This is a genomic window from Allobosea sp. NPDC055353, from assembly GCF_053644975.1.
In genome coordinates this window covers 821,258-933,375 of sequence record NZ_JBSHMC010000001.1, presented here as the reverse complement: position 1 = coordinate 933,375, position 112,118 = coordinate 821,258, and the positions used below count along the sequence as shown (strand labels likewise).

Genomic DNA, 112,118 nt, shown 5'->3' with positions numbered 1-112,118 from the left:
CGTGATGCGCATCAGCAGACGATCGACCCAGCCGCCGTAATAGCCGGAGATCGCGCCGATCAGCAGGCCGAAGGGGCCGACGGTGACGACGACCAGCAGCACGATGACCAGCGTGATGCGCGTGCCGTAGACGATGCGGCTGAAGATATCGCGGCCGAGCGCGTCGGTGCCGAACCAGTTGGTCGCCGATGGCGGCAGCAGGCGCTTGTCGAGCGTCTGCGCGATCGGATCGAAGGGCGCGATCACCGGCGCGAAGGCGGCGATCAGCAGCAGCAGGACGATGATGACGAGGCCCGCCACCGCCATCGGGTTGCGCTTGAAGGCGAGCCATTGCCGGTAGAGCTGGCCGAGGCGGGCCTGACGGCGCGACTCAGGGCTGTCGCTGATCAGCCAGGCATGCAGGCCGGTCGAGGAGGTGTCGCTCATGTCCGCCTCCTCAGCGCACGCGCGGATCGGCCAGGCGGCCGATGATGTCGGTCAGGAGATTGACCGCGATAAAGACGACGCCGACCACCAGCGTGCCGCCGAGCACCGCGTTCATGTCGGCATTGAGCAGCGCATTGGTGAGATAGCGGCCGAGGCCGGGCCAGGCGAAGATCGTCTCGGTCAGCACCGAGCCCTCCAGCAGATGCATGTAGGAGAGCGCGATCACGGTGAAGAGCGGCACGGCGGCGTTGCGCAGGGCGTGGCGCCAGATCACGGCGGTCTCGGAGACGCCCTTCACGCGGGCCGCGATGACATATTGCTGCTGCAGCTCGGTGATCATGAAGCTGCGCGTCATCCGGCTGATATAGGCGACGGAGAGCAGGCCAAGCACGAGCGCCGGCAGGATCAGATGCGAGAAGGCGTCCCAGAACGCCTCCCATTCGCCCTCCAGCGCGGCGTCGATCATGATGACGCCTGTTCTGGTGGTGACGATGTCCTGCCAGACGACCGAGATGCGCCCCGGTCCGGAGACCCAGCCGAGCTTGGCGTAGAACAGCAGCAGCGCCATCAGGCCGATCCAGAAGACCGGGACGGAATAGCCGACAAGGCCGACGACACGGGCGACCTGATCCTGCCAGCGGCCCTGGTTGACCGCCGCGAGGATGCCGAGCGGAACACCGATCAGGACACCGATCAGCGTGCCGAGCGTTGCGAGCTCGAGCGTCGCCGGGAAGACGCGCTTGATGTCCTCGACGACCGGGTTCGAGGTCAGCACGGATGTGCCGAGATTCCCGGTGAAGACCTTGCCGATATAGATGGCGAATTGCTGCCAGAGTGGCTTGTCGAGGCCAAGCTCGATGCGCGCCGCCTCATAGGTCTCGGGCCGGGCGTTGTCGCCGACGACGGCAAGCACGGGATCGATCGGGATCACGCGGGCGATGAAGAAGGTGACCAGCAGCAGGCCGAACATGGTGATGACCACGGTCGTCAGCTCGCGCGAAAGGGCGCGGCCCCAGCGGCGAAGCCTTCCCGGCGCCGCGGCCTTGGCTGTGGGAGCTTGCGTCACGGCTGTCATGACCCGCCTCCGTTTCTAAAGTGAGTTGGTTTTCACGGAATCACCGAGTCATCCCGGGCTTGACCCGGGATCCATTCCGGAGCGCTTCCGATACAGGTTCAGGCATGGATCCCGGGTCTCCCTTCGGTCGCCCGGGATGACAGCCCCTACCGCTAAAGGAAGCCCGCCGCGATCTTTCAGGATCGCGGCGGGCTCTGGAGCCAGGGGGCTCAGTTCTTGACGATGGTCGCGTAGCGGTTGGTGTCCGAGCTCGGTCCGATGACCCAGCCGTTCACGTTCTTGCGCTCGGCCGAAACCTCGATCTGCTGGAACATGATGACGAAGGGCGAGACCTTCTGGTGGTCGCGCTGCAGCGTCTCATAGGTCGCCTTGCGCTTGGCCGCATCGGATTCGAGCACGGCGCCCTGCGTGACCTTAGTCATCTGCGGGATGTCCCAGGCATTGCGCCAGGCCAGCGTCTTCGACTTCGCTTCCTCGCCATTGTCCTCGTTGATGGCGAAGGTCTCGGCATTGGTGTGCGGGTCGAGATAGTCCGGGCCCCACTGGCCGATATAGATGTCGTGGGTGCGGGCGCGGTACTTGGTCAGCGTCTGCTTGCCGTCGCCGGGGATGATCTCCAGCTTGACGCCGGCCTGGGCCCAGGTCGCCTGGATCGCCTGGGCGATATCGGTGATCGGCGCCACAGAGCGGGTGTCCATGGTGACGGTGAAGCCGTTGGCGAGGCCGGCCTTGGCGAGAAGCTCCTTCGCCTTGGCGACGTTGAGCGAATAGGGCTTGTCCGAGATCGCGCCGAGGAAGCCCTGCGGCAGGAAGGACTCGTGGCCCTTGTAGGTGCCTTCGAGGATGTTCTTCTCGATCGAGGCGTAATCGACCAGGAGCTTCAGCGCCTCGCGCACCTCGGGCTTGGCGAGGTTCGGGTTCTTCTGGTTCAGCCCGAGATAGAGGATGTAGCCCTTGTCACCCTGGACGATCTTGATCGCGTCGTTGCTCTTGACCGCCGCGAGCTGATCCTTCGAGAGATTGCGGGCGATATCGATGTCGCCCTTCTCGACCAGCAGGCGCTGCGAGGCCGGCTCGGCGACATGGCGCACGACGATGCGCTTGCTCTTCGGGGCGCCCCGGAACCAGCTCTCGTTGGCGTCGAGCGTGTACTGCTCGTTCGGGCGATAGCTGCGGACCTTGTAGGCGCCGGAACCGGCCGAATTCAGCTTCAGCCAGCCATTGCCCCAGTCGCCGTCCTTCTCGTTGGCCTTGACCAGCTTGGAGTCCACGATGGCAGCGACGCCGGAGGTCAGGCAGTTATAGAAGAAGGTCGGGGCGAAAGGCTTCGAGACCGTGATCTGGACGGTGTTCTCGTCGACGGCCTTGACCTTGTCGAGCACGTTTTCCGCGACGAAGCCGAACTGGCGCAGGATGAAGCCCGGCGACTTGTTCAGCGTCACCGCGCGCTGGAAGGAATAGACCACATCGGCAGCGGTCATCGGGTTGCCGGAGTGGAACTTGACGCCTTTGCGCAGCTTGAAGGTGTAGGTCAGGTTGTCGGGGCTGACGGTCCAGCTCTCGGCGAGATCCGGGATCAGCTCGTTGTTCTTGCTGATATCGATATTGATCAGCTTGTCGTAGACATTCGCGCCGACCTCGACGCCCGAGAACTCGAAAGCCTCGGCCGGATCGAGCGTGATGATGTCGTCGATCTGCTTGGCCATCACGATCGTGTCCTTCGGCGTCTGCGCGAAGGCGGCGGTGGTCGACATCAAGGCCGTGAAGGCCGAAACCGCCATCAATTTGGCTACGTGACGCATCGGATTCCCCATCGTTGTGTTGCGCGGACGCTTTGCCGCCCGTTGGGCGCTATCTGCAACCAGTCCCTAGTGGCTGTCCAGTCGACGAACGGCGAGGGAAAGGGCTCGTCGCGGCATTTTGCACATCTCTTGAGCAGCAACCCGGCGCTCGGGCAGCTTTCCGGCCTTGACGATGCCTTGCGCGCGCCGACCGCCCCGCTAACCTGACGTCGCCGGCGGCTTCCGCCTGGGATTAGGGGGCGAAACTTGGCCATCATCGCCGCGCTGAACCATGTCACGCATTACCGCTACGACCGGCCGGTCACGCTCGGGCCGCAGATCGTGCGCCTGCGGCCGGCGCCGCATTGCCGGGCCGGGATCGAGAGCTATTCGCTGAAGGTGACGCCGGCGCAGCATTTCGTGAACTGGCAGCAGGACCCGGCCGGCAACTGGCTGGCCCGATTTGTCTTTCCCGAGCCGGTCATGGAATTCCGGATCGAGGTCGATGTCGTCACCGAACTGTCGATCATCAACCCATTCGACTTCTTCGTCGAAGTGCAAGCCGAGACCTTCCCCTTCGCCTATACGCCCGAGCAGACGGAGGAGCTTGCGCCCTATCTGGTGACGGAGCCAGCCGGGCCGTTGCTCGAAGCCTTCCTCGCCGAACTGCCGCGCGAGCCGCTGAACACCGTCAACTTCATCGTCGACCTCAATGCCCGCCTGCAACGGCGCATCGCCTATGGCATCCGGATGGAGCCTGGCGTGCAGGAGCCGGAGCATACGCTGTCGATCGGTTCGGGCTCCTGCCGCGACACGAGCTGGCTCCTGGTCCAGGCGCTCCGGCATCTCGGCCTCGCGGCGCGCTTCGTCTCCGGCTACCTCATCCAGATGAAGGCGGATATCGATCCGCTCGAAGGCCCGCGCGGGACCGACAAGGACTTCACCGACCTGCATGCCTGGGCCGAGGTCTATATCCCCGGCGCCGGCTGGGTCGGGCTCGACCCGACCTCCGGCCTGCTCACCGGCGAGGGCCATTTGCCGCTGGCGGCGACGGCGCATTACCGCTCAGCCGCACCGGTCTCCGGCGTGGCGAGCTATGCCGAGACGACATTCGACTTCCAGATGAGCGTGATGCGCGTGCACGAGGTGCCGCGCATCACCCTGCCCTTCTCCGACGCGTCCTGGGGCGAGCTGGACGCGCTCGGCGACAAGGTCGAGGCCGATCTGCAGGCGCAGGATGTCCGTCTCACCATGGGCGGCGAACCGACCTTCGTCTCGATCGACGACCAGACCGGCGAGGAATGGAACATCGCCGCCGTCGGGCCGACCAAGCGCCAGCGCGCGGACACGCTGATCCGGCGTTTGCGTGAGCGTTTCGCGCCGGGCGGAATGCTGCATTATGGCCAGGGCAAGTGGTATCCGGGCGAGACCCTCCCGCGCTGGGCCTTCGCGCTCTACTGGCGCCGCGACGGCCAGCCGATCTGGCGCAATGCCGATCTCATCGCCCGCGAGCCCGGCGCGCAGACCGGCGGCGACCGCGAACTCGACATCGCCTCCACCATCCGCGATGCCGAGGCGCTGGCGCAGGGGCTTTCCGAGAAGCTCGGGCTCGGCGCCGACCATGTGATGCCGGCCTATGAGGACACCGGCGTCTGGCTGCTCAAGGAGGCGCAGCTGCCCGACAATGTCGACCCGCTCGATTCGCGCCTTTCCGATCCGGAGGAGCGCTCGCGGATGGCGCGGGTCTTCGAACTCGGGCTCGGCAATCCGCGTGGCTACGTCATCCCGGTGCAGCGCTGGCAGGCGGGCGCGAACGACCGCCGCTGGCGCTCAGAGAAATGGCAGCTGCGCCGCGGCAAGCTCTTCCTGGTGCCGGGCGACTCGCCGGTCGGCTACCGTTTGCCCTTAGGCTCGCTGCCGGTCGTGCCCAAGGCCGAATACCCGCATATCCACCCGCAGGACCCGATGGAGCCGCGCCCGCCGCTGGCCGCTGCCGGCCCCGCCGGAGCGAGCTGGACCGATCATCCCGAGGCACGGCCTGCAGAACCGGCCGCCACGGAGGAACGGCCCGGTCCGGCACAGATGAGCATCGGCGCAACTGCGGCGGCGGGTCCGGTCCAGGACCGGCGCGAGCAGGAGATCGGCGGCGAGCATGTCCGCACCGCGCTCAGCCTCGAAATCCGCGACAATGTGCTCTGCGTCTTCCTGCCCCCTGTCGAGCGGCTGGAAGATTATCTCGACCTCGTCGCCTCGGTCGAGGCGGTGGCGGAGGAACTCGGCCAGCCCGTGCATATCGAGGGCTATGCGCCGCCCTTCGACCCCCGCCTCGACGTCATCAAGGTCACGCCCGATCCCGGCGTGATCGAGGTCAACATCCATCCGGCGACGGACTGGCGCGAGGCTGCGGCGATCACGCAGGGCGTCTACGAGGAGGCGCGGCTGTCGCGGCTCTGCGCCGAGAAATTCATGGTCGACGGCCGCCATACCGGCACTGGCGGCGGCAACCATGTCGTGCTCGGCGGCGTGACCCCGGCCGATTCACCCTTCCTGCGCCGGCCGGACCTGCTCAAGAGCATCATCCTCTACTGGAACCGGCACCCGTCGCTGTCCTACCTGTTCTCGGGGCTGTTCATCGGCCCGACCAGCCAGGCGCCGCGCATCGACGAGGCAAGGCAAGATCAGCTCTACGAACTGGAGATCGCGCTGGCGCAGGTGCCCAGGCCCGGCGAAAAGCCGATCCCGCTCTGGCTGGTCGACCGGTTGTTGCGCAACCTTTTGGTCGACGTCTCCGGCAACACGCACCGCACCGAGATCTGCATCGACAAGCTCTATTCCCCGGACGGACCGACCGGCCGGCTCGGGCTGGTCGAGTTCCGCGGCTTCGAGATGCCACCGGATGCACGGATGTCGCTCGCCCAGCAACTGCTGCTGCGCGCGCTCATCGCCTGGTTCTGGCGGGAGCCGCTCGACGGCAAGCTGGTCCGGTGGGGCACGACCCTGCATGACCGCTTCATGCTGCCGGAGATGGTCTGGCAGGATTTCAAAGACGTGCTCGCAGACCTCAAACGCGCCGGCTATGCCTTCGATCCCGTCTGGTTCGAGGCGCAGGCGGAATTCCGTTTCCCGTTCTTCGGCAAGGTCGCGCATGGCGGCGTCGAAATCGAGATCCGGCAGGCGCTCGAGCCCTGGCATGTCATGGGCGAGGAAGGCGCGATCGGCGGCACGGTGCGCTATGTCGACTCGTCGATCGAGCGCCTGCAGGTCAAGGCGACCGGACTGGTGCCGGGCCGCCACCTCGTCACCTGCAACGGCCGGCGCCTGCCACTGACGCAAACCGGCGTTTCGGGCGAGGCCGTCGCAGCGGTGCGCTTCAAGGCCTGGCAGCCGGCCTCGGGCCTGCATCCGAAGATCCCGGTGCATGCGCCGCTGACCTTCGACATCGTCGATCTCTGGTCAGGCCGCTCGCTCGGCGGTTGCGTCTACCATGTCGCCCATCCCGGGGGGCGCAATTACGAGACACCCCCGGTCAATTCCTACGAGGCGGAGGCAAGACGGCTCGCGCGCTTCGAGGCGATCGGTCATAGTCCCGGCCCTCTGGCGATTCCGCCGGAGGAACGCAGCGCCGAATTCCCGCTCACGCTGGACCTGAGGCGCCCGACAGGGATCTGATCAGAAGAATGCCGGTGCAGGGCCGCATCCGATCGGGACGCAGCAGGGCCGAGCGGCGCGCATCGCTGCTTGCCGGCTATCGCCCCTTGCCGGGCGTCTGCGACGAATTCATCGACGAGAACGGGAATGTGCGCCCGCATTGGGAGCCGTTCCTGTCGGGCTGGTGCGCATTGTCGCCCTCCGAGCTGAACCAGCGCTTCGGGCTCGCCGACCGGCATGTCCGCGACACCGGCGTGTCCTATCGCGTCCATGGCGATATCGACGAGCGCGATCCGGGCGTCGGCGAGCGGGCCTGGCCGCTGTCGCATGTGCCCCTCGTCATCCCCGAGGCGGAATGGCAGGCGATCGCCGCCGGCGTGACGCAGCGCGCCGAATTGCTCTCGACCCTGCTCGACGACATCTACGGGCCGGGCGAATTGATCGCGGAGGGCCTCCTGCCCGCTGCCGTCGTCACCGGCAGCCCCGATTACCTGCGCCCGATGCACGGAATCGCAGGTGGCGGCACGCTCCAGCTCTATGCGGCCGATCTCGGCCGTGGTCCGGACGGACGCTGGTGGGTGCTGCAGGACCGGACCCAGGCCCCCTCCGGCGCCGGCTACGCGCTGGAGAACCGGCTGGCGCTGGCGCGCGCCTTCCCCGACATGTTCCGCAACATGAACATCGAGCGGCTGGCGGCCTTCTTCCAGGGCTTTCGAGCGGGGCTGGTTTCCAGCTCGAAACGTGTCGAGCCGCGCATCGCCCTGCTGACGCCTGGTCCGCTCAACGAAAGCTATTTCGAGCAGGCCTATCTGGCGCGCTATCTCGGCTTCCTGCTGGTCGAGGGTGGCGACCTGCTGATGCGCGAGGGCCGCGTGCATGTGCGCACCATCGCCGGCCTGAAGCGCGCCGACGTGATCTGGCGACGCATCGACGGCGATTTCGCCGATCCGCTCGAGCTCAATTCCCGCTCGGCGCTCGGTGTTGCCGGGCTGGTCGAGGCTGCCCGGCAAGGTCAGGTCCGCATCGCCAACGGGCTCGGCTCCGGGGTCGTCGAGGCACGCGCCCTGATGGGCTTCCTGCCAGCCCTGGCGCGGAAACTGCTCGGCCAGGACCTGATCCTGCCGAATATCGCGACATGGTGGTGCGGGCAGCCGCAGGAGCGGCAGACCGTGCTCGACAGGCTGGGCGAGATGAGCATCGCGCCGGCCTTCCGCGGCGCCGGCAACGGCACCGACGCGTCTCAGGTCGTGGCCGGCGAATTGCCGGAGGCGGATCGCGCCGCATTGCGTGGACGCATCGAGGCGCACGGCATGGATTATGTCGGGCAGGAGGTCGTCAGGCTTTCGACCATGCCGGTGTTCCAGAACGGCCGGCTCGAACCGCATCCGATGACGCTGCGCGTCTTCGCCGCCGCGACGCCGGACGGCTGGAAGGTGATGCCCGGCGGCTTCTGCCGGATCTCCGACGAGCCCGATGCGCGTGCGGTCAGCATGCGCAACGGCGTGCGCTCCAGCGATGTCTGGGTCACCTCGAAGGAGCCGGTCGCGCAGGTCACCCTGCTGCCGACGCCCGACCGCATCAGCATCCGCCGCGTCACCGGCACGCTGCCGAGCCGGGCCGCCGACAATCTGTTCTGGCTCGGACGCTATCTGGAGCGCGGCGAGGCGATCCTGCGTCTGGTGCGCGCCCTGCTCGGCCGCCTGATCGATCCCGACCCTGCGCCCGGCCGCAACGACACGGTGCGCCAGCTCGCCGGCATGCTCGTTGCCTGGGGCGCCGCGCCCGCCGGGCAGGAACGCCGGGCGCCGGCGGCACAGGCCTATGCCGCGCTCTACAGTCTCGACGATTACGGCTCGGCCGCCGCTTCGCTGCGCGAGGCGCGGCGCACCGCCTCGGGCATCCGCGAGCGCCTCTCCGTCGATGCCTGGCGATTGTTCGGTGACCTCCAGCGTCAGCTCGATCCCGAGGATGGGCGCAAGCCGAGCGAGGGCGAGGCCTACGAAATCGCCGACCGGGCGCTGAAATCGCTCGCCGCCTTCTCCGGCCTCGGCCAGGAGAACATGGTGCGCGGCAATGGCTGGCGCTTCCTCGATATCGGCCGGCGGCTGGAGCGAGGCATCGCGACCTGCCGCTTTGCCCGGCAATTCGCCGACAGCAACGCCTCGGGCGACAGCCTCGATGTCCTCCTCGACCTGACGGATTCGCAGATCACCTATCGCTCGCGCTACCTGCTTGGCGCCAGCCTGCAGCCCGTACTCGATCTCATCATGCTCGACCCCTACAACCCGCGCTCGGTCGCTTTCCAGGTCGAGCGTCTCGACACCGAGATCGCCAACCTGCCGACGCTTGCCGATGACGGCATGCTGGAGGCACCGCGCCGGCTGGTGCTGCGGCTCGCGGCCGATTGCCGGACGATGGAGGCGAGCCGCCTCGATCGCACCAGCATCCTGCTGTTCGAGCAGTTGCTGATGGGGCTCTCGGGTGCGATCGCCGATCGCTATTTCCTGCAGAACAGCGGCCCCGAAGGCTCGCGGATGACGAGCATCGCGTGATCTACGAGCTGCGCCACCTCACCACCTACGGCTATAGCCGGCCGGTCCCCTTTTCCCGCTGCATCCTGCGCCTGCTGCCGCGCGATGGAGCCGGCCAGCGCGTGCTGAAGAGCGAATTGCTGATCGCGCCCCGCCCGGCCGAGCGCAATGACGGGATCTGCTTCTTCGGCAACCGCATGACCACGATCACGGTCACCAAGCCGCATCGCGAGCTGAAGCTCGAGATGCGGGCGCGGATCGAGGTCGACCGGCCGCCGCCGCCCCATGCCGGGCTGACGCGGAAATGGGAGGATGTCGCGACGCTGGCGCTCGATTCCCGGAGTCTGGCACCGGATTCGCCGGCGCATCACCTCTATCCGAGCCGGCTCGTGCCGCATGTCCCGGCCGTGATCGACTATGCGCGGCCGTGCTTCGACGCCGGGCGCCCCGTGCTGGAAGCTGCCTGCGACCTGATGGCCCGAATCCGGCGCGACTTTACCTACGACCCCGAGGCGACCGAGGTGACGACGCCGCTGGCCGAGGCCTTCGACCAGCGCCACGGCGTCTGCCAGGATTTCGCGCATATCATGATCGCCGGCCTCAGGGGCCTCGGCCTGCCGGCGGCCTATATCTCCGGCTATATCCGCACCATCCCGCCGCCGGGCCAGAAGCGGCTCGAAGGCGCCGATGCCAGCCATGCCTGGGCAATGCTGTGGTGCGGCCCCGAGATCGGCTGGGTCGGGCTCGACCCGACCAATGACCTGATCGTCGCGGACGACCATATCGTCACCGCCTTCGGCCGCGACTATGCCGATGTCGCCCCGCTCGATGGCGTGGTGATTGGGCCGGGCACGCAGAAGGTCGGCGTCGCCGTGGACGTGGTTCCGGTCGGCTGAGCGCTCAAGCCGCGAGCGCAGCGCAGGCCTTCGCACAGGCGCGGCAGGCGGCGACGCAGGAATCCATGTCGCCAACGCGAGCGCAGTCTGTCGCGCAGGCCTCGCAAACCTCGGCGCATTCCCTGGCCATGTGACGGCCGTGGACTGAGTCCATCAGCAGCAGATGCGCCGTTGTCCGGCAGATTTCCGCGCAAGCCGCCATCAGGCGCAGATGGTCCGGCTCGGCATGAGCGCCGCCCACCTGCAGGCAGTGGGTCATCGCCATACCATGGCAGTGCTTGTAGCAGTCGAGCGCGAGGTCGGCTGCGTTGCGCGTCTTCGGGTCGAGATGATGCATGTCGCGGCTCCGATCGGGAGGGGTATCCCGATCAACCGCCGCGACCTGCGCCCTGTTCCGGTGGTCAGGCCAGCGTGTAGGCCGTCTTGACCGTGGTGTAGAACTCCTTGGCGTAGGCGCCCTGCTCGCGCGGGCCGTAGCTGGAGCCCTTCCGCCCGCCGAACGGCACGTGATAATCGACGCCCGCCGTCGGCAGGTTGACCATCACCATGCCGGCCTCGCTGTTGCGCTTGAAATGCGTCGCATGCTTCAGCGAGGTCGTGCAGATGCCCGAGGAGAGGCCGAACTCGGTGTCGTTGGCGAGGCTGAGCGCCTCCTCGTAATCCTTGACGCGGACGATGTTGGCGACCGGGCCGAAGACCTCCTCGCGCGAGATGCGCATGGCGTTCGTCGTCTCGGTGAAGAGCGCCGGCTGAAGATAGAAGCCGGGGGTATCGCGCTTCAGCAATTCGCCGCCGAAGACCAGCTTGCCGCCCTCGTCCTTGGCGATCTGGATGTATTTCAGGTTCTGGTCGAGCTGGCTCTGGTCGACCACCGGGCCGATATGGGTGCCGGCCTTGAGCGCATCGTCGACAACGACGCTCTTCAGGCGCTCGATGCAGGCCTCGACGAACCTGTCATGGATGCCAGCCTGAACGATCAGGCGCGAAGAGGCCGTGCAGCGCTGGCCGGTCGAGAAGAAGGCACCGTTGACGGCGACCTCGACCGCAACCTTCAGGTCGGCGTCGTCGAGCACGACCAGCGGGTTCTTGCCGCCCATCTCGAGCTGCACCTTCTTCATAGGATTGCCGGCGATGCAGGCGGCCGCGACCTTGCGGCCGGTGGGAACCGAGCCGGTGAAGGAGATCGCCGCAACATCCTTGTGCTCGAGCAGCGCCTGGCCGACGACCGAGCCGCGGCCCATGACGAGGTTGAGCGCGCCCTTGGGCAGGCCCGCGCGCTGCAGGATGTCGACCAGCGCCCAGGCCGAGCCCGGCACGAGATCGGCCGGCTTCAGGACGACGCAATTGCCCCAGGCGAGCGCAGGCGCGATCTTCCAGGCGGGGATCGCGATCGGGAAGTTCCAGGGCGTGATCATGCCGACGATGCCGACCGCCTCGCGGGTGATCTCGACGCCGACGCCGGGGCGCACCGACGGAACCATCTCGCCGCCGAGGCGCAGGCACTCACCGGCGAAGAAGGCGAAGACCTGGCCGGCGCGGGTCGCCTCGCCGATACCCTCGCCAAGGGTCTTGCCCTCTTCCCGAGAGAGCAGGCGGCCGAGCTCGTCCTTGCGGGCGAGGATCTCGTCGGAGGCCTTCTTCAGGATCTCGTAGCGCTCCTGCGGGGTGGAGCGGCTCCAGGCCGGGAAGGCAGCCTTGGCGGCAGCGACCGCGTTGTTCAGGTCCTCGACCGTCCCTTGCGTGTACTCGCCGACGACATCGTTGGTGTTGGAGGGGTTGATGTTGCGCGAGGCATTGGCGCCGCCGGCCCATTCGCCGGCGATGAGGTTCTTGAAGGGCGCGTTCATCTCTCTCTCCCACGAAACAGGCTCGTGGTTCGGGTGTTAGCGCCTTTGGAGCGGGAAGGCCAATGCCCAGGGCGACAGGCTATTTTTCCTTGATCGAAAGCCCGTTCTTGCCGACCGAGATTTCCACGCCGTCCGGCTGCTTCTTCTCCTGGTAGAGCGAATAGCCGGTAACAGCGAGCGCGGCGACGAGAACGAGAACGAGGACGACGAGGAGATGGCGCGACGCGAGCATGGAATATCCCTGATGATGGCGGCCGAGCCGCAAGCCCGATCCCAACGCGGGCCGGGCGGCGATGTTCCGCTGCAACGCCGGGAACGTTGCTTCTCGCGCAACGTTGGCATGGCGGACAGGCCGGTTTCCATGCGACGCTGGCCATGACAAGATCGCACCGGCAGGAGGTTGCCATGGCCGACACCGAACTGCAGGATCGCATCTGGGCTGCGCTTGCCGCCCACCCGGTCTACATGGTCTCGCTGGTCATCGAGGGCGACATCAGGACCAGGCCGATGTCCGGCCATCTCGACCGCGACCACCACCGCCTGCTGTTCATCACGCACCGGCATACCGGCATCATCGGCGCGGCCTTGCGCTCGCCCTCCGCCAGCGTGGCGATCAGCCATGAGGACCGCAATTTCTACGCCGCGATCTCCTGCTCGGCCTCCGAGGTCCCGAGCCGCGAGACGCTGCGCGAGGTCTGGACGCCGATGGCGAGCGCCTGGTTCCCGAACGGACCCGACGATCCGGACGCCACCCTGCTGGCGCTGACGCCGACCTCGGCCGAAATCTGGGATGGACCGTCGAGCAGCGTGCTCGTCGCCTTCAAGCTGGCGACGGCCAAGATCCTCGGCCGTACGCCCGATCTCGGCGTCAACGCCACGATCGACATGCGCTGAACCCGTTCAGGCCGGGTCGGAAGCAGCCATCCTGCGGCCTAGCCACGCAATCACGACACTCGACCAGACGACCCCGAGGGCCCAGCCGCCGAGGACGTCTGACGGCCAGTGCACGCCGAGATAGATTCGGCTGAGGCCGATCAGGCCGACCACGACCACCGCCATGATCATGCACAAGCGGGCGATGTCGGCCTTCTGCGAGGCCAGGCCGACGAAGCCAGCGATGGTGAGCAGCGTCACGGCCGAGAGGAAGGCGTGACCGCTCGGGAAACTCGCAGTGAAGGTCAACGCCGCGTGCTCGACGATATCCGGCCGTTCGCGAGCGATCGCGATCTTCAGGCCGGTGCTCGCCAGGAAAGCGGCGGCGAGGCTGACGACGAGCCCGATCGCGAGATGGCGGTAGCCGCAGAGCCAGAGCGCCAGCGTCGCCGTCAACGCCATGAAGAACAGTCCGACGAAGCTGCCGAGCGCCGTCATGTCGCGCACCGCCTCCTGGAACCAGGCCGGCCCGAGCGGAACCGCGGGGTTGGCGGCATCGCGGAACAGCATGATCAGCGTGGTATCGAGCGAGAAGCTGCGCCCGGAGACGATCAGCAGCGCGAGCCCGAGGAAGACCAGAGCGGCCGAGGCGGGAACAAGGATGCGTGGCTGGGGCAAGAAGCGCGATCTCCGAAAGGCCTGGGGCGGGAGACTACTGGAGGGTAGCGGGGTCGAACAGGCGGCGTTCCGCCGCCTGTGACTCACGGGCTTCGTCACGCGCTCGCCGGGCGGGCGGAGATCACGCTGAGCGCCTTGGGCAGGAGGCCGTAGCGCAACGGCCCGGCCTTGCGCTCGACCTCGCCGTCGAAGGTGATGTGCCCGCGGCGCTTGTCGCGCCGGGTCAGCGTCACCGCATCGCCGGTGAAGGAGGTCAGGTTATGCGAGTCGCGCCAGCGGCCCGAGACCACCGAGAGCGCCGCCTTGCTGCGCGAATAGAGACCGCCGGCATTCAGGACATGCACCTCGAAGACACCATCGTCGAGCCGTGGACGACGCCAGTCCGCGCCCTCGAAGCAGTTCACCGTGACGAGCACGGCATCGGCCTCGACGAGGCGATGGTCGTTGCCGATGGTGATGTCGAGCATGACCGGGCGGGTGAACAGGATCGAGCGCGTCGCGGCGATGCCGAAGGCAGCCGCGCGGCTGAAGGGGAAACGCCGGCGCGCGTATTCGCGCTCGCGTGCCATCAGGCTGAAGAAGCCCATGCCGGAGAGCGAATGGAACAGCCGGTCATTGACCCGGCCGACATCCATCTCCACCGGCTCACCCCGGCAGAGCGCCCCGACCTGCTGCTCCAGCGGGCCGGCGAGCCCGAGATCGCGGCCGAGCACGTTCACCGTGCCCATCGGCAGGATGCCGACCGGGCGGTCGGCCTGGATCAGGACCGGCAGGGCGCCGTTGATCGTGCCGTCGCCACCGGCGAGAACCGGCATCGCGTGGCGATCCTCGATCGCGAGGGACAGCGCATCGTCGATCTCGCGCGGGGGAACGAGGTGTACGTCGGCGCCGCAGCCATGGGCCGCGAAGGCAGCCTCCAGCCGCGAGGCGAAAGCATCCGCGCCGGCTTCAAGGACCGTTCCGGCGCGGGCATTGACGATGACGGTGTAGCGCATGGTGCTGGGGTAGATGGGTGGCGCCCGATCACGCGCAAGAGCACTTAAGCGGCGGCCGGGCGGGCGTCGAACTGTTCCGGCATCGATGGCATCAACGGCATCGGCACATCCTCGATCTCTTCGGTCACGACCTCGAAGCGCTGCAGGGTATGAGTTCCGAAGGAGTTGATCATCGCGACATCGGTCGCGTCGCGGCCGCGCGCGATGACGATGCGGCCGATGCGCGGCTCGTTGTGCCGGGCATCGAACGTGTACCAGCGCCCGCCGAGGAAAACCTCGAACCAGGCATTGAAATCCATCGGGGCGGGATTGGCGGGCACGCCGATATCGCCGAGATAGCCGTTGCAGTAGCGCGCCGGGATATTCATGCAGCGGCAGAGCGTGACGGCGAGATGCGCGAAATCGCGGCAGACGCCGATGCGCTCCTCGAAAGCCTCGGCGGCGGTACGGGTGTTGCGGGCGAAATGGTAGCCGAAGCTCAGGTGATTATGGACGAAGTCGACGATCGCCTGCACCCGGGGCCACCCCGGCTGGACCTGCCCGAACAGGCTCCAGGCCTGATCGTAGAGCTTGTCGGTCTCGCAGTAGCGGCTGCCCAGAAGGTAGACGAGCGCCGCATCCGGGAGGCGCGACGGAGAAACCTCGCGGGCGACCGGATTGATGAGATCGGGCTCGCCGGAATCATGGACGATCCCCTCCGATTCCAGCCTGATGCCGCCGGGCGGCGCGATCATGCGCCGACGAATATTGCCGAAGGCATCGAGATCCTGCGTCATCGTGATCGGCCGCGAGGGATCGGAGAGTGCGGTCAGCTTCATCTCATCCGGCGCTGTCAGATCGTGCCGGCGCGACGGGTGCACGTCGAGCAGGGTGATCAGGGGCATGTCATGGGCACAGACCAACTCGATCCGATAGCCGTAGCGGATGCGCATCTCGCCTTCTCCTGATGTGAGGGCCGGGACCGCTTCGCACTCGGGCTGCTGCGGATCTTCGGGCGTCGTAATCCCCCGTCGGCTAGACGCGCGAAGGGGTTCGACTGTTCCCGAAACTCTTCAAAAAACGTCCATCCGCCACAAATTCCGTGGGTCTCTGAAAAGCACTCCAAACAAGAAGATGCGGGCCTTTCGGCCCGCATCCCGCCGCCACGACGGTTCGGCTGGGGGGATAGCAACCGCCGCGACCTGCGCCCTGATCGTTTCCGCGTTCCTGCGAAACACGGAAACGATTCAAATGGTCGATTCAGCGCGTATTCGCTGGCGCGAATTCCCGGTTCTTCACGCGAACCGGCATCCGCTCGAAAACGCCCGGCCGCTACATCATCCAGTAGGGCATCGTGCCGTAGTAGTCGTGGACACGCTTGCCGTAAGCCTTGTCGTCCCAGTCGGGCTCGCCTTCGCTGTCATACATCGGCGCCGCCTCGAGCTTTTCCTTGGTCAGCGGCACGACATAGCCGCCGCGTTGCGTGTCGTAGTCGAGAACGCTCCACGGGATCGGGTGGTATTTCTCGCCCAATCCGAGGAAACCGCCGAACGACATGATCGCGTAGGCGACCTTCCCCGTCAGCTTGTCGAGCATCACGTCGTAGATCTCGCCGAGATGGTCGCCGGCCGCGTTGTAGACATCGGTTCCGGCAACGCGGGCACCCGCGATGAGCGGATTGGCGGTCGCAGTGGCGGTTGTCGCACTGGAGGTCATGGGAACATCGGTCATCGTCTTCCCCCTTGTTTCGCGATGGGATGCCGGAGAAAGCGCCCTCCGGCGGGACTTGCCTCACCAACCGGCGCTACGCCGATAGGTTCCGGCGCGACCGGGAAAATTCGCGGCCTTTGTGCGGACACAAAACCCGTCTCCAAAACTGAAGACAGATGGAAGAGGCCGTCAGCGTCTTGCTGCCCGGCGGAACCTTCGTCGCCCGACACTGTTTGGTGCTTCGAGCGACCCATCATCTCACGGAGGAGGAGAGATCATGATCATCAAGAAGCTGCTGCTGGTCGCAGCCATCGGCGCCGCGCTGGGCGCCTGTACGCCCCGCGAGCAGAATGCCGGCACGGGCGCGCTGATCGGCGCGGGTGCCGGCGCCATCATCGGCGGCGCCGCCACCGGCCGCGCCGGCGGCGCGCTGGCCGGTGCCGCGATCGGCGGCGCGAGCGGCGCGATCATCGGCGGCGCGGCGACGCGCCAAAGCTGCTACGGCCGGGACGAATGGGGACGCCGCGTGGTCTACGACTGCTGAGGCAACCGCATCCCAACGAAGGCCCGCCCCACCGGCGGGCCTTTTCTCTTGCGCGGATTTGCTTGGCAGTCCTGCCCTCAGGCCGCCCCATATGGCCCGAAGCGCCCGACGAAGCGGTGGCGGAAGCCGGGATAGAGCAGGCGCACGGCCGTCACCGGCTGCGACTGGTTCCAGGTTCGCCGTTCTACCAGCAGGCAGGGCTCGCCAACCGCGATGTCGAGCAATACCGCCTGCTCCTCGCCAGCGCCGATCGCGCTGATCGCATGTTCCGCCTGCGACCACAGACTGTGCTGCAGGAGCCAGTCACCAGGCGGGGTCTCGGCAAAGTTCTCCTCCACGAGCCCGCTCACGCCAGCGGCGTCGATGACACGCTCCTCCAGCACATGCGGCTTGCCGTCGGCACGGTGAAGGACGAGGAGATGCGTGACCTTGTCGGAGCGCTTGAGCCCGAACAGCTCGGCGACTTCCGGCGAGGGCCTGCCATCGGTGCGCGCCAGCACCTCGTAGGCGTAAGCCTGGCCGAGCTGGCGCACCTCTTCCGGGATCGAGAGGATGTCGAGCATGGCATGGCTCGTCGGCGGCGTCGCGACCACGGTTCCCGAGCGACGGCGGCGGATGATCAGCCCCTCGCGGGCGAGCTGCACAAGGGCGCGATGCACGGTCATGCGCGAGGCGCCAAGCTGCTCCATCAGCGCATGCTCGGGCGGCACGCTCGTGCCCGGCTGCCACTCCCCGCTGACGACGAGGTCGCGGATCGCCCGCCGGATCTGGTCATAGACCGGCCCGGCGCCGTCCAGTTTCACCGCGTCGAGCCGGGTCTCCGTCATCGTCGTCCCTGGTTACTCCGTTGCGAGCAGGCGCCGCATCACGCCGGCAAAGCGGGTGCGCACCGAATCGCGGGCGAGATGCCGCCCCTCGGCCACCACCCTCCTGCCACCGACGACGACATCGCGCAAAGGCATCGCGTTGGCGGCGAAGATCGCACTATCGACAGCCTCGGCGCCGCCCCTGCCGACAAGGGTCGGGTGATCGGTGTCGAGCGTGATGAAATCGGCACGGTGGCCCGGCGCAATCGCGCCGATGGCGCGGCCGCAGGCGCGCGCGCCGCCGGCACAGGCGCCCTGCCAGAGCGCGAGACCGGTCGAGGCCGTCTCCTCCGCGAAAAGCGCGCGGCGGCGATCGCGCAGGCGCTGCGAATACTCGAGCTGGCGCAGCTCGGAGCCGGCATCGATCTGGATGTTGGAATCGCTGCCGACGCCATAGGCGCCACCGGCCTGCGCATAGCGGATACCGTCGAAGATGCCGTCGCCGAGGCTGGATTCGGTGATCGGGCAGAGGCCTGCAACGGCGCCGCTGCGGGCGACGCCGTCACGCTCGGCATCGCTCAGATGCGTCGCATGGATCAGGCACCAGCGCTTGTCGAGCGGGATCGTGTCCATCAGCAGTTCGACCGGGCGCCTGCCGGTGATCTTCAGGCTGGCCTCGACCTCGGGAACCTGCTCGGCGACATGGATATGCACGCGGTCGTTCGGGCGCAGCGACGACACCCAGCCGAGATCGTCGAGCGCGACCGCGCGCAGCGAATGCGGGGCGACGCCGAGTCGCGCATCCGGCAGATCGCGGATCGCGACGGCGCTGCCTTCCAGCAGGCGCTGATAGGCGTCGCGCTCGTTGACGAAGCGGCGCTGGCCATGAACCGAGGATGCCTGCCCGAAATTGCCGAAGCGATAGAGCACCGGCAGCAGCGTGAGGCCGAGCCCGGTTTCCTGTGCGGCGGAGGCGATCGCCTGCCCCATCGTCGCGATATTCGCGTAGGCGCGCCCGTCCTTGTCGTGGTGGAGATAGTGGAACTCGGCGAGCGCGGTGAAGCCGCCCTCCAGCATCTCGACGAAGGCCTGCGCGGCGATCACCTGCACATCGTCGGGATCGAGCCGGTCGAGGAAGCGGTACATCACCTCGCGCCAGGTCCAGAAGGAATCCTCCGGCGCGCCGCGACGCTCGGAGAGGCCGGCCATGCCGCGCTGGAAGGCGTGGCTGTGCAGGTTCGGCATGCCCGGCAGAGCGATGCCGGCGAAGCTGCGCGCATCGCCGGCCGGCTTCACCCCCGCCTCGACCGAGACGATCGCGCCATCAGTGACGATCAGCTTCACATCGCTGGCAAAACCTTCGGGCAGAAGGGCCTCGGCCAGATGCAGGGTCTCGGTCACCGTTTCGCTCCGTCGCTCATTGGCGCTTAATTGCATATGCAATTAGCACTTGCCAATTGCATATGCAATTAGATAGCATAGCCTCAACTCAAAGAGTAGCGGGAGGACGCACGGTGGCGAAAGCGCCTGGTGAAACGATTGTCTGCGACAAGCTCTGGACGAATGCGCGGCTGGCGACGATGTCGCCGACGGTCGACGCGCCCTATGGAGCGATCGAGGACGGTGTCATCGCCGCCCGCGACGGGCGCATCGTCTTTGTCGGGCCGCGCAGCGAAGCGCCCACCTTCCAGGCCGCCGAGACCATCGACTGCGAGGGCCGCTGGATCACGCCCGGCCTGATCGATTGCCACACCCATCTCGTCTATGGCGGCGACCGGGCGTATGAGTTCGAATTGCGCCTGCAGGGCGCGACCTATGAGGAGATCGCGCGCGCCGGCGGCGGCATCCTCTCCACCGTCAAGGCGACGCGCGAGGCGAGCGAGGACACGCTCTTCGCCTCGGCCGACCGGCGCCTCGCCGCACTGATGGCCGAGGGCGTCACCACCGTCGAGATCAAATCCGGCTACGGGCTGGAGCAGCAGGCGGAACTCAAGCAACTCCGCGTCGCGCGCCGCATCAGCCGTGAGCGGCCCGTCACCGTCCGCACCACCTTCCTCGGAGCGCATGCCGTGCCGCCCGAATACAAGGGCCGCTCGGGCGACTATGCCGCTCTCGTCGCCGGGCCGCTGCTCGATGCCGTCGCGACTGAGGGTCTGGCCGACGCGGTCGATGTCTTCTGCGAGGGCATCGCCTTCTCGCCGGACGAGACCAAGGCCGTGTTCGAGGCCGCCAAGGCCAAGGGCCTGGCGATCAAGGTCCATGCCGAGCAGCTTTCGAACCTGCATGGCGCGAAGCTCGCGGCCGAGATGGGTGCGCTCTCGGCCGACCATCTCGAATATCTCGACGAGGACGGCGTCATCGCCATGGCCAAGGCCGGGACCGTCGCGGTCGTGCTGCCCGGCGCCTTCTATTTCCTGCGCGAAACGCAGAAGCCGCCGATCGAATTGATGCGCAAGCATGGCGCGGCGATCGCGCTCGCGACCGACGCCAATCCCGGTTCCTCGCCGCTGACCTCGCCTTTGCTGGTGCTCAACATGGCCTGCACGCTCTTCCGGATGACGCCGGAAGAGGCGCTGGCCGGCCTCACCCGCCATGCCGCGACCGCGCTCGGCCTCCAGGACGACGTCGGCACGATCGAGCCCGGCAAGCGCTGCGATCTCGCGATCTGGGAGATCGAGCGCCCGGCCGAACTCGCCTACCGCATCGGCTTCAATCCCCTTCACACCCGCATCTGGAACGGACAATGACCACGGTTTCGCTGAACCCGGGCGCAGCCCATCTCACCGACTGGCGCGCGATCCTCGACGGCGCCGTCGCCTCGCTCGGCGGCGAGAGCGCCAGGAACATCGCTTCCGGCCAGAAGATCGTCGAGGAGATCGTCGCCGCCGGGACCGTGACCTATGGCGTCAATACCGGCTTCGGCAAGCTCGCCAGCGTGCGCATCGCCGATGCCGATCTCGCCAAGCTCCAGAGCAACCTGATCCTCTCGCATGCGGTCGGCACCGGCCCTGCCCTGCCTGACGGCGTGGTCCGCCTGCTGCTGGCGATGAAGGCGGCGAGCCTGGCGCGGGGCGCCTCCGGCGTCCGTCCGGTGGTGATCGAGGCCCTGACCAACGCGCTCAAGGCCGATGCCCTGCCGGTCATTCCCGCCAAGGGCTCGGTCGGCGCCTCCGGCGACCTCGCGCCGCTCGCCCATATGACCGCAGCCCTGATGGGCTACGGCGAGATCCGCCTGAAGGGCGAGACGCTGCCGGCTGCTGAAGCCTTGAAGCGCGCGAACCTCACCACGCTCGCACTCGGCGCCAAGGAAGGCCTCGCGCTGATCAACGGCACGCAGGTCTCGACCACGCTGGCGCTGACCGGGCTTGCCGCCATCGCCCGCGTCTTCGACGCCGCGCTTGTCGCCGGCGCGCTTTCGGTCGATGCGCTCAAGGGTTCCGACACCCCGTTTGATCCGCGCATCCAGACGCTGCGCGGCCAGCCCGGCCAGATCAAGGTCGCGAAAATCCTGCTCGACCTGATCGCCGGCAGCGCCATCCGCGAGAGCCATCGCCATGGCGACAGCAAGGTGCAGGACCCCTATTCGCTGCGCTGCCAGCCGCAGGTGATGGGTGCGGTTCATGGGTTGCTGGCGAATGTCGCCGCGACGCTCTCGATCGAGGCCAATGCCGTCACCGACAATCCGCTGGTGCTCGGTCCCGGCGAGATCGTCTCGGGCGGCAATTTCCACGCCGAGCCGGTCGCCTTCGCCGCCGACATCCTGGCGATGGCCGTCTGCGAGATCGGCAATCTTTCCGAGCGCCGCATGGCGCTGCTGGTCGACCCCGTGATGAGCGGCCTGCCGCCCTTCCTCGCCCGCGATGCCGGCCTGAACTCGGGCTTCATGATCGCGCAGGTCACGGCCGCCGCTCTCGCCTCCGAGAACAAGCAGAAGGCTTATCCGGCTTCGGTCGACACCATCCCGACCTCGGCCAACCAGGAAGACCATGTCTCGATGGCGACGCATGGCGCCTTCCGCCTGCTCGACATGGCGAAGAATGCCGCCAGCGTCATCGGCGTCGAATTGATGGCGGCGGCGGAGGCGATCGAGCATCACCGGCCGCTCAAGACCAGCGCGCGGCTGGAGCCGGTGCTCGCCCTGCTGCGCAGCAAGATCGCGCCGCTGACCGAGGACCGCTACCTCGCCCCCGATCTCGCGGCCGCGACCGAGTTCGTGCTCTCCGGCGCTGTCGGCAAGGCGGCGGGCCTCGACAGCTTCGCCGAGTGCAGCGCATGAGCGCCGAAATCGTCACCGTCACGCGGGGTTCGTCCCCGCTCATCCTCTCGATGCCGCATCCGGGCACCGGGTTTCCCGAGGAAGTCGCGGCGCAGCTCAACGAGCGCGGCCGGCAGGTCGAAGACACCGACTGGCATATGCGCCAGCTCTACGATTTCGCCGCGCTCTTCGAGCCGACCATCGTCGAGGCCCATCTGTCGCGCTATGTCGTCGACCTCAATCGCGACCCGTCGGGCGCCTCGCTCTATCCGGGGCAGGAGACGACCGACCTCGTGCCGACGACCACCTTCGACGGCGAGCCGATCTGGCACGCGCCGCCTGACGCGGCGGAGATCGCGCGGCGGGTCGAGCGCTATTTTCGACCCTATCACGACGCCCTCGAAACCGAGATCGCGCGCGTGAAAGCCGAGCACGGTTACTGCCTGTTCTGGGACTGTCACTCGATCGCCTCGGAGATGCCGCGGTTGTTCCCCGGCACGCTGCCGACGCTCAACCTCGGGACCAATTCGGGGGCGAGCTGCGCGCCAGCAGTCGAGGCCGCCGCCGTGACGGCCATGGCTGGCAGCGCCTTCACGCAGGTGGTGAACGGCCGCTTCAAGGGCGGCTGGATCACGCGCCATTACGGGCGGCCGAGCGAGCATGTCCATGCGATCCAGATGGAGATCGTCTTTTCGGCCTATCTGGCCGAGGAGGCACCGCCCTGGACCTTCGACGCGGCCAAGGCCGCCATCCTCCAGCCTGCCCTCGCCGCCATCATTTCCGCCGCGCTCGACGCGGCAGCCAAGCTCGAACGGAGCCGCTCATGACCCGCCTGGACAATACCCGCGTCATCCGCCCCGCCACCGGCACCGAGCTCAGCGCCAAGAGCTGGCTGACGGAAGCGCCGCTGCGCATGCTGATGAACAACCTGCATCCGGATGTCGCCGAGAATCCGCAGGAGCTCGTAGTCTATGGCGGCATCGGCCGCGCCGCCCGCTCCTGGGAGGATTTCGACCGCATTGTCGCGAGCCTGCGCCAGCTCGAGGCCGACGAGACGCTGCTCGTGCAGTCCGGCAAGCCGGTCGGCGTGTTCCGCACCCACAAGGATGCGCCGCGCGTCCTGATCGCAAACTCGAATCTCGTTCCGCACTGGGCCAACTGGGACCATTTCAACGAGCTCGATAAGAAAGGGCTCGCGATGTACGGCCAGATGACGGCCGGCTCCTGGATCTATATCGGCACGCAAGGGATCGTGCAGGGCACCTACGAGACCTTCGTCGAGGCCGGCCGCCAGCACTATGGCGGCAACCTCAAGGGCAAGTGGGTTCTGACCGGCGGCCTCGGCGGCATGGGCGGCGCGCAGCCGCTCGCCGCGGTGATGGCCGGCGCGTCCTGCCTCGCCGTCGAGTGCAATCCCGACTCGATCGATTTCCGCCTGCGCACCCACTATCTCGACGAGAAGGCCTCGAGCCTCGACGAAGCGCTGGAGATGATCGCCCGCTGGACCAAGAACGGCGAGGCGAAGTCGGTCGGCCTGCTCGGCAACTGCGCCGAGATCCTGCCCGAGATGGTCCGCCGCGGCATCCGCCCCGACATGGTCACCGACCAGACCTCCGCGCATGACCCGATCAACGGCTACCTGCCGAAGGGCTGGACCATGGGCCAGTGGAAGCAGGCGCGCGAGGCCAATCCGAAATCCGTCGAGAAAGCCGCCCGCGCCTCGATGCGCGAGCATGTCGAGGCGATGATCGCCTTCCAGGACATGGGCATTCCGACCTTCGACTACGGCAACAACATCCGCCAGGTCGCCAAGGAAGAGGGCCTCGAGAACGCCTTCGCCTTCCCGGGCTTCGTGCCGGCCTATATCCGCCCGCTGTTCTGCCGCGGCATCGGTCCGTTCCGCTGGGCGGCGCTGTCGGGCGATCCGGAGGATATCTACAAGACCGACGCCAAGGTGAAGGAGCTGCTGCCGGACAACAAGCACCTGCATAACTGGCTCGACATGGCGCGCGAGCGCATCGCGTTCCAGGGCGTGCCGGCGCGCATCTGCTGGGTCGGCCTCGGCGATCGCCACCGCCTCGGCCTCGCCTTCAACGAGATGGTCAGGAACGGCGAACTCAAGGCGCCGGTGGTGATCGGCCGCGACCATCTCGATTCCGGCTCGGTCGCCTCGCCGAACCGCGAGACGGAAGCGATGAAGGACGGCTCGGACGCGGTCTCCGACTGGCCGCTGCTCAACGCCCTGCTCAACACCGCCAGCGGCGCGACCTGGGTCTCGCTGCATCATGGCGGCGGCGTCGGCATGGGCTTCTCGCAGCATGCGGGCGTCGTGATCTGCGCCGACGGCACGGATGATGCGGCCGCCCGCCTGTCGCGCGTGCTCTGGAACGACCCGGCCACCGGCGTGATGCGCCATGCCGATGCCGGCTACGAGATCGCGCTGGACTGCGCCCGCGAGAAGCAGCTGAACCTGCCGGGTATCCTCGGCTGAGTGAGCCATATTGTCATTCCGGGGCGCCCGAAGGGCGAACCCGGAAACCACGACTGGGTGTGACGCCTTGACCGGGCTGGCCTCGCCCGGTCGTGGGTTCCGGGTTCTCCGCTACGCGGAGCCCCGGAATGACAAAGGCTGCCGCCTGAATTCGAAGGACCGTTCCATGCACATCATCCGCGCCGCCGATTGCAAGGTCATGCCGTGGAAGAACGGCGGCGGCACCACGACCGAGATCGCAGTGGCGCCGGAAAGCGCTTCGCTCGGCGATTTCGACTGGCGCATCTCGATGGCCCATGTGGGCGCTGACGGGCCGTTCTCGTCCTTCCCCGGCATCGACCGGACCTTGTCGGTGCTCACCGGAAACGGCATCCGGCTGGCCTTCGGCGATGGCGAGACGGTTTCGCTCGACCGCGCGACCGCGCCGTTCTTCTTCGCCGCCGATCGGGCGGTGGATGGCGTGCTGATCGATAGAGCGATCGACGATCTCAACGTGATGAGCCGGCGCGGGGCGTGGAGCCACAGCGTCGAACGTCTCAGCGGCGGATCGCATGAAGTCGCGGCTGAACGTGGATTGCTGGTTCTGGTCGCCCGCCATGGTGACTGGCAGGTCAATGGAGCGGCGCTGGCTGCCGGAGACAGCGCCGTGCTCGAAGCTCCCATCACCGCAAGACTCGCCGCCGAAAACGGCAGCGAGTTGTTCGTGATCCGGCTGCAGCCGGCCTGAGCCGCCGTCATTCTCGGGCTTGACCCGAGAATCTCATGACGAGAAGACACTGGTTTCCGAGATGCTCGGGACAAGCCCGAGCATGACGCTCCTCCCTCGCCTCAAGCAGCCTGCCGCGGCTGCGGGCCGACATAGACCGATTGCGGGCGGATCAGGCGGCCGCCGGCGATCTGCTCCTTGGCATGGGCGAGCCAGCCCGTCGTCCGCCCGAGCGCGAAGACGCAGGTGAAGGAATCCGGCGTGAAGCCGAGCGCCTCCAGCAGCAGCGCCGTGTAGAACTCGACATTGGTTTCCAGCGTGCGGTTGGGCTTGCGCTCGCGCAGAATGGCGAGCGCCGCCTGCTCGACCGCCTCGGCCAGTGCAAGGCGCCCGCTATCGGCGCCGAGCCGGCGGATCGCGCCCTTCAGCGCATCGGCGCGCGGATCGCGCACGCGATAGATGCGGTGGCCGAAGCCCATCAGTCGGTCGCCGCGATCGAGCGCCGTTTCCAGCCAGGCGCGGGCATTGGCGGGCGCGCCGATCGCATCGAGCATCTCGATCACCGGGCCGGGCGCGCCGCCGTGGAGCGGCCCCTTCAGCGCACTGACGCCGGCGAGCACGGCCGAGACCAGCCCGGCGCGGGTCGAGGCGACCACGCGCGACGCGAAGGTCGAGGCGTTGAGACCGTGGTCGGCGACCGTGACGAGATAGGTGTCGAGCGCGGCGGCCTGCTGCTTGGTCGGCGCCTTGCCAGTCAGCATGCGCAGCGTGTCGGCCGCCTGCGACAGCGACGGATCGGGCGCGATTGGCGCGAGGCCCTGACGCAGGCGCAACGAAGCGGCGGTGAAGACGGCCGGCGCCGCCAGAAGCCGCAGGACCGTGCCGGCATCCTCGCCATCGGGCACGAGCGCCGTCATCGCCCGGATCATCTCGACAGGGCCGAGCGTCACCGGAACAACGGCCTTCTTCACCACCGTTTCGAACAGCTCCTGCCGGGCCGCGCCCAGCGCCGCCGGCAGATCCTTCATGGCCGGCAGGTCCGGCACAAAGCCGTCGAGCATCAGCGCGGCCATCTCCTCGAAGGAGGTATGGCCGGCGAGCTCATCGAGGCTGTGGCCGCGCATCACCAGCCGGCCCGCCGCCCCATCGACTTCCGAGAGCACGGTATGGGCGGCAACGACATCTTCAAGGCCATCGGACATGGCGGGTTCTCCTCAACATCTGAGGCTTGAAGATTGATAGCTTCATCAGTAGAATCAATCTTGAACAATATAATCAATCTATTTTCCCATGACCGACTGGCTGACGGCGCAACAGGTGATGCAGCGGCTCGGGCTGAAGCCGCAGACGCTCTACGCCTATGTCAGCCGCGGGCTGATCGAGGCGCGCGGCGATGCCGGCGATTCGCGCCGGCGGCTCTACCGGGCTGAGGACGTGGCGCGGCTGGAGCATCGCAAGGCGCGGGGGCGGAAACCCGCCGCCATCGCCGAGGATGCGATCGCCTTCGGCGAGCCGATCCTGGCCTCAGGGATAGCCACGATCCAGCGCGGCAAGCTCTGGTATCGCGGGCAGGATGCGGAGGCGCTCGCCGAGGCGGCGAAGCTGGAGGATGTCGCGCGGCTGCTCTGGGATTGCGGTTCTCAGCGCTTTCCGCCGCTGTTCACGATCGTGCCGGAGGCGCCGGCGCGGCAGCGCATGTTCGCGGTGATCGCGGCGCGCGCCGCCGGCGACCCCGCCATGGCCGGGCGTACCAAGAAGGCGCTTTATCTCGAAGCCGCCTCCGTCATCGACTCGCTCGTCGACGCCATCGCCGGGCGGCCGGGACAGGGGCCGATCCATCACCGGCTGGCGCTGGCCTGGGGCTGCGACGCTGATGGCGCCGACCTGATCCGTCGTGCACTGGTGCTGCTCGCCGACCATGAGCTCAACGCCTCGACCTTCGCGGTCCGGGTCGCGGCTTCGACACGCGCCTCGCTTGCCGCCTGCATCCTGGCCGGGCTCGCGACGCTGTCCGGGCCGCTGCATGGCGGGATGACGCCGCGCGTGCTCGGGCTGATGCGCGAGATCGCGAGCGAGGGCGTGGAGATGGCGGTCTCGGCCCGGCTCGCGACGGGCATGCCCCTGCCCGGCTTCGGCCATCCGCTCTATCCGGATGGCGATGCAAGGGCTCGCGCGCTGCTGACCGCGTTCAAGCTGCCGCCGGCCTATGAGGAGACGCGCCGGGCCGTCACGGCGCTGACCGGCGAGGAGCCGAATATCGATTTCGTGCTGACGGCGATCGCGAGCGAACTTGGCCTCGGGCCGGATGTGCCGTTCCAATTGTTCGCCGCCGCGCGCTGCGCCGGCTGGATCGCCCATGCGCTGGAGCAGGGCGAGACCGGACGCCTGATCCGGCCTCGCGCCCGCTATGTCGGGCCGGAGCCGGCTTAAGCCGGCTCGAACGACCGTTGTCATTCCGGGGCTTCGCGTAAGCGAAGAACCCGGAACCCACGACCGGGCGAGCCACTCGCAGCCGAACACCTGATGTTCCGCCCAGTCGTGGGTTCCGGGTTCGCGCCTGTGGCGCGCCCCGGAATGACAAATGTGGAGCTTGTCTAAGCCGCCTTCCGCCCAAGCTCGCCCTCACGCTTCTCGATATAGCCACGCGTGATCGGCAGGCCGTCGAGCTTCTTGGCGAGCTGGAACTGAAACACGACGAGATCGTCATGCCGGAAGCTCGCCTCGCAGGCGGCGAGGTAGAACTCCCACATCCGGGCGAAGCGCTCGTCATACATCGCCACCGCCTCGTCGCGGCGGGCGAGGAAGTTCTCGCGCCAGACCTTCAATGTCTCGGCATAGTGCAGGCGCAGCACCTCGACATCGGTGATGACGAGCCCCTCCTGCTCGACCGCCGCCGCCACCTCCGACATGGCGGGGATATAGCCGCCGGGGAAGATGTATTTGGCGATGAAAGGATTGGTCGCGCCCGGCGGCGTCGAGCGGCCGATGGTGTGGACCAGCGCCACGCCGTCATCGCTGAGCAATTCCCGGATCTTGCGGAAATAGTCGCGGTAATAGCCGACGCCGACATGCTCGAACATGCCGACCGAAACGATGCGGTCGAAAGGTTCGGCGAGATGGCGATAGTCCTGCAGGCGGAACTCGACCGGCAGGCCCGATTCCGCGCCGCGCCGCTGCGCAATGGCGAGCTGTTCCTCGGAGAGCGTGATGCCGGTGACCGAGGCGCCCGTGTCGCCGGCGATGGACAAAGCCATGCCGCCCCAGCCGCAGCCGATATCGAGCACGCGCTGGCCCGACTTGAGATCGAGCTTGCCCATGATGTGGCGCTTCTTGGCCAACTGCGCCTCGGCCAGCGTCATATCGGGCCGCGCGAAATAGGCGCAGGAATACTGCATGTCCGAATCGAGGAAGAGCCGGAAGAAATCGCTCTTCAGATCGTAGTGATGCGCCACGTTGCGCCGGGCCAGCGCCGGCGTGTTGTGCTGGTGGAAGCGGCGCACTGCGGTGCGCAGGCCTTCCAGCACCTTGCCCCAGCCCCTGGGGCGGGCGCGATGCACGGCGGCGACCAGCGCATCGAGCAGGTCGTAGAGCGAGCCCTGCTCGACCACGACGCGGCCGTCCATGACGGCCTCGCCCAGAGCGAGCTCGGGATTGAGCGCGAGTTTCAGTTCCGTCGGGGAATCGACGATGCGCATGCGCAAGCGCGGCGCAGCGCCCTGCCCGATCGACTGCAAAGTACCATCGGGAAATACGACATCGATACGTGGCTCGATCGCGAGCCGAGACAACATTCTGGCAATCAGCGAGTGCATTGGCCCCACCTTCGGCAGCGCCCCTTTCCCTGAAGATGGCAATTCGGCGTGCGGCCGTAACGGCCCTTACGCGCAACACAGCCCCACGCCTGCGGCATGACAACGCAGGCGAGGCCGTTCGGTTCCGCTACGGAAGCATGGCGGCGGCGGGCTAATGATCCGCAGCGATGACCTCGGCGCGGATCTCCTCGACCAGCCGCTCCTTCAAGGCGACGAATTCCGGCGTCGTCTTGATGGTATAGGGCCGCGGATGGGGCAGATCGACCGCGATATCGGCCTTGATCCGCCCGGGACGCGCGCTCATCACCACAACGCGCGAGCCGACGAAGATCGCCTCCTCGATGTCGTGGGTGACGAAGAGCACCGTCTTCTGCTCGCGCTCCCAGATGCCGAGCAGCATCTCCTGCATCAGGGCGCGCGTCTGGTTGTCGAGCGCGCCGAAGGGCTCGTCCAGCAGCAGGATCTTCGGATCGTTGGCCAGCGCGCGGGCGATTGCCGTGCGCTGCTGCATGCCGCCGGAGAGCTGCTTCGGGAAATGGTCAACGAACTGGCCCAGCCCGACGCGCGCCGCCCAGTCGCGGGCGACCTTCATGCGCTCCGCTTCCGGTACGCCCTTCTCGCGCAGGCCGAAGGCGATGTTCTGCTGCACGGTGAGCCAGGGGAAGAGCGTGTAGCTCTGGAAGACGAAACCGCGATCGGCACCCGGGCCGGCGACGGGGGCACCGTCGAGCAGGATGCGACCCTCGCTCGCCGTTTCCAGCCCGCCGATGATGCGCAGCAAGGTCGACTTGCCGCAGCCGGAGGGGCCGAGAATGGTGATGAAGTCGTTGTCGGCGACGCTGAGCGAAGTCGGCATCAGCGCTCGCGTCGGCTCAGCCCCGCGCTGTGCCGGAAAGACCTTGCCGACATTCTCGATGACAAGCTTGCTCATGCGCGCGCCCATGGGAACAGGCGCTGGTTGATCGCCTTGAACAGGAAATCCGAGATCAGGCCGATCAGGCCGATCACGATGATGCCGAAGATGATCTGCCCGGTGTTCAGCAAGGCCTGGCTGTCGGTGATCATGTGGCCGATGCCGGAAGAGGAACCGATCAGCTCGGCGACGATGACATAGGTCCAGGCCCAGCCGAGCACGAGGCGAAAGATCTCGGCGATCTCGGGCGCGGCATTGGGCAGCATGACGCGGCGCACCACCGAACGGTCGGTCGCGCCCAGCGTATAGGCGGCATCGACAAGATCGCGCCGGATCGAGCCGACCGAGACCGCGATCATCAGGATGAGCTGGAAGACCGAGCCGATGAAGATGACGAGCAGCTTCTGGGTCTCGCCGATGCCAGCCCAGAGGATCAGCAGCGGGATGAAGGCCGAGGCCGGCAGGTAGCGGGCGAAGGAGACGAAGGGTTCGAGGAAAGCCTCGATCGGCTTGTAGGCGCCCATCAGGATGCCGAGCGGCAGGGCGACGATGACGGCGAGGACGAAGCCGCCGAGGACGCGCCAGATCGTCATCATGATGTCGAAGCCGAAGCCGTATCGCACCATCAGGTTATAGCCCTCGCCGACCATGGTCAGCGGATCGGCGAGGAACAGGCGCTGGACATAGCCGCCGAAGGTCGCGACCGACCAGAGCGCGACGAAAAGCGCGAAGAAGGCCAGGCCGTAGCCGATGCGGGCCGAGGCCGAGACGGGTTGCAGGGGTCTCATCGCGATAGGGTTCCGGTCACGGCCATGGCCAGTTGCTTCCAGGGTTCGAGCGACCAGAAGCCGGCTGCGGCGCCTGAAGTCGAGGGGAGGACGTAAATGTCGGCATCGGCCAGTCTGTGCGCCTGCGGCCCGTAGACGAGCCGGCCCTCCCTGATCCCGAGGGCGGCCTGGGCCGCACGCTTGCCGTTGAAGGCGAGGATGCGGGGCCGGTTCGCAACGATCCGCGCGGTGAAGCCCGTCACGTCGAAATGGCTGCCGCGCAGCGCGGAATCCGGACCCGAGCTGCGCTTGGCGACATCGGTCAAACCGATGCCGTAGTGCGGCAGGGTCGCGAATTCCTCCGGCTGGAGCCTCACCGGGACAAGCCCGATCTGGTGAAGCACCGGCCAGAACTTGTTGCCCGGCCCGGCATAATAGGCGCCGCGCCTGGCCGAGACGGCGCCGGCCTGCGTGCCGCAGAAGACGACATGCAGGCCGGGTTCCAGAACATCCGGGAGGATATCGCCGGTCATGCGCCGATGGTTACTTGCCGGCGACGAACCGTGTATCGACCAGCGAGGCGAGATCGGGCTTGGCCTTGAGCAGGCCGATCTCGAGCAGCAGGTCGGCGGCCTTGGCCGAGAAGGCCTGCCAGTCGCCCGCAAAGAACTTCTTGTTGCCCTCGGCATCCGACCAACGCAGGAACGCCGCCGATTTGCCGAACTGCTCGCCGGTCTGCTTCACGTCGGCGCCCATGATCTCATAGGCCTTGGCCTGGTCCTTCCTGATCATCTCCAGCGCCTCGAAATAGCTCTGGGTCAGCGCCGCTGCGGCCTTGTCGTTGACGAGGAAGGCGGGTGTGCAGCCGAAGGTGTCCATCACCATCGGATAGTCGAGGGTCGTCGCGATGATCTTGCCGGCATCCGGCTTGTCACGGACGGTGGAGAGATAGGGCTCATAGGTCATGGCGGCGTCGTTCTGGCCGGCGATGAAGGCTTGGGCGGCCGGGCCCGGCTCCATGTTGACGACCTTGACGTCCTTCACCGAGAGGCCGTTCTCCTTGAGCATCCAGGCCAGCGCGAAATAGGGCGAGGTGCCCGGCGCCGAGGCCGCGACCGTCTTGCCCTTCAGGTCCTTGATCGCGGCGACATCCTTGCGCACGGCCATGCCGTCAGCGCCGTAGCTCTTGTCGAGCTGGAAGATCTGCTTGGTCTTGATGCCGGCCGCATCCCAGACGATCCAGGTCTCCACCGTGGTCGCGGCGCACTGGATGTCGCCCGAGGCGATGGCGAGGTGGCGGTCCTTCTGCGGGATCTTCTTGATGGTGACGTCGAGGCCGTTCTTCGCGAAGATGCCGGCTTCCTTGGCGAGCACCAGCGGCGCGAAGCCGGTCCAGCCGGAAATGCCGATATTGACCTTGGTCTGTGCCTGGGCACCACCCGCCGCGAGAAGCACCGCGAGGCCGAAGCCGACGCCCACACCGATGCGCTTGAAAACTGTCATGATTGAAACCCTTCCCCGGTTTTTTGGCCGATGCACCGCTTTGACGCCCGGAGCGTCATTCGCGGCGCGATGCAACCTTCGTTCCAAAACAGCCTAATTGCATATGCAAACAGGTCAAGCCGCCGATCAGCGCCGCTTGGGGAAGTCATGACATTCTCTCGTTTGACAGGGCAGAGGGAATTTCCTCCTCTTTCGCCCGCCGGCGCGGCAGCGCCCTTATTTTCTGTGAGTCGAGGTTTCCCAATGAACGGCGCCGACCGCCTGTGCGACACGCTTCTGATCAACGGCGTCGATACCTGCTTCGCCAATCCCGGCACCTCCGAGATGCATTTCGTCGCGGCGCTCGACCGCAAGCCGGAGATGCGCTGCGTGCTCGGCCTGTTCGAGGGCGTGGTGACCGGTGCGGCCGACGGCTATGCCCGCATGGCCGACAAGCCGGCGGCGACGCTGCTGCATTGCGGACCGGGCATGGCGAATGCGCTCGCCAACATGCACAACGCGCGGCGCGCCCGCACGCCGATGATCAACGTCGTTGGCGACCATGCGACCTACCATCTCCAGCATGACGCGCCGCTGACCAGCGATATCGAGAGTCTGGCCGAGCCGATGTCGCATTTCGTCCGCCGCATCGCGACGCCGGAGGATGTCGGCCCGGCGATCGGCGAAGCCTATGTCGCCTCGCTCACCCTGCCCGGCGTCACCACCGTGATCCTGCCGGCCGATTGCGCCTGGGGCAGCGTCGAGCCGGCCACGCTGAAGCCGACCGAGCTGCCGGCGCTGAAGAGCATCGATGGCGCGACGATCCGCGAAGTCGCGGCCGGGCTGCGCAAGCATGGCAAGCGCGGCGCAATCATGCTGACGGGTCTGGCGCTCCGCGAGAAGCCGATGGAGATGGCCGCCCGCATCTGCGCGACGACCGGAGCCCAGATCTTCAGCCAGATGTCGAACGGGCGCATCCAGCGCGGCGCCGGCCGCGTCGCCATGCCCAAGGTGTTTTACCCGATCGACAAGGCGCTCGAGCAGCTCAAGGACGTCGATTATCTCGTGCTCGTCGGCGCGCAGGTCCCGGTCGGCTTCTTCGCCTATCCGGGCAAGCCCGGCCGCCTGATCCATGACGGCTGCGAAGTCGCCAAGCTGGCGATCCCCGGCGACGACCTGCCGGCGGCGATCACCGGGCTCGCCGAGGAGATGGGCGCGACGAAGACGGCCCCGCTCTACATCGCCCCGCCGCGCAAGGAGCAGCCCGGCCTGCCGACCGGCAAGCTCGATGCCGACAAGGCCTGCGCCATCGTCTCGGCGCTGCTGCCGGAGAACTGCATCGTCTGCGACGAGTCGGTCTCGTCCGGCCGCAGCTTCTATTACGACTGCCACAGCGCGCCGCAGCACGACTATATCCAGCTCACCGGCGGCGCGATCGGCGAAGGCATCCCGCTCGCTGTCGGCGCGGCCGTCGCCTGCCCGGACCGCAAGGTCATCGGCATGCAGGCCGACGGCTCGGGCATGTACACGGTGCAGGGCCTGTGGACGCAGGCGCGCGAGAACCTCGACATCGTCACCGTCGTCTTCGCCAACCGGACCTACCAGATCCTGCATGGCGAGATGCGCGCCGTCGGCGTCAACGATTTCGGCCGCAACGCCACGCTGATGCTGAACATCGACGAGCCGGCGCTGGACTGGGTGATGATGGCCAAGGGCATGGGCGTCGAAGCGGCACGAGCCACGACGGCGGAAGAGTTCGCGAGCCTGTTCAAGGCGGCGCTGAGCCGCAAGGGGCCGTTCCTGATCGAAGCGGCGATCTGAGACGCATCAAAGGGTGCCATCCCGTGCGCGCTGCGGCATGCAATGCCGCTGCGCAGACACGGGACCGCATGACGAGAAGGCGCCTTTTCCGGGGGACGGTCCCGTGTCTGCGCCGCAGCACTTCGTGCCGCAGCGCGCACGGGATGACCCGTGTGGCTACGAAGACAGTCGCTACTTGAACCCGTCCAGGAACGCGTCGAGGCAATCGCCGATCGCCTCGATCGCGTAGCCGCCCTCCTGCACAACCAGCGTCGGCAGGCCAAAACCCTTCACCTGCCGGCCGATCGTGCCGAAATCGCTGGCCTCCAGCTTCAACACGCCGATCGGGTCGTCCTTGTGGGCGTCGTAGCCGAGCGCGATCACCACGACCTCGGCGCCGAAATCGCGGATCGCCTTGCCGGCCTCCATAACCGCAGTTTCCATCGCGGCGCCGCCCGCACCATGCGCCAAGGGCAGGTTCAGGTTGAAGCCTTCGCCCGGGCCGTTGCCGTGCTCGTCGGCATAGCCGGTGAAGAACGGGTAGTAGTTCGTGGGATCGGCATGGACCGAGATCGTCAGCACGTCGTTGCGGCGGTAGAAGATCTGCTGCGTGCCGTCGCCGTGATGGGCGTCGACGTCGAGAATCGCGACCTTGCCGAATTTGGAACGCAGGCGCTGGGCCGCGATCGCGGTGTTGTTGAGATAGCAGAAGCCGGTGGCGCGATCGGCGCGGGCATGGTGGCCGGACGGGCGGCAGAGCGAGTAGACGGCACGCTCGCCTGCGAGGATCGCATCGGCCGCGGACACCGCGGTCTCGGACGAGCGCAGCGTCGAATGCCAGCAATGCTCGCCGATCGGTACCGAGAGATCGCCGAGATACCAGCCGAGCTGGCCGATGAAGCCGGTCGGGCGGCAGGGCGGGCGGACATCCTCGTCCGGGCGGCCGCTCCAATAGGGGAAGGTGCTCGGCCAGACTTCCGGACCGCGCTCGGCCGGCAGATCCTGCCAGCGCGCCCAGGCGGTCTCCAGGAACCTGACGAAGCCGGCATCATGGATCGCGAGGACCGGGTCCGTGCCATGTGCCGCCGGCTTCTCAGGCGTGATGCCGTGCTTCTTCAGCGCGCCGAGCAGGCGCTCCGTCCGTTCCGGAAGGTCCTTGGGGGCCACGACCTTGCCGAAGCGCATATATTGCTGGGGATCGTGAAGGGCTTGGTCGGGGTGATAGAAGGCGCGCATCAGGCGAAGCATCCTCGTCAGATCGCGAGGCGACCGTCAGCCCCGCGAAGGCGATGCTAGCAACCGCCAGCGCGCCGGTCAGCCATGACGATGCCGCCCGCCCCTGCGTGAGAGGCGGGACTGATGCTCAATGCGGCGAAAGCAGCGCCACGAATTCGCGCGCTAACGCGTCGATCGCGTAACGCTCCGGCCGGTACCAGTCGGTCGAGCCGTTGAGCGCGCCGAGCAGGAAGAGCCTGAGCACATCGGGCGAATTGCCGGCGGGCATGCCGCCCGCCTGCTGCCATTCGGCGATCAGGCGGCGCCAGACCTCCTCATAGGCGCGACGCACGGCGCGCACGCTCTCCGGCACGGGCGCGGCGCCGAAGGTGAAGACCTTGATGCTGGCCGAAGTGTAGTCACCATGGCCGTGCAAGGCAGCGAGATGCGCGCGGACCGCGGCCTCCAGCCGGACGCGCGGCGAAGCCCCCTCCTCCGCGGTGAGCGCCGCGACGACAGCCTCATGAACGAAGCGGACACCGTCATTGACGACCGCCTCGACGATCTCCTCCTTCGAGCCGAAATGGTAATAGAGGCTGGCCTTGCGGATGCCGACAGCCTCGGCGATCTCGCGCAGGGTGGTCTGGTGATAACCGCCGCCGCGCAGCAGCCGCGCGGCATGGTCGAGGATCAGCCGGCGCGAGCCGCCTTCGGCGGTTGACCGAGTGGTGATCGGAGCGTCACTCATAAAGTGTCTTCCCGTGCGCGCTGCGGCGCGCAGTGCTGCAGCACAGACACGGGACCGCGTGACGAGAGGGCGCCTTTTCCTGAGGACGGTCCCGCATCTGCGCAGCAACACTGCGTGTTGCAACGCGTGCGGGATGACAGCGCCTCTGGCTCACAGCCGCTTCGCCACTTCCTCGAGCATCACCTCGGTCGCGCCGCCGCCGATCGACTGGACGCGTGCATCGCGGGTCATGCGCTCGATCGCGCTTTCGCGCATGTAACCCATGCCGCCATGGAACTGCAGGCAGTCGTACATGACTTCGTTGACCAGCTCGCCGCAATAGGCCTTGGCCATCGAGACCTCGCGGGTGGCGTCGAAGCCCTGCGCGTCGAGCCAGGCGGCGTGGTAGACGAGCTGGCGGCCGGCCTCGACCTTGCCCGCGAGCTCGGCGAGGCGCTGGCGGATTGCCTGCTTCTCCCAGAGTGGCGCGCCGAAGGCCTTGCGCGTCTTCACATAATCCAGCGTCAGGTCGATCGCGGCCTGCGCCTCGCCCATCGCCATGGCGCCGATCACCGTGCGCTCATTCTGGAAATTGCTCATGATCGCGTAGAAGCCGCGGCCTTCCTGCCCGAGCAGGTTCTCGGCCGGCACGCGGCAGTCGACGAAGGAGAGCTCGGCGGTGTCGGACGAGCGCCAGCCATGCTTGTCGAGGGCGCGCGAGACCGAGAAGCCCGGCGTGCCCTTCTCGACGACGAAGATCGAGACCGATTGCGAGGGGCGCCCCTGCGGGTCCGTCTTCGCGGCGACGCAGTAGAGATCGGCATGGACGCCGTTGGTGATGAACATCTTCGCGCCGTTGAGGACATAAGTGTCGCCCTCGCGCCGCGCCGTGGTGCGGATGCCCTTCACGTCCGAGCCGGCATCGGGCTCGGTGACGGCGACCGCGACGATCTTTTCGCCGGCGATGATGCCGGGCAGGTACTTGTCCTTCTGCGCCTGGCTGCCGGCATTGGCGATATGGACCGAGGCCATGTCGGTATGGACGAGCGCCGTGATCGCGACGCCGGAGAAGGTCGAGCGACCCAGCTCCTCGGCCAGTACGACGGTCGCCATTGTATCCATCTCGGAGCCGCCATACTCGCCGGGATAGCGGATGCCGAAGAAGCCGAGCTCGCCCATCTTGCGCAGCACCGCGCGCGGGACGAAGCCCTCCTCCTCCCATTGCAGGGCATGCGGCTTGATTTCGGCCTCGACGAAGCGGCGGACCTGATCGCGCAGCGCCTCATGCTCCTCGGTGAAATAGGGCGAGCGGCGAGCGCCCTCCACAGCAGGCTTCCCGACGGCCGACATCGCCTTCTCCCGTTTTCTGCAGCGCCACCAGCGAGCTACCTGCCGGACGGTAGGTGAACACCGCGCCGAGATCAAGTTACCTTCCCGCTATGGCGATGTCAGGCGACGTCGTCCCAGTGGGCGACCATGCTGCGGCCCTTGCCGGCGCGCTTGGCGCCGTAAAGGGCCTGATCGGCCGCGCGCGTCAGGACCTCGGCTGTCCAGGGAGTGGTATCCTGTTCCGACTTGACGGATACCCCGACGCTCGCGCCGACGGTGACAAGCTGACCCATCAGCATGAACGGCGCCATCACGACGGATACCGCCCGGTCGGCGATCTCGGACAGCGCGACCGCATCCTCGACGCTGCGCACGACGAGGGCGAACTCGTCGCCACCCAGCCGCGCCACACTGTCACCCGGCCGGACGACGCCCTTCAGGCGCATCGCGACCTGCTTGAGCAGATCGTCGCCGGCCTGATGGCCGTGGCGGTCGTTGATCAGCTTGAATCCGTCGAGATCGAGCAGCAGGAGGCCGAGCGCCTCGCCGCTTTCGCCGGCCTCGCGCAGCACGCGATCGAGCCCGCGGCGATTCATGAGCCCGGTCAGGGAGTCGTGACTGGCGGCGAAGTCGAGTTCGCGGCGCACCATCAGCAATTCCTCGAACTGGCCGATGATGTAATCCGAACTCTCATAGATCGAGTAGAGATAGACGAGGAGCAGCACGCTCAGCGCCTGATAGAGCGGATCGCCGGAAGCCAGGAAGGCGACGACCAGCGTGCCGATCGCGATGGTCGAGAGCACGGCGCAGATCCAGTAGCGGAGCGTGCGCAGGTAGGAGCCCGCGGTCAGCGCCATGGTGAGCCCGAGGCTGAGCACGAAGCCGCCGGCATGGTCGACGGCAGCGGCGGCCAGGGTCAGCGCGGCGATGACGAGCGTGAAGGCGAAGGCGGTATAGGCGTAGCCCGCCTCCCAGCGCCGCGCCTCCGCGAGAGTCAGCTTGCGTGCGGGGTCGCGCCGCTTGAAGCCGACGATGTTGGCGATGCGCAGCAGCGTCGTCACGACGCCTGCCGCCGTCAGCCACCAGAACACCGTCTCACCCGTCTGCACGGCCATGATGGCGGAGCCGACGATCAGCCCGGCCGCGATGCAAAGGATCTGAGGCAGGGCCGCGAAGAGACGCGAGATGATCTCGATCTCGATATCCGCGGGAAGTTGCGCGGCGCGTCTACGGGGCCTCATCAGCAGATGCATGGCGCAGGCTCTACGCATGATGCTCTAAGAACCCGTCAGCCCGATCCCGGGTATTTTAGGGATCGCATCGCTTGCTCGATATCGGGCAGAAGCGAAAAGGGGCCGGCACATGCCGGCCCCGTTCCAGGCTCCGCGTCGAAGGGCGGACGCTGCGATCAGTTGCAGCCGCAGCCGTGGCCGAAGCCCCCGAGCAGGCCGCCGACGAGGCCGTTGCGGGAGACGATCGCCTTCACCGGGGCGACGACGCCGACCCTGTTGCCGTTGGCGATGCCGTTGCCGCTGAGCACGCTGACATTGTTGAGCGCATTGATCTTGACGCCCGACACGGCCGTCGTCACCGGGGCGATGATGCCGCCGAGAAGCGAACCGCCTCGGCCACCGGCCATGGCGGGGGACACGGCGAAAGCTGCAACCATAGCGAGAACAAACGCGTATTTCATCTTGCTTCTCCCTGTTTCGCCCCCGGGCTGGAAGCGATAAAACACGTATAAGTTGCAACAACCTCTGCAAGCAACCTTCTCTCAACATTAACCATACCGAGTAAAGTTAACCTGCAATCAGAAATCATATTTAAAGATCAATATTCAACCTACTCTTGGCATAAACAAATCTACTCGAATACAGCTCAAAGCAAATATGGTATTATTTACACTCGATTAACCGCCATAATCCATGATGTTAAAATGATTTCTAGATTACGGCGATATCGATGCGAAAGATCATCCTTTTTGTCTTGATCGTTCATTCTTCCCTTGCGCTCGCAGCTGAGAAATCGGCCGAGGAACAGGAAGGCTCGATCGCCGTTATCGGGCTTCGCGGCGGCTTCGACAGTAATCCCGCTGGCGCTCGGGGGGCCAATGGCACTCCTGTCGCCACAACCTATGCAACCTGGGATTACCTGCGCGGCACATTGCAGGACGGCTACGGGCTGAACCTGTCGCTTGTCGAGACACATTACGATCCGCGCGCGCTCGCCTCCGCCCGCGCCCATTCTCTGACGCTGAAGCACGGCTTCAGCCTCGGCGAGGCCAGCGCGCTGCGTTCCTCCCTGACAGCTAGCAGCGAGCAAACCTGGTCACGCCGGAAAAACAGCCTGTCCTGGCGCGAACGGTTCGATCGCAGCATCGGCTCGTTTCGCCTCTTCGCCAGCGGGGAAGCGCGGATGACGGCTCTGAACGAGCGCAACGTCTTCAATCTCGGCGATTTCCTGCCGCGCGACGAGAATTTCGGCACGCTGGGGCTGACGACGGGCGCCGCCTGGCGATCGGGCGAGACCGAAATCGGCCTCTCGTTCAGCGCCGCGCGCGTCCACTCTATCGAGGGCATCGACTATCTCGGGTTCCGGCGCGACCATAACCGGCTGCAACCCAACCTGTTCTTCTCGACAGTGCTCAAGGGCGCCGCCATCGAGGCCTCGCTCTCGCCGTTCCGCGCCTATTTCCCGGAGAAGGAGTTCGATGCAGTCGAGAGCCTGCTCTATACGGCGAAGCTGCGCCTGCCTTATGAGCGGTTCACGCTCGATCTCGGCTCGCTGCGCACGGTGGAAGACACCACCCTGCCCTTCTCCGTCATCGACCTGGTGACGGCGCATGAGGCGAAACTGACGACCCGGATCGACGACGACAATGCCGTCAGCCTGTCGGCCCGACGCAAGACCGACGACTATGTCGGGCTCGATGCCCGCTCGGACCAGAAGGGTATCGGCATCGACTACCAGCGCAGCCTGGGCAAGGGCCTGATCGGCACGATTGCCGGCGCCTGGCGCAAGACCAAGGAGACCGGGCTCACCCCCGTGACCTCGTTCAGCGTGATGCTCGGCCTGCAAAAGCAGATCGATCTCAGCCGCAGCGGCAAGGCGGAGAAGAGCGACGGGTAGGTTCGCGGCCGTTCAGAAAGCCAGCACTGTCACACCGGGCGCGTAGCGGGATCCATCGACCAGCTTCGCGTTTCTTTCCCTTGCCTCCTGGCCGCCTCAGCCTGCGTTCATCATGAACCCGCTAGGAGACAGCGAAACGTCTCGCCCGGCCCACTCGCCTGCGAGGAAACGGAAAGGAAGAACCATGCTGCTTCGCCAGCTCACGGTTTCGGCCCTCGCCTGTGCCGTCCTGCTCAGCGCAATCCCGGCCCAGGCCCAGTATTACGGCGGCCCCTATCGCGGCGGACCGTCCTATAACGATGATGACGACGACGATGACGACGATCGTCCGCGGCGGCGCTATTACCGCCGCGACTACGGCTATGAGCGCCCGTATTACAGGCAGCCGCGCTATGGGAATATGTGCGTAACCGGCCGGGGCGATTGCCCGACGCCACCCCTGCCCTACGGCTCAAGCTGCGGCTGCAGCATCCCCGGCTTCGGCAGCAAGCGCGGCATCGTGCAGTAAAGCCGCGCCGGCCGCGTTCAGGGCCGGCGCCGGCTCTCCGTCCCGAGGTAGCAGATGCCCTCGCCGGGCTTGGCCTTCGGATTCGGGAAGATGATGAAGCCGTCGCGCGGCATCGTCACGACGGTGCCGTCGGCGCGGCGGGCGATCGGCGTGCCCTTGGCGACGCGGTCACCGGTTTTCCACGCGCCCTCGACGCGGTCGCCCTCGGCTTCGCAGATCACGAGGTCGTCCATATGCACCACGGTGCGCGCGGCTGACGCCAGCGGCGGCTCGTCGGTCAGCCCGAGATGCACAAGCACGTTGCGGATCGCCTTGTAGCCGACATCGACCGAGACCGGGGCGTCATGACGCCCGCATTCGAGCGTCACGCCGTAACCACCGGCGAAGCGCATGAACTCCGTCGTGCCGAAGCCCTCGGTGACGGCGAGCCGTGGCAGGTTCAGGCGCTCGCGCGCCGCGATCAGCCGGACATAGATGTCGAGCCAGCCATGAATCATCAGGTCGACGCCGAGGCAGGCGGCGAAGGCAGCCTCGGCCGCACCATGGCGGAAGGGTTCGAGCGCGCCGCGATTGTCATCCGGCCCGAAGAAGACGAACGGGACGCCCTCCCCGGTGAAGGAATGGACGTCGAGCAGCATGTCGTGCTGGCGCAGGATGGCGGAGAGACGGTTGCCGATCCGGTCCTCGTTGTCATCGGGCTGCGGCCGCTCGCGCAGGTCGCGGTTGAGGTTGCGGTCGCCCTCGCGGGTGTTCTGCCGATAAGCCTTCGGATTGGCGACGGGCAGGAAGGTGACCTCGCCGCGCTGGATCGCGACCCGGCCGGCGCGACAATCCTCGATCACGCGGGCAATGGCGTTCGGCCCGCAGGTCTCGTTGCCGTGCACGGCCCCGAAGACGAGGAGCTTCGGTCCCGCCTTCAGCCCGTGGAAGCGGATGGTCTCGAGCGGCGGATCGATCAGGTCTGGCGTGGTCATAGGCTCTACTGTCAGGCTTTGCGAAGCTGGGAGTGCGGGTCGAGGATATCGCGCAGGCCGTCACCGAGAAGGTTGAGGCCGAGCACGGTCATGAAGATCGCGAGACCCGGGAAGATCGAGATCCAGGGCGCCGTGGTGATCTGGTCGCGCGCGTCCGAGAGCATCGAGCCCCAGCTCGGGAAAGGCGGGCGGATGCCGAGACCCAGGAAGGAGAGCGCCGCCTCCGCCAGCACCGCGCCGCCCATGCCGAGCGTGCCGATGACGATGATCGGGCCGGCGATGTTCGGCAGGATCTGCAGCAGCATGATGCGCAGATTGCTCGAGCCGAAGGAGAGCGCGGCCTCGACATAACCCTGCTGCTTGATCGACAGCGTCGCGGCCCGCGACAGCCGGCAGGTATAGGACCAGTTGGTCAGGCCGAGCGCGATCAGCAGGCTGGTCAGGCCCGGCTGGAGGATCGCCATGATGGCGAGCGCGAAGACCAGCGAGGGAATCGACAGCATGAGATTGGTCAGGCCGTTGACGAAATCGTCCCACCAGCCGCCGAAATAGCCCGCCGACATGCCCAGTGCCACGCCGATCACCGTGTTGATCAACTGCGAGACGATGCCGACCGTCAGCGAGATGCGTGCGCCGTAGAGCACCCGGCTGTAGATGTCGCGGCCCTGCGCATCGGTGCCGAACCAGAACTCGGCGCCGGGCGGAACCTCGGCATTCATCAGATTGGCGTCCATGACGGGATCGGTATGCGCGAGGAAGGGCGCCAGCGTCCCGCCGATCACGACGGCAGCGAAAAGCGCGCCGCCGATCCACAGATTAGCCCGGAATTTCATCTGCTGCGCCGCCCCTAGGTGTATTTGATGCGCGGATCGATCAGAGCGCAGAGCACGTCCACGATGATGTTCACGACGAGGAAGAAGAGCACGAGCAGCAGGATGCAGGCCTGAACGACGGGAATGTCGCGCAGCGACACGCTGTCGACCAAGAGCGAGCCGATGCCCGGCCAGGCGAAAAGCTTCTCGATCACGACGGCGCCGCCCATGATCGAGCCGAATTGCAGGCCCAGCGTCGTCAGCACGATGACCATGGCGTTGCGCGCCACATGCCAGCGCATCACCCGGACCTCGCTGTTGCCCTTGGCGCGGGCGGTGCGAACGAAGTCCGCGTTCATGACCTCGAGCACGGCAGCGCGCGTGGTACGGGCGAGCAATGCGAGCGGCGCCACGCCGAGCGCGACCGCAGGCAGCACGATGTAGCGCGGATTGCCGTCGCCATAGCCGAAGCTCGGGAACCAGCCCAGCACCAGCGCGAAGGCATACATCAGCATCAGCCCGAGCCAGAACTGCGGCAGGGACAGGCCGGAGACGGCGACGAACATCGATTGCATGTCGAGCCAGCCGCCCGGCTTCAGCGCGGCCAGGAAGCCGAGCGGAATGCCCAGCGCGATGGCGAAGGCCATTGCCGCGATGGCCAGTTGAAGACTGGGCCAGATCCGCTCGAGCAGAGAATCGATCACCGGCTGGCGGGTGCGAAACGAGGTGCCGAGATCGAGCGTCGCAAGCTTCCCGGCATATTTCGCGAAGCGCACATAGACGGGCTCGTCGAGGCCGAACTGCTTGTTCATGCGCGCGACCTGCTCGGCATCGACCACCGAGCGGCCATCTGACATCTGGGTCGAGGCGAAGTCGCCGGGAATGACGCTGAACATCACGAAGACGAGCCCAGCGACTGCAAGCAGGATCGGGATGGCCTGCAGCAGGCGGCGGAAGACATAGGGCAGCATGGTCAACTCCTGATCGCCGCCGCAGGGCGGACTCAGGTCAAGGCCCGAAAGTCTCCGTCACCCCGGACGGACGGCACGGCCGCACCGATCCGGGATGACGGATGTCTTCGAGCTGGCGGAAACCTCCGCGGAGGCGCGCTTACTTCGCTGCGGGCGAAGACGCGTCGACCCAGAGATCCTCGTAACGCTGGAGCGCGAGCTCCGTGGCGTTCGCCTGCAGACCGTGCAGCCAGGGCTGATAGGCCATTACCGCCTTGTTGTAGTTGAAGAACCAGACGGGAGCCTCTTCCTGCAGCAGCGCATTGGCCTTCTTCATGAGCTCGATCTTCTTGCCGGCATCCCTCTCGGCCGCGGCCTCCTCGAACAACTTGTCAAAAGCGGCGCTCTTGAAGGTGGTGTAGTTGCAGGACGAGCGCGGCGTCGCCGAGTGGAAGCACTTCAGCGCGGTCAACGGATCGGGGCCGGAGGTGTTCGACCAGATATAGGCCTGGAAGTCGCCCTTCGCGATCACGCCGCCGAGCGCCGAGGTTTCGACCGGCTTGACCTTCACCTTGATGCCGACCTTGGCGAGCATGGGAATGGTCGCCTCGACGATCGGAATGCCCCAGCTCTCGTTCGGCGTCGCCGTCCATTCGAACTCGAAGCCATCGGGATAACCGGCTTCAGCCAGGAGCTTCTTGGCCTTCTCCGGGTCAAAGGCATAGGGCTTGGCGTTCTTGTCGAAGGCCGGGACCGAGCTCGGCAGCCAGCTCACCGCGCGATAGGCCTTGTCGCGAACGAGGCGCTTGATGATCAGGTCGCTGTCGATCGCGTAGTTGATCGCCTGGCGGACGCGCTTGTCGGAGAAGGGCTTGAACGCGGGGTTCATGCCCATGTTGCGGGTGAAGACCTCCGCGACCTCCAGGATGCCCTTGGAGAGGTTCGGATCGGCCTTGTACGCAACGTACTGTGTCGAGCCGAGGATCGAGACGTCGATTTCCTTGTTGCGGAAGGCGACGTCGCGCGCAGCCGCCTCGCCCATCGGCGAGATCACCAGCTTGTCGGCATAGGGCTTGCCGGGCTTGTAGTATTTCTCCCAGCGCTCGAAGACCATGCGCGAGCCGGGCACATGCTCTACGAACTTGAACGGACCGAGGCCGATCGGCTTGTTGAAGAAGTCCGGCTGCTGGGCCTCCTTGGCTGGCATGATCGCCGTGGTGGCAGCATAGAACAGGAAGCCGGGATCGGCCGGATCGGTCAGCGTCATCTCGATGGTGAAATCATCGATCTTCTTGAGGCCGGAAATCTCCTTGGCCTCGCCCTTGCGAACGGCCTCGGCGCCCTTGATGCGCACGACGCGGCTCGCACCCGGATAGTTCTTGGAACCATCGACAAGACGCGTGAACGACCAGATCACATCGTCGGCCGTCATCTTGCGGCCATTGTGGAAGAAGGCGTCGTCGCGCAGCTTCAGCGTGTGCGTCAGCCCGTCCGCCGAGGTGGTCATGCTCTTGACGAGCTCGGGCTCGGGCTTGCCGGCCTTCGAATCCCAGCGGAACAGCATGCTGTGCAGGGCGTAACCGTAGATCTCGTCCTGGATCTGGTTCGAGACATGGCTGTCATTGCTGACGAAGGAGGCGCCGTAGGGCGCCGTGAAGCGGATCGTTCCGCCGCGGCGCGGCTCCTGGGCCTGCGCCGAGATCGTAAAGGCTGCCAGCGTCAGCGCGGTGGCGAACGCAAATTTCTTCAACAACACGATTTCTCCTCCCGTTTCCCATCTGCTCCGGCTGATCCGGAGTTGTTTGTTTCAAGTGGAACCATAACGGCTTTGCCGCGCTTGTCTTCCCCCGCGCGGTCAAATTCCCGAAACGCTCCGCGATTCACGGCGTCGCGGAGCTTCTCGGGATTCTCTTTCGCATTTTCTTCTCGCGAACCGGTCCTTTTCGCTCGAAAATGCGCTCAACGCTCGTAGACGACCTCGCCGCCGAGAATGGTGAGATCGCAGCGCGTGTCGCCCAGGATAGCGGCCGGATCGGCGGTCAGCAGATCGCGCGAGAACACCGCGACATCGGCCAGGAAGCCCGGCGCGAGGCGGCCCTTCACCTTCTCCTGCTTCTGCGAGAAGGCGCCGAACTCGGTATAGGCCTGCAGCGCTTCCTCGATCGAGACGCGCTGGGCAGCATCCATCACCGTGCCCTTCCACGTCTGGCGGGTCAGCATGGTGTGGAAATTCGGGAAGGGGTTGGGGTCGCAGACCGGTGCGTCGCTGCCCGTCGCCGGCTTCAGGCCGAGGTCGAACCAGGTGCGGAAGGGATAGCTCGGCAGCGCGCGCTCGGGGCCGAGCACCTTGACGTAGGCATCGCCGAAATCATGGATGAAGACCTGCTGCGGACAGGGATAGATGCCGGCCTTGACCATGCGCTCGTGCTGCTCGGGGGTCGAGAAGCCGCAATGCTCGATACGGTGGCGACGGTCCGGGTCGGGGAAGGCTGCGAGCGCCTTCTCATAAGCGGTGATGAGCTGCTCGATCGCGGCGTCGCCGATGGCGTGGCAGACGAGCTGATAGCCCTTCTTGTGGGCATCGAGCACCATGCGCTCGAGCTCGGCATCCTCCCACATCCAGACGCCGGTGGTCTTGTCCTCGCCGAGATAGGGCTCGGTCATCCAGGCGGTGCGGCCACCGGCCGAACCGTCGAGGAAGAGCTTGACGCCGCCGATCATCAGCATCTCGTCGCCGGTGCCGGAGATCAGGCCGGCGGCGTAGCACTCCGGCACGATCGAGCGGCCGTCGTCGCCGAGCAGCGTCAGCCAGGTGCGGACCGGCAGGCGGCCGTCACGCTTGGCGCGATGGTAGGCGGCGATCTCGCGGAAGCCGCCCTTCTGGCCAACCGCTGCGTCCATGCAGCTGGTGATGCCGAGCGAGAGCAGATACTGCCCGCCGCGCTCGATGCCGGCGATGATGTCCTCCTCGGTCGCCGCCGGGATCGCAGCCTGAACCGGCGCGCGGGCGTTCTCGGCGAGCAGGCCGGTGAGCCGGCCGTTCTGCTGCTCGATCAGGCCGCCCTGCGGCGTGGGCGATTTCTCATCGATGCCACCGAGGCGCAGCGCCTCGGAATTGCAGATCGCGATATGGCCGCAGGCGCGCACCAGCATCACCGGGTTGTTCGGCGCGGCGCGGTCGAGCTCCTCGCGATAGGGATGGCGGCCGGTATCGAGCTTGGTCTGGTCGTAGCCGCGCGACAGAATCCATTCGCCGGGCTTGGCTGTGGCGGCGCGGGCCGAAATCGCGCCGAGCAGGGCCTCCAGCGTCGGCGCGGCCTCGGGCTTGGAATCGACCCAGCCCATGGTCATGCCGAGCGAGACCAGATGCAGGTGGGAATCGTTGAGGCCCGGCGTCGCGAGCCGGCCCTTGAGATCGATGACGCGGGTCTTCGGCCCGATCAGCGGCTTGATCTCGGCATCGCTGCCGGCCGCCAGCACCTTGTCACGGAAGATCGCCAGCGCCTCGACCACGCCCTCCTCGCGACCGCACCAGATCGGCCCGTTGCGCAATACGATATCGGCCTGAATCGCCATGGTGTTCTCCTCAAATCCAGTCGTCGCCGGCGCCTGCGCGGCGGTCAGATATCGTCGAGCGGAAAGATCGGGCGGCGCACCTTTTTGTAGGGCCGCTCCTTGAAGTTGCGGGTCGAGAGCGCGCCGGTATCGACCTCCAGCACCTCGCGCGCAATCGGCTCGAAGGCGGCGCGGAAATGCTGCATCGACTTGACGATCACCGTCGATTTGCGGGTCGGGTCGACACCGAGCGAGGTGAATTGCGCGAGGTCGGTCGCCTGGCCGTTATGGGTGATGACGATGATCTCGACATCGTCGACGCGCAGCAGGGCCGAGAGCCCGTAATTGCGCCAGACGCCGCCGGCCATCGGGCCATGGCAGAGGAAATAGCCGTCCGTGATCGCGACCACGTGAGCGTCGAGATCGAGCGGCGCGCCGCCCATGGTCGGATCGACCTTGCCGCCGAGCTTGATCCGGCCCCGCTTGCCGACGCCGATCGCCTGCGCGGCGAGCACGGCTTCGGGATCGTTGATCGCGTGGAAGCCGACATTCTTCAGCCCGGCATCGAGCACGGCGCGCAGCAGATTGGTGGCGTCGCCATAGGCGCCGGAACCGGGATTGTCGGAATAATCCGAGATCACCACCGGCTTGTAGCCCGGCTTGCCCGTATCGGCCTCGCCGGCCTTGGCGCGGGCCATGGCTTCAGCCAAGGGCGTGAAATGGATCGAGGAGAAGCGGCGCTGCTCCCAGGCGTAATCCATCAACTCCTCGGCGATGGCTTGAGCCTTGCCCCGATCATCGGCCGTGACCGCAATCGAGGGGCCGATATCGTGAACATCAGCCGAGGAGAAGCCGGCCTGGACGCTGACGACGAGCGCGTCGCCGGAAGCTTCCAGCGCGTCGCCACGGCGGAGCAATTCCAGGAACGGCGGCGAGGTCGTGCGCCCGCCATCGAGCGCGTAGAGGATCGGGCGCCGGGCAAGCGCGACCCTGGGCTTGATCTCGCCCTTCAGCGCGCGCTGCAGCAGCGCCGCCGCCTGCCAGGTCCGCTCGTATTGATCGATATGCGGATAGGTCCGGTAGGAGATCAGCGCATTGGCGTTGTCGGCCATGAGCTCTGTCACCGTCGCATGCAGGTCGAGCACGGCGACAACGGGAATGTCCGGGCCGATGCGCTTGCGCAGCCGCGCCAGCAACTCGCCCTCGCCGTCATCCGAGCTTTCGGTCGACATCGCGCCGTGGAGATGCAGCAGCACGCCGTCGACGCCTGGGGCAGCATCGCAGATCTGGCCGGCGAAAAGATCGAAGGCCGCGTCGGTGACACGGCCGGAGGGGTTGGCGCCGGTCACCAGCGGATGAACAAGGCTCCAGCCGAACTTGTCGGCGGCCTCGAAGGCCGCGCCCATCGAGGTGCGCGTGCCGCGGAAGGCGCCCGGGATTTCATTGTCGCGGTAGGCGCCATGCGCCCTGAAGGTGGCTTCGTCCGTGAGCTGAACACTGAAGGTGTTCGTCTCATGCATGAACTCGGCGATCAAAACGCGCGGCACCGTCATCTCCCCAAACATATCGTTCAATTTTTTTGACAGTCTTGGCGAGCCCACTCGCGATTTGCCACTGTTTTTCGCGCATGCATCCCCAGAAACCTGCGCGCTTGTCGAAATGTGGTGAATATGCTCGACTGAGCGGAACCAACTGGCCGATGGCGCCGTTTTCGCAGCGGACCCCCGCGAGCACCCGCCCATGCCGGTTTCCCCACAGGCTAAACGCCCTGCCGCAGCAACGCGACTGCGGCGCGTTTCATCAGACGAACTCACGATCCGTCGCGTTCGCCACGGCCGCTCTTTCGGCTACCGGGACGCGGAGGGCGGCAAGATCAGCGACGAGGCCACCCTCGCCCGCATCCGCTCCCTCGCCATCCCCCCGGCTTATGAGGATGTCCGCATCGCGGCCGATCCGCGCGCCCATCTGCAGGCGATCGGCCATGACGAAGCCGGCCGCATCCAGCATCGCTACCATCCGGACTGGGAGAAGGTGCGCGAGCGGCGCAAGCTCAAGCGGCTCGCCCGCCTGATCGAAGCGCTGCCGAAACTGCGCGCCCGCATCGCGGCCGACGTCAAGGCGCGGACGCTGTCGCGCGACAAGGCACTCGCTTGTGCGGCGGCCATCATCGACCGCTGCCATCTGCGCGTCGGCAACGAGACCTACGCCAAGGAGAATGGCAGCCATGGCACATCGACGCTGCTCAAGCGGCACGTCGCGCTGACAAGCACGCGGGTCGCGCTGCATTTCCGCGGCAAGAGCGGCAAGGACATCTCCTGCGCCATCGATGATGCGCCGCTGGCCCGCGCGATCGCCCGGATCACCACCCTGCCCGGCCGGCGATTGCTGCAGTATCGCGGCGATGACGGATCGGTCGCACCGATCCACGCCGGCGAGATCAACACCTATCTGAAGCGCGCCTGCGGCCTGCCCATCAGCAGCAAGGATCTGCGCATGCTCGCCGCCAATGCCGCCGCGGCGGAGCTTCTCCTGGCCGGCGAGGCGGTGGCGAGCGAGGCCGGCCGCAAGCGCCAGCTCGCCGACATCATGCGCGCAATCTCGGAGAAGCTGGTCAACACGCCGGCCGTCGTCCGCAAGAGCTATGTCCACGCGATCGTCATCGATGCCTATGCCAGCGGCCGTTTGCAGAAGAGCTATGCGAAGGCGCGCGCCAAGCCCGGCTGCTCGCGCATTGAACGCGCGCTGGGGCTGCTGGCGGCCTGAACCTCGGGGGAACAATGCCACCCTTGAGAGCTTGGTCCTGAAAACCCCCTTTTCAGAGGAGAGCCGCCATGGCCCCGGCCGACAGGAAGCGCGAGAACCCAGCCCTGCTCGAGGATGAGCGCAGGCCCGCGAACGCCAACCAGACCGCCGTCGACGCCGATCCGACCCAGAGCCGCCGCGTCAGCGACCGCACCAATGTCCATGATGCCGGCAGCGATGCCAACGACACCCCGGACGGGCTGACGGAATCGGAAGAGGCCGTGCGTCAGGCCGCCGAGGACGTGCCTGTCGGCAGGCCATTGCGCGGCAAGGCGGAGTCGATCCCGGTCTTCGACCGCGGCTCGCTTCCGCCCAAGGCCTGAGCCGGAGAGGACAAACCCATGACCGGCGATTGGAGCTTTCTCATCTGGATTGTCCTGATCGCCGTGCCGATCGGGATTGTCCTTGCAACCTTCTGGGCGCGCTCGCGCGGTCCCGGGGAGGTGATGCTGGGCAAGCCCAGCGTCGACGACCCGCGCGATCCAATCTAGCAAGCGCCTCGAACCAAGGTTCCGCGCTCAGGATAGCGGCGGTTAGATCGACTTGAAGCTCGGATAATGCCCGCGATAGCTCTTCTCGAGGATCGCGACGCCGCCGCGCTCCTTCAGGATCCGGGCAACAGCGAGGCCGAGCTCACGCGCCTGTTCCGGTGCGGCGCTCTGATCGGCGACGACGCGCTCCGTGCCTTCGATCGAGGTCACCTGCGCATGCAGCGTCAGGCGGCCGTCCTGCCATGTCACACAGGCGCCGACCGGCAGGCTGCAGCCGGCCCCGAGCGCATGCATCATCTCGCGCTCCGCCTCAGCCTCGGCACGGGCCTGCGGACACTCGATCGCCTTCAGCACCTCGATCACCGCCGTATCCTCGGCGCGGGCCTCGAGCCCGAGCGCGCCCTGGCCGACCGCATAGGGGAACAGGGACGGGGCGAGCGCCTCCGACGAGGCTTCGTCCATGCCGAGCCGGCGCAGGCCGGCCTGTGCGAGAATGACCGCATCGAGCGCATCCTCGCCGCCGATCTTGGCGAGGCGCGGGCCGACATTGCCGCGGATCGGCACGACGGTGACGTCCGGCCGGAGGTTCAGGATCTGGGCGCGGCGGCGCAGCGAACCGGTACCGACGCGGGCGCCCTGACGCAGCGTGGCCATGGTCGCGCCGCAGAGCGCATCGCGCGGATCCTCGCGCGGCGGCACCGAGGCGAGAACGAGGCCTTCATGCAAGGTGGTGGGCAGGTCCTTCAGCGAATGGACGACGAAATCGACCTCGCGCTTCACCAGCTGCTGCTCATGCTCGACGGCGAAGACGCCGACCATGCCGAACTGGTGGAACTCGGAGACGCGGTCGCGGTCCGCGATGGTGGCGATCTGGCAGAGGGTAAATTCCGCCTGCGGGAACTTCTCCCGGATCAGGCCCATGACGTGATTGGTCTGGGCCATCGCCAGCGGGCTGCGGCGCGTGCCGATCCTCAGATGCATGACTTGAAGCTTTCGGTCCTGTCCGGCCGGGCCGGTTATTGCGGCGGTCTATAGCAGGGGGGCGACGGGCTGACGAGTGCGGCGCAAGCCCGCGCCGAAAGCAGTGCCGGGCTTCAATCGTAGCCGGGGCTCGGCGCCGCCCGCCGCATGGCGGCCATCGCCTGCCCCAGCACCTCGATCACGCGCGGATCGCGGGATTGCGCTACATTGAATCGCATGAAATTGCCGGCCACCTGGGCGACGCTGAAGACATTGCCCGGCGCCAGCACCACGCCCTGCATCACGGCAAGGCGGGCAAGCTCGGCGGAATCCACGTCCTCCGGCAACCGGCACCAGAGATAGAAACCGCCGCGCGGCATCAGCCAGGGGCGTATCCCGAGCGTCTCGAGCCGGGCTGCGACCTCGCGCCGGGCCTGAGCCAGGCGCCTGTGCAGCTCCTCCATATGCTTGCGGTAGCTGCCGCCGGCGAGGACACCCGCCAGCAACTCCGTCGAGACCGGCCCGGGGCCGCCGAAGCTGGTCGCGACCTGCAGATCGACCAGCCCCTCGACCCAGTCGGCCTGCGCCGCGATGTAGCCGCAGCGGACGGCGGCGGAGAGTGTCTTCGAAAAGCTGCCGATCCGGATGACGCGCTCCAGCCCGTCGAGCGCCGCCAGCCGCGCCGAGGGCTCGGGCTCGAAATCGGCGAAGATGTCGTCCTCGACGATGATCATGTCGTTGGCTGCGGCAGCGCTCAGCACGCGATAGGCGGCCTGCGGCGACAGACTGGCGCCGGTGGGATTGTGCAAACCGGAATTGGTCAGGTAGAGGCGCGGGCGCTCCGCTGCGACCACCGCCTCGAACGCCGCGATATCCGGCCCGGTCGAAGTATAGGGCACGCTCAGGATCCGCACCTGATGCGCCCGCAGCAGCGCCTGAAAGTTGAAATAGCAGGGGTCGTCGACAAGGACGGCATCGCCCGGCCGCAACAGGAAGCGACAGATCAGGTCGAGCGCCTGCGTGCCCGAGCCGGTCAGCATGAGCTGCTCCGGCGAAACCGTGAGCCCCGCCTCGGCAAAGCGTCCCAGCAAGAGCCGGCGCAGCACGGAAGCGCCGCGCGTGCCGCCGTAATCGGTCAGGATCGCGCCGTCGGCCCGCGCCAGAGCCCGGAAGCCCCGGCGCAAGGCCTCGTCCGGCATCCAGTCGGCCGGCAGCCAGCCGCAGCCAGGTTTCAACGCACCCGGCTCGGCATCGAGCGACTGGCGCGAGACCCAGAAGGGATCGACCACGAGCTCTTGCGGCGAGGCCGCCTGCGTCAGCGCCAGGGGCGGCAGGCCGCCGCCTGTCACATAGAAGCCGGAACCCCGCCTTGCGCGGATCAGCCCCTCGGCCGCGAGGCGGTCATAGGCCTCGACGACGGTGGAGGGTGACACCTTCATCGTCGCAGCAAAGCCGCGGATCGAAGGCAAGCGATCGCCGGGCGTTAGCGTCCGCGCCGCCAGCCGGCTGCGGATCGCCGCCATCACGACAGCCGTGCGGGTGGCCCCGTCTTCGCCTTTGCTGATTGTATGGCCATCCATAGCCATACAGTTTGCCATGAATGTATCGGTCTGTCGCTGGCGATCTGGAGGACAGACGCATAGAGCACGGCTTCCGGCACATCAGCAGAGTGGATCAGATGTTCAGGGATTGGGGCGGCAAGGGCTGGGGCAGCGGGCTCATCGGCGTGCTGATCTTCAGCGGCTCCTTGCCGGCGACGCGCGTCGCGGTGGCCGGCTTCTCGCCTCTGTTCCTGACCGGTGCCCGCGCCGCGATCGCGGCGCTGCTGGGCGCGATCTGCCTGATGCTTTTACGCCAGCAATGGCCGAGCCGGGCGGATATCCGCCCGCTCGCGATCGTCGCGCTCGGCGTCGTCCTCGGCTTTCCGCTGCTGACGGCGCTCGCCCTGCAGCATATCCCCTCGGCGCGCTCGATCGTCTTCATCGGCCTCTTGCCGCTCGCGACCGCGCTGTTCGGCGTGCTGCGCGGCGGCGAGCGGCCGAAGCCGGTGTTCTGGCTGTTCTCGGGCATCGGCAGCGCGACCGTTGCAGGCTTCGCGCTCGCCAACAGCGATAGCGGCTCGCTGACGGGCGATCTGCTGATGGTCGCTGCCGTCCTGCTCTGCGGGCTTGGCTATGCCGAAGGCGCGACGCTCTCGCGCCGGCTCGGCGGCTGGCAGGTGATCTCCTGGGCGCTCCTGCTGTCGCTGCCGGCGATGGCCGTTCTCGCCCTGCTGTTCTGGCCCTCGACCTGGCAGGGCATCGGGACGCCGGCCTGGATCGGCCTTGCTTACGTTTCGATCTTCAGCATGCTGGTCGGCTTCGTCTTCTGGTACCGGGGCCTTGCACTGGGCGGCATCGCCAGCGTCGGCCAGCTCCAGCTGCTGCAACCGTTCTTCGGACTCATGCTGGCGGGCTGGCTGCTCGGCGAGCCGATCGCCTGGACGATGATCGCCGCGACTGCCGTCGTCGTGCTCTGCGTGGCCGGGGCGAAGCGCTTCGCCTGATCGCGACCTCCCCGAACTCTTGGAATTCCCGCCGTCCACGGCCATCTTGTGACTATTGGAGGTTGCGTGATGGCAAGCGGATGGGCTCCAGACGGAGCGGTTCAGGACCAGATCGACGGCTCGATCACGGATGCCGTTCGGTTGGCGCGCTCGCGGCTGCCAAGCGGCCCCGGCGAGATCTACTGCCAGGAATGCGGCGAGGAGATCCCCGAAGCGCGGCGCCTCGCCATGCCCGGCGCCCGGCTCTGCGTCGCCTGCCAGTCCGGCCACGATCGCTCGGCGGCACAATCCGGCTACAACCGGCGCGGCAGCAAGGACAGCCAGTTGAAGTAAGTTTGGCTGCAGCGGAACGCGCCGCGTTGCTTCCGCTGCCCCCAAGGACGGGCACCCACCAGAAGCGATGGCGATGACGCGCTGCGATGTCGGGGAGAGTGGTGCCGCAAGAGGGATTCGAACCCCCGACCCCCTCATTACGAATGAGGTGCTCTACCAGCTGAGCTATTGCGGCAACGGGTGGCGCTGTACCAGCAGGCGGTTAGCTTGGCAAGCCAATCTCACCGTCATGCACAGTGCCTCGACTTGACGGCACACAGCAGCCGTCAATCCTTGCGCAGCTTCTCCGTCTCCGGCTTCTCCTGGCCAAGCGCGACGATGCCGCGGCGGATCGTGCGGGTACGGGTGAAATGCTTGTGCAGCGTCTCGCCATCGCCATAGCGGATGGCGCGGGTGAGCAGGGCCAGATCCTCGTTGAAGCGGCCGAGCATTTCCAGCACCGCTTCCTTGTTGTGCAGGAAGACGTCGCGCCACATCGTCGGGTCGGAGGCCGCGATGCGGGTAAAGTCGCGGAAGCCGCCGGCCGAAAACTTGATCACCTCGGATTGCGTCACCGCCTCCAGATCCTCGGCCGTGCCGACGATGTTGTAGGCGATGAGATGCGGCAGGTGGCTGGTGACGGCCAGCACGAGATCATGATGCTGCGCGCTCATCACCTCGACGAGCGCGCCCATGCCTTCCCAGAACTGGCGGGTTTTGGCGATGGCCGCAACGTCCGTGCCTTCCGGCGGCGTCAGGATGCACCAGCGATTGAGGAACAAGCTCGGGAATCCGGCATCAGGGCCGGAATTCTCGGTGCCCGCCACCGGATGGGCCGGCACGAAGGCGACGCCCTCGGGCAGATACGGCGAGACGGCGTCGACAACCGAGCCCTTGACCGAACCGACATCGGAGACGATCGCGCCGGGCTTCAGCGCGGAGGCGATCTCGGCTGCGACCGGGCCGCAGGCGCCGACCGGCACGCAGAGGATGATGTGATCGGCATCGCGGGCCGCCTCCGCCGCCGTCTCCGTAACGGCATGGCCGAGCCCGAGCTCGCGCGCCCGCTGGCGGACGGCTTCGTCGCGATCCGCCAATACGATCGTGCCTGCGAGGTTCAGCTCCTTCGCCGCGCGCGCGATCGAGGAGCCGATCAGCCCGATGCCGATGATGGCGAGGCGGGCGAAGACCGGCTCAGAACGGCGCGGCGCGAAGCTTTCCGCCATCTCGGTCACGCCTTGAGGAAGTCGGCGAGCGCGGCGACGACGAGGCGGTTCGCCTCCTCGCTTCCGATGGTCATGCGCAGCGCGTCCGGCAGGTCGTAGCCGCCGACGGCGCGCAGGATCAGGCCGCGTTGGGTCAGGAAGGTATCGGCGTCCCTGGCGGTCTTGCCGGGCGTCCTGGTGAAATGGATCAGCACGAAATTGCCGACCGACGGGGTGACGGTCAGGCCGAGCTTCTCCAGCTCGGCCGTGGTCCAGGCGAGCCACTTTTCGTTGTGTTCGAGGGCGGCAGCGACATGCGCCTCGTCAGCGACGGCGGCGGCACCGGCCTCGATCGCAGCGCCATTGACGTTGAACGGGCCGCGGATGCGCTCGAGTGCGTCAATGATATGGGCCGGCGCATACATCCAGCCGATGCGCAGATTGGCGAGACCGTAGATCTTCGAGAAGGTGCGGGTCATCACGACATTCTCGCTCTCGGCAACGAGCTCGATGCCGGAAGCGTAGTCGTTGCGGCGGACATATTCGGCATAGGCCGCGTCGAGCACGAGCAGGACATGCGGCGGCAACCCGGCCTGCAGGCGCTTGACCTCGTCGAAGGGCAGATAGGTGCCGGTCGGATTGTTGGGATTGGCGAGGAAGACGATCTTCGTCTTCGGCGTCACCGCGGCGAGGATGCCGTCGACATCGGCGGTGTAGTCCTTCTCGGGCACGATCACCGGCTTGCCGCCCGCAGCGAGGATCGCGATGCGGTAAACCAGGAAACCGTACTGGCTGTAGATGCCCTCGTCGCCGGCGCCGAGATAGGCCTTGGTGACGAGCTCCAGCAATTCATCCGAGCCGTTGCCGCAGATGATCCGCTGGGGGTCGAGGCCGTAGCGGCCGGCGATCGCCTGCTTGAGCTTGGTCGACGTGCCGTCGGGATAAAGCTCCAGCTTGGCGGCAAGACCCTCGAAGGCGGCGATCGCCTTCGGGCTTGGGCCGAGCGGGGTTTCATTGGAGGAGAGCTTGTGCAGCTTCACGCCGGCAGGCGCGGCGGATTTGCCGGGGACATAGGCCTCGATATCGAGAACGCCGGGACGCGGGACGGGACGGGTCGCCATGACGATTGACCTTGCAGCAGGAAACGATGCGAGCCCGCTCAGCGGGCGGATTTGACGGAGAACCGGGCGGCGTGGCTGCCGACCTCGGCGAAGTCGCTCAAACCCGCCGGCACGAGGGCCTGGCGGATCGCGGCCTGATCGACCTCGCCGGAGGCCGCGACCAGCAGCGACAGATGCGAGCCATCGGCGGCGGAAGCCGAGACCTCGGCCAGATGCTCGGCGAGGCCCTGACGCAGGTTCTCGGACCAGCGCTCGACGCGGGCGGCATAGAGGACGATCTCACGCACGGCCGCATCCGCTAGCGGCTTGGCGATGCAGTAGACCGGCGTTCCCGCGGGATGATCGGGCCGCTCGACGAAAGGCAACCGGGCGATGATCTTGGGCGCATCGGCCCCGATCAGGTCACGCCACCAGATCCCGGCGCTGGCGCCCTGGTCCATGCGGAAGATGCCGAGATCGCCGGCCGATTCAGCGACAGCGCGGATGACGGCACGGGCATCCTCATGCGTCACGAAAGGCACGGTGAAGCCGAAATGGAAGCGAGCGGAATCGCGCATCGCCGGGTCGCCGCCAGAGGTGTCGGCATGAACCGAATAATTCGCCTGCACATAGGTGAAGGTCGCGATGATGATGCGCCAGACGCTCTCGACCGTGTCGAGCGGCAGCAGGCCTTTATGGCTGAGCGCGAGCCGCTTCATGATGTCGGCCTCGCGGCCGGGACGGAAGGCGGAACCGGAGGCCTGCGTCTTCTTGATCGAGATCAGCGTCTCGATGACCTGCGAGCGCTCCATCAGCAGCGCATGCATCGCGCTGTCGATGCGATCGATTTCACCGCGGAGATCGGCGAGGGACGTGGGAGCGGCTTCGGTCATGGCAACGCGCTTTCCGGCAAGGCCACGCTCCTTAGCGCTCCCGCCGCGCCTTGGCAAAGCCGGCTGCGCAGTCCCGCGTTGACAGAAGCGCTCTGGCGCGGCATCGCGCGAGCCGGATCTGATCGGGTTGACCAACCCGATCAGTGAATCCGCCTCGCTACTTTGAACAAGAGAACGCGTGATCCAAAAGGATTGCGTTGCAATCCTTTTGGCGCGTGCTCTAGAGTTCGATTTTCCGAACGCCTGGACCGGCAAGACAAATCCCACTGCCGAAGCGGACGACATGAGCGATCTTTCCCCCGGCCTTGCCGATCCGCAGAAGGAGGCGAACGAGCCCTCCAGTTCGGTCGCGCGCTTCGGCCCTGACACGCCCTTGCTGATGGATTGCGGCGTCGTGCTCGACCACTGGCAGATCGCCTACCAGACTTATGGTGAGTTGAACGCGTCTCGGTCCAACGCGATCCTCGTCTGCCACGCGCTGACCGGCGACCAGTATGTCGCGAGCCGCAATCCGATCACCGGCAAGGGCGGCTGGTGGACGGCGATGATCGGGCCGGGCAAGCCTGTCGATACCGACCGCTTCTTCGTGATCTGCGCCAATGTCATCGGCGGCTGCACCGGCACGACCGGGCCGGCCTCGACCGACCCGGCAACGGGCAAGCCGTGGGGGCTGTCCTTTCCGGTCGTCACCATCCGCGACATGGTGCGGGCGCAGGCCGCGCTGATCGACTCGCTCGGCATCGAGACATTGTTCTGCGTCGCCGGCGGCTCGATGGGCGGCATGCAGGTGCTGCAATGGGCGGCGAGCTACCCCAACCGCGTATTCTCGGCCCTGCCGCTCGCCACCGGCGCCAAGCATTCCGCCCAGAACATCGCCTTTCACGAGGTCGGCCGACAGGCGGTGATGGCCGATCCGGAATGGCGGCGCGGGCGCTATCTCGAAGAGGGCACTCGGCCCGCCAAGGGACTGTCGGTGGCGCGGATGGGCGCGCATATCACCTATCTCTCGGAGCAGGCGCTGCACCGCAAGTTCGGCCGCAAATTGCAGGACCGGGAGGCGCCGACCTTCTCCTTCGACGCAGACTTCCAGGTCGAGAGCTATCTGCGCCATCAGGGCCTGAGCTTCGTCGAACGCTTCGACGCCAATTCCTATCTCTACGTGACGCGGGCGATGGATTATTTCGACCTCGCCGCCGACCATGACGGCGTGCTGGCACGCGCCTTCGCGGGGACGAAGACGCGCTTCTGCGTCGCGTCCTTCACCTCGGACTGGCTGTTCCCGACGGCGGATTCGCGCGCGATCGTGCATGCGCTGAATGCCGCCGGGGCCTCGGTCTCCTTCGTCGAGCTGGAGAGCGACAAGGGCCACGACGCCTTCCTGCTGGAAGAGCCCAATCTCTTCGCCACGACGCGCGGCTTCATCGGCGCGGCGGCGCGGGCACGCGGACTTTAGACCATGGCCTTCAGCGACAACCAGACCAACCGCATCGACCTCAAGCTCGTCGCCGAGATGGTTCAGCCCGGCACGCGCGTGCTCGATGTCGGCTGCGGCGATGGCGCGCTGCTCGCGCTGCTGGCCGAGAGCCGGCAGGTCGATGCGCGCGGTATCGAACTGTCGCGCGAGGGCGTGGCCGGCTGCGTCGCGCGCGGGCTTTCGGTGATCCAGGGGGATGCCGACACCGATCTCGGCGACTACCCCGACGATAGCTTCGACTACGTCATCCTCTCCCAGACGATCCAGGCGACGCGCAATCCCCGCCTCGTGCTGGAGCAGATGTTGCGCATCGGCCGGCACGCCATCGTCTCCTTCCCGAATTTCGGGCATTGGCGGATGCGCTCGCAGGTGTTCTTCCAGGGGCGGATGCCGGTGACGGATTCCCTGCCCTATGCCTGGTGGGACACGCCCAATATCCATTTCTGCACGATCCGCGACTTCGTCACGCTCTGCGACCAGATCGGCGCCAAGAAGGAGCGCGCTGTCGCGCTCGACGCGGCCGGCGGCAAGGTCGGCGTCAACGCGCCCTGGTGGTTCTGGAACCTGTTCGGTGCACAGGCCGTGTTTTTGCTGAAGCGCGGCTAGCGCCGACCTGCCCCCTCTCCCTTGCGGGAGAGGGTTGGGGTGAGGGGTCGCGCCACGCCGTATCGTTGGCACTATTTCACCGGCGATTATTCTCAAAGGCCGGGAGACCCCTCATCCGTCTCGGCTTCGCCGGGCCACCTTCTCCCGCAAGAGGAGAAGGGAAGGCCAGCCGGCTCAGTTCAGCGCGACGCCGGCCGGCCGTTTCTCCTTCACGGCTGCGACATCGCCCAGCATCAGCGAGCCAGGCCCGACGGTGATCGGCACATCCTCGCCATCGACGATCTCTCCGGCGAGAATGGCTTCAGCCAGCGGGTCCTGCACCGATTTCTGGATCACGCGCTTCAGCGGGCGCGCGCCATAGGCGGGGTCGTAGCCCTTCTCCGCCAGCCACTCGCGCGCCTCCTTCGAGAGCTCGAGCGTGATCTTGCGGTCGGTGAGCAGCTTCGCGAGCCGGGCCATCTGGATATCGACGATCGCGCCCATGTCCTGCCGCCGCAGGCGGTGGAACAGGATGATGTCGTCGATCCGGTTCAGGAACTCGGGCCGGAAGGCGTGGCGGACCACGCCCATGACCTCGTCGCGAACCGCGTCGCTGTCCTGCCCCTCGGGCTGGTTCACCAGGAACTCAGAACCGAGATTCGAGGTCATGATGATCAGCACGTTGCGGAAATCGACTGTGCGGCCCTGGCCATCGGTCAGGCGGCCGTCGTCGAGCACCTGCAGCAGGACGTTGAACACGTCCGGATGCGCCTTCTCGACCTCGTCGAAGAGCACGACCTGATAGGGCCGGCGCCGCACGGCTTCCGTCAGCGCCCCGCCCTCCTCATAGCCGACATAGCCGGGAGGCGCGCCGATCAGCCGGGCGACCGAGTGCTTCTCCATGTACTCGGACATGTCGATGCGCACGAGCGCGGTGTCGTCGTCGAACAGGAACGAGGCCAAAGCCTTGGTCAATTCGGTCTTGCCGACACCGGTGGGGCCGAGGAACATGAAGGAGCCGATCGGGCGGTTCGGGTCCTGCAGGCCGGCGCGTGCACGGCGGACCGCGGTCGAGACCGCTTCCACCGCCTCGCGCTGCCCGACGACGCGGGAGCCCAGAACCTCCTCCATGCGGAGCAGCTTCTCCTTCTCGCCTTCGAGCATCCGGTCGACCGGAACGCCGGTCCAGCGGCTGACGACCTGCGCGACATGGTCCGGCGTCACGGCCTCCTCGACCATACCGGCATCGTCGCCCTTTTCCTCGACCTCGGCCAAGGTCTTCTCGAGCTGCGGGATTTCGCCATAGGCAAGCTCGCCGGCCCGCTGATACTCGCCCTTGCGCTGCGCCTGGGCGAGCTCGTTGCGAGCATTGTCGAGCCTGGTCTTGATCTCCGCGGCGTGGCCGAGCTTGTCCTTCTCCGCCTTCCACTTGGTGGTGATGGTGTCGGAGCGCGTCTCCAGATCGGCCAGTTCGGATTCGAGCCGCTTCAGCCGCTCCTTCGAGCCGGCGTCGCTCTCCTTCTTAAGCGCCTCCTGCTCGATCTTGAGACGGACGATCTCGCGGTCGATCGAATCCAGCTCCTCGGGCTTGGAATCGACCTGCATGCGCAGGCGAGCCCCGGCCTCGTCGACGAGGTCGATCGCCTTGTCCGGGAGGAAGCGGTCGGTGATGTAGCGGTTCGACAAGGTTGCAGCAGAGACCAGCGCCGAATCCGTGATGCGGACGCGGTGATGCTGCTCGTATTTCTCCTTCAGGCCGCGCAGGATCGAGATGGTGTCCTCGACCGTCGGCTCGTCGACGAAGACGGGCTGGAAGCGCCGCGCAAGCGCCGCATCCTTCTCGACATATTTGCGGTACTCGTCGAGCGTGGTCGCGCCGACGCAGTGCAGTTCACCGCGCGCCAGAGCCGGCTTCAGCAGGTTGGACGCATCCATCGCGCCGTCGGTCTTGCCGGCGCCGACCAGGGTGTGCATCTCGTCGATGAACAGGATGACGCCGCCATCCGAGGACGAGACCTCGGTCAGCACGGCCTTCAGCCTCTCCTCGAACTCACCGCGATATTTCGCGCCGGCGATGAGCGAACCCATGTCGAGCGCGAGCAGCTCCTTGTCCTTCAGGCTCTCGGGCACGTCACCGTTGACGATGCGCAGCGCGAGGCCCTCGGCGATGGCGGTCTTGCCGACGCCGGGCTCGCCGATCAGGACAGGATTGTTCTTGGTCCGGCGCGACAGCACCTGGATGGTGCGGCGGATCTCCTCGTCGCGGCCGATGACCGGGTCGAGCTTGCCCTCGCGCGCCGCGGCGGTGAGGTCGCGGGCATATTTCTTCAGCGCGTCATAGGCCTGCTCGGCCGACGCGGAATCGGCGGTGCGGCCCTTGCGGATCGCCTCGATCGCAGCGTTTAGCGCCTGCGGCGTGACGCCGGCCTTGGAGAGCGCCTTGCCCGCGTCGGTATCCTTCTCGATCGCGAGCGCGAGCAAGAGCCGCTCGACCGTGACGAACGAGTCGCCGGCCTTCTCGGCCGCCTTCTCGGCGGTGTCGAAGACACGCGCCAAGCCCGGCGTCAGGTTGAGCCCGCCCGAGCCGCCCGAAACCTTCGGGAGCTTGGCCAGCGCCTGGTCGACAGACTGCAAGGCGACGCGCGACTGGCCACCGGCCCGGTCGATCAGACCGGCCGCCATGCCTTCGTTGTCGTCGAGCAACGCCTTCAGAAGATGTTCGGGCGTGAACTGCTGGTTGCCCTCGCGCAAGGCGATCGTCTGCGCCGCCTGGAGGAAACCCTTCGCCCGATCGGTATATTTCTCGATGTTCATTCAGCTATCTCCGCCCGCAGGCCGCGCCCCGTAGCGACGTGAACCTGCTGCCTTTCGTCAGGATGGAGCGCCGCGATGGGCCGCCCCTCGCCCTCCAAGATAGTGTGACATTGGCGCAACGGAAGAGGCTCTACCCAGAATTGACCTGGCGCAAGCGGCAGGCACAGATCGGGCATGGCCGGGACCAAGCGACAACAGGCGATTCGGAAAGCCTTGAGGGCGCTGGCGCCCGGCATTCCGCTCTCCGATGCCGAGGCCGTGGTGACGCTGGCCGAGCGGCGCCACATGAAGGATCTGCCGCCCTCGACGGCGCTCTGGCTCGCGCTCGGCAGCCATATCCGCCATGTTCATACCGATTACGAACGCCTGCTGGGCGAGGGCTACGATCGCGACGCCGCCCGCTTCTTCGTCGCCGACGAGACCGACGCGGTGCTTGCCGGCTGGGGCTGCCAGCGCTCGGTGAGCGATGGCGAAGACGAATGATGCGGTATCGGCTTTCCCAAAAACCGGTTCCCACTTTTCGGGCCGATGCCGAGGACTGATCGAAACGGATACAGAATTTGATCTGTCAGAAAGCTGGAAGGCAGATATGGTCCCGACCAGCCTGAATATCCTACTCCCACAGCCCTCATCCTGAGGAGCCGCTGAAAGCGGCGTCTCGAAGGATGCTCCAGGAAGCTCCGAAGACATCTGGAGCATCCTTCGAGACGCAAGCCTGTGGCTTGCTCCTCAGGATGAGGGCTGTGGTATCTGACTACATTCCAACCGCCGGACCCGACCATGCGCATCGAAACGCTCTACCGCTATCCCGTGAAGGGCCTCTCGCCGGAACGGCTCGCGCGCGCCGCGCTCTCGGCCGGCGGGTATTTCCCCGGCGACCGGCTGTTCGCCATCGAGAACGGCCCATCGGGCTTCGATGCGGCCGAGCCCGTGCACCAGCCCAAGATCAAGTACCTGATGCTGATGCGCAACGAGTCGCTCGCCCGGCTCAAGACCCGCTACGACGATGCCAGCGGCGATCTCGTCATCCACGAGGGCGGGCAAGAGGTGCTGCGCGCGGCGACCGCCAACGACGATGGCCGCGCCGCGATCACGCGCTTCTTCACAGGCTTCATGCCCGAGGAACTGCGCGGCGACCCGAAGCTGCTGACGGCGCCCGCGAGCTATCGCTTCACCGATTCGCGTTCCGGCTTCGTCTCGATCATCAACCTCGCCAGCGTCGCGGACCTGGAGGGGCGCCTCGGGCAGCCGGTCGATCCGCTGCGCTTCCGCGGCAACTTGATGGTCAGCGGTCTCGCGGCCTGGGCCGAGAACGACCTCGTCGACCGCGAGCTCACAGGGCCCGGCGGCCTGCGCTTGCAGGTCATCAAGCGGATCGAGCGCTGTGCGGCGACCAATGTCGATCCCGAGACCGGCGCGCGCGACATGCAGATCCCGAAGGCGCTGATGAAGAACTACGGCCATGTCGATTGCGGCATCTACTGCCGTGTCCTCGCCGATGGCGCGCTCGGCGAAGGCGACGGGCTCACGGTCGCGGACGCACCGGCGCGGCTCGGCATCGCCTGATACCGCCTGCCGTCATTCTCGGGAGATCGGCAAATCCCAGACAAGAAAAAGGGCCCGAACGGGCCCTTTTCCATATTCGATCGATGATGCCGGAGCAGCTTACTCGGTCGAGCCATCCGTCTCCGAACCCAGCGCGTCCATGACCTCGCGCGGCGAACGGCGGCGGCGGGGGCGCTTGGGCGCAGCCTCAGCGACATCCGCAGCCGGTTCCGCCGGGGCGGCCACCGGTTCGGCGGCGGGGGTCTCGACCGGTTCCGGCGCGGGGACGCGCACGGGGTTGGTCAGGAAGGACGGCAGCGCCGCGGCAACGTCATCGCCGGCTTCGCTCTCGACCTCGCGCTCGCGGCGCGGGCGACGCTCACGCTGAGGGCGCTCGGCCCGCTCGGGACGCTCGAAACGGCGCTGTTCGCCCTGAGCCTGCTCGGAAGCAGCCTCGACGGCACCGCCCTCGCTGACCGGGATGTCAGAACGCGGCGCATCGGGACGCGGGGCGTAACCGCCGGGAGCCCCCTGGCCTTCGGCGTTACGGTCGAAACGGCGCTCGCCGCGATCCGGGCGATCGAAACGGCGCTCGTTGTTATTGCTGTTGTTGCGGTCGTTGTTGAAACGCTCGCGACGGGGCGGGCGGTCGAAGCGCTGGCCGCCCTGCGGCTGGCCCTCGCCACCGTTCTCGCCCTCAGCGCGCTGGCCGCCGCCATGGCCATTATAGCCATTGGCATAGCCGTTCGAGCGCATCTCCGGCTGCGGGCCGGTACCGGGCTGGAAGGACTGGTTCTCATCCTCGCCCTCTTCCTCGCCCTCGTCCGCGTCTTCGACGAAGGCGCGATTCGGCGGGAAGGAATGGCCGAACTGCTGAGCCATCTGCTCCTGCGCCGCGAGCAGAATGCGGTAGTAATGCTCGGCGAACTGGAAATAGCTCTCGGCAGCAACGGTATCACCCGAAGACTGGGCATCGCGCGCAAGCTGGAGATATTTCTCGGCGACATTCTGCGCCGTGCCGCGAACCTTTACGTCCGGTCCGTTGGATTCGTAGCTACGCTGCAACGGATTGGGAGATTTGCGATTGCCGTTATTGTTGCCGCCACCGCTATTGTTGCGGCCGCGCATACGCCGGTTCTGACCTGGTCTCATTCGCGTCTGTCTCGCGCTTCTGTGTTCAAAGCAACCGTGGTGCCGTCATGCGCGTTGCGATGCACAGCGGGTTGCGACGCTGTGTCGGACGAAGGTGACCTGAAGGGGCGATCCGCCGTTCCTGGTCTTCACGCGCTCTTTTCCAAAAAGGGGGTTTCAACCCCATGAGCCGATCGGCGCCACGCGCCTTCGGGGCTCCATCCGGCTTGTCAGTTGCATCGCTGCGGGAACACGCCCTCAAACGATGCCGTACTCGAGCAAATCCTGTACGATCGGGAACTGCCCAGAGGCCCGGCTCTGACGCCACCAGCTTCGGCTGGATGCTGCTTAGCTCGTTTTGGCTGCTTCTCCAAGCGAAATCGACCAAAAGCCTGTGCATTATCAAGCGAGCGTGAAGATCAACGCCCGCTCATGCCCTCCCAGATCGTTCCGGCTGCCACTGAATTCAAGCCCGCCGGCCCGCATCAGCGCAACGACATCCGGCCCCTGCCCGGCTCCGATCTCGAAAACGATAATCCCGCCGGGCGCGAGCAAGGGCGGCAGGGACGAAGCGAAGAGGCGATAGGGTGCAAGCCCGTCGGCGCCGCCGTCCAGAGCCAGCAGCGGATCGTGCTCGCGCACCTCGACGGAGAGCGTCGCAATCTCGGCCGAGGGGATATAGGGCGGGTTCGAGACGATGAGATCGAAGCGGCCGGCGAGACCTCCGGTCCAGCTGCCTTGCTGGAACGCAGCGCGGCCTTCGACGCCGTTGAGCGCGGCATTGCCAGCCGCGGTCCGGCAGGCCTCCTCGGACAGATCGATGCCAAGGCCGTGCGCCTGCCGCAACTCGCTGAGCAGGGCGATCAGCAGGCAACCGGTGCCGGTTCCGAGATCGAGCAGCGCCAGGCTCTCGCCGCCGCGGCCGGCAAGCTGTGCGAGTGCCGCCTCGACGATCGTCTCGCTGTCGGGGCGTGGCTCCAATGTCGCCGGCGACAGACGGAAAGGCAGCCCCCAGAATTCGCGCTCACCGAGAATGCGCCAGACCGGCTCTCCCGCGAGGCGACGCGCCGAGAATTCGTCAAGCCAGGCGAGTGCTTCCGCCGGCAGGACCATATCCGGATCGGCGTTGGCAGCGCCCAGGCTGCCTTCAACCAGTAGACGCGCATCGAGCCCCGCGCTCGGCGAGCCCGCCCGCAGGAGGCTCTGCGCAAGACGACGCCGCGCCTCCCTGACGGTCGGCGCGGCGCCCTCCCCTTGTGCGTTTCCGGCAAAGCCCATCACGAGCCTTGCCCGTCCCTGCGCTTGAACTAGTTGCCGTTCATCTTCAGGTTCATGCAGGTCTTCATCTTGGTGTTGAGCGAGGCCTTGCTTTCGCGGGTCCCGCTCAGCTCTGTCCGGCAGGCCTTGCGCGCCTGCGCCTGGGTCATCGCGCCATTCAGCGCAGCCGGCTGCCCCGCGGTCATCTTGCGGAAGGTTCGTTCCTGAGCCTGCGAGACGCCGCTCATCGCCAGCGCCATCAGTCCGGCCATTGCCATCGTCGAAAACGTCTTGATCATGAGAGCGTCCCCCGTTTGCTGGTGTCGATACACCCTCAACGCGGGACGGATGATTTGGTTTCATCATCCATCCCTCACGCGATGCCCTCGGCCGCCAGCAGCTTCGCCTGATGCTCGGCCGTGAGCGCATCGATGATCTCGTCGAGCACAAGCCCCTGCATCATCTCGTCGAGCCTGTAGAGCGTCAAGTTGATGCGGTGGTCGGTGACGCGCCCCTGCGGGAAATTGTAGGTGCGGATGCGCTCCGAGCGATCGCCCGAACCGACCTGCGAACGCCGGTCCGCCGAGCGCTCGGCATCGATGCGCAGGCGCTCCATGTCGAAGAGTTTTGCGCGCAGCAATTCATAGGCCCGCGCCTTGTTCTTGTGCTGGGAGCGCTCGTCCTGCACCAGCACGACGGTGTTGGTCGGGATATGGGTCAGGCGCACCGCCGATTCAGTCTTATTGACATGCTGGCCGCCGGCGCCGCCGGAGCGCAGCGTGTCGGTGCGGATGTCCGCCTCGTTGAGGGTGACATCGACATCGGTGGCGAGCGGCAGCGTCGCCACCGTCGCAGCCGAGGTGTGGATGCGCCCGCTCGCCTCGGTATCCGGCACGCGCTGGACTCGGTGGACGCCGGATTCGAACTTGAGACGGGCATAGACGCCGCGGCCGTTGATCTCGGCGATGACCTCCTTGTAACCGCCGGCCGTGCCCTCGCTCTCGGAGAGGATATCGAGGCTCCAGCCCTTCTGGGCGGCGTGGCGCTGGTACATGCGCAGGAGGTCTCCGGCGAAGAGCGCGGCCTCGTCGCCGCCGGTGCCCGCCCTGATTTCGAGAATGACGCCGCGCTCGTCGGCGGCATCCTTCGGCAGCAGGGCGACGAGGATCTCGCGGGCGCGCGCCGCGATCTCGGAGCGGGCGATGTCGCGCTCCTCATAGGCGAGATCGCGGAACTCGGAATCGGTCGCGGGATCGGCGATCAGCGCCTCCGCCTCGTCCAGCGAGACCTGCGCCTGCCGCCAGGAAGCGATCGCAGCGACCACGGGATCGAGCTCGGCCAGTTCCTTCGCGAGCTCGACAGTGCGCGCCGCCTCGGTGGCATGGTTGATCTCGTCGGTCGCGGCGGCATGGCGCGCCACGATGACGTCGAGACGATCCTGGGGAAGCTGGAGGGACATAAACTGAACTCGTGAAACGAAAGGAAAAAGCGGCAGCGGCTGCAGAAGCAGCGTCGCTAGACCGGGACCTTGAACTCGGTCGCGAAGGCGGCGAGTTGCGGGCGCAGATTGGTGGCGCCTTCCGGAGAGGCCAGCATCCAGTCCATGCGCTCGCGCAGCTTGCCGGCGTCGAGCGCGCGCAGCATCGCCTTGACCGGCCCGATCGAGGCGGCCGACATCGAGAAGCCGCGATAGCCCAGGCCGATCAGGGCCATGGTTTCCAGCGGCTTGCCGCCCATCTCGCCGCAGACAGTGACGGGGCAGCCGGTCTCGGCGGCAGCCTCGACGATACGCCTGAGAGCCCTGAGGGCGCCGACGCCGAGCGGATCGAAGCGGTCGGCGACACGCTTGTTCTCACGATCGGCGGCGAACAGGAACTGCATGAGGTCGTTGGTGCCGATCGACAGGAAATCGGCCTCACGCGCGATCTCCCCCAGCTCGAACAACAGCGACGGCACCTCGACCATGACGCCGACCCTGAGATCGCGCGGCGGGGCAACGCCCTGCTTCTCCAGCATGGCCTGCTCGCGACGGATGATCATGCGGGCACGGCGGAACTCCTCGGTGGTCGCGACCATCGGCAGCATGATCTTGAGATCCCGCCCCGCCCCGGCCCGCAGCATCGCGCGCACCTGCGCCCGCAGCAGCCGCGGCTTGTCGAGGCCGATGCGGATCGCGCGCCAGCCGAGCGCCGGATTCTCCTCCTCGACCCGCTCCATATAGGGCAGCACCTTGTCGCCGCCGATATCGAGCGTGCGGAAGGTCACAGGCCGTTCCGCAGCGGCGTCCAGCACCGTGGCATAAAGCGCCTGCTGCTCGGCGGTGGTCGGCATGTGCTGTGCCACCATGAACTGCAATTCGGTGCGGAACAGGCCGATGCCGGAGGCCGCGGTGGCTTCCAGATTCGGCAGATCGACGAAGAGGCCGGCATTGATCTGCAGGGTGATGTCGACCCCGTCGCGGGTCACCGCTGGAAGCTCCTTGAGCTTCTGGTACTGCTTCTGCTTGCGGGCACGCAGCCGCGCCTTGTCCTTGTAGGCGTTCTCGACATCGGGCTGCGGGCGGATCTGCACCTCGCCGGCCTGGCCGTCGACGATGATGGCATCGCCCGCCTCGACCAGCGCCGTCGCATTGACGACCTCGCCGACGGCGGGGATGCCGAGCGCGCGGGCGACGATGGCGATATGGCTGGTCGGCCCGCCCTCCTCCAGCACGAGCCCGCGCAGATGGGCGCGATCATAGTCGAGCAGGGCCGCCGGCCCCATCGAGCGGGCGACGAGGATGGCGTTCTCCGGCAGGTTCTCGCGGGCGACGCCGTTGGCCTTCCCGACCAGCGTGCGCAGCAGCCGGTCGGCGAGATCGTCGAGATCGTGCAGCCGCTCGCGCAGATAGGGGTCGGTCTGGCGCAGCATCTTGGCGCGCGTGTCGGACTGGACGCGCTCGACCGCCGCCTCGGCGGTGAGGCCGGTCAGCACGACCTCGCGCATGCGGCGCAGCCAGCCCTGGTCATGGGCGAACATGCGGAAGGTCTCGAGAACATCGCGATGCTCGCCGGTATGGGCGACGTCGCCGCGCTCGACCAGCTCGTCGATCGAGGCCCGCATCTCCCCGATCGCCGCTTCGAGCCGGCCGACCTCGGCAGCCGGATTCTCGGCGATGAGATTGGTGATCGCGACGCGCGGCTCGTGCAGCACGACATGGCCAAGGCCGACGCCATCGGCCAGCGCCACGCCGACGCCGTGGATCGGACGATCGAGGCCGATCGAGGCGCCGGGCGCCGCCAGCGACTTGAGCCCGCCGGCCGCGATCATCTCCGCCATCAGCATGGCGGTGGTCTGAAGGGTCTCGATCTCGTCTTCGGAATAGAGTCGCGAGGCCCGATTCTGGATGACGAGCACGCCCATCACGGCGCCGCCACGCAGGATCGGCACGCCGAGGAACGAGCGGTAGACCTCTTCGCCCGTCTCCGGACGGTATGAGAAGGAAGGGTGAGCCTGCGCGTCCGACAGCGCCAACGGCTCGGCCTCGCTCGCGATCAGGCCGACGAGGCCCTCGCCCGCCCGCATGGTGGTGAGGTGGACCGCCTCGCGGTTGAGGCCTTCGGTCGCGTAGAGTTCAAGCGAGCCGTCCTCGCGCAGGACGTAGACGGAGCAGACTTCGGCGACGAGATTGCCGGCGATCAGGACAACGAGCCGGTCCAGCCGCTCCTGCGGGCTGATCGATGCCGCCATAACCTCGCGGAGACGGCGCAACAGAACGCCCGGTCCTCCGAGAGCGCCTCGCATCGATCTCAGCCCTCCGCCCGCCTCCTCAGCCATCGACGATACGATGCCTGTCCAGACCTGAGTCGCCCACTCCGGTCATGCTGCCTTCTAGCGACCAAAGACCTTATTCGGCAAGGGCCGCGAACAGGGCCCGCAGCATCACCCCAGGATTTCCGTCGTTTTTGGGCTCGCGGCCGAAGTCTCAGGGCCGCACCAAAACGAGGTGAGAGGTCTCGGCGGCACTCCGCTTCCGGCGCGATCCTGCCGACACCTTGCGGACACCGGCTTCCGGGGCAGCCGATGACGCGGCCGATGTCTCGCCCCGACCTGCCCGCCGCGTGCCGGCACGTGGTTCCTTGCGCTCTTTACCCACGGCCAATGCCTCGGCCGCCCCGGACAGGGCCAGCAGGTATTGCCGTGTCCACCAGTCGATATCGGTGGCCGCGATGATGGCATAGAGTTTCTCGAAGCGGCGGATGCGCTCGGTCTTGGGCATGGCGAGCGCGGTGCGGATCGCTTCTGCAACCTCACGGGAATCGAAGGGATTGACGATCAGCGCCTCGCCCATCTGCTGGGCCGCACCGGCGAAGCGCGAGAGCACGAGCACGCCCGGATCGGCCGGATCCTGCGCCGCGATATATTCCTTGGCGACGAGATTCATCCCGTCGCGCATCGGCGTGACCAGGCCGACCTGGGCGCGGCGGTAGAAGCCGGCCAGCGCCTTGCGGGAATAGGCCTTCTTGACCACGCGGATCGGCGTCCAGTCGAATTCGCCGAGCTGGGCGTTGAGGCGGCCGGCAACTTCGTCGGACTGGCGGTCCAGGTCGGCATATTCGGGCACGTCGCTGCGCGAGGGCGGGGCGATCTGCAGCAGGCTGACGCGCCCGCGCTCCTCCGGATGGTCGCGCAGGAACTCGCCGAAAGCCTCCAGCCGCTGGACGATGCCCTTGGAATAGTCGAGCCGGTCGACCCCGATGACGAGCTTGCGCTCGCCAAGGGATTCCTTGGTGGCGCGCAGCGGCGTCGTCGCCTGTCGGGCGGAGGCGGCGGCGAGCCGGCGGAAGCCCTCGACGTCGATCCCGATCGGAAAGGCCTGCACGGAGGTTTCGCGCAGCCCCAACCGCACGCGCTTTCCATCGGTGCGGGCGCCGCAAAGGGAGACGAGCCCGTCGATCAGGTTACGGGCGTCGACCTCGGTCTGCATCCCGACGAGGTCATAGGCTGCCATGGTGCGGATCAGCGTCGCACTGAAGGGCAAGGCGGAAATGACCTCCGCCGCAGGCCAGGGGATGTGATGGAAATAGCCGATGCGGTTCGTGATGCCGCGCCGGCGCAACTCCGCCGCCAGCGGGATCAGATGGTAGTCGTGGATCCAGATCATGTCGTCAGGCTTGATCAGCCCGGCGAGCGCGCGGGCAAAGCGCCGATTGACGCCGAGATAGCCCATATAGTCGCTGCGCTGGAACTCGGTGAGGCCAAGCCGGTAATGCATCAGCGGCCAGAGCGCCCGGTTCGAGAAGCCGAGATAGTAGCTCTGGCGCTCGGCCTCGCTGAGATCGGTCACGGCATAGGTGACGTTGCCCTGCTCGACCTGCCGGACCGGCGCCGGCGCGCCTTCGCTTACCGCTCCGCTCCAGCCGAACCACAGCCCGCCGCGCTGCTCCAGCGCTTCGCGCAGGGCGACGGCCAGCCCTCCCGCCATCACCTTTTCGTGGCGATCGGGAATCGTGACGCGATTGGAAACGATGACAAGACGCATAAACTCGCATTCTCCGGCAGGGGCCGCCCGCATTTCGCCATCGGCGGCAGGAACAGAACGCTTCCGAAAGCGTAATGTTTCCGTGGTGCGGACGCGGTCACATGGCAGCGCTGTGGCAGCCGTGCGGTGAAATCGCGACGACATGGTAGGCTTTCGACAGATCGAGGCAATCCCTCGACCTTCATTTTCGCCGCGGCTATGGCTAGGCGACAAGACAGAAAAGGATGTCCTTGGTCGCTTGGCCGCTCTTCTGCCGCCTTCTCTGCCCAGATACGAAACGATGACGACATTGATCGAACCCGATACTGCCGCGAGGCCCGATGAAACCGCTTCCCCGGGCAGCGAGATCGCTCTTTTTTTGGATTTCGACGGAACGCTCGTGGAAATCGCTCCCTCACCGGAAGACGTGCATCTCGACCGGCGGGTGGCTCCGGCGCTGATGGCGCTGCGTGCCCAGCTCGGCGGCGCGCTGGCGCTCGTCTCCGGCCGGCCTATCGGCTTTCTCGACGGCGTCCTGGCACCGCACCGTTTCGATATCGCCGGGCTGCACGGGGCCCAGATTCGTGTCGACGGCGAGATCCGCTCCCAGGCAGATACGCATGAGGACATGCATGGGGCGCTGCGCGATCTCGTCCGCTTCGCCAACAGCCATGTCGGCATCATCGTCGAGGACAAGCGCATCTCGATCGCGCTGCACTGGCGGCTGGCGCCTTCGCTGGAGGCCGAAGCCCTGGCGCTGATGCGCAGCATCGCCGTGAAGCTGGGGCCGGGCATGCGCCTGCAGGAAGGCAAGGCCGTCGCCGAACTGGTTCCCGCCGGCGCCAGCAAGGGCAGTGCCATCGCCTGGCTGATGGCGACGCCGACCTATGCCGGCCGCCAGCCGGTCTTCATCGGCGACGACATCACCGACGAGGACGGCTTCGAGGCGGTCAACGCCATGGGCGGCGTCTCGGTCCGTATCGGCGCCGACCGCGAGAGCCATGCCACCTGCCGGCTGGCCTCGCCGACCGCCCTGCGGCATATCCTTCTCGAAGCCGCCGAAGGCGGCAGCCTGACTGCCTCAAGCTTCAAGCAGGACTGATCATGACCGTAACGACTTCGGCCGCGGGGCAGCACTCCGCCTCGCTCGACCTCGGCGTGATCGGCAATTGCTCGATCGCCGCGCTCGTCGACCGACGCGCCCGCATCGTCTGGGGCTGCTTCCCCCGCTTCGACCGCGACCCCGTCTTCTGCTCGCTGATCAACAACCAGGCCGAGGACGGCGACGCCGAGCCCGAAAAGGGCGTCTTCGCCATCGAGCTCGTCGGGATGACGCGCTGCGAGCAGAGCTATCTCGACAACACGGCGATCCTCTCCTCCGTGCTCTCCGACGACCAGGGCAACGCGATCGAGATCCTCGATTTCGCCCCGCGCTTCGTGCGCTACGAGCGCTTCTTCCGGCCGCCGCAGCTGGTGCGGCGGGTCCGGCGCGTCTCGGGCCGGCCGCGCATCCGCGTGCTGGTCAGGCCCTGCCTCAGCATCGGCGAAGAGCCCGACGAGATGACGCGCGGCTCCAACCATGTCCGCTTCGTCGGCGCCGACCAGACGATCCGGCTGACGACCAACGCACCCCTCTCCTATGTCGTGGAAGGCACGCCCTTCGCCGTCGACCAGGCGTATTCCTTCTTCATCGGCTCGGACGAGGCGCTGCGCGCCGAGATCGAGACGACTTCGCGCGAGTTCCTCGACAAGACCACCGACTACTGGCGCGACTGGGTGCGCTCGCTCTCGGTCCCGTTCGAATACCAGAAGGAGGTCATCCGGGCCGCGATCACGCTGAAACTCTGCTCCTTCGAGGAGACCGGCGCGATCGTCGCGGCCTTGACGACCTCGATCCCCGAGGCGCCGGGCACGCAACGCAACTGGGACTACCGCTATTGCTGGCTGCGCGACGCCTATTTCGTCGTGCACGCGCTGAACCGCCTCGGCACGACACGGACGATGGAGGACTATCTCGGCTTCATCACCAATATCGTCGACACCTTCTCCGAAAGCGGCGCCGAGCATCTGCCGCCGCTCTATCCGATCACCCGTGGCGGCGCGCTGGACGAGTTCGAGGCCAGCAACCTGTCGGGTTATCGCGGACACAAGCCGGTGCGGTTCGGCAACGGTGCGGCGACACAAATCCAGAACGATGGCTACGGAGCCGTCGTGCTGGCCGCGACACATTCCTTCTTCGACCGTCGCCTGATCCAGCCGGGCAAGGACACGCTGTTCGGGCAGCTCGAACGCATGGGCGAGATCGCGATCGCCGTCTTCGACAAGCCCGATGCCGGCCCTTGGGAGCTACGCGAGAAGGAGGCGGTGCATGCCTTCTCCAGCGTGATGTGCTGGGCGGCCTGCGACCGGCTCGCCCGCATCGCCGGGACGCTCGGGCGCGCCGACCGGAAGGAATATTGGAAGAGCGAGGCCAAGCGCCTGAAGAACACCATCGCCGAGCAGATCTGGAACGAGCAGAAAGGCCATTTCGTCTCGACCTTCGGCGGTGAAGAGCTCGACGCGACCTTGCTGCTCCTGGCCGAGCTCGGCTTCGTCAAGCCGGACGATGCCCGCTTCGTCGCCACCGTCGAGGCGATCGGCCGCGATCTCAAGCGTGGCGACCTTCTGCTGCGCTACGCCACGCAGGACGATTTCGGCTACATGCATACCGGCTTCCTGATCTGCGCCTTCTGGTATGTCGATGCGCTGAACGCGATCGGGCGCAGCGATGAAGCTAAGGAGCTGTTCGGGCGCATCCTGAAGCGGCGCAACAGCTTCGGCCTGCTCTCGGAGGATGCCGACCTCAAGACCGGCGAGCTCTGGGGCAATTTCCCGCAGACCTATTCGCATGTCGGCCTGATCAACTGCGCGATGCGCCTGAGCCGCGATTGGGAAGAGGCGTTCTGAGGCGATCCTATCTACAGGCGAAACCCTTTTCTCTCTCCTGAAGAGCTGATCCTTCTCAGCGCGGCGCGCCGAAGCGGAAGGCGATCGGGATCACCCCGTAGACCATCGCCAGCACCATGGGCGGCACGGCAAGCGCCGTGACGCCAAAAATGGGCCACCCCGCGGTGAAGGGCGCCAGCACGGCCAGCACGAGATTGATCGCTGCATAGGCCCCGACTGTCGCCACGACGAGAAAGCGCAGACGCGAGGCAAGGCGCGACAGGAAAGACTGAGCCATCAAGCTTCTCCACTTAACGAAACGTTCCGTTTCTATTCGTTGAACTAAACGGGCCGTTTCGTTATGTCAAGGCGCGAGCGGTACGTGCGAGGAGTTCGACGGGATGGAGCCAAAACCGAAGCGGCGCGCCTCAATCGGCGCCCGCCGCAGCCCCGAGACGGAAGCCGCGGTGAAGGCGGCAGCGCGGGAACTGCTGGCCGAGAAGGGCTATGCCGGCTTCTCGATCGAGGAAGTCGCGCGGCGCGCCGGCGCGGGCAAGCCGACGATCTATCGCTGGTGGCCGAACAAGGCCGAGCTCTTCATCGCGATCTACGGCGTCGAGAAGGACGCCGCCATTCCCGTCCCGGACGAAGGCTCGCTGCGCGCCGACCTGCTGCGCTACACCAGGGATCTCTGGCGCTTCTGGCGCGAGGATGCGGCGGGGCGCGTCTTCCGCGGCCTGATCGCCGAGGCGCAGACGAGCGCGGACGCACTCGCCGCCCTGCGCTTCAAGTTCATGCCGGAACGCGTCGCCTCACCACGCCGGATGTTCGTGCGCGCCGCCGGGCGCGGCGAGTTTTCGCCGGACGAGATCGACGACCGGCTGGAGCTCTGGGTCGGGTTCAACTGGCTGCACGTGCTGACCGACCGGCTGAGCGAGGACGAAGCCTCACTCAGCCGCAAGATCGACTTGCTCTGCCGCTGACGGCGTTCACTCCACCTTGGCGGCAGCCCGCATCACGGAGAGCGCCAGCACCTGCGCTGCCGGGACGATGCTCTCCACCTCCAGGAACTCGTCCGGGGTATGGGCCATGCCGCCGATCGGGCCGACGCTGCACAAGGTCGGGGTGCCCTGCGCCGCGGTGAAGCCGGAATCGGCGCAGCCGCCGGTGAATTCCGCGGTGACGCCGATCCCGAAGGCGGCGGCAGCCTCGCGATAGGTGTCGTAGAGCGCGGCAGAATCCGAAGAGCGCTCGAGCGGCAGGAACTCGCCCTTGATCGAGAGCACCGCGCTGGTGCCGACCACCTCGGGCGCCTCGATGATCGCCTTGATCTTGCCGACCATCTCGCCGCGCTGGGCGGCGGTGACATAGCGCAGGTCGATCTCGCACCAGGCGCTGGGAGCGATGGTGTTGACCGTCTGGCCGCCGCCGATCAGGCCGACATTGACGGTGATGCCCTTCTCCAGATCGGTGAGGCCCTGGAGCTTCGGGATCTTGTGGCCGAGATCGACGATGGCCGAGGCGCCCTTCTCGTAATTCGCGCCGGAATGGGCGGGCTTGCCGGTGAACTCGGCGCGCATGAAGACGCCGCCCTTGCGGCCGCTGGTGACAGACTGTCTCTGGTCTTTCGCGAAATCGGTTCCGGCCGGCAGGCGGCTGGGCTCGGCATTGAAGACGCAGCGCGACTCGCGCGCCGCCGCCTCGATCACCGGCCGCGAGGACGGCGAGCCGATTTCCTCGTCGCTGGTCGTCAGCATCAGCAGCGGCGCGGCCAGGCCGCCGCATTCGGCGAAGGCGGCGGCGACGAAGGCCGAGATCATCACGCCCGCCTTCATGTCGGCGACGCCCGGGCCATAGGCGCGGCCACCCTTGATGGTGAAGGGCCGGCGCGTCGGCTCGCCCTGCGGGAAGACGGTGTCGCGATGGCCGAGCAGCATGACCGGGCGCTGGTCGTTGGCCGTCGGGTTGGGCAGGCGGGCGCGGACCGCATCGCCGAAGCGGCTGTCCGGCACGATCTCGACATCGAGCCCATTCGCCCGATGGAAGCGCGCTACGACGTCACCGGCGCGGTCGACGCCCGCCTTGTCGTAGGAGCCCGAGTCGGTGTCGACCAGCTCGCGCAGCAGCGCGACCATGCCTTCCTTGCGGCTTGCCAGCCACTCGGTGACCTTTTTCTCCTCGGGGGTCAGGGCGCTCATCGCTTCACTCGCATTCGTTCCGGATGGGACAATGCGAGTGAGCTTATCGCCATTGCCGTGAGCGGCAATGGCAGGCGGCGATGGCCATGCCATTCATGCCGCGCATGGCCTCTACCGATCGCCTATTTCGGCGCGGCCATCCGGCGGATCAAGGTGTCACGGGCCGTGCGAGCCGCGTCGCGGATAGCCTCATCGGATGGAGCGCGGTTCGGCTGCTCCAGCGCCTTGGCGTAATAGCCGAGCGCGAGCTGGTCGGAGGCGATCCCGGCATAGAGATCGCCCAGACGCTTGTTGGCCTGGAGCGACGCTTCCGACCTTGCCGCCGCGGCTTCGAAAGCGCCGATCGCTCCGGGCACGTCGCCCAGCTTTGCCTTGAGTTCCGCCCTTGCGAGCAGGAGACGCGGGTCGCCCGCCTTCACGCGGATCGCCGTCTCGACATCGGCGAGCGCCGCGGTTGCATCGCCCTGCCCGAGCCGGGCATCGCTCCGCAGCAGCAGGGCATCCGCATCGCCGGGAGCCACCGCGAGCCGGGCCGTCGCATCCTCCGCCGCTTCAGTGAAGCGCCCGAGGCCGAGCCTCGCCTTGGCGCGCAACAGCAGCAGATCGGCTTCCGGCGAAGGCGCGACCAGTGCAGCGCTGGCGAAGCGCTCGGCCGCCGCCGGATCTCCGGTCGCGAGATTGATCCGGGCGGCGAGGGCCTGCCAGCGCGGCTCGTTCGGCTCGATCCGCAGGGCCATCGCGATATCGGTCAGGGCGGCCGGATTGTCGGAGCGCAGGTTCAGCGCCGCGCGTTCGGCGTAGGCACGCGCACGGTCCGGTGCCCGCTTGATCACTTCGGCGAAATCGGCGCGCGCGGCGTTGACCCGGTTCAATTGCACGCGGGCGATGCCGCGCCAGAGGAAGAGATCGGCAACATGGCCCGGCGTCAGCCCGGAGGTGCGGGCACGGAACGGGATGGGCACGATATCGTCGATGACCTTGCTCAGGTCTGTTTCCGCGCCGAGCGCATCGCTCAATCGGGCGGCGGCAAGTCCGCGCACTGCCTGCGCCCCGGCGTTGAAGCGGTTGTCAGTGAGCGCCGCCGCGGCCAGTTCCCGCGCGGCCGCCGCGTCGCCACGGGCCAGCGCAACGCGCGCCCGCAGGGCCTGCTCGGCATAGGCGCCGGGCAGGCGGTTGGTCCGCCAGTGGTCGAGAACTGTGACAGCCTCGTCGAGCGCGCCGGTTTCGATGAGCGCGACGACGAGATCATCCTCGCCCTGCAGCCCTTCAGGCACGTCCGTCGGCAGGCGCGCCTTCTCGCGCAGGTCCTCCAGCGCCTGCGCGGGCTTGCCGGCCATCAGGAAGGCGCTGGCGCGGTCCGCGCGATAGAACCGTGCCTTCGGATCGCTTGCGACGAGTTCGGTGAGGTCGGCAACTGCCGCCTCGTAGTTCCCCCTGCCCTGGGAGACAGAGGCGCGCGCCAGCATGGCCTGCGCCCAGATGCCCTTGTCGGCGCCGGAACGCCGCACCGCGCTGTCGGCATCGGCCCAGGCCCGGTCGAACGGCGTCAGGTCCTTGTTGTAGCGATAATCCGCCATATGGGCGTAGGCGCGAGCGAGCGTGGCGGGGAGATAGTCGGGCGCGGCCGCCACGGCCAGATCGAAATCACCCATTCGGCTGTCGAAGGGCCGGGCGTTGGCGCGCTGGATCAGCCTCTCCGCCTTCTCCTGCGGCGTGGCCGCCGTTTCGACGAGACGGTCGCAGCTCTGCATGCGCAAGGGATCGTCGCGGGTCGTACAGCGCTTCTTCAGCTCGGCTTCGTCGAGATCGGCGACGACGATCGGCTTCGGCTTGTCGAATTCCGCGACGCGGGCCGCATGGCGCTCTCGCGAGGCGATGTCATAGGCCATCTTCGCATCGGTCCGCGCCGCGGAGCGGGCGAGAACGGCGCGCGCGCCGGGCTGGTCGCCCGAAGCGAGCAGGATGTCCGCCTTGAGCTCATGGGCATCGAACAAGCCGGGATCGAGTTCGATCGCCTTGTCCGCATCTGCGGTGGCCCCAGCAACATCCTTCATCGCGAATTTGACCGTGCCGCGTGTCGCATAGGCCCGGCCGAAACGGGGCTGCGCCTCGGCCACCAGCTCGGCATCGGCGAGAGCCTCCGGCCATTCGCGGCGCGCCGAACGCGCCCGCGCGCGAATCTCGATCAGGTCGACCTGCTTCGGAAAGGCAGCAAGTCCCTCGGTCGCCTCCTTCGCGGCGGTCTCGAAGCTACCGAGATAATACAGGCTGCGCGCCCGTGTGATGAAAGTCTCCGAGCTGCGGAAGCCGCCTCCCCGCGCCTTGTCGACATACTCCACCGCATCGGTATAGCGGCCGGTGGCATAGGCGAGCAGGCCGAGGAGATAATCGCTGCGGGGATGCTGCTTCTGCCAGAACAGGCCCTTGCGCAGATCCTCGTTCGCCCCGGCGAAATCATATTGCAGCAGCCTGAGATAGCCGCGATTGGCGTGGTTGTCCGGATCGAAAGGGTCTTTCTCGATCGCGGCGGTGAAATCCGCCATCGCCCCATCGCGATTGCCGAGGGTGAAGCGGACGCGGCCGCGATCCCGGTAGAGCGCCGCGAAATTGGGCGCGATGGCCAGCGCCTCCGTATAGTCCTTCTCGGCCTCGGCCGGACGGCCAAGCGCGAGCTGGGTATGGCCGCGCGCGACATGGGCCATCGCCTTGGCCTTGCGGTCGGGGCGTCCCTTCAGGATGGCGTTGCAGGCCGCGAGCCCTTTTTCGGTGCGGTCATCCTTGCAGAGCGCGACCGTCCCGGCCTTCTGGGCTTGCGCCGTCTGGGTGCCGAGCATCGAGAGCATCGGCAGCATGAGGACAAGGAACGCCATCCGCGAGAGCAAGCTGGGCATGCCGATCTCCCTGACAACGTCCCCGGAGTGACGTTGGGAGATGCTAGCATGGCGGCAGGGTGGCGTCATGCCGTCCCCTGAATGCACGACCTAACGCCAGGACGGTTCGCGCTCAGGCGATGCCGGCATACCAGGCGACGACATAGGCGATTGTCCCGACCGCCATCGGAACGAGCGGATTGATCTTCGAGCGATAGGTCACGAGCGCGCTCACCGCCGTGATCGCGTAGCCGACGAGGCCGGCATCGGCGGCCAACGTCGCGACCACGCCACTCGCCACCATCAGGCCGAGCGCGATCGGCACCAGCGCGAGCGTGACGATGCGGACGAGGCGGCTGCCGCCATAGCGCTGCAGGCCACGGCTCGAGGCGAGTGCCAGCAGGCAGGAGGGCAGCAGGAGGGCCGTCGTTGCGACCAGCAGACCGGCCGTGCCGGCGACATGCCAGCCGATGATGCTGCCGAGCATGATGTTGGGGCCAGGCGCGGTCTGCGCGATGGCGAAGAGGCGGGCGAAGGTCGGCGCATCCATCCAGCCGAGGATCTCGACGACTTGCCGGTGGATCTCCGGCACCACGGCATTGGCGCCACCGATCGCCATCAAGGAGATCGTGCCGAAGGTGACGATCAGCTGGAAGAAGACGCCGCGCTCCATCAGACCCGCCGCGCTCCCAGTGTCGCCGCGACGAGACCGAGCGGCACGAGCACCAGCAAGGTCGGCAGCATCGGCAAGCGCAGCAGGCCGACCGCGACGAAGGCGGCAGCAGCCATCAGCCAGGCCCAGCGCGCAAGGCCGGCCTTCGTCAGCAGCCGCAGGGCGGTGCCGAGGATGAGCCCGGCGGCGCTGGCGGCGGCGCCTGTCAGGGCGATCTGCGCGAGGGGATGGCCGGAGACCGCATCATAGCCATTGGCGAGTGCGACCAGGCAGAGCAGCGGCATCGCCATCAGCGCGAAGACGCAGGTCAGTGCGCCGATCCCGCCGCGGAAGCGGTCGCCCAGCATCACCGCCGCATTGACGGTGTTGGCGCCGGGCAGCGCCTGGCAGATGCCGATCAATTCGGCATAGCCGCGATCGTCGAGCCAGTTGCGCTCGGTGACGATGATATGGCGCGCGATCGGCCCCACGCCGCCGAAGCCCATCAGGCCGATCTTGAGGAAACCGGTGAACAGGTCCGGCAGGCTCGGCCGGCGGGCTTCCGATGCGGTTTCGAGGGACATCCCGGCTGCTAACGCCGCGATTCCATTGCCATGCGCAGCGCGAAGCCGGCGAGCACCGTGCCCATCAACCAGCGCTGGACCAGCGACCAGAACGGCCGCGTCCTGAGGAACAGCGCGATGCTGCCGGCCGCCGTCGCGATCAACGCGTTGACGCTGCCGCTGATCGCGATCTGGACGAAGCCGAGCACGACCGACTGGCTCAGCACATGACCGGCGGCCGGATCGATGAATTGCGGCAGCAGCGCGAGGTAGAACATCGCGATCTTGGGGTTGAGCAGGCTGGTCAGGAAGCCCATGGCGAAGAGCTTGCGCGGCCCGTCATGGGGCAAATCGCGGACGTGGAAGGGCGAGCGCCCGCCCGGCCGCACCGCCTGCCAGGCGAGCCAGAGCAGATAGGCCGCGCCGCCGAGCCTGAGCACGTCATAGGCATAGGGCACCGCGAAGAGCAGCGCCGTGATGCCGAAGGCGGCGCAGAACATGTAGACGAAGAAGCCGAGGATGACGCCGCAAAGCGAGATCAGGCCGGCGCCCCTGCCCTGCGCGATCGAGCGCGAGATCAGGTAGATCATGTTGGGGCCGGGCGTCAGCACCATGCCGAGCGCGATCAGCGAGAAGGTGATGAGGGTCGTCGTCTCGGGCATGGAAGAGCGCTCCGGGGGAACTCAGCGCTTGGACCATGGATCGCGAGAACCGGCAATCGGCTGCGTCATGGGAGCGGCCATGCAAGCCCCGCCATGCGGAACGCCCTGCCCCGCCGCAACGGAACCCACCGGTCTACCGATGGTTGTCGCCTGCAAGCGCATCGGGGGGAAACATGACGCTGTTCAGCCGGCTTCTCTACACCATCATCTCCTGCGCGCTGCTCGGCGCTTCGATCGTGCTGATCGGCGTCGCGGTCTGGCGGACTTCGCAGGGCTTCTGGACCGGCGAGGGCGCGCTCGACACGATGCTGGACGCGATCGGGCTCGTGATCATCGCGGTCGCCGTCGCCGATGTCGGCAAGTTCCTGTTCGAGGAGGAGGTCGTCGCGGATCGCGAGATGCGCCGCCCGGCCGAGGCGCGGGGCTCGCTGACCAAGTTCATGTCGATCATGATCGTGGCGCTCTCGCTGGAATCGCTGGTGCTGATCGCCAAGACCTCACGCGAGACCATGGGAGACATCGTCTATCCCGGCCTGCTGATGCTGCTTGCCGTGCTGGCGCTGGTCGGCCTCGGGTTGTTCCAGAAGCTCAGCCAGAACGCGACGGCGGCGGTGCCGCCGGATCGGGAGGATGGGAAAGAGGGCGAAACCGACGATCGTCCGCTGGCAATCGGCAAGCCACCCCCACGTCCCAGACGCCGCCCGGCTGCGCCTGCTGCGGACCCTGCCTAACGCGGCTCGTCGACCAAGAAGAGGTCGGTATCTTCAGGCTTCGCGCCCGCCGCCGTGAGCATGGCGTGGATCTGGCCGCGATGATGGGTCTGATGGTTGAAGAAATGCGCGATCACGAAACCGCGCGGCCTGCCCATCTCGCGGCCTGCCGCGCCCGAGTACCAGATCAGCGTACCGCGCAGCCAATCGGCCGTGACCTTGTCCGCCCAGTCGAGAATAAACTCGTCGCGCTGGCGCCGGCGTGCGCAGAACTGCGGCCAGCCCTCGAAATACACAGCCGAGTCGCGCCCGCCGACGGAGGGCTTCTCGCTGCCGGCAAGACGGCTGAGCCAAGCCTCGTCGCCCCAGAGGACATGATTGAAGGTACCGTGGATCGACTTGAAGAAGGCACCGCGATCGAGCTTGCGAGCTTCGTCGCTCAAGCCGTCCGCCGCCGCCATCAGGCTGCGGTTCTGCCAGGCGTTGTAACGGGCCATGGTCTGGACGAAAGCGGGATCGACCATGGCGGCCTCCTCGTCAGATGACGTTGGCCTCCTTGAGCGGCCGGCCTGCAACGATGCGCTCGTGGCCAAGATCGGCAAGGTCGAGCGAGCGATAGCGGCCATGCGCGATATGCTCGGCGAGGCCGCGGCCGACCGCCGGCGATTGCTGCAGGCCATGGCCGGAGAAGCCATTGGCGAGATAGAGGTTCGGCAGGCCGACCGCCGGGCCGATGATGGCATTATGGTCGAGCCCGCACATGTCGTAGGGGCCGGCCCAGGCGCGGCCGGGCTTGATCTGCTCGAAGGCCGGAATGCGGGTGGCGAGCGAGGGCCAGACCACCTCCTCGAAGAAGCCCCAGTCGACATCCTCTGCTGCGGGATCGTTCTCGATCCACTCGACATCCTGCTCGGGCGTCAATGGCGAGCAGCTGCCGATGAAGAGCTGGCCTTCAGCCGTGCGCTTGCCTTCCTGCCTGCACCAGGCGCCGGTCGTATCGATCAGGAGCGGGCAGCCATCGACGTCGCCCTTGCAGGTGAAGGTGAAGACATAACGCTTCATCGACTTCACGGGGATCGAAATGCCCGCGGTGGCGGCGAGCTTTGCGCCATGGGTGCCGCTGGCGTTGACCACCGCGCCGCAGGCGATGCGGCTGCCATCGGCGAGCTCGACCGCGGTGACGCGGCCGCCTTCGGTAACGTAACCCGCGACCTCGCCCTGCCGGTACTCGACGCCGAGGCTGCGCGCGTTCTTGCGGAAGGCCTGGAGCAGCGCCCAGCCGTCGAACCAGCCCTCGCCGCTGACGCCGAAAGTGCCGCAGGCAAGGTCCTCGGTGTTGAGCCAGGGGAAGCGCTGCTTCAGCGCGGCAGGATCGTAAAGCGCGATGTCCGCACCTTCGGCCGCCTGCAGCTTCTGGTTGGCTTCGAGGATCGGCGCGCCGGCTTCGCTGGCAAGATAGAGATAGCCGCCCTCATGCAGGTCGATCGCCGGCACCTCCCCGTCAACAGCAAGGTGCTTCCCGATATTGCGCAGGAAATCGACGCCGAAGAGCGAGATGCGGATGTTCACCGCACTCGAAAACTGCTGGCGGATCGAGGCGGCCGAAAGCGCCGAGGCGGAGAAGCGATAGGTCGGGTCCTTCTCGATGACCACGACCTTGCCGGTGAAGCCGGGATCGGCGGCGAGATGATAGGCGACGGAGGAGCCGATCGCGGCGCCCCCGCAGATCACGACATCGGCGCTTTCGGAGACGGGCGGCATGGCAGGCCTCGCGCAGCCGGCTTCGCTGGGAAAAGCCGGGTTGGTGAATTCCGCGCATGAATGAACGAGCGCGAGGCGCTTGTCGAGAGGTGCCTTAACCCGCTGGCGCGCATTCCCCGAGCAGCCAGTCGCGGAAGGCAATCACGGTCGGCAGATTGGCCTTCTCCTCTGGGTAGACGAGATAGTAGCCGTCCTTGCCGGTCACGGGCCGGTCGATCGGAATGACGAGCGAGCCGGAGCGCAATTCCTCCTCGACCAGGAAACGCGGCACGATGGCGAGCCCGAGCCCCGCCACCGCCGCCTGCGCGATCATGGCGAACTGCTCGAAGCGCGGCCCCATCAAGGCCCGCTCCGGCGCCAGCCCCTGCTGCTCCAGCCAGTTCGCCCAGGCACGCGGCCGGGTCGATTGTTGCAGCAGCGGCGCCCGCAGCATGTCGGCCGCCTCCGTGATGCCGACGCGCGCCAGCAGGGAGGGCGCCGCGACCGGCACGACCTCCTCGCCCATCAGGCGATGGAGCCGTGCACCCGGCCAGTTCTCAGCGCCGAAATGGACGGCGGCATCGACCGGCTCGCGGGCAAAATCGAACGGTACCAGCCGCGTGGTGAAATTGATGGTGATGCCGGGATGGGCCTCGGTGAAGCGCGGCAGGCGCGGGATCAGCCAGCGCGTACCGAAAGTCGGCAAGGTCGCGAGATTGAGCACGCCTGCGGCGCCGCGAAAGGCCATGGCGGAGACGGTCGCAGCCGCCAGCCGGGACAGGCCGTCGCGGATATCGTTGGCATAGGCCGCGCCTGCCGCAGTCAGGCTGACGCGCTTCTTGACGCGCTCGAACAGGCTGACGCCGAGCACCTTTTCGAGATGCGCGACCTGCCGGCTGACCGCGCCCTGCGTCAGGTTCAGCTCCTCGGCCGCGCGCGTGAAACTGCCATGCCGGGCAGCAGCCTCGAAGGCGGCGAGCGCGGAGAGCGAGGGCACCGAGAGGCGGCCGGGAACGAGTGCGTCATCCATGATAAATACTCACCAAGTGGTGAGAACATATCGGTTGCTCAAGCGACGCGAAAGAGGGCATTCTGCCGGCCTCAAGCGCGGCGACCCCGGTTCCCGCGCCTTTATGTCATGTGCCTTGGGGCATGCGCCCTTCAGGCTCCCGCTCGCGACTGCTGGAAGACAAAGATGGCCACATCCCTGCCGAAAGACACGCTCGCCCTGCTCAAGCGCCTCGGCGTCTCCGAGAGCGCCTATGCCGATGCCGGCCTTTCGGCCCGCTCGCCGATCACCGGCGAGACCGTGACCACGCTGCGCGAAACCTCCCCGGCCGAGGCCGAGGCCGCGATCGGCCGGGCGCAGTCCGCCTATCTCGCCTGGCGCAAGGTGCCGGCGCCACGCCGCGGCGAGTTCGTCCGCCTGCTCGGCGAGGAGCTGCGCGCTGCCAAGACCGATCTCGGCCTGCTGGTGACGCTGGAAGCCGGCAAGGTCACCTCCGAGGGCCTCGGCGAGGTCCAGGAGATGATCGACATCTGCGACTTCGCCGTCGGCCTGTCGCGCCAGCTCTACGGCCTGACCATCGCCACCGAGCGCCCGAACCATCGCATGATGGAGACCTGGCATCCGATCGGCATCTGCGGCGTGATCTCGGCCTTCAACTTCCCGGTCGCGGTCTGGTCGTGGAACGCGGCGCTCGCCTTCGTCTGCGGCGACAGCGTCGTCTGGAAGCCCTCCGAGAAGACTCCGCTCACCGCGCTCGCCGTGCAGGCCATCGTCGAGACGACGATGAAGCGCTTCGGCCCGGAAGCTCCGATCGGCCTGTCGGAAGTCCTGATCGGCGGCCGTGAGCTCGGCGACATACTGGTCCAGGATCATCGCGTCCCGGTCGTCTCGGCCACCGGCTCGACCCGCATGGGCAAGGAAGTCGGCCAGAAGCTGGCGGCCCGTTTCGCCCGCGCTATCCTTGAGCTCGGCGGCAACAATGCCGCGATCGTCGCTCCCTCGGCCGATCTCGACATCGCGCTGCGCGGCATCGCTTTCGCTGCGATGGGCACCGCCGGCCAGCGCTGCACCACTTTGCGCCGCCTGATCGTGCATGAGGATGTCTACGACAAGCTCGTGCCGAAGCTCGCCAAGGTCTACGGCTCCGTGAAGATCGGCGATCCCCGCGAGGCCGGCGTTCTGGTCGGCCCGCTGGTCGACGAGGCCGCGTATCAGGGCATGCAGAAGGCGCTCTCCGAGGCCAAGGCCGAGGGTGGCAAGGTCCATGGCGGCGAGAAGGTCGATATCGGCTCCGGCGGCTTCTACGTTCGTCCGGCCCTGGTCGAGATGCCCAGCCAGTGCGGCCCGGTCGAGCGCGAGACCTTCGCCCCGATCCTCTACGTGATGAAGTACAAGTCCATCGACGAGGCGATCTCGATCCAGAACGCGGTTGGCGCTGGCCTGTCCTCCTCGATCTTCACGCTCAACATGCGCGAGGCCGAGCTCTTCGTCTCCGATGAGGGCTCCGACTGCGGCATCGCCAACGTCAATATCGGCCCCTCGGGCGCCGAGATCGGCGGCGCGTTCGGCGGCGAGAAGGAGACGGGCGGCGGCCGCGAGGCCGGCTCGGACGCCTGGAAGGCCTATATGCGCCGTGCGACCAACACCGTGAACTACGGCACCACGCTGCCGCTGGCGCAGGGCGTCAGCTTCGACGTGGATGCGTGATCGGTAGGGTCTAACAACATCCGCGTCGTCATCCCGGCCGGAGCGAAGCGCAGAGCCGGGATCCATGCCTGAACCGTTCAGGAATGGATCCCGGGTCTCCCTCCGGTCGCCCGGGATGACATCGCAACAAGTTCAAGGGAGACGAACACCATGGCCGGCAGCCACAAGCTCGCGAAGTTCACCTGGGACGATGCCTATCTGCTCGACGAGCAGCTGAACGAGGACGAGCGGCTGATCCGCGACACCGCCCGCGCCTATGCGCAGGAGAAGCTCGCTCCCCGCGTCACGGAAGCCTATCTCGACGAGAAGACCGATCGCTCGATCTTCAACGAAATGGGTGAGCTTGGCCTGCTCGGCGTCACCGTCCCCGAGGAGTACGGCTGCGCCGGCGCCAACTATGTCTCCTACGGGCTCGTTGCCCGCGAGGTCGAACGCATCGACTCCGGCTATCGCTCGATGATGTCGGTGCAGTCCTCGCTCGTGATGTACCCGATCTATGCCTATGGCAGCGAAGAGCAGCGCAAGAAGTACCTGCCCAAGCTCGGCTCGGGCGAATGGGTCGGCTGCTTCGGCCTGACCGAGCCGGATGCCGGCTCCGATCCCGGCGGCATGAAGACCCGCGCCGAGAAGGTCGCTGACGGCTACAAGCTGACGGGATCGAAGATGTGGATCTCGAACTCGCCGATCGCCGACGTCTTCGTCGTCTGGGCGAAGTCAGCCGCGCATGACAACCAGATCCGCGGCTTCATCCTCGACAAGGGCATGAAGGGTCTCTCGGCGCCGAAGATCGGCGGCAAGCTTTCGCTCCGCGCCTCGATCACCGGCGAGGTCGTCATGGACGGCGTCATCGTGCCGGAAGAGAACCTGCTGCCGAACGTTTCGGGCCTGTCGGGCCCGTTCGGCTGCCTCAACCGCGCCCGCTACGGCATTTCGTGGGGCGTGATGGGTGCCGCCGAGGACTGCTTCCATCGCGCGCGCCAGTATGGGCTCGACCGCAAGCAGTTCAACAAGCCGCTCGCCCAGACGCAGCTCTACCAGAAGAAGCTCGCGGACATGCTGACCGAGATCACGCTCGGCCTGCAGGGCTCGCTCCGCGTCGGGCGCCTGCTCGACGATGGCAAGATGGCCCCGGAGATGATCAGCCTCGTCAAGCGCAACAATTGCGGCAAGGCGCTCGACATTGCCCGCCAGGCTCGCGACATGCATGGCGGCAACGGCATCCAGATCGAGTATCAGGTGATGCGCCATGCCGCGAACCTCGAGACGGTGAACACCTATGAGGGCACGCATGACGTCCACGCGCTGATCCTCGGCCGGGCGATCACCGGCCTGCAGGCGTTCTTCTGAGCGCCGTCAGCCGTCATGCCCGGGCTTGACCCGGGCATCTCGTCCCACGCGAACCTCCCCGGAGATGGTCGGGTTCAGCCCGACCATGACGCCCGAGCCGAACCCGCCATGACGACCTCTCCCCTCGCCGGCCTGCGCGTCCTCGAACTGGCGCGCATCCTCGCAGGTCCCTGGATCGGCCAGCTCCTGGCCGATCTCGGCGCCGATGTCGTCAAGGTCGAGGCGCCCGAGGGCGACGACACCCGCAAATGGGGCCCGCCCTTCGTCGAGGGCACCGGCGACGAGCATCTCTCCGCCGCCTATTTCCACGCGGCCAATCGCGGCAAGCGCTCGATCACCGCTGATTTCCGTACCCCGGAAGGTCAGGCGCTGGTCCGGCGTCTCGCCGCGCATGCCGACGTCGTGATCGAGAACTTCAAGGTCGGCGGCCTCTCGAAATACGGGCTCGACGCGGCCTCGCTGCGCAAGGAATTCCCGCGCCTGGTCTATTGCTCGGTCACCGGCTTCGGGCAGGACGGCCCCTACGCGCCGCGCGCCGGCTACGACTTCCTCGTCCAGGGCATGGGCGGCGCGATGTCGATCACCGGCGAGCCAGCGGGCGCGCCGATGAAGGCGGGCTATGCCGTCGCGGACATCTATACCGGGCTCTACGCCACGGTCGGCATCCTCTCGGCCCTGCGCCAGCGCGATACCATCGGCGAAGGCGCGACGCTCGATCTCGCCTTGCTCGACTCGCAGGTCGCGGTGCTCGGCAACCAGGCGATGAACTATCTGGTCGGCGGCAATCCGCCACCGCGCCTCGGCAACGCGCATCCGAACATCGTGCCCTATGACGTGTTCCCGGTCGCGGACGGCCATATCATCATCGCGACCGGCAATGACGGGCAGTGGCGCAAGCTCTGCGAGGTGCTGGGCGAGCCGGCTCTGGCCGACGACCCCGACTATCTCGACAATAAATCACGGGTGAAGAACCGCGTCGCGCTGACGGCCAAACTGCATCTGCTTTGCCAGCGCTACGCCAAGCTCGACCTGCTGGCCGCGCTGGAGAAGGTCGGCGTGCCGGCCGGCCCGATCAACGATATCGGCGAGGTCTTCGCCGACCCGCAGGTGATCGCGCGCGGCGTCAGGGTCGACCTGCCGAGCGCAGCCGCCAAGGCGGGTAGCATTCCGACCGTCGCCTCGCCGATCGTCATGAACGGCGTGCGGCAGGTGGCGGGGCGTCCGAGCCCGCGGCTCGGCGAACATGCCGACGACATCTTGAACGACCCGGCCTGGGGAGGGCCGCATCATGGCTAATCGCACTGGCGGGCAAATCCTCGTCGACCAGCTTCTGATCCACGGCGCCACCGACGCCTTCTGCGTGCCGGGCGAGAGCTATCTCGCCGTGCTCGACGCGCTGCACGACGCCTCGATGAAGGTCACCATCTGCCGCGCCGAAGGCGGCGCCTGCATGATGGCGGAAGCGGCCGGCAAGCTCACCGGCAAGCCCGGCATCTGCTTCGTGACGCGCGGTCCCGGCGCCACCAACGCCTCGCCCGGCATCCATATCGCCGACCAGGACTCGACCCCGCTGATCCTCTTCGTCGGCCAGATCGACGGCAGCATGCGCGAGCGCGAGGCCTTCCAGGAGCTCGACTACCGCGCCGTCTTCGGCACGATGACCAAGTGGGCGACCGAGATCGACGATGCCGCGCGCATCCCGGAGATCATCAGCCGCGCCTTCCATGTCGCGACTTCCGGCCGTCCTGGCCCGGTCGTGATCGCGCTGCCCGAGGACGTGCTGACCGATCTCGCGGATGTCGCCGACGCCGAGCCCTATCAGGTCACCGAGCAGCACCCCGCCCCGGCGCAGATGGCCGATCTCGCCAAGCGCTTTGCGGCTGCCAAGTCGCCGGTCGCGATCCTCGGCGGCTCGCGCTGGAGCCCGGAGGCGATCGCCGACTTCCAGGCCTTTGCCGAGCGTTTCGATCTGCCGGTCGCGGTCTCGTTCCGCCGGCAGATGCTGTTCCCGGCTGATCATCCGAACTTCGCCGGCGATCTCGGCATCGGCCCGAACCCGAAGCTGCTCGCCCGCATCAAGGAGAGCGACCTCGTCCTGCTGGTCGGCGGGCGCCTCTCTGAGATGCCGAGCCAGTCCTACACCCTGTTCGGCATTCCCAATCCGGGCCGGCCGCTGGTGCATGTCCATGCCGATCCGGAAGAGCTCGGCCGGGTCTACCGCCCGACGCTGGCGATCAACGCTTCGCCCGCCGGCTTCTGCGCCGCGCTCAAGACGATCGAGCCGCCCAAGGCTCCGGCCTGGAAGGGCGCCGGCGCTGCCGCGCATGAAGCCTATATCGCCTGGAGCGAGCAGCCGGCGCCCGTGCCCGGCGAGTTCCATCCCGGCGAGATGGTGCGCTGGCTGCGCAGCCAGCTCCCTGACGATGCCATCATGTGCAATGGCGCCGGCAATTACGCGACCTGGGTGCATCGTTTCCACCGCTTCAACAAGTTCGCGACGCAGCTCGCCCCGACCTGCGGCTCGATGGGCTATGGCGTGCCGGCCGCGATCGGCGCCAAGCGGATGTTCCCTGACAGAACGGTGATTGCCTTCGCCGGCGACGGCTGCTTCCTGATGAACGGCCAGGATTTCGCGACGGCCGTGCAATACGACCTGCCCGTCATCGTCATCGTGGTCGATAACGGCATGTACGGCACGATCCGCATGCATCAGGAGCGCGAATATCCCGGCCGCGTCTCGGCGACGACGCTGAAGAACCCGGACTTCGCCGCCTATGCCAAGGCTTTCGGCGGCCATGGCGAGCGGGTCGAGAAGACCTCGGAGTTCGCGCCTGCCTTCGAGCGCGCGGTGAAGAGCGGCAAGCCCGCAATCATCCACTGCCTGCTCGATCCCGAGGCGATCACCCCGGCCAAGTCGCTCTCGACGATCCGGGCCGAGGCTTTCGCGGCCCAGAAGAAAGACTAAGAACGGCCGAACCACATCCGCTGCATCAGCCCGTCCCTCAGGACGAACTGGTGCAGAAGGGCCGCGCCGGCATGGATGAAGGCGAGCGCGGCCATGATGTCGAACAGCGTCGCATGCGCCCGCAGCATCGCGTCATAGATGGCCTGATCCGGGCCGATCGGATGCGGCACGGAAAATAGTCCGAAGAACAGCGTCGGGACCTGGATCGGCGCCGCGGCCGCCATCAGGAAGCCGGTGACCGGCAGTGCCAACAGGCAGAGGTAGAGTCCGCCCTGCACTGTCGCGGCCGCGATCCGCTGCCAACCCGGCATCGTGACCGGCCAGGGCGCCGGCAGCAGGAGCCGGGCGGCAAGGCGCAACAGGACGAGCCCGGCGAGCGTCAAGCCGAAGGATTTGTGCCACTGGTAGAGCGCGAAGCGGGAAAGCAGATCGCGCGCCTCGTCGCCCATCAGGCGAGACAGCCCGTATTGCACGGCAATCAGCACCACCGTCAGCCAATGCAGCAGGACGAAAAGCGGATGCCATGAGCGGGAGCGCATCGCCGGCCATCCTAGCGCGAGATCACGCCCTTGATGTCGATCTCGACCTGATCGTCGACGATGTTGACCTCACGGCCGATCGCGAACGCAGCCCGCGAGAAACTCGCGCTGGCATGGAAGGGCAAAGTGCCGCCCGCGCGTATGCCGGCCGGATCGCTCTCGGCGACGGCGATGACCGTGACGGGCTGCGACGCGCCCCGGATGGTGAGTTGGCCCGTGATCGAGAGGCTGCGCTCGCCGGTGCGCGCCACCTGCTGGGAGACGAAGCTGGCGACCGGATAATGCGCGACGTCGAGCATCGTCTGACCCTTGATGAAGCCGTCGACGAGGTCGGCGCCTGTATGCAGGGAGGCGGTCTGGATCGTCATCCTGATCCGGCTGCGCTCCGGCCGGTCGAAATCGAGCGCGAAGGTGCCGTCGACAGCGCCGAAACGACCACTCGCCGTCTGGATACCGAAATGGCGGGCGACGAAGACGACCTCGCCCCCTTGCGAGAGGGACCAGTTATCCTGCGCAAAGGCCGAAGCGGAAAACGGCCCGAGAAGAGCCGCGGCAAGCAGCGCACGCATCATCATGGCATGGCTCCTCGGCAGCCGGATCACCGACATCCTAGGCCAAGATGCCCGGCGGCCGGCAGGGGCCGACACGCAGTTGTGAGGAAGCCCGTTTTCCGCGGGAAAGATTCTTAACCGCTTTCTTGAACCCGGATCGAACCTTTCGCGACCACTCGTCGTTGGTACGACGACGACGTGGAGGCGAGACGATGACGCGGGCTTGGATGATGCGGTGGGTGGTAGCCGTGGCGCTCGTCTTTTCGGCTGCGCCCAGCGCCCAGGCGGCCGGCCTGTTCGACGATCTCGCCCGCGCGCTGTTCGGCGGGGGGCCGCGCCTGCGGGCCTCCCCGATCTATGAATATGACGACGAGCCGCGCAGGCGGGCGCCGCGCGCCCGCGCGCCGGAGGTTTCCTCGAAACCCAAGCCGCCCGTCGTCCAGCTCGATCCCCAGACCGACCGGCAGTGGTATCTCAAGGATCCGACGCTCCGGCGCGGCGACATCGTCGTCACCGCCGGCGGCGTGCTGGTCTATCAGGGCCGCGATGCCGATGCCTCGCGCCCGGCCGATTTCGTCGCGCTCGGCGGCAAAGACGCGAAGGGCTGGAAGCAGCAATTGCAGACGGCGGCAGCCGGCGGGCGCGCCCGCTTCAGCGATCTCAGCACGCCGGCCAAGGCGGCCGTGACGGCCGAAGCGGCGGAGTAAGCCGCTTAGAAACTAGCGCGGCTTCACGCCATCGAAGGTCGAGCGGATCGTGCGCGCCAGCGCGATCGCCGCCCAGCCCTGGAAGATCAACTCGATCGCCAGGAAGGTGCCGAGCACCCACAAGCTCGACCCCGGCCATTGCGCCAGGATCATGCCGCCCAGAAGCAGGGACAGCACGCCCGAGAAGGCGACCCAGCCCCAGGCGGGCAACTCCCGGTTCTGGAAGGCCATGATGAGGCGCAGCACGCCGGTGGCGACCAAAGCCGCGCCGGCCAACAGCGTCAGCGAAGCCGTCGCTACCAGCGGATTGACGAAGGTCATCACGCCGACCGCGACATAGAGTACGCCGATCAGGATGTGCCAGAGGCGGCTTTTCCAACCCTGATGGCGGAACGCATCGATCAGCACGACGATGCCTCCAACGAAGATCATCGCGCCAAACCAGATCGCGCTGGCGAGACTGAGAAGCGCCACGGCGCCCAGCCCCAGCACGCCCAGAATGACGAGCACAATGCCCTCAGCCAGCAGCCAACCCGAATTGCGCCGAAGCGGGACGAGATGGGTGGCGAGCGAGGAGCCCGAGCGGGGCGCGGATTCTGCGGGGGTGGTCATGGCCGACTCCGGTTGGGCGGGCCGCAACAGCCGGGCGGCCTCGTCAGTGCAGGCCGCTATCAGAAGCCCGCACGCGAGCCGCGTCAATGATCTACCGCAACCTGTGCTTCAGTAGGTCGCGCGACCGCCCGAGAGGTCGAAGACCGCGCCGGTCGAGAAGCTGCAGCGCTCGCTCGCGAGCCAGGCGACGAGTTCCGCCAATTCATCGACCGTCCCGAGGCGCTTCAGCGGGCTCTTGCCGATCATGGCCGCAACCGTCTCGGGGCTCATCTGCTGAAGCAGATCCGTCTCGATCGCGGCCGGCGCGACGGCATTGACGAGCACGCCCGTGCCAGCCAGCTCCTTGCCATGCGCCTTGGTGAAGGCGATGACGCCGGCCTTGGCGGCGCTATAGGCGGAAAGCGTCGGCGTGCCTTCCTTGCCCGCGAGCGAGGCGATGTTGACGATGCGGCCGTAAGCGCGCGGCACCATCACATTCGCCACGGCCTGCGAGCAGAGAAAAGTACCGGTCAGGTTGATCGCCTGCACCTTCTGCCATTGTGCGAGCGGCGTCTCCGCCACTGGCGTGGACGGGCCGGTCAGGCCGGCATTGTTGACGAGCACGGCGATGGGGCCGTGCTCGCGTTCGGTTGCGGCCAGGGCCTGTGCGACGGAAGCCTCGTCCGAGACGTCGCAGGCGAGATGGCGACGGCCGGCCATTACGGGCGCGGCGATATCCCAGACGACGGCGGTCAGACCGTCCTGCTCCAGCCGATCGGCCACCGCGGCGCCGATGCCCTTGGCGCCACCGGTGACGACGGCGATCCGCCGTTCCGCCATGGCCGGCTCAGCCGAGCTTTGCGGCGACAAGCTTGCGCAGGCCGCGCAGGTCCTTGACGAAGCCGCGGATGCCTTCAGCCAGCTTCTCGGTCGCCATCGCGTCCTCGTTCATGGCGAAGCGGAAGGCCTTCTCGTCGTAACCCAGCTTCTTGGCGACGCCTCCCTCCATCTGCGGCGACGAGGCCGGCGAGAGGCGCCGCGGAAGATCGCCGGTTGCGGCGGCGAGCTCGTCGAGCAGGCCCGGCCCGATGGTCAGGCGGTCGCAGCCGGCCAGCGCCTCGATCTCGCCGGTATTGCGGAAGGAGGCGCCCATCACGACCGTCTTGATGCCGAAGGCCTTGTAATAGGCATAGATGCTCTTCACCGAGACGACGCCGGGATCGGTCTCGGCCGTGTAGGGGCCGCCGCCGGCCTTGACGTGCCAGTCCAGGATACGACCGACGAAGGGCGAGATCAGGAAAGCGTTGGCCTCGGCCGCCGCGACCGCCTGCGGCAGCGCGAAGAGCAGGGTCAGGTTGCAGTCGATGCCCTCGCCCTGCAGCACCTTGGCGGCCTGCAGGCCCTCCCAGGTCGAGGCGATCTTGATGAGGATGCGGTCCTTCTCGACGCCGCGCTCCTTATAGGCGGCGATGACGGCACGCGCCTTCGCGATGGTCGCGTCCGTGTCGAAGGAGAGATCGGCGTCGACCTCGGTCGAGACGCGGCCGGGGACGATCTTGGTCAGCTCTGCGCCGAAGCTCACGGCGAGGCGGTCACAGACGGCATGGACGGCCTTCTCACCGCTGCCCTGCTTCTTGCCCCAGCCGATCGCCTCGTCGACGAGATGCGCATAAGCCGGCGTCTCCACCGCCTTGAGGATCAGGGTCGGGTTCGTAGTGCAGTCGACGGGCTTCAGCCGGCGCACGGCCTCGATGTCGCCGGTGTCGGCGACGACGGTGGTCATCCGGCGGAGCTGGTCGAGCTTGGAGGCGGTCATCGGTCTATCCTCGGCAATTCTTCTTGTCGTAACGCATTCAATGTGGCGCCTGTTCGCTTTCATTGCGAGAGCGATCGAGCAGCCCTGCCATGCGCCTCAGTTCCCGTCATGGTCGGCCTTGTGCCGACCATCCACGTCTTTACCGGCTGGAGTTCGTGGTCAAGACGTGGATGCTCGCCACAAGGGCGAGCATGACGGTGATGGAGAAGGCGGGCCGTCGCCTGCCTCAGCTCTTCACCGCGCCGGAGGTCAGGCCACCGACCATGTTCTTGCGGAACAGATAATAGATCACCGCCGGCGGGATGGCATAGAGCAGACCCGCCGCCATCAGCAGGTTCCAGGGCGCGTCGTCGGCCGAGAGGAAGAGGCCAAGCCCGACAGCAAGCGGCACCGCCTGCTCCGAGGAGAGCAGCAGGAAGGCATAGAGATACTCGTTCCAGGCGAGCAGCATCGCGTAGATGCCGATCACCACCATCGAGGGCTTCATCAGCGGCAGATAGACCAGCCGGAAGAGCTGGATCGAGGTCGCGCCATCCATCACCGCGGCCTCGTCGAGCTCCTTCGGCAATTTGTCGGAAGCCTGCTTCAGCACCCAGATCGCATAGGGCGAAGCGAGCGCAACCATCGCGAGGATCAGCGAGGCCTGGGTATTCAGCAGGCCGTAGGAGCCCATCGCCTTGTACATGGGGATGGCAAGGAAGGCGGCCGGGATCAGATAGGTCGCCAGCGCCAGGTTCATCATCGTGCGCCCGCCCCTGACCTTGAGCCGCGCGATGGCGAAGGCCGCGAAGGTGGCGACGAACAGCGTGATCAGCCCCGTCGCGATCGCGATGAAGAAGCTGTTGAACATCTGCCGCCAGAAATTGTGCAGGTAGTAGTGCTGCTGGGCGAAGACGATCTGGAAGTTCTGCAGCGTCGGCTGATCGGGCCAGAGCTTGCCGGCCAGCATCGATTCCTGGTTGGAGATCGACAGCACGAACAGGTGGTAGATCGGCAGCAGCGTCCAGACCAGGACGGGGATCGCGATCAGCAGCAGCTTGCCTTCGTCGAGGAGCTTTCTCATGCGTCGGGCCCCTTCGACAGGCGCTTTACCATCACGAAGACCATCGGCAGGATCAGCGGCATGGCGACGATGATCGAAGCGATGCCGAGATCGAGATTGTTGTTGCGCATGTAGCGGATGCCGAGCGTCGCCAGGACATGGTTGAGGTCGCCCGGCCCGCCGCCGGTCAGCAGGTAGACGCTGTTGAAGTCGCCCAGAGTCCAGATCATCGAAAGCATCGTCGAGGTGACGTAGAGCGTCGCCAGCGAGGGCCAGGTGATGAACCGGAACTGCTGCCAGCGATTGGCGCCGTCGACGCTGGCGGCCTCATAGAGGTCCTGCGCGATCGCGAGCCGGCCGGTGATCAGGATCAGCGTCCAGAACGGCAGCGACTTCCAGATATGGACGAAGATCGAGGAGATGAAGGCGAGCGTCGGGTCGGTCAGCCAGCCCGGCCCCTCCATGATGCCGAACCACTGGAAGAGCTGCTGGTTCACCATGCCGTTCTCGGGATTCAGCATCACCCGGAAGGACAGGATGGTCGGGATCGACGGCACCGCCCAGGGCAGGATGAACAGCACCAGCACGATGCGGATCCAGGGCCGCTGCTGGATGAAGAAGCCGGAGAGAGCGAGCGCGATCAGGAATTTCAGGTTCACCGCCACGAACAGGAAGATGACGGTGTTGACGACGGTGCGCAGGAAGATCGGGTCGGCGAAGAGCGCCCGGTAGGAATTCCAGTTAAGGCCGAGCCAGAGGCCATAGGCCACCGGGTAGACCACCATGACGGCGAAGACGAGGACGTAAGGGGCCAGCATGATGGCGCCCCACATCGCGCGGTCGCGCGTGAAGCCTGAGGTATCCTCGCGCGGTGCCGCAAGCGGCGCTGTCATGACGGCTGAGCTCATGGACTCTCCGTAGAATTGTCACCCTGTGAAAGATACGCCGCGGCAAGGATTGCCGCGGCGGGTCGTCGACGCAAGCGGAACGACGGCGAGCGTCAGCCGGCGATCTGCTTGATGCGGGCGATCATCTCGTCCACGGCCTGCTCGGCCGGGATCTTGTCCTGGACGACGCGGTTCACCGCCTTGGCCCAGACGTTCTCGGCATTCACGGTCGTGAAATTGTAGTTGTAGACGAACTGGAACGGCACGGTGCCGTCCTTGTACTGCTTGTAGACGACCGCGCGATGCGGGTCCTTGCCGTCGGACCAGAACGGCGCCTCGATCGCCTTCAGAGTCGTCGGCACCCAGCGCCCGGCCGAGCCCTCGACGAAGGGCCGCAGGTTCTCGTCCTTCATGAAGAAGGCCATGAACTCCTTGGCGCGCTTCTTGTTCTTGGCATCGGCGAAGATCACTGCGGTCTTCACGGCGGCGAGGTTGGTCATCTTGCTGCCGTCCGCCTTGAGCGGGAACTCGGCGGTGCGGATGTTGTCCTCGTAGTTCTTCTTGGCCGTCGCCCGCTGCTCGGCGGTGAGCGCCTGGTTGCTCATGTCGTCCATGTGCTTGCCGGCGATCGAGATCGTGGCGTTGTGCGTGGCGACAGTCGTGCGGTTGTGGAAGGCGACGTTGTTGTCGGGGTCGAGCCAGTTCACCGAGGAGGGCGGGGTGCAGCCGCGCTGGAAGATGTTGGCATAGGACTTCACCGCCTCGACCATCGCCTTCTTGTTGGCGGGCTGGTCGAGCACGATCTTGCCGTTCTCGTCGACGACCTGGGCGTTATAGGCGTTGGCGAAGGTCAGGAACGAGTAGAAGGTGTCGGACGCCGCGATGCCCATCGGGTGGCCGATGCCGTAAACGCGCTTGCCCTTGGCGCGCATCGCGCCCTGGACCTTGTCGCACCAGAAATCCCAGTAGCCGTTCCAGGTCTTCGGGATGTCGGCCTCCTTGAAGCCGGCCTCCTCCAGCATGTCCTTCCAGTAGGTGATATGCATCATCTGCTGCTCGACCGGGAAGGCATAGTATGACTTCTTGCCGGTCTTGCCGTTCATCAGGAAGGTGGTCGAGACCGCCATCGGCTGGAACTCGGCCTTCATCGGCTCGATCACGTCCGAGACGTCCTCGAGCTTGCCGTCATAGGCCCATTTGCCGGTGGTACGGAAATCATAAGTCGTGCAGAAGCCGACATCCGGCGGCGTGCCGGCATCGACCGCGCCGACCGATTTCGTGACGCAATCCTCGGTCGCGTAGAGCGAAAGCTCGACCTTGACGCCCGTCGCCTTCTGGAATTTGTCGACGACCGCCAGCAGCGCGTCGTCCTCGCCCTTGTAGAAGCCCTTGGTGAACCAGGCCGTCAACGTCTCCTGCGCCATCGCGGCGCCGGACCAGCCCGCGACAACAGCCGCGACAGCCGTTCCCATGGCGAAATGCCGTACAAGCTTCATCCGATATCCTCCCATTTAAACCGTTTTAAAGCGACCTTATGGTCGTCTTGCCGCGACCCTAATCGAAAAGCCCCGCCCGAAACAAGCCGGGTGAGTCCCGCTAAATAGTATTTCTAATTCCAGAGTGCGCAACCGGTCCGCAGCGTGGAAACCGGGGACCGTTTCATGGAACTGTCATCTGCCGGGACTACCGGCAGCGCCATCTCGCAGACGCGATCAAGAGATGGAGTTCGACATGCAGCGCAAGGCCCTGAGCGCCTTCATCATCGCGGCCGGCCTCGCGGCCGCGCCGCAGGCTTTCGCCATCGAAGGCAGGCTGGTGCTCTATACCAGCCAGCCCAATACCGACGCCCAGCAGACCATCGACGCCTTCAAGGCGAAATACCCGAAGGTCGAGGTCTCATTCGTTCGTGACGGCACGCCGCGCGTGATGGCGAAGCTCAAGGCCGAGTTCGAGGCCGGCGCCCCGCAGGCCGACGGGCTCCTCATCGCCGATGCCGTGACCATGGAAGGGCTGAAGAAGGACGGGCGCCTGCTCACCCATGACAAGGCCGACCTCACCGCCTATCCGGCCGGTATCCACGACCCGCAGAAGATGTGGTTCGCGACCAAGCTGATCACCACCGGCATCGTCTACAATACCAAGGCGGCGATGAAGCCCACGAGCTGGACGGACCTCGTCAAGCCGGAGGCGAAGAACCAGCTGGCGATGCCGAGCCCGTTGAACTCGGGCGCCGCGCTGATCCACACGATCACCTTGACCAGCAATCTGAAGGACGCCTGGGGCTTCTATGAGAAACTGAAGGAGAACGGCACGCTCGCGGCCGGCGCCAATGGCGACATCCTGCGCCAGGTCGCGACCGGCGAGAAGCTCTACGGCATGATCGTCGACTTCATGCCGATCCGCGAGAAGGCCAAGGGCGCGCCGGTCGAGTTCGTCTTCCCGAGCGAGGGCGTCTCCGCCGTCAGCGAGCCGGTGGCGATCCTGAAGAGCAGCAAGAACCCGGAAGCCGCCAAGGCCTTCATCGACTTCCTGCTGTCGAAGGAGGGCCAGGAGCTGGCGCTGAAACAAGGCTATGTCGCGGCGCATCCGGATGTCGCCCTGCCGGCCGGCTATCCCGCCCGCAGCGCGATCAAGCTGATGGCCTTCGACGCCGCCAAGGCGCTTGCCGACGAGACCGCCGCCCGCAAGCGCTTCGGTTCGATCTTCGAGTGATGACGGCTTCGCTGCCGCGGTGGCTGGCGCGATGACGCTGGCCATCGCCCGAAACGGCCAGCGGGAGCCCGCGATCGCGGCCCCGCCGGCTCCACGTTTGCGCCTCCCTGAAGGCTGGGGCCTGCCTGCGCTCGTCGTCGCGGCCGCGCTGCTGCTTGGCGGCCTGCCCTTCTTCAGGCTGGTGCTGGCGGCCTTCGCGCCCGGCTGGCAGTTCGCGCCGGGGGAAGCCTTCGCCGAGATGACGAGCCGCGCGGCTGTCACAGCGACCTGGCATACGCTGGAGACGGCCTCGCTCTCGGCGCTCGGCGCGCTCCTCGTCGGCGGCATCGTCGCGCTGGCGCTCGGCGTCACCGATGTCAGGGGCAAACGCCCCCTCGCCTTCGCCTTCGTCTTTTCGATGATGATCGCGCCGCAGGTGGCCGCGCTGGCCTTTCTCAGCCTGCTGGCGCCGAACTCGCCGATCCTGTCGCTGATCGGGTTCGCGCCGCCGCCGGGTACGCCGAACCCGCTGATCGGGCGCGGCGGCATCATCCTCGTCATGGCGCTGCATCATGCGCCGCTCGTCGCGATCACGCTCTGGACCGGCCTGCGCAGCATCCCGCAATCGCTGGTCGAAGCCGCGCAGATGGAAGGGGCAGCGCCTGCAACCATCACCGCCCGGATCGTCATACCCGTGCTGCGACCGCAGATCATCGCTGCCGGGCTCATCGCCTTCGTCGCGGGCGTCGGCAATTTCGGCATTCCGGCCCTGCTCGGCCTGCCGGTGAACTACCTGACGCTGCCGACGCTGATCTACCGCCGGCTGTCGAGCTTCGGCCCGGCGAGACGGCGGCGCTGGCCGTGCTCGTCGGCATCGTCGCAGCGCTTGGCATCGTCCCGGCCGCGCTCGCCGCCCGCAACCAGCGCGGCAAGGTCGAGATCGAGCGGCCACTGGAACCGTATTGGCTGCTCGGCCCGGTCCGCCCCTTCATTGCCGCCGGCCTCTGGCTGCTGCTGACACTGAAGCTCGGCCTGCCGTTGCTCGCGTTGTTGAGCGAGGCGCTGACGCCAGCGCTCGGCGTCGCTCTCTCCTGGCAGACTCTGACTTTCGACAAGTTCACGGAAGTTCTGTTCCGGCAGGCGGTGACCATGCGCGCCTTCCGCAATTCGCTCATCTTCGCCGGCAGCGCCGCGCTGATCCTCGCCATCCTCGCGATCGTTTTCGCCTATGGGCTGGAAAGGCGGCTCGGCAAGTTCAGGCGTGCCGTCGAGCTGATGATCGAACTGCCCTATGCCCTGCCCGGCATCGTGCTCGCCATCGCCTGCATCCTGATCTTCCTGAAGCCGCTGCCGCTGGTCGGCGTCAGCATCTACGGCACGCCCTTCATCATCCTCTTCGCCTATCTCGCGCGCTTCCTGCCGCTGGCGCTGAAGGCGCCGGTCGCAGCGATGGCCCAGATCGAGGCGCATCACGAGGATGCGGCGAAGCTCGACGGCGCCGGCCTCACGCAGATGCTGCGGTTCATCGTCGCGCCGATCCTGGCGCCGGCTGCCGCCGTCTCGGCGCTGATGGTCTTCCTCGTCGCCTTCAACGAGTTGACGGTCTCGGCCCTGCTCTGGTCCTCGGGCACCGAGACGCTCGGCGTCGTGCTGTTCAGCCTGAAGGAGGCCGGGCTTGCCGGCGAAGCTGCCGCTGTGGCGATCAGCGCCTGCGCCATCATCCTTGCCGTGATGCTGACGCTCGACCTGATCGGCAGGAACCGACAGCACAACATCCTGCCCTGGAGGATCTGAGGCATGCCCGCTCTCACCGCTGTGGCGTCGTGATCGCAGCGGCTTTGAGCCACCCTTGTCATTCCGGGGCGCGTCACAGGCGCGAACCCGGAACCCACGACCGGGTAAGACATCTATGCCGCGTTGCCCGCGACGCACCCAGTCGAGGGTTCCGGGTTCTTCGCTGCGCGAAGCCCCGGAATGACAAGCGTGGTTGTGAACACGAAAGACTCGGCGATTGTCCCTGCACAGGCCGTCAAAGCGCAGCTGTTGCCCCAACAGATGTGACGGAAAATTAAACTTGGGGGCACCCTAGATGGAGCATGGGTGCCCATCAGACATTACAGGCCAGGCCGGAGCCCGTGCCGGACGACCGCCAGATTCTCGTCATCGAGGATTCACGAACCTTCTCGCTAGCGCTGCGGCAACTTCTCCAGGCCGAGACCGGACTGCCCGTCACGACCTGCGCGTCGCTGAAAGAGGTCAGCGACCTCATCATCGCGGCGCCCGGGGCCTACGCGATCGCCGTGGTCGACCTCAACCTGCCGGATGCTCCGCGCGGCGAGGCGCTCGACTGGACCGTGTCGCACGGCATCCCCTCGGTCGTCTTCACCGCGACCTTCGATCTCGCCACGCGCGGCCGGATCATGGAGCGGGAGGTGATCGACTACGTCCTGAAGGACAATGAATTCGCGCTTCCCAACATTGTCGGCACGGTCAAGCGGGCGTTGAACAACCGCAACACCCGCATCCTCGTCGTCGACGACACCCGCACCACCCGCAAGGTGCTCGCGCGGATGCTGTCGATCCAGCAATATGCCGTGGTCGAAGCCGGTTCCGGGCAGGAAGCGCTGGCGATGCTGGAGAGCAATCCCGACATCCAGCTCGTGGTCAGCGACTACTACATGCCCGACATGGACGGGTTCGAGCTGGCTCGGCGCATCCGCCGCCAGCGTCCGGACGTGCGCGTCCTCGGCATCTCCTCCTCGACCGATCGCCAGACCTCGGCCGGCTTCCTCAAGGCCGGCGCGCATGATTTCGTCTCGCGCCCCTTCGTGCTGGAGGAGCTGCAATGCCGCATCGCCTCCAATGTCGAGGTCCTCGACCAACTCAGGCAATTGCAGGACCTTGCGGCGCGCGATTTCCTCACCGGCCTGTTCAACCGCCGCCATTTCTTCGCCCGTGGCCGGCAGCTCGTCGGCGAAGCGCGCGATATGGGCCTCCCGGTCTCGATCGCCATTCTCGACATCGACCATTTCAAGCGCCTCAACGACCGCTACGGCCATGACGGCGGCGACCAGGCACTGACGGCGGTTGCGAGGACGCTGAGCATCATGGCCGAGCGCGGCTTCAACCTGCTCGCCCGCATCGGCGGCGAGGAATTCGCCATCATCTTCCCGGGCGCCGATCTCGCCGAGGCCGAGCGCCTGTGCGAAGGCATCCGGACGGCCATCACCGGCGCGCCGCTGACCATCGAGGGAGAAATCCTGCCGCTCACGGTCTCGATCGGCGTCGCTTCGATCGGCCCCGGCGATGCGCTCGAAGCTGCCCTCGGGCTGGCCGACCAGGCGCTCTACACAGCCAAGCAGGACGGGCGCGACAAGGTCCGCACCGCTGTCGCCTGAGGCTATTCCGCTGCGATGCGCGAATCGGGCCTGTGCTCGCCCATCAGCAGGGCACGCGACGCCTTCACCTCGCGGACGACGAAGTCGACGATGGCGCGGACCCGCGCGACATCCTTCAGGTCGGCATGGACCAAGAGCCAGAAGGAGCGCGTGATCGAGACCGTCTCGGGCAGGACGGGCACGAGCCGCCTCTCTCCTTCCGCCATGAAGTGATGGATCACGCCGATGCCGGCACCGGCGGCGACGGCATTCATCTGGGCGATGACGCTCGAGCTCTGGACATGGGCGCGCAGGCCCTTGGCAACCTCGTCGAGATAGTCGAGCTCGGGCGAGAAGATCAGGTCGTCGATATAACCGATGATGCGATGCTCGAAGAGGTCCTCCGGCTTGGTCACCGGCGGCATCGTGGCGAGGTATTCCGGCGAGGCGTAAAGCCCGAGACGGTAGTCGGAGAGCTTGCGGGCGACGACCTTGCCTTCCTTGGGCGGAGCCAGCGTAATCGCGACATCGGCCTCCCGCTTCGAGAGCGAGAGCAGCCGCGGCATGGCGATGAGCTGGATCTCGAGGCCCGGATAGGATTTCGCGAACAGGGCCAGGCGGGGCGCGAGGAACGAGGTGCCGAGACCATCCGGCGCGCCGATCCTGACCGTGCCCGACAGCGCCATGTCGGCGCCGCCGATATCGCTCTGGATCGCGAGCGCCTCGGTCTCCATGCTTTCCGCCTTGGCGAGCAGGCGCTCGCCATGAGCGGTCAGCATGTAGCCCTGCGGGCGGCGCTCGAAGAGCTTGGCCTTCAGCGCCTCCTCCAGCGAGGTGATGCGGCGCGAGACGGTGGCATGATCGGCGCCGAGGCGGCGCGCCGCCGCGGTCAGCCGCCCGGAACGCGCGACGGCAAGGAAAAAGCGGAGGTCGTCCCAGTCGAAGCGCTCCAAGGTCCTCTCCCCGTATTTGTGTTTTCGCACGGCCGACGTTTCACTCTCGCTATAGCCGTGCATAAACGAGAATGGTAGGGAGGATGCGGGATCATCGCACCATCAGTTCGTAGGGAGGGCGCCATGCGTCAGGTTGGACATTTCATCGGCGGCAAGCATGTCGCGGGCACTTCGGGTCGCACGGCCGACATCTACCAGCCGATGGACGGCACGATCATCGGCAAGGTGGCGCTGGCCTCGACGGCCGAGCTCGACGCCGCCGTCCGGAACGCCGCCGAGGCGCAGCCGAAATGGGCCGCCGTCAATCCGCAGCGCCGCGCCCGCGTGCTGATGAAGTTCATCGACCTGATCGCGCAGAACAACGACGCGCTCGCCGAACTGCTCGCCCGCGAGCACGGCAAGACCATTCCCGATGCCAAGGGCGACATCCAGCGCGGCGTCGAGGTCCTGGAATATTCGCTCGGCATCCCGGGCCTGATGAAGGGCGAGTTCACCGACGGCGCCGGCCCCGGCATCGACATCTATTCGATGCGCCAGGCGCTCGGCGTCGTCGCCGGCATCACCCCGTTCAACTTCCCGGCGATGATCCCGCTCTGGAAACTCGGCCCCGCGATCGCCTGCGGCAATGCCTTCATCCTGAAGCCCTCCGAGCGCGACCCCGGCGTGCCGATGCGCTTCGCCGAACTGTTCATCGAGGCCGGCGGCCCTCCCGGCATCCTCAACGTCGTCAACGGCGACAAGGAAGCGGTCGACGCCATCCTCGACCATCCCGAGATCAAGGCCGTCGGCTTCGTCGGCTCGACCCCGATCGCGGAATACATCTACGCCCGCGGCTGCGCGGCCGGTAAGCGCGTGCAGTGCTTCGGCGGCGCCAAGAACCACATGATCATCATGCCGGACGCCGACATGGACCAGACCGTCGATGCGCTGATCGGCGCGGGCTACGGCTCGGCCGGCGAACGCTGCATGGCGATCTCGGTCGCCGTCCCGGTCGGCAAGGCCACCGCCGACGAACTGGTCAAGCGCCTGATCCCGCGCGTGGAGAGCCTGAAGATCGGCCCCTCGACCGATACCAGCGCCGATTACGGCCCGGTCGTGACCAAGGCGGCGATGGAAAAGATCAAGTCCTATGTCGATATCGGCGTGAAGGAAGGCGCCAAACTTCTGGTCGACGGCCGCGACTTCAAGATGCAGGGCTATGAGAACGGCTTCTATGTCGGCGGCTGCCTGTTCGACAACGTCACCAAGGACATGAGCATCTACAAGGACGAGATCTTCGGGCCGGTGCTCTCGGTGGTGCGCGCCGAGACCTATGACGAGGCGCTGAAGCTGACCAACGACAACGAATACGGCAACGGCACCGCGATCTTCACCCGCGACGGCGATGCGGCACGCGACTTCGCCTCGAAGGTCCAGGTCGGCATGGTCGGCATCAACCTGCCGATCCCGGTTCCGCTGGCCTATTACACCTTTGGCGGCTGGAAGCGCTCCGCCTTCGGCGACCTCAACCAGCACGGCCCGGACGCGATCCGCTTCTACACCAAGACCAAGACGGTGACGGCGCGCTGGCCGAGCGGTATCAAGGACGGTGCGAGCTTCGTCATCCCGACGATGAACTGAGGCGCCACCGACGGAGGAGGCCATGGAGCGACCGCTGCGCATCATCGCATCGTCGCTCGTCCTCCTCTGCGGTATTCTGCCCGTCCGCGCGACAGAACCGGTTGCAGACGCCGCAACTGGGGAAACGCTCTGCGACGCGGCTGCCGATGGATCCTTCCATACGGATGACGCACGGCTCGCCCGCTGCCGCCAGCTCTGGCAGCAGCGGGTCGAGGCGGCCCGGGCACGGAGCCAGGATTATCTCGAACGGGTGATCGAGGAGAGCCGGCTCAGGCGGGAGCGGGACGCAAGCCTGCCCCCACCTTCTCTCCCGCCCGTCACCGTCGAGACCTTCCTGAGCGGCGACCTCGCCTATGGCGATGTCGTCGTGACCGACAAGGGACCGCGCGTCTTCGTCGGCAAGGCCGGGGAACCGGCGACGGCCGCTGATTTCGTGGTCCTCGACGCGGCCCGGTCGCCACATCGCGGCCGCGCGCAGCCCTATGACGGTGCTTATCCGCAGCCCAAACGCCCTCAGGCCGCGCAGCCGCGGCCCGCCTTCCCAAGCCAGCAGGAGCGCCAGCCTTGAGCCCGTTTTCTCTGACCGAGGACCAGATCGCGATCCGCGACATGGCGCAGGACTTCGCCGCCGAGACATTGGCGCCCCATGCCGCGCGCTGGGACGAGGAGAAGCATTTCCCGGTCGAGGAGATGCGCGCCGCCGCCGCACTCGGCATGGGCGGCATTTATATCCGCGACGATGTCGGCGGCTCCGGCCTGACCCGGCTCGATGCGGCCCTGATCTTCGAGGCGCTCTCAACGGGCTGCCCGACGGTCGCGGCCTATATCTCGATCCACAACATGTGCGCCTGGATGATCGACCGCTACGGTTCGGACGAGCAGCGCCAGCGCTTCCTGCCGAAGCTCTGCACCATGGAGCATCTCGCCAGCTACTGCCTGACCGAGCCCGGCGCCGGCTCCGACGCCGCCGCGCTCAAGACGAAGGCGGTGCTCGACGGCGACCACTACGTCCTCGACGGGCAAAAGCAGTTCATCTCGGGCGCCGGAGTCTCCGACATCTATGTGGTGATGGCGCGCACCGGCGAGGCCGGCCCCTCGGGCATCTCGACCATCGTGGTCGAGAAGGACACGCCCGGCCTCTCCTTCGGCGCCAACGAGAAGAAGATGGGCTGGAACGCCCAGCCGACGCGCGCCGTGATCTTCGAGAACTGCCGCGTGCCGGTGGCGAACCGGCTCGGCCCGGAGGGAATCGGCTTCAAGATCGCGATGGCCGGGCTCGATGGCGGCCGGCTCAATATCGGCGCCTGCTCGCTCGGCGGCGCGCAAGGCGCGCTGGACCGATCCCTCGCCTATGCCAAGGAGCGCAAGGCCTTCGGCTCGGCCATCGCCGATTTCCAGGCGCTGCAGTTCAAGCTTGCCGACATGGCGACCGAGCTGGAAGCGGCCCGCAGCCTGCTCTGGCGCGCGGCGGCGGCACTCGACGCCAAGACACCGGATGCGACCAAGCTCTGCGCCATGGCCAAGCGCATCGCCACCGATACCGGCTTCGAGGTCGCCAACCACGCCCTGCAGATTCATGGTGGTTACGGTTATCTCGCCGATTACGGCATCGAGAAGATCGTCCGGGATCTCCGCGTCCACCAGATCCTCGAAGGCACCAACGAGGTGATGCGGATGATCGTGGCGCGCGGGCTGGTCGGCCGGTCCAAGGGAAACTGACGCCGGCGGCGTCATCCCGGACGCCGCAAGGCGATCCGGGATCGTAAGACGAGAAAGCGCTTTTTTCTGATGACGATCCCGGGTCTGCTCTGCGAGCAGCCCGGGATGACACCAAGAACGACGACAATAACGACGAGAGGATACGACCATGACCAGCATCGCCTTCATCGGTCTCGGCAATATGGGCGGCCCGATGGCCGGGAACCTCGTCAAGGCCGGGCACGCCGTCAAAGCCTTCGATCTCGTGCAGGCCTCAAAGGACGCCGCCGCTGAACTGGGCGTCGGCATCGCCGGCTCGGCGAAGGAGGCCGTGGCCGAGGCGGAAGTCGTCGTGACCATGCTGCCGGCCGGCAAGCATGTGCTGAGCGTCTGGGCCGATATCCTGCCGGCCGTGAAGCCCGGCACGCTGCTGATCGATTCCTCGACCATCGATGTCGAGAGCGCCCGCAAGGCTCATGCGCTGGCGGCCGAGCGCGGCTGCCTCTCGCTCGATGCCCCGGTCTCGGGCGGCACCGGCGGCGCCAAGGGCGCGACGCTGACCTTCATGGTCGGCGGCACGGAGGATGCCTTCGGCAAGGGTGAGCCGATCCTCGCCCAGATGGGGCGGCGGATCGTGCATTGCGGCGGCGCCGGCAACGGCCAGGCGGCCAAGATCTGCAACAACATGATCCTGGGCATCTCGATGATCGGCGTCTCGGAAGCCTTCGTGCTCGGCGAGAAGCTCGGCCTGTCGCATCAGGCACTGTTCGATGTCGCCTCGACCTCGTCCGGCCAGTGCTGGTCGCTGACGACCTATTGCCCGGTGCCGGGGCCGGTGCCGACCTCGCCCGCCAATAACGAATACAAGCCGGGCTTCGCCTCGGCGCTGATGCTGAAGGACCTGAAGCTTTCCCAGGAAGCGGCGCAGGCTGCCGGCGCCTCGACCCCGCTCGGCGCGGCAGCAGCACAGCTCTTCGGGCTGCACAATGCCTGGGGCGAAGGTGGCACGGACTTCTCCGGCATCATCCACCTCCTGCGGGGACGCGGGCAGGCGTGAGACGCGCTTGCGCGGCACGGCGTCGCGGGTCTAGACCCGAAGCATGAACGACGCCCTGCCTCGCCGCGAACGCTCCTCCTTCACCGGCTTCGCGATCAACCGGCTCGACCGGCGCGAAGACCTGCGCAACCAGCCCAATGCGGTGACGGCCTTGCGCCACCGCTCGGATACGCGGATCGCCGTGGTTGCCGGCGAGACGCCCATCCTCAAGCGTCTCGACGGCGATGCTTTCTCGGTCTGGTTCAGCCATGGCGAGACGGAGATGCTCGGCCCGGCCGCCGAGGAAATCTTCATGGGGATGGCCGAGGACGGCACGCCCCGCTTCGGGCGCCTGCTCGACAAGGCTCTGGCCGAGACTCTGAAGGAAAGGGCCGAGCTGTTCGTCACCGATCTGCGCTCGGTCGCGCTGAAGCGCATCGTGCCGGAGGACGAGGTCGGGCCGCTTGGCGAGGCCAAGGCCGTACTCGACTGGCATGCCCGCCACCGATTCTGCGCCCAGTGCGGCGGGCCGACCGTCGCCGGCGCCTCGGGCTGGCGGCGCGAATGCACTGCCTGCGGCGCGATGCATTTCCCGCGCACCGATCCGGTCGTGATCATGCTGGTGACGCGTGGCGATGCCTGCCTGCTAGCGCGCCAGGCCCGGTTCGCACCGGGCATGTATTCCTGCATCGCCGGCTTCGTCGAACCGGGCGAGACGATCGAGGACGCGGTCAGGCGCGAAAGCTGGGAGGAAGCGGGCTTAAAGGTCGGCGCCGTCCGTTACCTCGCCTCGCAGCCCTGGCCCTTCCCCTCCTCGATCATGATGGGCTGCATCGCCGAGGCGCTCGGCGACGAGATCACGCTCGACATGACCGAGCTTGAGGAAGGCCGCTGGTTCCCCCGTGAAGAGGTGCTGCAGATGCTGGACGGCAAGCATCCCGACGGGCTCGCCTGTCCGCAGCATATCGCCATCGCCAACACGCTGGTGCGGGCCTGGGCACTGGACGGCGAGCGGATCTAGCGGGACCCTTTACCATTCCTTAACCGTGAAGGGCGTCCCCTTGCGCTGTCCACCGGGGCTTTTGGGGGCTCGGAAAGGACCGCGACCATGCACGAGCTCGACCCTGAGCAGACCATCATGGAGCAGCTCGTCGGCCTGCCCGTTGCCGATGTCGAACGTGATCTGATTCTCGCCACCTTGCGCGAAACCGGCGGCAACCGCACCCACGCTGCCAACCTCCTCGGCATCGCCATCCGCACGCTGCGCAACAAGATCAATAGCTATACGGCGGCAGGCTACGAGGTGCCGGAAGCGCTCCAGCCGTCGGCGCAGTGAGCGGCCATGCGCATCACGGCATCGAACGCGGCGGCGGCCGGCCAGTTGGTCGCCGCGACGACCACGGCGGCGCTGCTGCGCTGCCTGCTCCACAAGGGGGTCCTGGCGCCCCACGACATCCGGGAAATCTACGAGGCCGCCCTTCTCCTGCTCGAAGAGCAGCAGGGGGCGGCGCCAGAGCACTCCGCCGCATTCGTTGCGGCGCGGGAGACCATCGAAGACGGCCTCAAGGACTGAGGCGGTCTTCCTGCGCAGCGAACAGCCGTCGCTTGTTCACAAGCGACTACTCGCCGGCTTCCTCGATCGTCGAGCGGAAGTCGTTGGCGGCATAGACGCCCATGATCTTCATCTCCTTCGAGAAATAGGAGAGCTCGTCGAGCGCGCGCCGAAGCGCCGGGTCGTCGGGATGGCCCTCGACATCGGCATAGAACATCGTCGCCGAGAAATGGCCGTCGACCATGTAGCTTTCCAGCTTCGTCATGTTGACGCCGTTGGTGGCGAAGCCGCCCATCGCCTTGTAGAGCGCGGCCGGAATGTTGCGCACGCGGAACATCAGCGTCGTCACGGTCTTGGCCCCGCCCTGGCGCGCATATTCCGGATATTTCGAGAGCACGACGAAGCGGGTGGTGTTGTGCTTCTCGTCCTCGATGTCCTCCATCAGGATATCGAGGCCATAGACCTCCGCCGCGATGCGCGGGGCGATGGCCGCGCGCGTTGGATCGTTGGCCTCGGCGACCTGGCGGGCGGAGCCCGCGGTGTCGGCGGCGACCTCGGCCTTGAGGCCGAGCTTGCGGATGATCTTCCGGCACTGGCCGAGCGCGTGGATATGGCTCTGGACGGTCTGGATCGTCGCAAGCGTCGCACCCTTCACGCCCATCAGGTGGAAGCGGATCGGCAGGAAATGCTCGCCGATGATGTGCAGCCCCGAGCGCGGCAGCAGATGATGGATATCGGCGACGCGGCCGGCGATCGAGTTGTCGATCGGGATCATGCCATAGCGGGCCTTGCCGTCGCTGACGGCCGAGAGCGCGTCCTCGAAGGTAGCGCAGGGCAGGAGCTCGCAGTCCGGAAACACCTGAAGGGCCGCCTGCGAGGAGAAGGCTCCGGGCTCACCCTGATAAGACACGACGAAGGACATGGGACGACTTCAGGCTCCAGCTTCTTGTTATCAGCCACTCCGGAGGGGACAACGATGCGGCCCCTGCGGGAACGGCTTTATCGGGACTTCAGCAATGCACGAGCGCGATCGAGATCGGGCGGCGTGTCGACGCCGCGCGGCACATGGTCGATGACCATGACGTCGATGCGCATGCCGTCTTCCAGCGCACGGAGCTGCTCCAGCTTCTCGCGCAGTTCCAGCGGCGATTGCGGCAGGCTGACGAAACGGTCGAGCGCGGCACGGCGATAGGCGTAGAGGCCGACATGGTGATAGAGCGGCCCCTCGCCATAAGGCGCCGTGGCGCGCGTGAAATAGAGCGCGCGCAGGTGGCCGGGCGCAATCTCGCTGCCGACGAGCTTCACGACACTCGGCGCCGTCTTCTCCTCCTCGTCGTCGATCACGCCCGCCAGCGTCGCGATATCCACAGCCGGATCAGAAAGCGGTTTCACCGCGGCGGCGATGGCCGAGGGAGCCAGCGTCGGGAAGTCGCCCTGCACATTGACGATGATGTCGTAATGCCTGTCAGGGTCGAGAATGTCGGCCGCTTCCTTGATCCGGTCCGAGCCGGTCTGATGCTCGGCGCTGGTCATCACCGCCTTGCCCCCGGCGGCTTCGATCGCGGCCGCGATTTCCGGCGCATCGGTCGCCACCGCCACATCGCCGGCCCCGGATTCGACCGCCCGGCGCCAGACATGCACGATCATCGGCTCGCCATGGATATCGGCGAGCGGCTTGCCGGGCAGGCGCGTCGCCTGCATGCGGGCCGGGATCAGGATCAGCGGATGGGCCATTTTCGGATCGTGCTCGGCATGGGCACCACCGGCAGAAGCCGGCGGCGGCAAAAAGTCTCAAACGGTGCGTGCTTATACGAGTTGCAATGAAGCGCGCAAAGCGGTTAAGCAACGGCGGAAGCTGGAGCCTTTCAAGACTCCGGCCAAG

At 66.8% G+C, this 112,118-nt stretch carries 104 protein-coding genes and 1 tRNA gene (1 of these 105 cut by a window edge); 43 read left to right on the top strand and 62 right to left on the bottom strand.

Annotated features, from left to right (window positions below):
- The 3 genes from nikC to ACWIEX_RS04220 all read right to left on the bottom strand — a co-directional run.
- Positions 1-426, bottom strand: the 5' end (the start) of a protein-coding gene (gene nikC, locus ACWIEX_RS04230; protein WP_454031874.1) for a nickel transporter permease. The gene continues 480 nt to the left of window position 1, outside the view; the window shows 426 of its 906 coding nt (coding positions 1-426); its start codon is at positions 424-426; its stop codon lies off the left edge, out of view.
- Positions 427-436: 10 nt separating this feature from the next.
- A complete protein-coding gene (locus ACWIEX_RS04225; protein WP_454031873.1) occupies positions 437-1,501 on the bottom strand; it encodes an ABC transporter permease in 1,065 nt (354 codons plus the stop codon).
- Positions 1,502-1,710: 209 nt separating this feature from the next.
- The gene (locus ACWIEX_RS04220) at positions 1,711-3,315 is read right to left on the bottom strand and encodes an ABC transporter substrate-binding protein (protein ID WP_454031872.1); all 1,605 of its coding nucleotides are present in this window, start codon (positions 3,313-3,315) and stop codon (positions 1,711-1,713) included.
- A 234-nt stretch (positions 3,316-3,549) separates the two neighbouring features.
- Here ACWIEX_RS04220 and ACWIEX_RS04215 point away from each other — a divergent pair, with 234 nt between their 5' ends.
- The 3 genes from ACWIEX_RS04215 to ACWIEX_RS04205 are packed head-to-tail and all read left to right on the top strand — an operon-like array spanning position 3,550 to position 10,357.
- Entirely contained in the window at positions 3,550-6,951 is a 3,402-nt protein-coding gene (locus ACWIEX_RS04215) for a transglutaminase family protein (protein ID WP_454031871.1), read from the top strand.
- Between the two features lie 8 nt (positions 6,952-6,959).
- Entirely contained in the window at positions 6,960-9,482 is a 2,523-nt protein-coding gene (locus tag ACWIEX_RS04210) for a circularly permuted type 2 ATP-grasp protein (RefSeq protein ID WP_454031870.1), read from the top strand.
- Positions 9,479-10,357, top strand: coding sequence for a transglutaminase family protein (locus ACWIEX_RS04205; protein ID WP_454031869.1), 879 nt, complete (start codon positions 9,479-9,481; stop codon positions 10,355-10,357). Before ACWIEX_RS04210 ends, ACWIEX_RS04205 begins: the two co-directional genes overlap by 4 nt.
- A gap of 4 nt (positions 10,358-10,361) precedes the next feature.
- On the opposite strand, the gene ACWIEX_RS04200 is transcribed toward ACWIEX_RS04205, so the two are convergent.
- The 3 genes from ACWIEX_RS04200 to ACWIEX_RS04190 form a co-directional block, all read right to left on the bottom strand.
- Positions 10,362-10,694: a four-helix bundle copper-binding protein gene (locus ACWIEX_RS04200; protein ID WP_454031868.1), complete on the bottom strand. Its 333-nt coding sequence runs from the start codon at positions 10,692-10,694 to the stop codon at positions 10,362-10,364.
- A 64-nt stretch (positions 10,695-10,758) separates the two neighbouring features.
- On the bottom strand, positions 10,759-12,204 hold the full coding sequence (locus ACWIEX_RS04195; protein WP_454031867.1) for an aldehyde dehydrogenase family protein: 1,446 nt from the start codon (positions 12,202-12,204) through the stop codon (positions 10,759-10,761).
- 79 nt (positions 12,205-12,283) lie between these two features.
- A complete protein-coding gene (locus ACWIEX_RS04190; protein ID WP_170843306.1) occupies positions 12,284-12,436 on the bottom strand; it encodes a hypothetical protein in 153 nt (50 codons plus the stop codon).
- A gap of 173 nt (positions 12,437-12,609) precedes the next feature.
- On the opposite strand from ACWIEX_RS04190, the gene ACWIEX_RS04185 reads away from it, so the two are divergent.
- Positions 12,610-13,098: a pyridoxamine 5'-phosphate oxidase family protein gene (locus ACWIEX_RS04185; RefSeq protein WP_454031866.1), complete on the top strand. Its 489-nt coding sequence runs from the start codon at positions 12,610-12,612 to the stop codon at positions 13,096-13,098.
- A gap of 6 nt (positions 13,099-13,104) precedes the next feature.
- On the opposite strand, the gene ACWIEX_RS04180 is transcribed toward ACWIEX_RS04185, so the two are convergent.
- From ACWIEX_RS04180 to ACWIEX_RS04165, 4 genes are all read right to left on the bottom strand, one after another.
- Positions 13,105-13,755, bottom strand: coding sequence for a phosphatase PAP2 family protein (locus tag ACWIEX_RS04180; RefSeq protein WP_454031865.1), 651 nt, complete (start codon positions 13,753-13,755; stop codon positions 13,105-13,107).
- A 95-nt stretch (positions 13,756-13,850) separates the two neighbouring features.
- Positions 13,851-14,750: a diacylglycerol/lipid kinase family protein gene (locus ACWIEX_RS04175; RefSeq protein ID WP_454031864.1), complete on the bottom strand. Its 900-nt coding sequence runs from the start codon at positions 14,748-14,750 to the stop codon at positions 13,851-13,853.
- A gap of 44 nt (positions 14,751-14,794) precedes the next feature.
- Positions 14,795-15,682 carry a transglutaminase-like domain-containing protein gene (locus ACWIEX_RS04170; protein ID WP_454031863.1) on the bottom strand — a complete coding sequence of 296 codons (888 nt, stop codon included), beginning with the start codon at positions 15,680-15,682 and terminating at the stop codon, positions 14,795-14,797.
- Between the two features lie 379 nt (positions 15,683-16,061).
- Entirely contained in the window at positions 16,062-16,460 is a 399-nt protein-coding gene (locus tag ACWIEX_RS04165; protein WP_454031862.1) for a PRC-barrel domain-containing protein, read from the bottom strand.
- Positions 16,461-16,716: 256 nt separating this feature from the next.
- On the opposite strand from ACWIEX_RS04165, the gene ACWIEX_RS04160 reads away from it, so the two are divergent.
- Positions 16,717-16,983, top strand: a complete 267-nt coding sequence (locus ACWIEX_RS04160) for a glycine zipper domain-containing protein (RefSeq protein ID WP_200959588.1) — start codon at positions 16,717-16,719, stop codon at positions 16,981-16,983.
- Positions 16,984-17,060: 77 nt separating this feature from the next.
- Here ACWIEX_RS04160 and ACWIEX_RS04155 read toward each other — a convergent pair whose 3' ends face one another.
- Together ACWIEX_RS04155 and ACWIEX_RS04150 are read right to left on the bottom strand one after the other, a co-directional pair.
- Positions 17,061-17,810 (bottom strand): UTRA domain-containing protein, encoded by a 750-nt coding sequence (locus tag ACWIEX_RS04155; protein WP_454031861.1) that lies wholly within the window; start codon positions 17,808-17,810, stop codon positions 17,061-17,063.
- A 12-nt stretch (positions 17,811-17,822) separates the two neighbouring features.
- Positions 17,823-19,190, bottom strand: a complete 1,368-nt coding sequence (locus ACWIEX_RS04150) for a formimidoylglutamate deiminase (RefSeq protein WP_454031860.1) — start codon at positions 19,188-19,190, stop codon at positions 17,823-17,825.
- A gap of 179 nt (positions 19,191-19,369) precedes the next feature.
- Between ACWIEX_RS04150 and hutI the strand changes: the two genes are divergently transcribed.
- The 5 genes from hutI to ACWIEX_RS04125 all read left to right on the top strand — a co-directional run bounded on the left by hutI (position 19,370) and on the right by ACWIEX_RS04125 (position 25,262).
- Complete coding sequence (hutI, locus tag ACWIEX_RS04145) at positions 19,370-20,536, top strand: imidazolonepropionase (RefSeq protein ID WP_454033458.1); 1,167 nt, start codon at positions 19,370-19,372, stop codon at positions 20,534-20,536.
- The gene (hutH, locus tag ACWIEX_RS04140) at positions 20,533-22,065 is read left to right on the top strand and encodes a histidine ammonia-lyase (RefSeq protein ID WP_454031859.1); all 1,533 of its coding nucleotides are present in this window, start codon (positions 20,533-20,535) and stop codon (positions 22,063-22,065) included. Before hutI ends, hutH begins: the two co-directional genes overlap by 4 nt.
- A complete protein-coding gene (gene hutG / locus ACWIEX_RS04135) occupies positions 22,062-22,871 on the top strand; it encodes an N-formylglutamate deformylase (protein ID WP_454031858.1) in 810 nt (269 codons plus the stop codon). Before hutH ends, hutG begins: the two co-directional genes overlap by 4 nt.
- Positions 22,868-24,535: a urocanate hydratase gene (gene hutU, locus ACWIEX_RS04130; RefSeq protein WP_454031857.1), complete on the top strand. Its 1,668-nt coding sequence runs from the start codon at positions 22,868-22,870 to the stop codon at positions 24,533-24,535. Before hutG ends, hutU begins: the two co-directional genes overlap by 4 nt.
- A 67-nt stretch (positions 24,536-24,602) precedes the next feature.
- Positions 24,603-25,262, top strand: coding sequence for a HutD/Ves family protein (locus ACWIEX_RS04125; protein WP_454031856.1), 660 nt, complete (start codon positions 24,603-24,605; stop codon positions 25,260-25,262).
- Positions 25,263-25,363: 101 nt separating this feature from the next.
- Here ACWIEX_RS04125 and ACWIEX_RS04120 read toward each other — a convergent pair whose 3' ends face one another.
- A complete protein-coding gene (locus ACWIEX_RS04120) occupies positions 25,364-26,443 on the bottom strand; it encodes a citrate synthase/methylcitrate synthase (RefSeq protein ID WP_454031855.1) in 1,080 nt (359 codons plus the stop codon).
- A gap of 88 nt (positions 26,444-26,531) precedes the next feature.
- Here ACWIEX_RS04120 and ACWIEX_RS04115 point away from each other — a divergent pair, with 88 nt between their 5' ends.
- Positions 26,532-27,671, top strand: a complete 1,140-nt coding sequence (locus ACWIEX_RS04115) for a citrate synthase family protein (protein ID WP_454031854.1) — start codon at positions 26,532-26,534, stop codon at positions 27,669-27,671.
- Positions 27,672-27,835: 164 nt separating this feature from the next.
- Here the strand turns inward: ACWIEX_RS04115 and ACWIEX_RS04110 are convergent, their stop codons facing one another.
- The 5 genes from ACWIEX_RS04110 to ACWIEX_RS04090 all read right to left on the bottom strand — a co-directional run bounded on the left by ACWIEX_RS04110 (position 27,836) and on the right by ACWIEX_RS04090 (position 32,236).
- A complete protein-coding gene (locus ACWIEX_RS04110) occupies positions 27,836-29,032 on the bottom strand; it encodes a class I SAM-dependent methyltransferase (RefSeq protein ID WP_454031853.1) in 1,197 nt (398 codons plus the stop codon).
- 172 nt (positions 29,033-29,204) lie between these two features.
- Entirely contained in the window at positions 29,205-29,984 is a 780-nt protein-coding gene (locus ACWIEX_RS04105) for an ABC transporter ATP-binding protein (RefSeq protein ID WP_454031852.1), read from the bottom strand.
- On the bottom strand, positions 29,981-30,754 hold the full coding sequence (locus ACWIEX_RS04100; protein WP_454031851.1) for an ABC transporter permease: 774 nt from the start codon (positions 30,752-30,754) through the stop codon (positions 29,981-29,983). The genes ACWIEX_RS04105 and ACWIEX_RS04100 overlap by 4 nt, the downstream gene beginning before the upstream one ends.
- Complete coding sequence (locus ACWIEX_RS04095; protein ID WP_454031850.1) at positions 30,751-31,266, bottom strand: mismatch-specific DNA-glycosylase; 516 nt, start codon at positions 31,264-31,266, stop codon at positions 30,751-30,753. Before ACWIEX_RS04095 ends, ACWIEX_RS04100 begins: the two co-directional genes overlap by 4 nt.
- Positions 31,267-31,276: 10 nt before the next feature.
- The gene (locus ACWIEX_RS04090; protein WP_454031849.1) at positions 31,277-32,236 is read right to left on the bottom strand and encodes an ABC transporter substrate-binding protein; all 960 of its coding nucleotides are present in this window, start codon (positions 32,234-32,236) and stop codon (positions 31,277-31,279) included.
- Positions 32,237-32,479: 243 nt separating this feature from the next.
- Here ACWIEX_RS04090 and ACWIEX_RS04085 point away from each other — a divergent pair, with 243 nt between their 5' ends.
- Positions 32,480-34,036: an acetolactate synthase large subunit gene (locus tag ACWIEX_RS04085; protein ID WP_454031848.1), complete on the top strand. Its 1,557-nt coding sequence runs from the start codon at positions 32,480-32,482 to the stop codon at positions 34,034-34,036.
- A 171-nt stretch (positions 34,037-34,207) separates the two neighbouring features.
- Here ACWIEX_RS04085 and ACWIEX_RS04080 read toward each other — a convergent pair whose 3' ends face one another.
- From ACWIEX_RS04080 to ACWIEX_RS04060, 5 genes are all read right to left on the bottom strand, one after another.
- Positions 34,208-35,251 (bottom strand): histone deacetylase family protein, encoded by a 1,044-nt coding sequence (locus ACWIEX_RS04080; RefSeq protein ID WP_454031847.1) that lies wholly within the window; start codon positions 35,249-35,251, stop codon positions 34,208-34,210.
- Between the two features lie 127 nt (positions 35,252-35,378).
- Entirely contained in the window at positions 35,379-35,978 is a 600-nt protein-coding gene (locus tag ACWIEX_RS04075) for a TetR/AcrR family transcriptional regulator (RefSeq protein ID WP_454031846.1), read from the bottom strand.
- 150 nt (positions 35,979-36,128) lie between these two features.
- Positions 36,129-37,307: an acyl-CoA dehydrogenase family protein gene (locus ACWIEX_RS04070; protein ID WP_454031845.1), complete on the bottom strand. Its 1,179-nt coding sequence runs from the start codon at positions 37,305-37,307 to the stop codon at positions 36,129-36,131.
- A gap of 98 nt (positions 37,308-37,405) precedes the next feature.
- Positions 37,406-38,527, bottom strand: coding sequence for a diguanylate cyclase domain-containing protein (locus ACWIEX_RS04065; RefSeq protein WP_454031844.1), 1,122 nt, complete (start codon positions 38,525-38,527; stop codon positions 37,406-37,408).
- A gap of 167 nt (positions 38,528-38,694) precedes the next feature.
- Entirely contained in the window at positions 38,695-38,979 is a 285-nt protein-coding gene (locus tag ACWIEX_RS04060; RefSeq protein WP_454031843.1) for a hypothetical protein, read from the bottom strand.
- A 293-nt stretch (positions 38,980-39,272) separates the two neighbouring features.
- On the opposite strand from ACWIEX_RS04060, the gene ACWIEX_RS04055 reads away from it, so the two are divergent.
- Both ACWIEX_RS04055 and ACWIEX_RS04050 read left to right on the top strand, forming a co-directional pair.
- On the top strand, positions 39,273-40,415 hold the full coding sequence (locus ACWIEX_RS04055; protein WP_454031842.1) for a hypothetical protein: 1,143 nt from the start codon (positions 39,273-39,275) through the stop codon (positions 40,413-40,415).
- 184 nt (positions 40,416-40,599) lie between these two features.
- Positions 40,600-40,923: a hypothetical protein gene (locus ACWIEX_RS04050; protein WP_454031841.1), complete on the top strand. Its 324-nt coding sequence runs from the start codon at positions 40,600-40,602 to the stop codon at positions 40,921-40,923.
- A 17-nt stretch (positions 40,924-40,940) separates the two neighbouring features.
- On the opposite strand, the gene ACWIEX_RS04045 is transcribed toward ACWIEX_RS04050, so the two are convergent.
- The 6 genes from ACWIEX_RS04045 to ACWIEX_RS04020 all read right to left on the bottom strand — a co-directional run bounded on the left by ACWIEX_RS04045 (position 40,941) and on the right by ACWIEX_RS04020 (position 48,761).
- Entirely contained in the window at positions 40,941-41,897 is a 957-nt protein-coding gene (locus ACWIEX_RS04045) for a succinylglutamate desuccinylase/aspartoacylase family protein (protein ID WP_454031840.1), read from the bottom strand.
- Positions 41,898-41,908: 11 nt separating this feature from the next.
- The gene (locus tag ACWIEX_RS04040) at positions 41,909-42,730 is read right to left on the bottom strand and encodes an ABC transporter permease (RefSeq protein WP_454031839.1); all 822 of its coding nucleotides are present in this window, start codon (positions 42,728-42,730) and stop codon (positions 41,909-41,911) included.
- A 14-nt stretch (positions 42,731-42,744) separates the two neighbouring features.
- On the bottom strand, positions 42,745-43,680 hold the full coding sequence (locus ACWIEX_RS04035; RefSeq protein ID WP_454031838.1) for an ABC transporter permease: 936 nt from the start codon (positions 43,678-43,680) through the stop codon (positions 42,745-42,747).
- A gap of 139 nt (positions 43,681-43,819) precedes the next feature.
- Entirely contained in the window at positions 43,820-45,409 is a 1,590-nt protein-coding gene (locus ACWIEX_RS04030) for an ABC transporter substrate-binding protein (protein ID WP_454031837.1), read from the bottom strand.
- A 209-nt stretch (positions 45,410-45,618) separates the two neighbouring features.
- Positions 45,619-47,235 (bottom strand): amidohydrolase, encoded by a 1,617-nt coding sequence (locus ACWIEX_RS04025; protein ID WP_454031836.1) that lies wholly within the window; start codon positions 47,233-47,235, stop codon positions 45,619-45,621.
- Between the two features lie 44 nt (positions 47,236-47,279).
- Entirely contained in the window at positions 47,280-48,761 is a 1,482-nt protein-coding gene (locus tag ACWIEX_RS04020; protein WP_454031835.1) for a M81 family metallopeptidase, read from the bottom strand.
- Positions 48,762-48,954: 193 nt separating this feature from the next.
- Between ACWIEX_RS04020 and ACWIEX_RS04015 the strand changes: the two genes are divergently transcribed.
- The 3 genes from ACWIEX_RS04015 to ACWIEX_RS04005 all read left to right on the top strand — a co-directional run bounded on the left by ACWIEX_RS04015 (position 48,955) and on the right by ACWIEX_RS04005 (position 50,507).
- Positions 48,955-49,977 carry a DNA topoisomerase IB gene (locus tag ACWIEX_RS04015; RefSeq protein ID WP_454031834.1) on the top strand — a complete coding sequence of 341 codons (1,023 nt, stop codon included), beginning with the start codon at positions 48,955-48,957 and terminating at the stop codon, positions 49,975-49,977.
- Positions 49,978-50,045: 68 nt separating this feature from the next.
- Positions 50,046-50,339, top strand: a complete 294-nt coding sequence (locus tag ACWIEX_RS04010; protein WP_454031833.1) for a hypothetical protein — start codon at positions 50,046-50,048, stop codon at positions 50,337-50,339.
- A gap of 18 nt (positions 50,340-50,357) precedes the next feature.
- Complete coding sequence (locus ACWIEX_RS04005) at positions 50,358-50,507, top strand: hypothetical protein (protein WP_454031832.1); 150 nt, start codon at positions 50,358-50,360, stop codon at positions 50,505-50,507.
- A gap of 42 nt (positions 50,508-50,549) precedes the next feature.
- On the opposite strand, the gene hemC is transcribed toward ACWIEX_RS04005, so the two are convergent.
- Entirely contained in the window at positions 50,550-51,488 is a 939-nt protein-coding gene (hemC, locus tag ACWIEX_RS04000) for a hydroxymethylbilane synthase (RefSeq protein WP_454031831.1), read from the bottom strand.
- A 113-nt stretch (positions 51,489-51,601) separates the two neighbouring features.
- Positions 51,602-53,047 (bottom strand): aminotransferase-like domain-containing protein, encoded by a 1,446-nt coding sequence (locus ACWIEX_RS03995; protein WP_454031830.1) that lies wholly within the window; start codon positions 53,045-53,047, stop codon positions 51,602-51,604.
- Positions 53,048-53,145: 98 nt separating this feature from the next.
- Here ACWIEX_RS03995 and ACWIEX_RS03990 point away from each other — a divergent pair, with 98 nt between their 5' ends.
- Together ACWIEX_RS03990 and ACWIEX_RS03985 are read left to right on the top strand one after the other, a co-directional pair.
- On the top strand, positions 53,146-54,012 hold the full coding sequence (locus ACWIEX_RS03990; protein ID WP_454031829.1) for a DMT family transporter: 867 nt from the start codon (positions 53,146-53,148) through the stop codon (positions 54,010-54,012).
- A gap of 69 nt (positions 54,013-54,081) precedes the next feature.
- On the top strand, positions 54,082-54,345 hold the full coding sequence (locus ACWIEX_RS03985; RefSeq protein WP_454031828.1) for a DksA/TraR family C4-type zinc finger protein: 264 nt from the start codon (positions 54,082-54,084) through the stop codon (positions 54,343-54,345).
- Positions 54,346-54,444: 99 nt separating this feature from the next.
- Here the strand turns inward: ACWIEX_RS03985 and ACWIEX_RS03980 are convergent.
- The 4 genes from ACWIEX_RS03980 to ACWIEX_RS03965 form a co-directional block, all read right to left on the bottom strand.
- A tRNA-Thr gene (locus ACWIEX_RS03980) sits at positions 54,445-54,520 on the bottom strand.
- A 91-nt stretch (positions 54,521-54,611) separates the two neighbouring features.
- Positions 54,612-55,550 carry a prephenate/arogenate dehydrogenase family protein gene (locus ACWIEX_RS03975; protein ID WP_454031827.1) on the bottom strand — a complete coding sequence of 313 codons (939 nt, stop codon included), beginning with the start codon at positions 55,548-55,550 and terminating at the stop codon, positions 54,612-54,614.
- 5 nt (positions 55,551-55,555) lie between these two features.
- Positions 55,556-56,656: a histidinol-phosphate transaminase gene (hisC, locus tag ACWIEX_RS03970; RefSeq protein ID WP_454033457.1), complete on the bottom strand. Its 1,101-nt coding sequence runs from the start codon at positions 56,654-56,656 to the stop codon at positions 55,556-55,558.
- Between the two features lie 32 nt (positions 56,657-56,688).
- Entirely contained in the window at positions 56,689-57,522 is an 834-nt protein-coding gene (locus ACWIEX_RS03965; protein ID WP_454031826.1) for a chorismate mutase, read from the bottom strand.
- A gap of 283 nt (positions 57,523-57,805) precedes the next feature.
- Here ACWIEX_RS03965 and metX point away from each other — a divergent pair, with 283 nt between their 5' ends.
- Both metX and metW read left to right on the top strand, forming a co-directional pair.
- Positions 57,806-58,975 (top strand): homoserine O-acetyltransferase MetX, encoded by a 1,170-nt coding sequence (metX, locus tag ACWIEX_RS03960; RefSeq protein WP_454031825.1) that lies wholly within the window; start codon positions 57,806-57,808, stop codon positions 58,973-58,975.
- A 3-nt stretch (positions 58,976-58,978) separates the two neighbouring features.
- The gene (gene metW, locus ACWIEX_RS03955) at positions 58,979-59,602 is read left to right on the top strand and encodes a methionine biosynthesis protein MetW (RefSeq protein ID WP_454031824.1); all 624 of its coding nucleotides are present in this window, start codon (positions 58,979-58,981) and stop codon (positions 59,600-59,602) included.
- Between the two features lie 174 nt (positions 59,603-59,776).
- Here the strand turns inward: metW and clpB are convergent, their stop codons facing one another.
- Entirely contained in the window at positions 59,777-62,395 is a 2,619-nt protein-coding gene (clpB, locus tag ACWIEX_RS03950) for an ATP-dependent chaperone ClpB (protein WP_454031823.1), read from the bottom strand.
- A gap of 174 nt (positions 62,396-62,569) precedes the next feature.
- Here clpB and ACWIEX_RS03945 point away from each other — a divergent pair, with 174 nt between their 5' ends.
- Positions 62,570-62,878 carry a DUF2293 domain-containing protein gene (locus ACWIEX_RS03945; RefSeq protein WP_454031822.1) on the top strand — a complete coding sequence of 103 codons (309 nt, stop codon included), beginning with the start codon at positions 62,570-62,572 and terminating at the stop codon, positions 62,876-62,878.
- A gap of 297 nt (positions 62,879-63,175) precedes the next feature.
- Positions 63,176-63,961, top strand: coding sequence for an MOSC domain-containing protein (locus ACWIEX_RS03940; protein WP_454031821.1), 786 nt, complete (start codon positions 63,176-63,178; stop codon positions 63,959-63,961).
- Positions 63,962-64,060: 99 nt separating this feature from the next.
- On the opposite strand, the gene ACWIEX_RS03935 is transcribed toward ACWIEX_RS03940, so the two are convergent.
- The 6 genes from ACWIEX_RS03935 to ACWIEX_RS03910 form a co-directional block, all read right to left on the bottom strand.
- Positions 64,061-65,068, bottom strand: a complete 1,008-nt coding sequence (locus ACWIEX_RS03935) for a DUF4167 domain-containing protein (protein ID WP_454031820.1) — start codon at positions 65,066-65,068, stop codon at positions 64,061-64,063.
- Positions 65,069-65,473: 405 nt separating this feature from the next.
- Entirely contained in the window at positions 65,474-66,349 is an 876-nt protein-coding gene (gene prmC, locus ACWIEX_RS03930) for a peptide chain release factor N(5)-glutamine methyltransferase (protein ID WP_454031819.1), read from the bottom strand.
- 29 nt (positions 66,350-66,378) lie between these two features.
- A complete protein-coding gene (locus tag ACWIEX_RS03925) occupies positions 66,379-66,627 on the bottom strand; it encodes a hypothetical protein (protein WP_454031818.1) in 249 nt (82 codons plus the stop codon).
- A gap of 74 nt (positions 66,628-66,701) precedes the next feature.
- Positions 66,702-67,787: a peptide chain release factor 1 gene (gene prfA / locus ACWIEX_RS03920; RefSeq protein WP_454031817.1), complete on the bottom strand. Its 1,086-nt coding sequence runs from the start codon at positions 67,785-67,787 to the stop codon at positions 66,702-66,704.
- A 56-nt stretch (positions 67,788-67,843) separates the two neighbouring features.
- The gene (gene ptsP, locus ACWIEX_RS03915) at positions 67,844-70,111 is read right to left on the bottom strand and encodes a phosphoenolpyruvate--protein phosphotransferase (RefSeq protein WP_454031816.1); all 2,268 of its coding nucleotides are present in this window, start codon (positions 70,109-70,111) and stop codon (positions 67,844-67,846) included.
- 181 nt (positions 70,112-70,292) lie between these two features.
- Positions 70,293-71,849, bottom strand: a complete 1,557-nt coding sequence (locus tag ACWIEX_RS03910) for an alpha,alpha-trehalose-phosphate synthase (UDP-forming) (RefSeq protein ID WP_454031815.1) — start codon at positions 71,847-71,849, stop codon at positions 70,293-70,295.
- A 280-nt stretch (positions 71,850-72,129) separates the two neighbouring features.
- Here ACWIEX_RS03910 and otsB point away from each other — a divergent pair, with 280 nt between their 5' ends.
- Entirely contained in the window at positions 72,130-72,930 is an 801-nt protein-coding gene (otsB, locus tag ACWIEX_RS03905; protein WP_454031814.1) for a trehalose-phosphatase, read from the top strand.
- 2 nt (positions 72,931-72,932) lie between these two features.
- On the top strand, positions 72,933-74,774 hold the full coding sequence (locus tag ACWIEX_RS03900; RefSeq protein WP_454031813.1) for a glycoside hydrolase family 15 protein: 1,842 nt from the start codon (positions 72,933-72,935) through the stop codon (positions 74,772-74,774).
- 55 nt (positions 74,775-74,829) lie between these two features.
- Here the strand turns inward: ACWIEX_RS03900 and ACWIEX_RS03895 are convergent, their stop codons facing one another.
- Positions 74,830-75,051, bottom strand: coding sequence for a putative antibiotic biosynthesis monooxygenase (locus ACWIEX_RS03895; protein ID WP_454031812.1), 222 nt, complete (start codon positions 75,049-75,051; stop codon positions 74,830-74,832).
- Between the two features lie 103 nt (positions 75,052-75,154).
- Between ACWIEX_RS03895 and ACWIEX_RS03890 the strand changes: the two genes are divergently transcribed.
- Positions 75,155-75,736 (top strand): TetR/AcrR family transcriptional regulator, encoded by a 582-nt coding sequence (locus ACWIEX_RS03890; protein ID WP_454031811.1) that lies wholly within the window; start codon positions 75,155-75,157, stop codon positions 75,734-75,736.
- 6 nt (positions 75,737-75,742) lie between these two features.
- Here ACWIEX_RS03890 and ACWIEX_RS03885 read toward each other — a convergent pair whose 3' ends face one another.
- From ACWIEX_RS03885 to ACWIEX_RS03865, 5 genes are all read right to left on the bottom strand, one after another.
- On the bottom strand, positions 75,743-76,951 hold the full coding sequence (locus ACWIEX_RS03885) for a M20 family metallopeptidase (RefSeq protein ID WP_454031810.1): 1,209 nt from the start codon (positions 76,949-76,951) through the stop codon (positions 75,743-75,745).
- A gap of 122 nt (positions 76,952-77,073) precedes the next feature.
- The gene (locus tag ACWIEX_RS03880; RefSeq protein ID WP_454031809.1) at positions 77,074-79,842 is read right to left on the bottom strand and encodes a tetratricopeptide repeat protein; all 2,769 of its coding nucleotides are present in this window, start codon (positions 79,840-79,842) and stop codon (positions 77,074-77,076) included.
- A 112-nt stretch (positions 79,843-79,954) separates the two neighbouring features.
- Complete coding sequence (locus ACWIEX_RS03875; RefSeq protein ID WP_454031808.1) at positions 79,955-80,494, bottom strand: chromate transporter; 540 nt, start codon at positions 80,492-80,494, stop codon at positions 79,955-79,957.
- Positions 80,494-81,057, bottom strand: coding sequence for a chromate transporter (locus ACWIEX_RS03870; RefSeq protein WP_454031807.1), 564 nt, complete (start codon positions 81,055-81,057; stop codon positions 80,494-80,496). Before ACWIEX_RS03870 ends, ACWIEX_RS03875 begins: the two co-directional genes overlap by 1 nt.
- An 8-nt stretch (positions 81,058-81,065) precedes the next feature.
- Positions 81,066-81,698: a LysE family translocator gene (locus ACWIEX_RS03865; protein WP_454031806.1), complete on the bottom strand. Its 633-nt coding sequence runs from the start codon at positions 81,696-81,698 to the stop codon at positions 81,066-81,068.
- 173 nt (positions 81,699-81,871) lie between these two features.
- Between ACWIEX_RS03865 and ACWIEX_RS03860 the strand changes: the two genes are divergently transcribed.
- A complete protein-coding gene (locus ACWIEX_RS03860) occupies positions 81,872-82,429 on the top strand; it encodes a GNAT family acetyltransferase (protein WP_454031805.1) in 558 nt (185 codons plus the stop codon).
- Here ACWIEX_RS03860 and ACWIEX_RS03855 read toward each other — a convergent pair.
- The 3 genes from ACWIEX_RS03855 to ACWIEX_RS03845 all read right to left on the bottom strand — a co-directional run bounded on the left by ACWIEX_RS03855 (position 82,426) and on the right by ACWIEX_RS03845 (position 85,178).
- Positions 82,426-82,932 carry a DinB family protein gene (locus ACWIEX_RS03855; RefSeq protein ID WP_454031804.1) on the bottom strand — a complete coding sequence of 169 codons (507 nt, stop codon included), beginning with the start codon at positions 82,930-82,932 and terminating at the stop codon, positions 82,426-82,428. The two genes, ACWIEX_RS03860 and ACWIEX_RS03855, sit on opposite strands and share 4 nt — an antisense overlap.
- A gap of 13 nt (positions 82,933-82,945) precedes the next feature.
- A complete protein-coding gene (locus tag ACWIEX_RS03850) occupies positions 82,946-84,169 on the bottom strand; it encodes an NAD(P)/FAD-dependent oxidoreductase (RefSeq protein WP_454031803.1) in 1,224 nt (407 codons plus the stop codon).
- A gap of 94 nt (positions 84,170-84,263) precedes the next feature.
- A complete protein-coding gene (locus ACWIEX_RS03845) occupies positions 84,264-85,178 on the bottom strand; it encodes a LysR family transcriptional regulator (protein WP_454031802.1) in 915 nt (304 codons plus the stop codon).
- Between the two features lie 165 nt (positions 85,179-85,343).
- Between ACWIEX_RS03845 and amaB the strand changes: the two genes are divergently transcribed.
- From amaB to ACWIEX_RS03825, 4 genes are all read left to right on the top strand, one after another.
- Positions 85,344-86,864: an L-piperidine-6-carboxylate dehydrogenase gene (gene amaB, locus ACWIEX_RS03840; RefSeq protein WP_454031801.1), complete on the top strand. Its 1,521-nt coding sequence runs from the start codon at positions 85,344-85,346 to the stop codon at positions 86,862-86,864.
- 150 nt (positions 86,865-87,014) lie between these two features.
- Positions 87,015-88,211, top strand: coding sequence for an acyl-CoA dehydrogenase (locus ACWIEX_RS03835; protein WP_454031800.1), 1,197 nt, complete (start codon positions 87,015-87,017; stop codon positions 88,209-88,211).
- A gap of 108 nt (positions 88,212-88,319) precedes the next feature.
- The gene (locus ACWIEX_RS03830) at positions 88,320-89,507 is read left to right on the top strand and encodes a CaiB/BaiF CoA transferase family protein (RefSeq protein WP_454031799.1); all 1,188 of its coding nucleotides are present in this window, start codon (positions 88,320-88,322) and stop codon (positions 89,505-89,507) included.
- A complete protein-coding gene (locus ACWIEX_RS03825) occupies positions 89,500-91,176 on the top strand; it encodes a thiamine pyrophosphate-binding protein (protein WP_454031798.1) in 1,677 nt (558 codons plus the stop codon). The genes ACWIEX_RS03830 and ACWIEX_RS03825 overlap by 8 nt, the downstream gene beginning before the upstream one ends.
- On the opposite strand, the gene ACWIEX_RS03820 is transcribed toward ACWIEX_RS03825, so the two are convergent.
- Together ACWIEX_RS03820 and ACWIEX_RS03815 are read right to left on the bottom strand one after the other, a co-directional pair.
- Positions 91,173-91,715: a cytochrome b gene (locus ACWIEX_RS03820; RefSeq protein ID WP_454031797.1), complete on the bottom strand. Its 543-nt coding sequence runs from the start codon at positions 91,713-91,715 to the stop codon at positions 91,173-91,175. The genes ACWIEX_RS03825 and ACWIEX_RS03820 overlap by 4 nt on opposite strands.
- 11 nt (positions 91,716-91,726) lie before the next feature.
- On the bottom strand, positions 91,727-92,290 hold the full coding sequence (locus ACWIEX_RS03815; RefSeq protein ID WP_454031796.1) for a YceI family protein: 564 nt from the start codon (positions 92,288-92,290) through the stop codon (positions 91,727-91,729).
- A 188-nt stretch (positions 92,291-92,478) separates the two neighbouring features.
- Here ACWIEX_RS03815 and ACWIEX_RS03810 point away from each other — a divergent pair, with 188 nt between their 5' ends.
- Complete coding sequence (locus ACWIEX_RS03810; protein ID WP_454031795.1) at positions 92,479-92,973, top strand: hypothetical protein; 495 nt, start codon at positions 92,479-92,481, stop codon at positions 92,971-92,973.
- Between the two features lie 12 nt (positions 92,974-92,985).
- Here ACWIEX_RS03810 and ACWIEX_RS03805 read toward each other — a convergent pair whose 3' ends face one another.
- The 6 genes from ACWIEX_RS03805 to ACWIEX_RS03780 form a co-directional block, all read right to left on the bottom strand.
- Positions 92,986-93,585, bottom strand: coding sequence for an HdeD family acid-resistance protein (locus ACWIEX_RS03805; protein WP_454031794.1), 600 nt, complete (start codon positions 93,583-93,585; stop codon positions 92,986-92,988).
- 108 nt (positions 93,586-93,693) lie between these two features.
- Positions 93,694-94,404 carry an SDR family NAD(P)-dependent oxidoreductase gene (locus tag ACWIEX_RS03800; protein WP_454031793.1) on the bottom strand — a complete coding sequence of 237 codons (711 nt, stop codon included), beginning with the start codon at positions 94,402-94,404 and terminating at the stop codon, positions 93,694-93,696.
- A gap of 7 nt (positions 94,405-94,411) precedes the next feature.
- Positions 94,412-95,380 (bottom strand): transaldolase, encoded by a 969-nt coding sequence (tal, locus tag ACWIEX_RS03795; protein ID WP_454031792.1) that lies wholly within the window; start codon positions 95,378-95,380, stop codon positions 94,412-94,414.
- A 226-nt stretch (positions 95,381-95,606) separates the two neighbouring features.
- Positions 95,607-96,443, bottom strand: a complete 837-nt coding sequence (locus ACWIEX_RS03790) for a carbohydrate ABC transporter permease (RefSeq protein WP_454031791.1) — start codon at positions 96,441-96,443, stop codon at positions 95,607-95,609.
- Positions 96,440-97,315 (bottom strand): carbohydrate ABC transporter permease, encoded by an 876-nt coding sequence (locus ACWIEX_RS03785; RefSeq protein ID WP_454033456.1) that lies wholly within the window; start codon positions 97,313-97,315, stop codon positions 96,440-96,442. Before ACWIEX_RS03785 ends, ACWIEX_RS03790 begins: the two co-directional genes overlap by 4 nt.
- A 107-nt stretch (positions 97,316-97,422) precedes the next feature.
- A complete protein-coding gene (locus tag ACWIEX_RS03780; RefSeq protein ID WP_454031790.1) occupies positions 97,423-98,805 on the bottom strand; it encodes an ABC transporter substrate-binding protein in 1,383 nt (460 codons plus the stop codon).
- A gap of 235 nt (positions 98,806-99,040) precedes the next feature.
- Between ACWIEX_RS03780 and ACWIEX_RS03775 the strand changes: the two genes are divergently transcribed.
- The 4 genes from ACWIEX_RS03775 (at position 99,041) to ACWIEX_RS03760 (ending at position 103,398) form a co-directional block, all read left to right on the top strand.
- Complete coding sequence (locus tag ACWIEX_RS03775; RefSeq protein WP_454031789.1) at positions 99,041-100,021, top strand: ABC transporter substrate-binding protein; 981 nt, start codon at positions 99,041-99,043, stop codon at positions 100,019-100,021.
- Between the two features lie 97 nt (positions 100,022-100,118).
- Positions 100,119-101,018 carry an ABC transporter permease gene (locus ACWIEX_RS03770; RefSeq protein ID WP_454031788.1) on the top strand — a complete coding sequence of 300 codons (900 nt, stop codon included), beginning with the start codon at positions 100,119-100,121 and terminating at the stop codon, positions 101,016-101,018.
- Positions 101,019-101,149: 131 nt separating this feature from the next.
- Positions 101,150-101,794, top strand: coding sequence for an ABC transporter permease (locus ACWIEX_RS03765; RefSeq protein WP_454033455.1), 645 nt, complete (start codon positions 101,150-101,152; stop codon positions 101,792-101,794).
- Between the two features lie 302 nt (positions 101,795-102,096).
- Entirely contained in the window at positions 102,097-103,398 is a 1,302-nt protein-coding gene (locus ACWIEX_RS03760; RefSeq protein ID WP_454031787.1) for a GGDEF domain-containing response regulator, read from the top strand.
- 2 nt (positions 103,399-103,400) lie between these two features.
- Here the strand turns inward: ACWIEX_RS03760 and ACWIEX_RS03755 are convergent, their stop codons facing one another.
- On the bottom strand, positions 103,401-104,330 hold the full coding sequence (locus ACWIEX_RS03755; RefSeq protein WP_454031786.1) for a LysR family transcriptional regulator: 930 nt from the start codon (positions 104,328-104,330) through the stop codon (positions 103,401-103,403).
- A 123-nt stretch (positions 104,331-104,453) separates the two neighbouring features.
- Here ACWIEX_RS03755 and ACWIEX_RS03750 point away from each other — a divergent pair, with 123 nt between their 5' ends.
- The 7 genes from ACWIEX_RS03750 (at position 104,454) to ACWIEX_RS03720 (ending at position 110,257) form a co-directional block, all read left to right on the top strand.
- The gene (locus tag ACWIEX_RS03750) at positions 104,454-105,950 is read left to right on the top strand and encodes a CoA-acylating methylmalonate-semialdehyde dehydrogenase (RefSeq protein ID WP_454031785.1); all 1,497 of its coding nucleotides are present in this window, start codon (positions 104,454-104,456) and stop codon (positions 105,948-105,950) included.
- A 22-nt stretch (positions 105,951-105,972) separates the two neighbouring features.
- Entirely contained in the window at positions 105,973-106,518 is a 546-nt protein-coding gene (locus ACWIEX_RS03745) for a hypothetical protein (RefSeq protein ID WP_454031784.1), read from the top strand.
- Positions 106,515-107,669: an isobutyryl-CoA dehydrogenase gene (locus tag ACWIEX_RS03740; protein ID WP_293810108.1), complete on the top strand. Its 1,155-nt coding sequence runs from the start codon at positions 106,515-106,517 to the stop codon at positions 107,667-107,669. Before ACWIEX_RS03745 ends, ACWIEX_RS03740 begins: the two co-directional genes overlap by 4 nt.
- 148 nt (positions 107,670-107,817) lie before the next feature.
- A complete protein-coding gene (gene mmsB, locus ACWIEX_RS03735; RefSeq protein WP_454031783.1) occupies positions 107,818-108,705 on the top strand; it encodes a 3-hydroxyisobutyrate dehydrogenase in 888 nt (295 codons plus the stop codon).
- 43 nt (positions 108,706-108,748) lie between these two features.
- The gene (gene nudC / locus ACWIEX_RS03730) at positions 108,749-109,705 is read left to right on the top strand and encodes an NAD(+) diphosphatase (protein WP_454031782.1); all 957 of its coding nucleotides are present in this window, start codon (positions 108,749-108,751) and stop codon (positions 109,703-109,705) included.
- An 87-nt stretch (positions 109,706-109,792) separates the two neighbouring features.
- Positions 109,793-110,020, top strand: coding sequence for a helix-turn-helix domain-containing protein (locus ACWIEX_RS03725; protein ID WP_061965241.1), 228 nt, complete (start codon positions 109,793-109,795; stop codon positions 110,018-110,020).
- Positions 110,021-110,026: 6 nt separating this feature from the next.
- Complete coding sequence (locus tag ACWIEX_RS03720) at positions 110,027-110,257, top strand: hypothetical protein (RefSeq protein WP_454031781.1); 231 nt, start codon at positions 110,027-110,029, stop codon at positions 110,255-110,257.
- 46 nt (positions 110,258-110,303) lie between these two features.
- Here the strand turns inward: ACWIEX_RS03720 and ACWIEX_RS03715 are convergent, their stop codons facing one another.
- Positions 110,304-111,158, bottom strand: coding sequence for a prephenate dehydratase (locus ACWIEX_RS03715; protein WP_454031780.1), 855 nt, complete (start codon positions 111,156-111,158; stop codon positions 110,304-110,306).
- Between the two features lie 77 nt (positions 111,159-111,235).
- Positions 111,236-111,970: a 3-deoxy-manno-octulosonate cytidylyltransferase gene (locus ACWIEX_RS03710; RefSeq protein WP_454031779.1), complete on the bottom strand. Its 735-nt coding sequence runs from the start codon at positions 111,968-111,970 to the stop codon at positions 111,236-111,238.
- Between the last annotated feature and the right edge of the window lie 148 nt (positions 111,971-112,118).

Bases quoted from the DNA above. Each gene is read 5' to 3' on its own strand.
- ACWIEX_RS04105 (WP_454031852.1), bottom strand. From the start codon at position 29,984: ATGAGCAAGCTTGTCATCGAGAATGTCGGCAAGGTCTTTCCGGCACAG.
- hutH (WP_454031859.1), top strand. From the start codon at position 20,533: ATGACCACGGTTTCGCTGAACCCGGGCGCAGCCCATCTCACCGACTGG.
- ACWIEX_RS04070 (WP_454031845.1), bottom strand. From the start codon at position 37,307: ATGTCGGCCGTCGGGAAGCCTGCTGTGGAGGGCGCTCGCCGCTCGCCC.
- tal (WP_454031792.1), bottom strand. From the start codon at position 95,380: ATGACCGCCTCCAAGCTCGACCAGCTCCGCCGGATGACCACCGTCGTC.
- ACWIEX_RS03845 (WP_454031802.1), bottom strand. From the start codon at position 85,178: ATGGATGACGCACTCGTTCCCGGCCGCCTCTCGGTGCCCTCGCTCTCC.
- ACWIEX_RS03975 (WP_454031827.1), bottom strand. From the start codon at position 55,550: ATGGCGGAAAGCTTCGCGCCGCGCCGTTCTGAGCCGGTCTTCGCCCGC.
- ACWIEX_RS03765 (WP_454033455.1), top strand. From the start codon at position 101,150: ATGCGCGCCTTCCGCAATTCGCTCATCTTCGCCGGCAGCGCCGCGCTG.
- hutU (WP_454031857.1), top strand. From the start codon at position 22,868: ATGACCCGCCTGGACAATACCCGCGTCATCCGCCCCGCCACCGGCACC.
- ACWIEX_RS04155 (WP_454031861.1), bottom strand. From the start codon at position 17,810: ATGACGGAGACCCGGCTCGACGCGGTGAAACTGGACGGCGCCGGGCCG.
- ACWIEX_RS04210 (WP_454031870.1), top strand. From the start codon at position 6,960: ATGCCGGTGCAGGGCCGCATCCGATCGGGACGCAGCAGGGCCGAGCGG.
- ACWIEX_RS03745 (WP_454031784.1), top strand. From the start codon at position 105,973: ATGGAGCGACCGCTGCGCATCATCGCATCGTCGCTCGTCCTCCTCTGC.
- ACWIEX_RS03790 (WP_454031791.1), bottom strand. From the start codon at position 96,443: ATGAGAAAGCTCCTCGACGAAGGCAAGCTGCTGCTGATCGCGATCCCC.
- ACWIEX_RS03720 (WP_454031781.1), top strand. From the start codon at position 110,027: ATGCGCATCACGGCATCGAACGCGGCGGCGGCCGGCCAGTTGGTCGCC.
- ACWIEX_RS04170 (WP_454031863.1), bottom strand. From the start codon at position 15,682: ATGCGCATCCGCTACGGCTATCGGATCGAGTTGGTCTGTGCCCATGAC.
- ACWIEX_RS03760 (WP_454031787.1), top strand. From the start codon at position 102,097: ATGGGTGCCCATCAGACATTACAGGCCAGGCCGGAGCCCGTGCCGGAC.
- ACWIEX_RS04045 (WP_454031840.1), bottom strand. From the start codon at position 41,897: ATGACCACGCCAGACCTGATCGATCCGCCGCTCGAGACCATCCGCTTC.
- ACWIEX_RS04015 (WP_454031834.1), top strand. From the start codon at position 48,955: ATGCCGGTTTCCCCACAGGCTAAACGCCCTGCCGCAGCAACGCGACTG.
- ACWIEX_RS03875 (WP_454031808.1), bottom strand. From the start codon at position 80,494: ATGGAGCGCGGCGTCTTCTTCCAGCTGATCGTCACCTTCGGCACGATC.
- prmC (WP_454031819.1), bottom strand. From the start codon at position 66,349: ATGGGCTTTGCCGGAAACGCACAAGGGGAGGGCGCCGCGCCGACCGTC.
- ACWIEX_RS03995 (WP_454031830.1), bottom strand. From the start codon at position 53,047: ATGGATGGCCATACAATCAGCAAAGGCGAAGACGGGGCCACCCGCACG.
- otsB (WP_454031814.1), top strand. From the start codon at position 72,130: ATGACGACATTGATCGAACCCGATACTGCCGCGAGGCCCGATGAAACC.
- ACWIEX_RS04100 (WP_454031851.1), bottom strand. From the start codon at position 30,754: ATGAGACCCCTGCAACCCGTCTCGGCCTCGGCCCGCATCGGCTACGGC.
- amaB (WP_454031801.1), top strand. From the start codon at position 85,344: ATGGCCACATCCCTGCCGAAAGACACGCTCGCCCTGCTCAAGCGCCTC.
- ACWIEX_RS04095 (WP_454031850.1), bottom strand. From the start codon at position 31,266: ATGACCGGCGATATCCTCCCGGATGTTCTGGAACCCGGCCTGCATGTC.
- ACWIEX_RS03910 (WP_454031815.1), bottom strand. From the start codon at position 71,849: ATGCGTCTTGTCATCGTTTCCAATCGCGTCACGATTCCCGATCGCCAC.
- ACWIEX_RS03775 (WP_454031789.1), top strand. From the start codon at position 99,041: ATGCAGCGCAAGGCCCTGAGCGCCTTCATCATCGCGGCCGGCCTCGCG.
- ACWIEX_RS03860 (WP_454031805.1), top strand. From the start codon at position 81,872: ATGACGCTGTTCAGCCGGCTTCTCTACACCATCATCTCCTGCGCGCTG.
- ACWIEX_RS03900 (WP_454031813.1), top strand. From the start codon at position 72,933: ATGACCGTAACGACTTCGGCCGCGGGGCAGCACTCCGCCTCGCTCGAC.
- ACWIEX_RS03870 (WP_454031807.1), bottom strand. From the start codon at position 81,057: ATGTCCCTCGAAACCGCATCGGAAGCCCGCCGGCCGAGCCTGCCGGAC.
- ACWIEX_RS04165 (WP_454031862.1), bottom strand. From the start codon at position 16,460: ATGACCGATGTTCCCATGACCTCCAGTGCGACAACCGCCACTGCGACC.
- ACWIEX_RS03965 (WP_454031826.1), bottom strand. From the start codon at position 57,522: ATGACCGAAGCCGCTCCCACGTCCCTCGCCGATCTCCGCGGTGAAATC.
- ACWIEX_RS03725 (WP_061965241.1), top strand. From the start codon at position 109,793: ATGCACGAGCTCGACCCTGAGCAGACCATCATGGAGCAGCTCGTCGGC.
- ACWIEX_RS04110 (WP_454031853.1), bottom strand. From the start codon at position 29,032: ATGTTGTCTCGGCTCGCGATCGAGCCACGTATCGATGTCGTATTTCCC.
- ACWIEX_RS04120 (WP_454031855.1), bottom strand. From the start codon at position 26,443: ATGTCCGATGGCCTTGAAGATGTCGTTGCCGCCCATACCGTGCTCTCG.
- ACWIEX_RS04025 (WP_454031836.1), bottom strand. From the start codon at position 47,235: ATGGCGATTCAGGCCGATATCGTATTGCGCAACGGGCCGATCTGGTGC.
- ACWIEX_RS04035 (WP_454031838.1), bottom strand. From the start codon at position 43,680: ATGCTGCCCTATGTCTTCCGCCGCCTGCTGCAGGCCATCCCGATCCTG.
- ACWIEX_RS04065 (WP_454031844.1), bottom strand. From the start codon at position 38,527: ATGAGGCCCCGTAGACGCGCCGCGCAACTTCCCGCGGATATCGAGATC.
- ACWIEX_RS03780 (WP_454031790.1), bottom strand. From the start codon at position 98,805: ATGAAGCTTGTACGGCATTTCGCCATGGGAACGGCTGTCGCGGCTGTT.
- hutI (WP_454033458.1), top strand. From the start codon at position 19,370: ATGTCGCCGACGGTCGACGCGCCCTATGGAGCGATCGAGGACGGTGTC.
- ACWIEX_RS03925 (WP_454031818.1), bottom strand. From the start codon at position 66,627: ATGATCAAGACGTTTTCGACGATGGCAATGGCCGGACTGATGGCGCTG.
- ACWIEX_RS04060 (WP_454031843.1), bottom strand. From the start codon at position 38,979: ATGAAATACGCGTTTGTTCTCGCTATGGTTGCAGCTTTCGCCGTGTCC.
- ACWIEX_RS03850 (WP_454031803.1), bottom strand. From the start codon at position 84,169: ATGCCGCCCGTCTCCGAAAGCGCCGATGTCGTGATCTGCGGGGGCGCC.
- clpB (WP_454031823.1), bottom strand. From the start codon at position 62,395: ATGAACATCGAGAAATATACCGATCGGGCGAAGGGTTTCCTCCAGGCG.
- ACWIEX_RS03820 (WP_454031797.1), bottom strand. From the start codon at position 91,715: ATGCGCTCCCGCTCATGGCATCCGCTTTTCGTCCTGCTGCATTGGCTG.
- prfA (WP_454031817.1), bottom strand. From the start codon at position 67,787: ATGTCCCTCCAGCTTCCCCAGGATCGTCTCGACGTCATCGTGGCGCGC.
- ACWIEX_RS04185 (WP_454031866.1), top strand. From the start codon at position 12,610: ATGGCCGACACCGAACTGCAGGATCGCATCTGGGCTGCGCTTGCCGCC.
- ACWIEX_RS03880 (WP_454031809.1), bottom strand. From the start codon at position 79,842: ATGCCCAGCTTGCTCTCGCGGATGGCGTTCCTTGTCCTCATGCTGCCG.
- ACWIEX_RS04160 (WP_200959588.1), top strand. From the start codon at position 16,717: ATGATCATCAAGAAGCTGCTGCTGGTCGCAGCCATCGGCGCCGCGCTG.
- ACWIEX_RS03990 (WP_454031829.1), top strand. From the start codon at position 53,146: ATGTTCAGGGATTGGGGCGGCAAGGGCTGGGGCAGCGGGCTCATCGGC.
- ACWIEX_RS03890 (WP_454031811.1), top strand. From the start codon at position 75,155: ATGGAGCCAAAACCGAAGCGGCGCGCCTCAATCGGCGCCCGCCGCAGC.
- hemC (WP_454031831.1), bottom strand. From the start codon at position 51,488: ATGCATCTGAGGATCGGCACGCGCCGCAGCCCGCTGGCGATGGCCCAG.
- ACWIEX_RS04175 (WP_454031864.1), bottom strand. From the start codon at position 14,750: ATGCGCTACACCGTCATCGTCAATGCCCGCGCCGGAACGGTCCTTGAA.
- ACWIEX_RS03945 (WP_454031822.1), top strand. From the start codon at position 62,570: ATGGCCGGGACCAAGCGACAACAGGCGATTCGGAAAGCCTTGAGGGCG.
- ACWIEX_RS03835 (WP_454031800.1), top strand. From the start codon at position 87,015: ATGGCCGGCAGCCACAAGCTCGCGAAGTTCACCTGGGACGATGCCTAT.
- hutG (WP_454031858.1), top strand. From the start codon at position 22,062: ATGAGCGCCGAAATCGTCACCGTCACGCGGGGTTCGTCCCCGCTCATC.
- ACWIEX_RS04220 (WP_454031872.1), bottom strand. From the start codon at position 3,315: ATGGGGAATCCGATGCGTCACGTAGCCAAATTGATGGCGGTTTCGGCC.
- ACWIEX_RS04195 (WP_454031867.1), bottom strand. From the start codon at position 12,204: ATGAACGCGCCCTTCAAGAACCTCATCGCCGGCGAATGGGCCGGCGGC.
- ACWIEX_RS03825 (WP_454031798.1), top strand. From the start codon at position 89,500: ATGGCTAATCGCACTGGCGGGCAAATCCTCGTCGACCAGCTTCTGATC.
- ACWIEX_RS04075 (WP_454031846.1), bottom strand. From the start codon at position 35,978: ATGAGTGACGCTCCGATCACCACTCGGTCAACCGCCGAAGGCGGCTCG.
- ACWIEX_RS03805 (WP_454031794.1), bottom strand. From the start codon at position 93,585: ATGACCACCCCCGCAGAATCCGCGCCCCGCTCGGGCTCCTCGCTCGCC.
- mmsB (WP_454031783.1), top strand. From the start codon at position 107,818: ATGACCAGCATCGCCTTCATCGGTCTCGGCAATATGGGCGGCCCGATG.
- ACWIEX_RS03885 (WP_454031810.1), bottom strand. From the start codon at position 76,951: ATGAGCGCCCTGACCCCCGAGGAGAAAAAGGTCACCGAGTGGCTGGCA.
- ACWIEX_RS03895 (WP_454031812.1), bottom strand. From the start codon at position 75,051: ATGGCTCAGTCTTTCCTGTCGCGCCTTGCCTCGCGTCTGCGCTTTCTC.
- ACWIEX_RS03985 (WP_454031828.1), top strand. From the start codon at position 54,082: ATGGCAAGCGGATGGGCTCCAGACGGAGCGGTTCAGGACCAGATCGAC.
- ACWIEX_RS03855 (WP_454031804.1), bottom strand. From the start codon at position 82,932: ATGGTCGATCCCGCTTTCGTCCAGACCATGGCCCGTTACAACGCCTGG.
- ACWIEX_RS04190 (WP_170843306.1), bottom strand. From the start codon at position 12,436: ATGCTCGCGTCGCGCCATCTCCTCGTCGTCCTCGTTCTCGTTCTCGTC.
- ACWIEX_RS04090 (WP_454031849.1), bottom strand. From the start codon at position 32,236: ATGACAGTTTTCAAGCGCATCGGTGTGGGCGTCGGCTTCGGCCTCGCG.
- ACWIEX_RS04010 (WP_454031833.1), top strand. From the start codon at position 50,046: ATGGCCCCGGCCGACAGGAAGCGCGAGAACCCAGCCCTGCTCGAGGAT.
- ACWIEX_RS04040 (WP_454031839.1), bottom strand. From the start codon at position 42,730: ATGAAATTCCGGGCTAATCTGTGGATCGGCGGCGCGCTTTTCGCTGCC.
- ACWIEX_RS04200 (WP_454031868.1), bottom strand. From the start codon at position 10,694: ATGCATCATCTCGACCCGAAGACGCGCAACGCAGCCGACCTCGCGCTC.
- ACWIEX_RS04115 (WP_454031854.1), top strand. From the start codon at position 26,532: ATGACCGACTGGCTGACGGCGCAACAGGTGATGCAGCGGCTCGGGCTG.
- ACWIEX_RS03710 (WP_454031779.1), bottom strand. From the start codon at position 111,970: ATGGCCCATCCGCTGATCCTGATCCCGGCCCGCATGCAGGCGACGCGC.
- ACWIEX_RS04005 (WP_454031832.1), top strand. From the start codon at position 50,358: ATGACCGGCGATTGGAGCTTTCTCATCTGGATTGTCCTGATCGCCGTG.
- nudC (WP_454031782.1), top strand. From the start codon at position 108,749: ATGAACGACGCCCTGCCTCGCCGCGAACGCTCCTCCTTCACCGGCTTC.
- ACWIEX_RS03830 (WP_454031799.1), top strand. From the start codon at position 88,320: ATGACGACCTCTCCCCTCGCCGGCCTGCGCGTCCTCGAACTGGCGCGC.
- ACWIEX_RS03750 (WP_454031785.1), top strand. From the start codon at position 104,454: ATGCGTCAGGTTGGACATTTCATCGGCGGCAAGCATGTCGCGGGCACT.
- ACWIEX_RS04225 (WP_454031873.1), bottom strand. From the start codon at position 1,501: ATGACAGCCGTGACGCAAGCTCCCACAGCCAAGGCCGCGGCGCCGGGA.
- ACWIEX_RS03865 (WP_454031806.1), bottom strand. From the start codon at position 81,698: ATGCCCGAGACGACGACCCTCATCACCTTCTCGCTGATCGCGCTCGGC.
- metX (WP_454031825.1), top strand. From the start codon at position 57,806: ATGAGCGATCTTTCCCCCGGCCTTGCCGATCCGCAGAAGGAGGCGAAC.
- ACWIEX_RS03785 (WP_454033456.1), bottom strand. From the start codon at position 97,315: ATGACAGCGCCGCTTGCGGCACCGCGCGAGGATACCTCAGGCTTCACG.
- metW (WP_454031824.1), top strand. From the start codon at position 58,979: ATGGCCTTCAGCGACAACCAGACCAACCGCATCGACCTCAAGCTCGTC.
- ACWIEX_RS03940 (WP_454031821.1), top strand. From the start codon at position 63,176: ATGCGCATCGAAACGCTCTACCGCTATCCCGTGAAGGGCCTCTCGCCG.
- ACWIEX_RS04085 (WP_454031848.1), top strand. From the start codon at position 32,480: ATGAACGGCGCCGACCGCCTGTGCGACACGCTTCTGATCAACGGCGTC.
- ACWIEX_RS04080 (WP_454031847.1), bottom strand. From the start codon at position 35,251: ATGCGCGCCTTCTATCACCCCGACCAAGCCCTTCACGATCCCCAGCAA.
- ACWIEX_RS03935 (WP_454031820.1), bottom strand. From the start codon at position 65,068: ATGCGCGGCCGCAACAATAGCGGTGGCGGCAACAATAACGGCAATCGC.
- ACWIEX_RS03810 (WP_454031795.1), top strand. From the start codon at position 92,479: ATGACGCGGGCTTGGATGATGCGGTGGGTGGTAGCCGTGGCGCTCGTC.
- ACWIEX_RS03715 (WP_454031780.1), bottom strand. From the start codon at position 111,158: ATGTCCTTCGTCGTGTCTTATCAGGGTGAGCCCGGAGCCTTCTCCTCG.
- ACWIEX_RS04050 (WP_454031841.1), top strand. From the start codon at position 40,600: ATGCTGCTTCGCCAGCTCACGGTTTCGGCCCTCGCCTGTGCCGTCCTG.
- ptsP (WP_454031816.1), bottom strand. From the start codon at position 70,111: ATGCGAGGCGCTCTCGGAGGACCGGGCGTTCTGTTGCGCCGTCTCCGC.
- ACWIEX_RS03815 (WP_454031796.1), bottom strand. From the start codon at position 92,290: ATGATGATGCGTGCGCTGCTTGCCGCGGCTCTTCTCGGGCCGTTTTCC.
- ACWIEX_RS03800 (WP_454031793.1), bottom strand. From the start codon at position 94,404: ATGGCGGAACGGCGGATCGCCGTCGTCACCGGTGGCGCCAAGGGCATC.